General features: G+C 32.1%; 93 protein-coding genes and 13 tRNA genes (2 of these 106 running past the window's edge). 35 read left to right on the forward strand and 71 right to left on the reverse strand.

Annotated elements, in window-relative coordinates:
- From ATE84_RS16635 to ATE84_RS26250, 9 genes are all read right to left on the reverse strand, one after another.
- Positions 1 to 231: the start of a slipin family protein gene (locus ATE84_RS16635; protein WP_101449037.1), read on the reverse strand. Its footprint begins 870 nt before the window's first position; the window shows 231 of its 1101 coding nt (coding positions 1–231); its start codon is at positions 229 to 231; its stop codon lies off the left edge, out of view.
- Between the two features lie 515 nt (positions 232 to 746).
- Positions 747 to 805 (reverse strand) — tRNA-OTHER (locus ATE84_RS26240).
- Between the two features lie 605 nt (positions 806 to 1410).
- Positions 1411 to 1534 (reverse strand) — tRNA-Phe (locus ATE84_RS26245).
- A 4-nt stretch (positions 1535 to 1538) separates the two neighbouring features.
- Positions 1539 to 1612: transfer RNA gene (locus ATE84_RS16640), tRNA-His, on the reverse strand.
- A gap of 129 nt (positions 1613 to 1741) precedes the next feature.
- A tRNA-Arg gene (locus tag ATE84_RS16645) sits at positions 1742 to 1813 on the reverse strand.
- Positions 1814 to 1820: 7 nt separating this feature from the next.
- Positions 1821 to 1894 (reverse strand) — tRNA-Leu (locus ATE84_RS16650).
- Positions 1895 to 1898: 4 nt separating this feature from the next.
- A tRNA-Leu gene (locus tag ATE84_RS16655) sits at positions 1899 to 1972 on the reverse strand.
- Between the two features lie 86 nt (positions 1973 to 2058).
- A tRNA-Glu gene (locus ATE84_RS16660) sits at positions 2059 to 2130 on the reverse strand.
- 6 nt (positions 2131 to 2136) lie between these two features.
- Positions 2137 to 2260, reverse strand: a tRNA-Pro gene (locus ATE84_RS26250).
- 101 nt (positions 2261 to 2361) lie between these two features.
- On the opposite strand from ATE84_RS26250, the gene ATE84_RS16665 reads away from it, so the two are divergent.
- A complete protein-coding gene (locus ATE84_RS16665) occupies positions 2362 to 3543 on the forward strand; it encodes an integrase core domain-containing protein (RefSeq protein WP_101448206.1) in 1182 nt (393 codons plus the stop codon).
- 44 nt (positions 3544 to 3587) lie between these two features.
- On the opposite strand, the gene ATE84_RS16670 is transcribed toward ATE84_RS16665, so the two are convergent.
- From ATE84_RS16670 to ATE84_RS16700, 9 genes are all read right to left on the reverse strand, one after another.
- A tRNA-Asp gene (locus ATE84_RS16670) sits at positions 3588 to 3660 on the reverse strand.
- 5 nt (positions 3661 to 3665) lie between these two features.
- Positions 3666 to 3747 (reverse strand) — tRNA-Tyr (locus ATE84_RS26255).
- Positions 3748 to 3752: 5 nt separating this feature from the next.
- Positions 3753 to 3825, reverse strand: a tRNA-Cys gene (locus tag ATE84_RS16675).
- A 245-nt stretch (positions 3826 to 4070) separates the two neighbouring features.
- Positions 4071 to 4207: transfer RNA gene (locus ATE84_RS26260), tRNA-OTHER, on the reverse strand.
- Between the two features lie 6 nt (positions 4208 to 4213).
- Positions 4214 to 4287: transfer RNA gene (locus tag ATE84_RS16680), tRNA-Lys, on the reverse strand.
- Between the two features lie 783 nt (positions 4288 to 5070).
- The gene (locus tag ATE84_RS16685; RefSeq protein ID WP_101449038.1) at positions 5071 to 7473 is read right to left on the reverse strand and encodes a DUF3160 domain-containing protein; all 2403 of its coding nucleotides are present in this window, start codon (positions 7471 to 7473) and stop codon (positions 5071 to 5073) included.
- A complete protein-coding gene (locus ATE84_RS16690) occupies positions 7463 to 8827 on the reverse strand; it encodes a CapA family protein (RefSeq protein WP_158237274.1) in 1365 nt (454 codons plus the stop codon). The genes ATE84_RS16685 and ATE84_RS16690 overlap by 11 nt, the downstream gene beginning before the upstream one ends.
- Before the next feature lie 627 nt (positions 8828 to 9454).
- Positions 9455 to 10843, reverse strand: a complete 1389-nt coding sequence (locus ATE84_RS16695; protein ID WP_101449040.1) for an RtcB family protein — start codon at positions 10841 to 10843, stop codon at positions 9455 to 9457.
- A gap of 128 nt (positions 10844 to 10971) precedes the next feature.
- A complete protein-coding gene (locus ATE84_RS16700; RefSeq protein WP_101449041.1) occupies positions 10972 to 11682 on the reverse strand; it encodes a hypothetical protein in 711 nt (236 codons plus the stop codon).
- 315 nt (positions 11683 to 11997) lie between these two features.
- On the opposite strand from ATE84_RS16700, the gene ATE84_RS16705 reads away from it, so the two are divergent.
- The 6 genes from ATE84_RS16705 to ATE84_RS16730 all read left to right on the forward strand — a co-directional run bounded on the left by ATE84_RS16705 (position 11998) and on the right by ATE84_RS16730 (position 18983).
- Positions 11998 to 13020 (forward strand): YafY family protein, encoded by a 1023-nt coding sequence (locus ATE84_RS16705; RefSeq protein ID WP_101449042.1) that lies wholly within the window; start codon positions 11998 to 12000, stop codon positions 13018 to 13020.
- A gap of 890 nt (positions 13021 to 13910) precedes the next feature.
- Positions 13911 to 14489: a TetR/AcrR family transcriptional regulator gene (locus ATE84_RS16710; protein ID WP_101451075.1), complete on the forward strand. Its 579-nt coding sequence runs from the start codon at positions 13911 to 13913 to the stop codon at positions 14487 to 14489.
- Positions 14490 to 14559: 70 nt separating this feature from the next.
- A complete protein-coding gene (locus ATE84_RS16715) occupies positions 14560 to 15000 on the forward strand; it encodes a DoxX family membrane protein (RefSeq protein ID WP_101449043.1) in 441 nt (146 codons plus the stop codon).
- Positions 15001 to 15042: 42 nt separating this feature from the next.
- Positions 15043 to 15675: an NAD(P)H-dependent oxidoreductase gene (locus ATE84_RS16720; protein WP_101449044.1), complete on the forward strand. Its 633-nt coding sequence runs from the start codon at positions 15043 to 15045 to the stop codon at positions 15673 to 15675.
- Positions 15676 to 15706: 31 nt separating this feature from the next.
- Positions 15707 to 16867: an iron-containing alcohol dehydrogenase gene (locus tag ATE84_RS16725; protein WP_101449045.1), complete on the forward strand. Its 1161-nt coding sequence runs from the start codon at positions 15707 to 15709 to the stop codon at positions 16865 to 16867.
- 907 nt (positions 16868 to 17774) lie between these two features.
- A complete protein-coding gene (locus tag ATE84_RS16730; RefSeq protein ID WP_101449046.1) occupies positions 17775 to 18983 on the forward strand; it encodes a serine hydrolase in 1209 nt (402 codons plus the stop codon).
- Between the two features lie 210 nt (positions 18984 to 19193).
- Here the strand turns inward: ATE84_RS16730 and ATE84_RS16735 are convergent, their stop codons facing one another.
- The 12 genes from ATE84_RS16735 to ATE84_RS16790 form a co-directional block, all read right to left on the reverse strand.
- Entirely contained in the window at positions 19194 to 19631 is a 438-nt protein-coding gene (locus ATE84_RS16735) for a hypothetical protein (protein ID WP_101449047.1), read from the reverse strand.
- Positions 19621 to 20853, reverse strand: coding sequence for an ABC transporter permease (locus ATE84_RS16740; RefSeq protein WP_101449048.1), 1233 nt, complete (start codon positions 20851 to 20853; stop codon positions 19621 to 19623). The genes ATE84_RS16735 and ATE84_RS16740 overlap by 11 nt, the downstream gene beginning before the upstream one ends.
- Positions 20850 to 21494 carry an ABC transporter ATP-binding protein gene (locus ATE84_RS16745; protein ID WP_233195830.1) on the reverse strand — a complete coding sequence of 215 codons (645 nt, stop codon included), beginning with the start codon at positions 21492 to 21494 and terminating at the stop codon, positions 20850 to 20852. The genes ATE84_RS16740 and ATE84_RS16745 overlap by 4 nt, the downstream gene beginning before the upstream one ends.
- A 15-nt stretch (positions 21495 to 21509) precedes the next feature.
- The gene (locus ATE84_RS16750; RefSeq protein WP_101449050.1) at positions 21510 to 22709 is read right to left on the reverse strand and encodes a GTP-binding protein; all 1200 of its coding nucleotides are present in this window, start codon (positions 22707 to 22709) and stop codon (positions 21510 to 21512) included.
- Positions 22706 to 23623, reverse strand: a complete 918-nt coding sequence (locus tag ATE84_RS16755) for a GTP-binding protein (protein ID WP_101449051.1) — start codon at positions 23621 to 23623, stop codon at positions 22706 to 22708. The genes ATE84_RS16750 and ATE84_RS16755 overlap by 4 nt, the downstream gene beginning before the upstream one ends.
- A 34-nt stretch (positions 23624 to 23657) precedes the next feature.
- A complete protein-coding gene (mog, locus tag ATE84_RS16760) occupies positions 23658 to 24191 on the reverse strand; it encodes a molybdopterin adenylyltransferase (protein WP_101449052.1) in 534 nt (177 codons plus the stop codon).
- A gap of 228 nt (positions 24192 to 24419) precedes the next feature.
- The gene (locus ATE84_RS16765) at positions 24420 to 26108 is read right to left on the reverse strand and encodes a PhoX family phosphatase (RefSeq protein ID WP_101449053.1); all 1689 of its coding nucleotides are present in this window, start codon (positions 26106 to 26108) and stop codon (positions 24420 to 24422) included.
- A gap of 53 nt (positions 26109 to 26161) precedes the next feature.
- Positions 26162 to 26659, reverse strand: a complete 498-nt coding sequence (locus ATE84_RS16770; RefSeq protein ID WP_101449054.1) for a hypothetical protein — start codon at positions 26657 to 26659, stop codon at positions 26162 to 26164.
- A 9-nt stretch (positions 26660 to 26668) separates the two neighbouring features.
- On the reverse strand, positions 26669 to 27136 hold the full coding sequence (locus tag ATE84_RS16775; protein ID WP_101449055.1) for a hypothetical protein: 468 nt from the start codon (positions 27134 to 27136) through the stop codon (positions 26669 to 26671).
- Between the two features lie 20 nt (positions 27137 to 27156).
- A complete protein-coding gene (gene folE / locus ATE84_RS16780) occupies positions 27157 to 27813 on the reverse strand; it encodes a GTP cyclohydrolase I FolE (RefSeq protein WP_101449056.1) in 657 nt (218 codons plus the stop codon).
- Positions 27803 to 28207, reverse strand: a complete 405-nt coding sequence (locus ATE84_RS16785; protein ID WP_101449057.1) for a MerC domain-containing protein — start codon at positions 28205 to 28207, stop codon at positions 27803 to 27805. The genes folE and ATE84_RS16785 overlap by 11 nt, the downstream gene beginning before the upstream one ends.
- 482 nt (positions 28208 to 28689) lie before the next feature.
- Positions 28690 to 29544, reverse strand: a complete 855-nt coding sequence (locus ATE84_RS16790) for a LamG-like jellyroll fold domain-containing protein (protein WP_101449058.1) — start codon at positions 29542 to 29544, stop codon at positions 28690 to 28692.
- 256 nt (positions 29545 to 29800) lie between these two features.
- Here ATE84_RS16790 and ATE84_RS16795 point away from each other — a divergent pair, with 256 nt between their 5' ends.
- Positions 29801 to 30721 (forward strand): ABC transporter ATP-binding protein, encoded by a 921-nt coding sequence (locus tag ATE84_RS16795; protein WP_101449059.1) that lies wholly within the window; start codon positions 29801 to 29803, stop codon positions 30719 to 30721.
- Positions 30722 to 30752: 31 nt separating this feature from the next.
- A complete protein-coding gene (locus ATE84_RS16800; protein ID WP_101449060.1) occupies positions 30753 to 31868 on the forward strand; it encodes an ABC transporter permease in 1116 nt (371 codons plus the stop codon).
- Positions 31869 to 31880: 12 nt separating this feature from the next.
- On the opposite strand, the gene ATE84_RS16805 is transcribed toward ATE84_RS16800, so the two are convergent.
- The 3 genes from ATE84_RS16805 to ATE84_RS16815 form a co-directional block, all read right to left on the reverse strand.
- Complete coding sequence (locus tag ATE84_RS16805) at positions 31881 to 33866, reverse strand: serine hydrolase (protein ID WP_101449061.1); 1986 nt, start codon at positions 33864 to 33866, stop codon at positions 31881 to 31883.
- Between the two features lie 63 nt (positions 33867 to 33929).
- Positions 33930 to 35600, reverse strand: a complete 1671-nt coding sequence (locus ATE84_RS16810) for a serine hydrolase domain-containing protein (protein ID WP_158237275.1) — start codon at positions 35598 to 35600, stop codon at positions 33930 to 33932.
- A 311-nt stretch (positions 35601 to 35911) separates the two neighbouring features.
- On the reverse strand, positions 35912 to 37051 hold the full coding sequence (locus ATE84_RS16815; protein ID WP_101449063.1) for an alpha/beta hydrolase-fold protein: 1140 nt from the start codon (positions 37049 to 37051) through the stop codon (positions 35912 to 35914).
- A 185-nt stretch (positions 37052 to 37236) separates the two neighbouring features.
- Here ATE84_RS16815 and ATE84_RS16820 point away from each other — a divergent pair, with 185 nt between their 5' ends.
- The gene (locus ATE84_RS16820; protein ID WP_101449064.1) at positions 37237 to 38247 is read left to right on the forward strand and encodes a sensor histidine kinase; all 1011 of its coding nucleotides are present in this window, start codon (positions 37237 to 37239) and stop codon (positions 38245 to 38247) included.
- Positions 38240 to 38935 carry a LytTR family DNA-binding domain-containing protein gene (locus tag ATE84_RS16825; RefSeq protein ID WP_101449065.1) on the forward strand — a complete coding sequence of 232 codons (696 nt, stop codon included), beginning with the start codon at positions 38240 to 38242 and terminating at the stop codon, positions 38933 to 38935. The genes ATE84_RS16820 and ATE84_RS16825 overlap by 8 nt, the downstream gene beginning before the upstream one ends.
- Before the next feature lie 70 nt (positions 38936 to 39005).
- Here the strand turns inward: ATE84_RS16825 and ATE84_RS16830 are convergent, their stop codons facing one another.
- The 7 genes from ATE84_RS16830 to ATE84_RS16860 all read right to left on the reverse strand — a co-directional run bounded on the left by ATE84_RS16830 (position 39006) and on the right by ATE84_RS16860 (position 47605).
- Positions 39006 to 39569, reverse strand: a complete 564-nt coding sequence (locus ATE84_RS16830; protein ID WP_101449066.1) for a hypothetical protein — start codon at positions 39567 to 39569, stop codon at positions 39006 to 39008.
- A 177-nt stretch (positions 39570 to 39746) separates the two neighbouring features.
- Positions 39747 to 40745: an IS1595 family transposase gene (locus tag ATE84_RS16835; RefSeq protein ID WP_101444842.1), complete on the reverse strand. Its 999-nt coding sequence runs from the start codon at positions 40743 to 40745 to the stop codon at positions 39747 to 39749.
- A gap of 52 nt (positions 40746 to 40797) precedes the next feature.
- Positions 40798 to 41496: a hypothetical protein gene (locus ATE84_RS16840; RefSeq protein ID WP_143273658.1), complete on the reverse strand. Its 699-nt coding sequence runs from the start codon at positions 41494 to 41496 to the stop codon at positions 40798 to 40800.
- 55 nt (positions 41497 to 41551) lie between these two features.
- Positions 41552 to 41983 carry a hypothetical protein gene (locus ATE84_RS16845; protein WP_101449068.1) on the reverse strand — a complete coding sequence of 144 codons (432 nt, stop codon included), beginning with the start codon at positions 41981 to 41983 and terminating at the stop codon, positions 41552 to 41554.
- 61 nt (positions 41984 to 42044) lie between these two features.
- A complete protein-coding gene (locus ATE84_RS16850; protein WP_143273659.1) occupies positions 42045 to 42683 on the reverse strand; it encodes a hypothetical protein in 639 nt (212 codons plus the stop codon).
- Positions 42684 to 43156: 473 nt separating this feature from the next.
- Positions 43157 to 46714 (reverse strand): M1 family aminopeptidase, encoded by a 3558-nt coding sequence (locus tag ATE84_RS16855; RefSeq protein ID WP_101449070.1) that lies wholly within the window; start codon positions 46712 to 46714, stop codon positions 43157 to 43159.
- 3 nt (positions 46715 to 46717) lie between these two features.
- On the reverse strand, positions 46718 to 47605 hold the full coding sequence (locus ATE84_RS16860; RefSeq protein WP_101449071.1) for an ABC transporter ATP-binding protein: 888 nt from the start codon (positions 47603 to 47605) through the stop codon (positions 46718 to 46720).
- Between the two features lie 277 nt (positions 47606 to 47882).
- Here ATE84_RS16860 and ATE84_RS16865 point away from each other — a divergent pair, with 277 nt between their 5' ends.
- The 3 genes from ATE84_RS16865 to ATE84_RS16875 all read left to right on the forward strand — a co-directional run bounded on the left by ATE84_RS16865 (position 47883) and on the right by ATE84_RS16875 (position 50652).
- The gene (locus ATE84_RS16865) at positions 47883 to 48944 is read left to right on the forward strand and encodes a sensor histidine kinase (protein WP_233195831.1); all 1062 of its coding nucleotides are present in this window, start codon (positions 47883 to 47885) and stop codon (positions 48942 to 48944) included.
- A complete protein-coding gene (locus ATE84_RS16870; protein WP_101449073.1) occupies positions 48937 to 49638 on the forward strand; it encodes a LytTR family DNA-binding domain-containing protein in 702 nt (233 codons plus the stop codon). Before ATE84_RS16865 ends, ATE84_RS16870 begins: the two co-directional genes overlap by 8 nt.
- Before the next feature lie 114 nt (positions 49639 to 49752).
- Positions 49753 to 50652 carry a DMT family transporter gene (locus ATE84_RS16875; protein ID WP_101449074.1) on the forward strand — a complete coding sequence of 300 codons (900 nt, stop codon included), beginning with the start codon at positions 49753 to 49755 and terminating at the stop codon, positions 50650 to 50652.
- 63 nt (positions 50653 to 50715) lie between these two features.
- Here the strand turns inward: ATE84_RS16875 and ATE84_RS16880 are convergent, their stop codons facing one another.
- Entirely contained in the window at positions 50716 to 52749 is a 2034-nt protein-coding gene (locus ATE84_RS16880; RefSeq protein ID WP_101449075.1) for a sensor histidine kinase, read from the reverse strand.
- A gap of 135 nt (positions 52750 to 52884) precedes the next feature.
- Here ATE84_RS16880 and ATE84_RS16885 point away from each other — a divergent pair, with 135 nt between their 5' ends.
- Complete coding sequence (locus tag ATE84_RS16885) at positions 52885 to 53718, forward strand: hypothetical protein (RefSeq protein ID WP_101449076.1); 834 nt, start codon at positions 52885 to 52887, stop codon at positions 53716 to 53718.
- A 39-nt stretch (positions 53719 to 53757) separates the two neighbouring features.
- Positions 53758 to 55995, forward strand: a complete 2238-nt coding sequence (locus tag ATE84_RS16890; protein WP_101449077.1) for an FAD/NAD(P)-binding protein — start codon at positions 53758 to 53760, stop codon at positions 55993 to 55995.
- A 140-nt stretch (positions 55996 to 56135) separates the two neighbouring features.
- Here ATE84_RS16890 and ATE84_RS16895 read toward each other — a convergent pair whose 3' ends face one another.
- Together ATE84_RS16895 and ATE84_RS16900 are read right to left on the reverse strand one after the other, a co-directional pair.
- Positions 56136 to 59513: a leucine-rich repeat domain-containing protein gene (locus tag ATE84_RS16895; RefSeq protein ID WP_101449078.1), complete on the reverse strand. Its 3378-nt coding sequence runs from the start codon at positions 59511 to 59513 to the stop codon at positions 56136 to 56138.
- Positions 59514 to 60273: 760 nt separating this feature from the next.
- Positions 60274 to 61380, reverse strand: a complete 1107-nt coding sequence (locus tag ATE84_RS16900) for a DUF2911 domain-containing protein (protein ID WP_101449079.1) — start codon at positions 61378 to 61380, stop codon at positions 60274 to 60276.
- A 222-nt stretch (positions 61381 to 61602) separates the two neighbouring features.
- Between ATE84_RS16900 and ATE84_RS16905 the strand changes: the two genes are divergently transcribed.
- Positions 61603 to 62667 (forward strand): AraC family transcriptional regulator, encoded by a 1065-nt coding sequence (locus ATE84_RS16905; RefSeq protein ID WP_101449080.1) that lies wholly within the window; start codon positions 61603 to 61605, stop codon positions 62665 to 62667.
- Between the two features lie 244 nt (positions 62668 to 62911).
- Positions 62912 to 64300, forward strand: a complete 1389-nt coding sequence (locus ATE84_RS16910; RefSeq protein WP_101449081.1) for a right-handed parallel beta-helix repeat-containing protein — start codon at positions 62912 to 62914, stop codon at positions 64298 to 64300.
- 211 nt (positions 64301 to 64511) lie between these two features.
- Here ATE84_RS16910 and ATE84_RS16915 read toward each other — a convergent pair whose 3' ends face one another.
- The 5 genes from ATE84_RS16915 to ATE84_RS16935 all read right to left on the reverse strand — a co-directional run bounded on the left by ATE84_RS16915 (position 64512) and on the right by ATE84_RS16935 (position 70761).
- Positions 64512 to 65684: a C45 family peptidase gene (locus tag ATE84_RS16915; RefSeq protein WP_101449082.1), complete on the reverse strand. Its 1173-nt coding sequence runs from the start codon at positions 65682 to 65684 to the stop codon at positions 64512 to 64514.
- Between the two features lie 153 nt (positions 65685 to 65837).
- The gene (locus tag ATE84_RS16920) at positions 65838 to 66368 is read right to left on the reverse strand and encodes a hypothetical protein (RefSeq protein ID WP_101449083.1); all 531 of its coding nucleotides are present in this window, start codon (positions 66366 to 66368) and stop codon (positions 65838 to 65840) included.
- 541 nt (positions 66369 to 66909) lie between these two features.
- On the reverse strand, positions 66910 to 67605 hold the full coding sequence (locus ATE84_RS16925) for an aspartate/glutamate racemase family protein (protein ID WP_101449084.1): 696 nt from the start codon (positions 67603 to 67605) through the stop codon (positions 66910 to 66912).
- Between the two features lie 52 nt (positions 67606 to 67657).
- Entirely contained in the window at positions 67658 to 68101 is a 444-nt protein-coding gene (locus tag ATE84_RS16930; RefSeq protein ID WP_101449085.1) for a GNAT family N-acetyltransferase, read from the reverse strand.
- An 11-nt stretch (positions 68102 to 68112) separates the two neighbouring features.
- Positions 68113 to 70761 (reverse strand): DUF5916 domain-containing protein, encoded by a 2649-nt coding sequence (locus tag ATE84_RS16935; protein WP_101449086.1) that lies wholly within the window; start codon positions 70759 to 70761, stop codon positions 68113 to 68115.
- A 134-nt stretch (positions 70762 to 70895) separates the two neighbouring features.
- Between ATE84_RS16935 and ATE84_RS16940 the strand changes: the two genes are divergently transcribed.
- A complete protein-coding gene (locus ATE84_RS16940) occupies positions 70896 to 71786 on the forward strand; it encodes a LysR family transcriptional regulator (protein ID WP_101449087.1) in 891 nt (296 codons plus the stop codon).
- Between the two features lie 42 nt (positions 71787 to 71828).
- Positions 71829 to 72281, forward strand: coding sequence for an ester cyclase (locus tag ATE84_RS16945; RefSeq protein ID WP_101449088.1), 453 nt, complete (start codon positions 71829 to 71831; stop codon positions 72279 to 72281).
- Between the two features lie 125 nt (positions 72282 to 72406).
- On the opposite strand, the gene ATE84_RS16950 is transcribed toward ATE84_RS16945, so the two are convergent.
- The 8 genes from ATE84_RS16950 to ATE84_RS16980 all read right to left on the reverse strand — a co-directional run bounded on the left by ATE84_RS16950 (position 72407) and on the right by ATE84_RS16980 (position 81703).
- Positions 72407 to 73117, reverse strand: coding sequence for a LytTR family DNA-binding domain-containing protein (locus ATE84_RS16950; RefSeq protein WP_101449089.1), 711 nt, complete (start codon positions 73115 to 73117; stop codon positions 72407 to 72409).
- On the reverse strand, positions 73092 to 74138 hold the full coding sequence (locus ATE84_RS16955; protein ID WP_101449090.1) for a sensor histidine kinase: 1047 nt from the start codon (positions 74136 to 74138) through the stop codon (positions 73092 to 73094). Before ATE84_RS16955 ends, ATE84_RS16950 begins: the two co-directional genes overlap by 26 nt.
- 50 nt (positions 74139 to 74188) lie before the next feature.
- On the reverse strand, positions 74189 to 75460 hold the full coding sequence (locus ATE84_RS16960; RefSeq protein ID WP_101449091.1) for an amidohydrolase family protein: 1272 nt from the start codon (positions 75458 to 75460) through the stop codon (positions 74189 to 74191).
- Positions 75461 to 75607: 147 nt separating this feature from the next.
- Positions 75608 to 76519 (reverse strand): AraC family transcriptional regulator, encoded by a 912-nt coding sequence (locus ATE84_RS16965; protein ID WP_233195832.1) that lies wholly within the window; start codon positions 76517 to 76519, stop codon positions 75608 to 75610.
- Positions 76520 to 76766: 247 nt separating this feature from the next.
- The gene (locus tag ATE84_RS16970) at positions 76767 to 77870 is read right to left on the reverse strand and encodes a type 1 glutamine amidotransferase domain-containing protein (RefSeq protein ID WP_101449093.1); all 1104 of its coding nucleotides are present in this window, start codon (positions 77868 to 77870) and stop codon (positions 76767 to 76769) included.
- A 203-nt stretch (positions 77871 to 78073) separates the two neighbouring features.
- A complete protein-coding gene (locus tag ATE84_RS26265; RefSeq protein WP_158237277.1) occupies positions 78074 to 78250 on the reverse strand; it encodes a hypothetical protein in 177 nt (58 codons plus the stop codon).
- A 251-nt stretch (positions 78251 to 78501) separates the two neighbouring features.
- Complete coding sequence (locus ATE84_RS16975) at positions 78502 to 79299, reverse strand: DUF6503 family protein (RefSeq protein WP_143273660.1); 798 nt, start codon at positions 79297 to 79299, stop codon at positions 78502 to 78504.
- A gap of 13 nt (positions 79300 to 79312) precedes the next feature.
- On the reverse strand, positions 79313 to 81703 hold the full coding sequence (locus tag ATE84_RS16980) for a TonB-dependent receptor domain-containing protein (RefSeq protein WP_101449095.1): 2391 nt from the start codon (positions 81701 to 81703) through the stop codon (positions 79313 to 79315).
- Positions 81704 to 81939: 236 nt separating this feature from the next.
- Here ATE84_RS16980 and ATE84_RS16985 point away from each other — a divergent pair, with 236 nt between their 5' ends.
- Positions 81940 to 83001: a sensor histidine kinase gene (locus tag ATE84_RS16985; protein ID WP_101449096.1), complete on the forward strand. Its 1062-nt coding sequence runs from the start codon at positions 81940 to 81942 to the stop codon at positions 82999 to 83001.
- The gene (locus ATE84_RS16990; protein WP_101449097.1) at positions 82998 to 83708 is read left to right on the forward strand and encodes a LytTR family DNA-binding domain-containing protein; all 711 of its coding nucleotides are present in this window, start codon (positions 82998 to 83000) and stop codon (positions 83706 to 83708) included. Before ATE84_RS16985 ends, ATE84_RS16990 begins: the two co-directional genes overlap by 4 nt.
- A gap of 116 nt (positions 83709 to 83824) precedes the next feature.
- Here the strand turns inward: ATE84_RS16990 and ATE84_RS16995 are convergent, their stop codons facing one another.
- The 3 genes from ATE84_RS16995 to ATE84_RS17005 all read right to left on the reverse strand — a co-directional run bounded on the left by ATE84_RS16995 (position 83825) and on the right by ATE84_RS17005 (position 87843).
- Complete coding sequence (locus tag ATE84_RS16995; RefSeq protein ID WP_101449098.1) at positions 83825 to 85525, reverse strand: patatin-like phospholipase family protein; 1701 nt, start codon at positions 85523 to 85525, stop codon at positions 83825 to 83827.
- 207 nt (positions 85526 to 85732) lie between these two features.
- Entirely contained in the window at positions 85733 to 87034 is a 1302-nt protein-coding gene (locus tag ATE84_RS17000; protein ID WP_101449099.1) for an aspartate aminotransferase family protein, read from the reverse strand.
- A gap of 56 nt (positions 87035 to 87090) precedes the next feature.
- Entirely contained in the window at positions 87091 to 87843 is a 753-nt protein-coding gene (locus ATE84_RS17005; RefSeq protein ID WP_101449100.1) for an AraC family transcriptional regulator, read from the reverse strand.
- A 725-nt stretch (positions 87844 to 88568) separates the two neighbouring features.
- Here ATE84_RS17005 and ATE84_RS17010 point away from each other — a divergent pair.
- Positions 88569 to 89552: an IS110 family transposase gene (locus tag ATE84_RS17010; protein ID WP_101445330.1), complete on the forward strand. Its 984-nt coding sequence runs from the start codon at positions 88569 to 88571 to the stop codon at positions 89550 to 89552.
- A 344-nt stretch (positions 89553 to 89896) separates the two neighbouring features.
- Positions 89897 to 91645: a fibronectin type III domain-containing protein gene (locus tag ATE84_RS17015; RefSeq protein ID WP_158237278.1), complete on the forward strand. Its 1749-nt coding sequence runs from the start codon at positions 89897 to 89899 to the stop codon at positions 91643 to 91645.
- 154 nt (positions 91646 to 91799) lie between these two features.
- Here ATE84_RS17015 and ATE84_RS17020 read toward each other — a convergent pair whose 3' ends face one another.
- From ATE84_RS17020 to ATE84_RS17050, 7 genes are all read right to left on the reverse strand, one after another.
- Positions 91800 to 91991 (reverse strand): cold-shock protein, encoded by a 192-nt coding sequence (locus ATE84_RS17020; protein WP_101449102.1) that lies wholly within the window; start codon positions 91989 to 91991, stop codon positions 91800 to 91802.
- Between the two features lie 148 nt (positions 91992 to 92139).
- Positions 92140 to 92592 (reverse strand): DUF4440 domain-containing protein, encoded by a 453-nt coding sequence (locus ATE84_RS17025; RefSeq protein WP_101449103.1) that lies wholly within the window; start codon positions 92590 to 92592, stop codon positions 92140 to 92142.
- Between the two features lie 3 nt (positions 92593 to 92595).
- Positions 92596 to 93015, reverse strand: coding sequence for a nuclear transport factor 2 family protein (locus ATE84_RS17030; RefSeq protein ID WP_101449104.1), 420 nt, complete (start codon positions 93013 to 93015; stop codon positions 92596 to 92598).
- Positions 93016 to 93034: 19 nt separating this feature from the next.
- Entirely contained in the window at positions 93035 to 93787 is a 753-nt protein-coding gene (locus ATE84_RS17035) for a type 1 glutamine amidotransferase domain-containing protein (protein ID WP_101449105.1), read from the reverse strand.
- A 223-nt stretch (positions 93788 to 94010) separates the two neighbouring features.
- The gene (locus tag ATE84_RS17040) at positions 94011 to 95051 is read right to left on the reverse strand and encodes an AraC family transcriptional regulator (protein ID WP_101449106.1); all 1041 of its coding nucleotides are present in this window, start codon (positions 95049 to 95051) and stop codon (positions 94011 to 94013) included.
- 121 nt (positions 95052 to 95172) lie between these two features.
- On the reverse strand, positions 95173 to 95739 hold the full coding sequence (locus ATE84_RS17045; RefSeq protein WP_233195833.1) for a hypothetical protein: 567 nt from the start codon (positions 95737 to 95739) through the stop codon (positions 95173 to 95175).
- Between the two features lie 444 nt (positions 95740 to 96183).
- Positions 96184 to 97449, reverse strand: a complete 1266-nt coding sequence (locus ATE84_RS17050; protein ID WP_101449107.1) for a hypothetical protein — start codon at positions 97447 to 97449, stop codon at positions 96184 to 96186.
- A gap of 474 nt (positions 97450 to 97923) precedes the next feature.
- Between ATE84_RS17050 and ATE84_RS17055 the strand changes: the two genes are divergently transcribed.
- A complete protein-coding gene (locus tag ATE84_RS17055) occupies positions 97924 to 98493 on the forward strand; it encodes a hypothetical protein (protein ID WP_101449108.1) in 570 nt (189 codons plus the stop codon).
- Between the two features lie 36 nt (positions 98494 to 98529).
- Here ATE84_RS17055 and ATE84_RS17060 read toward each other — a convergent pair whose 3' ends face one another.
- Positions 98530 to 98889 carry a hypothetical protein gene (locus tag ATE84_RS17060; RefSeq protein ID WP_101449109.1) on the reverse strand — a complete coding sequence of 120 codons (360 nt, stop codon included), beginning with the start codon at positions 98887 to 98889 and terminating at the stop codon, positions 98530 to 98532.
- Between the two features lie 217 nt (positions 98890 to 99106).
- Between ATE84_RS17060 and ATE84_RS17065 the strand changes: the two genes are divergently transcribed.
- Entirely contained in the window at positions 99107 to 99952 is an 846-nt protein-coding gene (locus ATE84_RS17065; RefSeq protein ID WP_101449110.1) for a CPBP family intramembrane glutamic endopeptidase, read from the forward strand.
- A gap of 117 nt (positions 99953 to 100069) precedes the next feature.
- On the opposite strand, the gene ATE84_RS17070 is transcribed toward ATE84_RS17065, so the two are convergent.
- The gene (locus tag ATE84_RS17070) at positions 100070 to 100249 is read right to left on the reverse strand and encodes a hypothetical protein (protein ID WP_101449111.1); all 180 of its coding nucleotides are present in this window, start codon (positions 100247 to 100249) and stop codon (positions 100070 to 100072) included.
- Between the two features lie 287 nt (positions 100250 to 100536).
- On the opposite strand from ATE84_RS17070, the gene ATE84_RS17075 reads away from it, so the two are divergent.
- The gene (locus ATE84_RS17075; protein ID WP_101449112.1) at positions 100537 to 101211 is read left to right on the forward strand and encodes a sterol desaturase family protein; all 675 of its coding nucleotides are present in this window, start codon (positions 100537 to 100539) and stop codon (positions 101209 to 101211) included.
- A gap of 305 nt (positions 101212 to 101516) precedes the next feature.
- Here the strand turns inward: ATE84_RS17075 and ATE84_RS17080 are convergent, their stop codons facing one another.
- Together ATE84_RS17080 and ATE84_RS17085 are read right to left on the reverse strand one after the other, a co-directional pair.
- Complete coding sequence (locus ATE84_RS17080) at positions 101517 to 101966, reverse strand: hypothetical protein (RefSeq protein ID WP_101449113.1); 450 nt, start codon at positions 101964 to 101966, stop codon at positions 101517 to 101519.
- Between the two features lie 687 nt (positions 101967 to 102653).
- Entirely contained in the window at positions 102654 to 103325 is a 672-nt protein-coding gene (locus tag ATE84_RS17085; protein WP_101449114.1) for a DUF2293 domain-containing protein, read from the reverse strand.
- Positions 103326 to 103718: 393 nt separating this feature from the next.
- Between ATE84_RS17085 and ATE84_RS17090 the strand changes: the two genes are divergently transcribed.
- The 6 genes from ATE84_RS17090 (at position 103719) to ATE84_RS17115 (ending at position 111663) form a co-directional block, all read left to right on the forward strand.
- Positions 103719 to 105545 (forward strand): serine hydrolase, encoded by a 1827-nt coding sequence (locus ATE84_RS17090; RefSeq protein ID WP_101449115.1) that lies wholly within the window; start codon positions 103719 to 103721, stop codon positions 105543 to 105545.
- 163 nt (positions 105546 to 105708) lie between these two features.
- Positions 105709 to 107373: a 7TM-DISM domain-containing protein gene (locus tag ATE84_RS17095; protein ID WP_101449116.1), complete on the forward strand. Its 1665-nt coding sequence runs from the start codon at positions 105709 to 105711 to the stop codon at positions 107371 to 107373.
- A gap of 168 nt (positions 107374 to 107541) precedes the next feature.
- On the forward strand, positions 107542 to 109200 hold the full coding sequence (locus ATE84_RS17100) for a hypothetical protein (protein ID WP_101449117.1): 1659 nt from the start codon (positions 107542 to 107544) through the stop codon (positions 109198 to 109200).
- A gap of 302 nt (positions 109201 to 109502) precedes the next feature.
- Positions 109503 to 110063, forward strand: coding sequence for a Crp/Fnr family transcriptional regulator (locus tag ATE84_RS17105; RefSeq protein WP_101449118.1), 561 nt, complete (start codon positions 109503 to 109505; stop codon positions 110061 to 110063).
- A gap of 93 nt (positions 110064 to 110156) precedes the next feature.
- Positions 110157 to 111305 (forward strand): AraC family transcriptional regulator, encoded by a 1149-nt coding sequence (locus ATE84_RS17110; protein ID WP_101449119.1) that lies wholly within the window; start codon positions 110157 to 110159, stop codon positions 111303 to 111305.
- A 28-nt stretch (positions 111306 to 111333) separates the two neighbouring features.
- Complete coding sequence (locus tag ATE84_RS17115; protein WP_101449120.1) at positions 111334 to 111663, forward strand: hypothetical protein; 330 nt, start codon at positions 111334 to 111336, stop codon at positions 111661 to 111663.
- On the opposite strand, the gene ATE84_RS17120 is transcribed toward ATE84_RS17115, so the two are convergent.
- Entirely contained in the window at positions 111660 to 112658 is a 999-nt protein-coding gene (locus ATE84_RS17120; RefSeq protein WP_101444842.1) for an IS1595 family transposase, read from the reverse strand. The genes ATE84_RS17115 and ATE84_RS17120 overlap by 4 nt on opposite strands.
- A gap of 102 nt (positions 112659 to 112760) precedes the next feature.
- On the opposite strand from ATE84_RS17120, the gene ATE84_RS17125 reads away from it, so the two are divergent.
- Both ATE84_RS17125 and ATE84_RS17130 read left to right on the forward strand, forming a co-directional pair.
- The gene (locus ATE84_RS17125; protein WP_101449121.1) at positions 112761 to 113519 is read left to right on the forward strand and encodes an AraC family transcriptional regulator; all 759 of its coding nucleotides are present in this window, start codon (positions 112761 to 112763) and stop codon (positions 113517 to 113519) included.
- A gap of 148 nt (positions 113520 to 113667) precedes the next feature.
- Positions 113668 to 115343: the 5' portion of a TonB-dependent receptor domain-containing protein gene (locus ATE84_RS17130; RefSeq protein WP_101449122.1), read on the forward strand. Its footprint extends 709 nt past the window's final position; the window shows 1676 of its 2385 coding nt (coding positions 1–1676); the start codon lies at positions 113668 to 113670; the stop codon falls past the right edge of the window.

Here is a 115343-nt window from a genome sequence, read left to right on the forward strand (position 1 = left end):
CAGCACGATCTCATTATCTTTTACTTCAATTAGATGTAGCATGGCTTCCAACTCCTTGTCTTGTAGTAAGAGTTCCAGTGCTACTGGTGCTGCAAAAGGTTTTGTAAGATCATATTGTATTACCCTTTCATTAAACCCTAACCAATGGATTCCTTTGGTAATTGCACGATGGTAATCTCCTTTTTTGAAAACTAAACCTACTTTGCCCGCATTAATTCTTACTCGTTTCATTTTTTTACTTTTTAAATTAAACATTCATTAGATGACAATTCCTGTAACAGAGACCTTGTCTACTTTAATCCAGAACCACGGGTATAGTCCTTGCTCAAAGTATATTTTAATTGATTCCCAGAATCAAGTATTTGTTTTATAAAAAAACAATGAAAGCAAATCATCTTTCCTGTGCGGAAATATTAGTTTGATATATCTTCAATAACAGGTTTTAGGTAAAAAAAATAAAAGAGAGTATTACCATATAAAGGATAATAGTATCTAATATCTGAATAAAAAAAAGCAGCTATTTCAAATCATAACGACACCAATATTTCAAAGTACTTTCAAGATTGTTGATATTGTAAGAGTACTATATCAACCGATTTGCAATCACAATTTTTGTCATATTTAACAGCGTGACAGGCTGGCGACCAGTTTTAAAAGATAATCAGCTTTAGAAAATGGAGTATCAGTCCATATCCTACGTTATGAGCGTAGTGCTCTACCAACTGAGCTACGAAGCCTAAAATAGGTGGCCCCGACAGGAATCGAACCTGTGCATCCAAATGTCTGTTGTTCTAACCGCTGAACTATCTCAATTAAGAGAGTGGGAATCGAACCCACGACCTACAGATCCGGTGGCTATTTTTTGGTGAATAGCCAAAACCTTCAAGCCAAGTTGTATATGAAGTGATGATACAAACTTTGCAATACCTCATACAATGGTGCTATACAGAAACACTCAACAAGACTCGCTTGATATTTTAATGAACTTATATTTTGTAGCGCTTCTTCTTTTACCATCAGCGCTGAGTTTTAAGCTAAAGAGGTTCTTTATCATAGCCCTGCTACTTACCCTATATTGTAGCAGGGCACTACTTCAAACCCTTGGATATACCCCATAAACCAGAGGGCCTGTTTTAATTACACAACAAAGATGAAATCATACTACGCAGTATTTTTGCGTAGATAAAAAAATCACTTATGCAAGATGCGATGTCTATCATTTTTGCTGCTTACCTTCTTAGTTTCTGAAGGGTACAAAGCTTTACTCATCGCTTTGACATAATTTGACATCCACTTTGATAACACTCTAGTAATCAAAAGTTTAATAGAATTCATTTTTCCTTTGGTAATAGTAAAGTGAGTTTCCATAATAATTAGATGAATTGGTTAAACATTGTTTTAAAAAATCAGTGGAACAGATAGGATTAGCTCATTGGATTATTATTTTTTAAATAGGTATTCGTGAATGGCTGCATTTCGGACCTATATCTTCGGATCTTCAATCCGACGCATTGACCAACTTTGCTACTGTTCCTTTTGGGTGTACTCCGGGACTCGAACCCTGTTCCTCCCGTTCACAGCGGGGTGCTTTACCAGATAAGCTAGAGACACCATTTTGATGACCTGAAAGGATTGTTCATTGATCTCTATTGTTTTAAGAAATCACGAATGCGGGGCATTTCGAACCTTTACACCAAGAGTCAAAGTCTTGGATGCTGCCGTTACATCACAGGTCAATTTGTAAGCTCAATAGGACTCGAACCTATACTTCAAGGGTCGTAACCTTGGGTGCTTCCGTTTACACCATGAGCCCATACTCGTACTCCACCTTGGATTCGAACCAAGACTGCACGGGGCTTAAACCCGATGCCTCTTCCAGTTGGGCTAGTGGAGCATTGTACAGGGAGAGAGGCTCGAACTCTCAAGATCCTGATTCTAAGTCAGGCGCGTTTGCCAGTTTCGCCATCCCTGCATTTGTTATATTAGAGTGTTCGCCAACACGCCATCTGGCCCGTTCTCTATAAATGTCTACCAGACATTTTTTCACACTCCGTCCTGTACTCCATAAGGGAATCGAACCCTTGTCTTCCGATAGAAAGTCGGATGCACTAACCACTATGCTAATGGAGCAATTTGTCTAGAGAGCAGGATTAGTTCATAAGGTTAATATTTGATAATTAGGAACTCATGAATGCTACGCATTTCGAACCTACAACCTCCCGCGTCCAAGGCGGGTAAACTACCATTGTTATATCTCTAGATTGTTATTGCAGTGGTACGTTAAAGGCACATCGTTTACAAAGTTAAAGGGACATAGTTTACACTTTTTAAGGCATAATTTGAGAGGAAAATCAAATTATCATGCCTTGGAAAACCACAACAACTATGGAACAGAAAATTGAATTTATCTGTGAATGGCGAACAGGAAAATATACCATCACAGAATTATCTAAAAGCTTTGGAATCTCCAGACCAACGGCCTACAAATTGATTCAGCGATTCGAAAATCAAGGCTATGAAGGCTTAAAAGAACAATCCAGAGTACCAGGTAAACATCCTAATGCAACCTCTGAAAATATCGTTAAAAGTATTATCAAATTAAAAGAAAAGCACAAGCTTTGGGGAGCTAAAAAAATCAGAATATTATTGTTTAAAGAGTTTACTGAACAACAAATCCCTTCTGTGGTTACTGTGCATAATATTCTTCGAAAAAATGGTTTGGTATCTCCTCAAAAACGAATGCGAAGAGTAAAACCTGTATTCCCCATTTTTGATCCAAAATCCTGTAATGAAGTATGGAGTGCTGATTATAAAGGAAAGTTTTTAATGGGTAATAAAATCTATTGTCATCCACTAACCATTGCGGACTCTAAAAGTCGATTTCTATTCACTGCTAAAGGTCATTATAAAGAAACGCTAAAAGCAGCCAAAGCTGAGTTTACAAAGGTTTTTAGAACATATGGAATCCCTAAACAAATACACACAGACAATGGAAGCCCTTTTGGATCTGTAAGAGCTATTCAACGCTATACACAATTATCTTATTGGTTTATTGAACTAGGAATCACACCTGTATTTTCTGATCCTGCTCATCCAGAACAAAATGGAAGACATGAACGAATGCATCGTGATTTAAAAGCCGCTTGTGCTAAACCTTCAGCTTACGATTTAAAAGCACAACAACGGCGCTTAAATCACTTCGTAAAAGAGTATAATACTATCAGACCACATGAAGCTTTAGAAATGAAAACACCTGCTGATATACACGACTTTTCCTGTAGACCATTCCCCGAAAAAATATCTAATTTTGATTACGACACCAACCTTAAAGTACTTAAAGTAACCAAGAGTGGAGCTATTAGATGGAAGTCTTATTATTGGGTATATTTAACTGCCGCATTAAAAGGGAAATATGTAGGTATACAAGAGTTAGGCAATGGTATTTGGAAAGTTTATTATAGAAATGTATTTTTAGGTTTCTTTGATCAAAGAAACCTAAGAAAGAAACAACAAGCAACAAGATTAGAAACTAACTTAGTGTAAACACCTAATCTTTAACTTGTGTAAACTATGTATCTTAACGAACACAGTACCGACGGGATTCGAACCCGTGACCTTCCGAGAGACAGTCGGGTGCACTAGCCATTGTGCTACGGTACTAATTGTGGGAGTTATAGGATTCGAACCTATTCAGCTTTCACAACAGATTTACAGTCTGCCCCAACTCTCCAACTCTGGCGAACTCCCATAAGAGACAAGAACAGGATTTGAACCTGCAAAAAACGGTTTTGCAAACCGATGCCTTAACCATTCAGCCACCTTGTCATTGCGATACTACCGGTAGGACTTGAATACCGGAACCGGATCAAGTCCGGCACAGGCTCTACTACAGCTCATCGGCGCTACCATTAAGCTACAGTATCTTTATTGTGGAGTGCAAAGGATTTCATTGTTTGTTATTTTATTAAAAGGAATGAATGCAAAGCATTTCGAACCTTCATCACGTGCTAGACGTGAACTCGCTTAGCAGGCGAGCATAACAAAGTCAGTATTTTCTCTACGCCCCATAGCGGAAGAAGTGGGAATCGAACCCACACGAGTCATTAGCTCCTAACAGTTTTAACTCCTGGCTTCTATTGCCTTTTGGTTTCGTTGAATCGCAAGCTTATTTCAAGACTGCGGCCACCACCTATTGGCTTGTCCTTCCGTAAAGTTGACGTAGTAGGGCTTGAACCTACATAACCTCGGTTAAAAGCCGAGTGCTTTATCCAATTAAGCTACACGTCAATGTGTTTAATTTTTCAATATGTCAATGAACTATGGCAATAAAAAAAGACGCCTTGTCTGGGCGTCTTCTTATATATCTTGATGAATGTTTAAGTTATGTTCTTATCATCATCCTTTCTATAAAATAGACACCTTTCTTTATGTTCTTATCAGAACAATATTCTCTTTGCTCACTAAAGAGGCGATTTAAAATATGTAGTAAATTATTCGGTATCATTTTTATACGTTTTATAATTATTTATAGTAATGCAATCTTCATTATTAGTTTTGTTTTGATTGCGATGCAAAGATTCAACCATTATTTCAAATCGGCAAACTTTTTTTAATATATTTTATTGATAATCAATTAGTTATGATTAAAATTAGATATAGGAATCCCTGTCCGTTTTTCAACGGATTTTGGATAGTTGCAGTAATCGTCTGTCTCCCTGATGCTTACTTTCCAAATACTAATCTTTATGTGCTAATTAACTTTTATTCATTATTCTAAAAAAAAATCATAAAAAAAGCGTCCAATTTCTTGGACGCTTATAGTTATATCTAGTTTTTACTTTAAATCACTTCATAAAAATGCTCAAAAATAGCTACACAACGTCCTGTTTCGAATGGATAATTCATTAATCCATCGATAATCACACTGACAAAACAGCGATTTCGGTTCGGTATGTATTCTATTTTGTGTCATTTTGTTGCACAAATATGCGACAATTTTTTAATCATAAAAATTTCACTTCTACTTTTTCTCAAATTCTCTAGGCATCTAGAGCATAAAAGAACATAATTTTAATATCTAAACTGCATTTGTCCCTTTAAAGGGGTTGAGTAATTGATAATAGGTTCAATCCATTTAGGCCTATCGGGTATATTATTGTTTTTTATTTTAGCTTTCCATTGATCATCATCAAGTATTCCTCCAGTAAACTCGTAGTATGAAAACACACTCCCACGGGCAATATAATATTCTCCCTTTATTGGCACCACTGTATATATATCATCTGCATGTCCAACAGCTACGTTTAAGTTCGTGCCATTATACACATAAACGTCTGCTATAAGTGCCATGGAACGCTCTCGCTCTGGTAGATGATCCGTTTCTAATAATCCGAAAAGGATATACTCTACTGTACCCCCGACATAGTGTAACCAATCATATTCTTCTCTGGTAATTTCTTTTCCTTCGATCTGCTTGTATGCCGCTGATCTTAATTTGCTTCCTAGCTCCTTTATGCTGTTTAATTCATCTTTATAAGTAGATTCGAATTCTGAAAAACCTTCCAACCACTCGACCAATTCTAGTGCTGTATCCCAAAATTTCAGGTTTGGTTCTACATAACTATAATGCTGTGGCGGTTTAGGACCACCACCCTGACCTGACTCTGCAGCGAATGGCTTTTCTTGATAGAGTATTAAATCATGCTTAATGTGTGCCCAGGAAGCTAATGAAGTTGCTAATTCTTTTCTATTATATTCATCGGTTTTCATATAATCTGGATAACTATCTTCTTCATAGAACGAGGTCAAAGCGGTTTGAACTCCCTTGAAACCATAATTATGATCCCAATCATCAAAAGTTTTAAATTGTTCTTCAAGTTTATTCAGTCTTACTTGGTAGTCAGGCCAATCATTATTTTCAGTATATTCATTTATAAGAATGTTTTTGGCAGTTTTATTATTAAACACTGCAGGAATGTCAAGGCCATTTGGAAAAGGTCTTTTAGATTTACTTCCATCAATATGAATCAATTTTGAAAAAATATCGCCACTAATTGAATAGGTACTAGATAAGAAAAATACTCTTTTAGCTTCCTTCTCTGTAGTTTGAAAAGATGCTCCAAATACCTTTTTAATTTTTTCTTTATTCAACTTGTTCAATTCCTCTGTAATCAACGCTACATTTTCATCAGAAAGTACTTCAGTAAGATTTTGGCCTGTCAATAACTGTATTATATCCGAAAGAGAAAGATTATCTTCTCGCCCAGCTAATTTTTCAATAGTTGAAACATATTGCTTGTATGCTTTATGTAATTTTTTATCATTTTTAATTACATAGGCAAATGTTATCAATCCATTCAATTGTTCTCTGTTATTAAGATTTATTCCATTAAGACTAATCCATTTAAACCCTTTGAAATACTTCTTAAGTATTTCGCTTTTAGTGTAATGCCCTCGTGGTTTTAACTCCTGATAATCGACAAAATCATTCGGTATGAATGCTGGTCTCCCCTTTAGTTTATCAATATTATTTTTTTCACTATTGAAGATTGATTTATAAGATTGAGGAATATACACACCATTCTCCCCCATAGTATATTGTGCCAAGGCACTATACATTTGTGCCCATTCTATAGTAGGTTGGAATTTTACATACGATTCTGTTGTAGATAATTCATTTAGTTTTTGTGATGCTAGATTTAAGATGTTTTTTAGTTGACCGTACATATAATTTTCATCAAGTTTTTCTATACTTCTTGAAAAATACTTATGTAAAATAAATAGGTATAAGTCTGTAGTGATATAATGAGGGATGTATTGATATGCATTCTCATCATATGCATAAAATGGCATTGATCTATTTGCATCTACAATACTAAAATTCTGACTCTTAAAATCCTCTTGAACTTTTTGAGGGACTTTTTCGAATTGTTTTAGGTTTACAATCAAATCTGAATTATATAATTGTAAATCCCCTTTAGGTATCGTTTCTTGTTTTTTTCTCTTATTCTCTTCCTCTAGAATATTGTTTATTAAGTCATTTTCCTTATCACTTAACATCACCTTAAAATCATCTACATCAAATATTGGCATATACCATTTGAAACGATTAAAATAACCTCGTAAAAAACCATCATTAAAGAGGTGTCCATTTCGAGCATATACTTCATTTCTTAATAATCTTAACTCGTCATATGACAACTTGGATAAATCAGTAGAATACTTTATTTGATCACCAGAGTGATATTCCATTCCTTGCCAATCATAAAACTCCTTGATATGTGGTAGCTCATAATACGCTTTTAAATATTCTTTATTTTGACTCACCTCGGTATTGGAGTTTTCGTCTGATTTTGGGTGCTCTGCTTTAACCTTGTTTTGTTTTTCTTCTTGAGTCTGTACAGCCTTTTTCTTACATCCGAATACAAGGGAAAGAAATATCAGAGAGAAAATGATAATTTGATTAGTTTTCATTGGCTTTAATTTGATTTGTAGTTGTTAGAGCGAATCCAAAGTCATCCCATTCATACATTCTTTGATGCTTTTTTCCTTTTTCATCAATTTCTATAGTAGTAAGATAGTTAATACCTTCCATACTATAAATGTCAAAATCCTTTACATCGTCAATAAACTTAGTCCCCAACCAAAGTGGCTGTAAGATTTCATTCTTATACGAATAGATGTTAATCCTTTTTTTCTTCACTGGATCAAAATTAACCTTTTTACTAATACCTAAGAGAATATCAATAGTTCCATCATTGTTTATATCTGAAAATTGCATTTCTGATAAATCACCGTGTAATCTTATAGTACTTGGTTGGTCATTAGGATTATATACTGTCAGTAAATCATTGCCCGATTGCAATCTTTTTATTGCAGTTATCTTTTTATCGACTGAGGACACCCATAGAGTAGTTTCTTCTTTAAAGTCTACTTCTTTGAGGGGTTTCAGCATCCAGCCATCTTTCATTTGCATGGCACAAACTCCATTAGAAATGGATATATATTTTCTTATATCGGAAAACTGGTGTTCTTTATCAACAAAAGAAGGAAAATACCTTTCGATCTTTATAGGTTTAATATTTATATTTTGAATCTTGTCGGTAATTTTAAATTCCAAAGTGTATGAACAATTTGTATTTGGAAGGTATGCGTCGGCTAGATAATTTCCTAAACTATAAAAAACCGGAACATCATTAATAAACTCTATAGTTTGCACTACATGTGGATGATGTCCAACAATGCCATCCACCCCCAAATTCACCAATTCTTTTGCTAATTCTCTCTGCCACTTCTCGGGGGTTGGTTGTAATTCTAATCCCCAATGAATATAGATAATCAAAGGGATTGACGGATTATTAATGACAAAAGATGTAACACTATTTTTTAGCTTTTCAATTGATGAAATACATAATGCTTCATTATGTATAGTTAGCGAAGCAGACAGTACGGCACAGGAATACTTTCCTTTGGTTAGTATTTTTGGTTCACAGGTATCTCCAAGAATACCTAGATTACATCTCTTAAGTGTCTTCAAAGTATCTTTAAAACCATCTTCACTATAGTCATAACTATGGTTATTTGCTATAGAAACGTGAGTGACACCATTTTTATATAACAAAGTAGCTTTTTCATTATCGACCTTAAAATTAAATATATCATCCTGACTACTGTCTGAAGAAGTAAATGTACCTTCATAATTAATGATAAAAAAATCTTTTGATTTTACTTTTTGTAATGCATTTGTTAGCAATGAATCACCATGAAGCCTCATCTGATCTTGTACTCCTCTATCTAAAATGACATCTCCCGTAAATAGTATACTCATTTCTGACTTCTTGCTTTGACAAGAAGTCAGAAAAATGGTCAAAAGCAATAAGGTTTTAGTAAAATACATTTAATTGATATACTGAACTTTAAATTATAACTCTGGTTAATTTCTTATTTCATTGTATTTATTTTCTATAAAACCCAAAAGAAAATGCTATGGACTCTTCATAAATAAAACTTTCCAAATGTACATTATATTCAATAGGTGCATTGAGTTTTTTCATAACTTCTATTATTCGATACAATTTGGTTTTTAAATTCCTAATCGAAAAGCAAAACCTACTGGTGAACCCGCTATCTGTACCTCTCTATGATATCTAACATTAGGCTTCCCACCACAATGTTTTTTTATACAATGGAAATTCTATTTCTTCTCCCAATAATTTCTTCCGTAGTATATTTTTACACTTGCTGCGATGTTTTTGTCTTAAATATCTTCGATACTCCCAAGAATTACTTTTCCACCAAATTTTGGCACTTTTAGTTCTCTTTTTTCTTTTGTGGCTTTTACTATAATTGTAAAACTTCTTGTTCTCATAAGATTTCATTTTGTATTAAGTTTAAAAATTAAAAAACTTAATACAGAGTTCCTTTCTTGATTTGCATACTTATTGTTTTTAGAGTTTTATCTACTTCTTTTCTTTTTTCTCCAAGGTGCATTTTGCTTCCAATCACCTGCCATAATACATCCATAAGGTAATACTTCATCAATTACGTTACCTAAACCATACTCATCCATTTGGTTTCTTACTGTCTCAGCATTTTTATAAGCACTCGGTAATTCGGTAACATCAATTTCATTAGAAAAGAAACGAATATCCAAACCTTCTGTTTCTTCCTGAAACACTTCTTCATTGGTTTTCCCCTCTTTGCTTCTTCTATGCTGCGTTCTACTCATATTACGCCCTGCTCCATGAGGTGCAAAACCAAGGTTGCTTACTGTAGTTTCTCCGTTCACAATCAAAACTGGCTCAGACATATTTAATGGAATCAATCTAGGGCCAGTAATATCAGGCATGAACTTAGCATCTAGCGGAGTTGCTCCTTTTGCGTGATAGAATAAATCTTCATCCTTAAATACAAAGTTATGTTCATTCCAATATCGATCTTGAGCTTTAACCTGTAAAGCTTCAAGAGTGGCATTATGGATTACTTCATGATTCGTTTTTGTCCACTTTCTTATGATTTGTAATGCTTCCCAATACATTTGTCCTTCTTCAGTATCAAAAGGTATCCAGGCATTTTGTTTCAAAGTTTCTGGGGATAATTCTTTTCTGAAACGTTCGGCGATTTTCATTCCTTGGGTATACAAATTAGCCCCAGGACCTCTGGATCCGTGATGGGTAATCATCATTGTATTACCAGTTTTTCTAGATTTACCAATAAATAGGAAGTGATTTCCATCCCCTTGTGTTCCTAAATGAGATCTTGCTGCCTGAATCATTTTTTCATTATTCAGCATATAATTTCCTTGAAAATCTTTTAATAATTCATCCGGAAACCTATACTGCGTATTTCTATCTCTTCCACCTGGTCCAAAATGGGTATTTTGATGTGCTACATCCAAAACTTTTTTAGGATCCATTGTACCAAAATCAGTAAGCATAACAGAACAACAAATATCTGCACTATGCATTCCTGGATGGATCGCATTTTTTGCAACTGCCACACCTCCTACTGGTATTGTACCATTAGGTCCCGTAGGACAAGCATCTGGCATTACTGCGCCATTAACTAATGTTGGTGTTTTCATTAAGGTATTCATCGATTCAACAACCGAATTTACATTGGTTTCTTCTAACTCATTTTCTGCTTTTATGTTAATTGCGAATGGAACCGCTTCAGTATGCAAATCTACAATTGGCGGAGATTTAAACTGCTCCAAATAGGTATGCATTGCTTCTCCTTTTAATTGATTAGTATTGATATGATCGATGGCTTCTGGAAACCATTTCCCTGATCTAAAACCTAAATTGATTAATGTCTTTCCTGTTATGTTTGTTTTATTTTTCATATTCTTTTTTCTTAAACTCTGCCGACTCCCCGTTCGACAGAGCATTACTGTAAAGCCAATGTTTAATAGCTTGTTTATAATTCTGGTACAAATGTCATATAGAAGTACGCAGTCATTTTGCGTAGTACTTAGCAAAATGTAAGTGAATACTTATTTTCCAAAATTGTATGTGCAATGGCTATCCTATTTGCAACTACTGAATCTTTAGTTTTGAAAAACATATTTTCAATCTTAGATAACATAGTTTCGGATGATAACCATTCTGTTATTGTATCATATTCTCTATCACTTAGTTTAAAATTAAATCCATCTAGAACACCTTCAATAATAAAAAGGATGGCTTTCAATGTTTTAGACTTAGACCATTCAATCAATACCTTATCTAAATCACCATATTTCAATATGATATTTATTACACTTTCTATTTGATAATCTGATGCACTTTCATTATGAATAATAGTATACCAAAGAGTTAAGAAATAATCTTCAATAGCACTTTGTTCTTCTATAGACCACGTTTCCCATTCTGAGTAATTTAATTTCTCATAACAAGTAAAATCAAGCAAAAAATCACTTTTTGAATAATACATTAATTCTAAAATTCTTGGTAGGAAATGTTTATAATCTTCTACAGTACCGAAAGTAGTAATTGCTGATCTCGAAAAATATCTCAATTCATCTTCTGATAATTGCTTTAAAGGCTTCACTACAATTTCCCTAATTTCTTCATCGGTTACACAACAAGGACAACTATAGGCTCTAAGCTTGGTAGCATCAAGGTGATATTTCTCGAAAATTTTATATAATTTTTCAACTGCTGTATATAATTTAGTTTTCATATTACATTGTTTTTTGTCCCTCTTCTCAGATTCGAACTGAGACTTTCGCCTTGGCGAACAGATTGGCTCTAAATGCGCTTCCCTACTTTGATTCTTGTTCATTTCGGTGCTTCTGCAAAATCTATTCGTTAATAAGCGTATCATTAACGACATCATCCAATCACTCCACGGTTACGATCTAAAGTCTTTTACCGTAGCTCTTCCTTTTAAGCTAAAGAGGGGTTGCTTATAATTCAGGAGCAAATATTACGCTTAAGTACGCAATCAATTTGCGTAGATAAAAGATAATGTCTATTTTTCGACAAATATTTGATCATGGCCCTCAACAAAAATGCATTGATACGCTATAAAACTCTAGATAAATGCCTACAAAACAACAATCGGCAATGGACACTTGATGATCTGATAGAAGCATGTTCTGATGCTTTATACGAATATGAGGGTAGAGATATCAATGTAAGTAAACGAACTGTACAATTGGATATTCAGATGATGCGTAGTGATAAATTAGGATATAATGCACCTATTGAAGTTTATGATAAGAAGTATTATCGATATGAAGATGAAGATTATTCTATCACAGATATCCCCTTGACAGAAAATGATATGAATGTACTTTCTGAAACTGTTGAGATGCTAAAGCAATTTAAAGATTTTTCACTATTCTCAGAACTTGGTGGCATCATCCAAAGATTAGAGGACAAAGTATATACTGAAAAAACTCATCAATCATCAATTATTCATCTAGATAAGAACGAGAAGCTAAAAGGTTTGGAACATCTTGATACATTATATCAAGCAATCCTTAAGAAAATAGTATTGAAAATTACGTATCAATCCTTTAAAGCTAGAAATGCTTCAGAGTTTGTGTTTCATCCTTTTATCTTGAAAGAATTTAATAACAGATGGTTTTTAGTGGGAAAGCCTAATGCAAAGAAAAAGCAACCCATCGTTACTCTAGCGTTAGATAGAATCATTAGTATCGATTATGATACTCTTATACCCTATATAGAAGAAAATTTCAATGGTGATGAATATTATAAAAATACTATAGGAGTTAGTGTATTAAATGATGAACAATTACAAGAAATCATCCTGAAAATTGACAGAAATAACACCCCTTATGTGATTACGAAACCGTTTCATCATTCTCAGGAGATTGTAGAGAAATTAGAGGATGGTAGCACCATTTTTAAATTGCGTGTTCATTTGAATTTAGAATTTGAACGTATGATTTTAGGATTTGGAGAAACTATTGAAGTGATAGAACCAAAACAGCTTAGAAAGCGATTACGGAAGAAATTAGAAAAGACTTATCGATTATATAATGAAGTTTAATTTATTTCTTAATCAAAAAAAAACGAATTAATTTAATAAGCTCAATGCTAACCGAAGATGGCACCATAAATCTAAATACCTTTTAAAAAATCAGAGAGTTTTATATAAAAATAATCACAAAGCACAGATAAGGTACTCTGTGATGTTTACTTTACTCCTTTCTATTCTTGAAATGTGAATGCCAGTGTCATTATATACATCTTCTTGTGAACAGATATCATAACACCGTTAGTTGTTTTATATCGATAGTAATTATGTAAAAGTCAATTTGCGAATCTCTAGTTTCATTGTAACTATAATGCAGTATTATGTAAAATAGCCGCTACCTATGCGCTCGATTGCTGTTTATAAATCGCGTATTTGGTTAATCATACGTAAAAAAACTTTTTATGCAATTCTCGTAAGCTTGCCACAAGAGCATAAATTTTAAGAAATCGACTTTTTAGGAGATTCACGAACACATTTGAAGTTTCTGCAAATAATTAAATGTGTGAGTAAAAATAAAATTCTATGCACTTGTTATATGTAGAACTTCAATTAATCTTTTTTTTCTTATTTTAATTTCTTTTGTCTTGAAACAAAAGAAATCGACTTTAGGAGATTCACGAACTCCAATAAAATATTATCGCATGAGCTAGACAAAAAAATAAAAACTGCATATAATTTTGGAAACATTAGAACTCGTTAACATTGCTTTGAAAACCTATTTATAATTGAAACTCTTAAGAAACTGTACTACTAAATCCCTGAAATATGCACGCTCACTCTACCTTGTTGTTTCAGCAAAATTTTATGAGACCAATTTTAGCATCTAAGCTTTAGGTTAAATTTATACAAAAAAAAGAATGAACATTCATTTTTTTGTATATTTGCATATCAATTATAATAAAATGGCCAAACTTCAAAAAAGTATAGATAAACGAAATGCACTTGTTAAAGCAACGATAGAATTGGTTAACAATAGTGGTTTTCATGCAACACCAATGAGTAAGATTGCTAAAATGGCAAACGTGTCACCTGCAACTATCTATTTGTATTTTGAAAACAAACAAGATTTAGTAAATCAAACTTATATAGAAGTAAAAGCTAAATACACAGCATATGCTTTTAAAACTTATAATGAAGACATGCCTATTGAAGAAGGTTTTGAACTCATATGGAAACGTATTGCAGACTTTAAATTTAAACAGTACGAAAATGCAATGTTTTTAACTCAATGTGATAATACACCAATGATTGATGAAGAAAGTCGACAAGAAGGTATAAAACATTTACAACCACTACTCCACCTTTGGGCTCGTGGTAAAAAAGAAGGTATTATAAAGCCAATCTCAGATTACCTATTGTATGCCTATGCTATAAATCCATTATCGTTCTTAATGATATCACAAAAACGTGGAGCAATCAACCTAGATAAAACGCTATTGGAAGAAGCCTATCAATCTGCCTGGAACAGTATAAAACTTTAACAGAAAAAATTATAACATCAATTAACCACAAGATAGTGGCAAGATTGTGCACTACTTAAACGTATACTATATGAATACAGATTATAAAAAAACAAGTGTCATTCAAAATATCTTGAGAATTCTATTAGGCGCTTTTATGTTCTATGCTGGAATAGGACATTTAACTTTCCTTCGGACTGAATTTCAATCACAAGTCCCAACTTGGATAACAACAGATAAAGGGTTTATGGACTTTATTGTATTGGCGTCAGGAGTTGTAGAAATTATTTTTGGGGTTCTAATGATTTTTGGAGGTAGATTAAAAGTTATAACAGGTATTGTATTGGCAATCTTCTATATCCTTATTTTCCCAGGAAATATTAATCAATATGTAAATCAAATTGATTCTTTTGGTTTAGATAATGATAATCAAAGGTTAATTAGGTTGTTTTTTCAACCCGTTTTAATTATTTGGGCTTTATGGTCAACAGGAGCTCTAAAGTATTTAATGAGAAGAAAATCAAAGCAATAACTTACTCAATAAAATTAAAAAATTAGTAATAAATTAATTAACATGGAATTATTAGACAAATTGAACTGGAGATATGCTGCAAAAGCAATGAATGGAGAAAAAGTATCTCAAGAGAAGATTGACAATATTATTGAAGCTGCTCGTTTAGCTCCTACATCAAGTGGTTTGCAGCCTTTTGAAATAATTGTGGTTAAAAATCAAAAGATTAAAGAACAAATTAGACCAATAGCTTGGAACCAATCTGTAATTACCGACTGCTCTCACCTACTCGTTTTTGCTGCGTGGGATACCTATACAGAAGATAGAATTAACTATATGTTTGATTTAACGAATGAAATTCGCGGATTTAAAAATGAAGGTTGGGAAAACTACCGACAAATGTTATTGAAAATGTATCCACAACAAGATGCCGAAATAAACTTTAATCACGCTGCTAAACAAGCATACATCGCTTTTTCGCAGGCAATTATTGCTGCTGCTTACGAAGGTGTAGATGCAACTCCATTAGAAGGATTTGAAGCAGATAAATTAGATGAAATTTTAGACTTAAGAGCAAAAGGTTTACGTAGTGCAGTGATGTTACCAATTGGTTACAGAGATACAGATAGCGATTGGTTGGTTAATCTTGTAAAGGTCAGAAAAAGTACAGAAGATTTAGTAACAGTAATAGAATAATTACAAGAACAACAGATTAAAATTCAATAATATGAATAATTTTCAATATAAAAATCCGACAAAAGTTCTATTTGGTAAAGGTCAAATAGAAAACATTAGCAATGAAATTCCTAAGGACGCCAAAGTATTACTGCTTTATGGTGGAGGAAGTATTAAAAAGAATGGTATTTATGAACAAGTAAAAACAGCTTTATCTAAAGTGAATGTGATTGAGTTTGGAGGAATTCCTGCCAATCCAGAATACGAAGTATTACTAAAAGCTTTAGATATTATTAAAGAAGAAAAAGTAACATTCTTATTAGCTGTTGGTGGTGGTTCTGTAATTGATGGCACAAAATTCTTATCGGCTGCATCATTATTTGAAGGAGAAACTCCTTGGGATATCTTATCAAAAAATATTAGAACTGAAAAAGGGATGCCTTTTGGATCTGTTTTAACTTTACCTGCTACTGGTTCAGAAATGAATTCAGGTGCTGTGATTACAAGAGCAGAAACCAAAGAAAAATTTGCAATGGGAGGTCCAGGATTGTTTCCACAATTCTCAATTCTAGATCCTGAAGTCATAAAATCGATTCCTAAACGTCAAATAGCAAATGGTTTGGCAGATTCATTTACTCACGTTTTAGAACAATACATGACCTATTCGGTAGATGCTAAATTACAAGACCGTTTTGCTGAAAGTATTTTGCAAACTTTGATTGAAATTGCACCAACCATGTTGAAGGATGAGTTTGATTATAAAGCAGCTTCAAATTTTATGTGGAGCTGTACTATGGCTTTAAACGGATTGATTCAGCAAGGTGTACCAAGTGATTGGGCAATTCATATGATGGGACACGAATTAACTGCTTTATTTGGAATAGATCACGCAAGAACCTTGGCCATTATAACTGAAAGTCATTACAAAGTAAACCTTGAAGACAAACAAGAAAAATTGGCACAATATGCTGAACGTGTTTGGAATGTTACTGATGGAACTTTGGAAGAAAAAGCATTGGCTGGAATTGAAAAAACAACGGAGTTTTTCAAATCGTTAGGAATCGACACAAAATTGTCTGATTATACTAAAGATTATATAGGTACAGCTGAAATTATTTCAAAACGTTTTGAAGAAAGAGGTTGGAAAGGTATTGGAGAAAAAGGAAAAGTTACTCCTGCTCTAGTTGAAAAAATAGTTGAAATGAGTTATTAAAAAAAGATGAAAAAATAAAAATTTTAGCATTAATCCTAACCGTAATTATAGCATCAAGTTGTAAAGAGGCCAAAAAGGAAACGGTTTCTGAAAAATTATTGGAAAGTTTAAAATGATTTAATTACTTTAAAAATAGAAAAAGGTTGTTTATGAAATACAACCTTTTTCTATTTTTAAACATTAATCAGAATATATATAAACTATCATTTCTAATTTTAGGTTTTCTTTCTAAAAACAAAATAATTGATATAAAAAACAAGAAAAATACTTGAAATAGATAACCAGCTTCGATTAATGATGTATTGTGCATTAGAAATATCCTCTAATGAAAATAAAGGATATAGAAATACCAATAGCCATAAAAAACTATGTAATATTATTGCTAAATAATCTCTTTGCATTAACTCTTATTAAAAAACTAAAGTAAGATAAACAACACTAATATTCACAATCTTATAGACAGTCTTTAGTTTCTTATAGATAAATACTAAGATTTTATCGATCCCATTCCACACACATTATGCTTCCCTCCTTCCTCTTCGATAAGCTTAGGGAACACGTTGGCACGCATAATAAGTGTTTTATTACCTTTATTTAAAGGAACATTTCGTTAGAAAACTTTTAAAATAAATTGTAGAAACAAAGTGACCTTTCGGCAACACTTCGACAAGCTCAGCGTGACAACTAAGGATAAGCAGTATGCAAGTGTATTATGATTCAGGTTTATTTATAATAAGACGTTATCTAAAATTGCTTTTGAACTCTATCGATATGGTATTTATTATAAACTTTTTATTATAAATTACCCTGTTCTTTCATAATAATCAATATTAGGTTGCAAATAAATGTAACAAAACTTATAAAACCTTATCTTATAGATTATAAATCAATCAAAAAACCTTTAAACATGTTTAATCAACAAAAAACAAAATTCAGGCATCTCACGAGTACAACTTTATTAGCATTACTAATTTCTATATCTTCTAATGCGGCTTGGCCTATTATAGCTATAGATACCATCATAGAAGAAAGCGGCAAACCAACCGATTCATTAATGAATCAATCAAAATGCATTCAGGTTCAGAATAAAGATGTTATTCGCTCTTTTAACGATCATATTATTTCTAAATCTGAAATGGATGCCTTTATAAAACAGCAAATGGACTCACTTAATATGCCAGGACTATCAATAGCATTTATTAATAACGATAAAATAGTATATCACAATGCATTAGGAGTTAAAAACAATGAAACCCAAGAAAAAGTAGACAATGCTACAGTTTTTGATGCTGCTTCTATGTCTAAAACTGTATTTAGCTTTTTTACAATGAAAATGGTAGATGATGGTCTTCTGGCCTTGGATACACCATTATATACTTATATGGAATATCCAGATATAGCTTATGATGAGCGCTATAAATTAATTACAGCTAGAATGGTGTTATCACATACTAGTGGATTTCCTAATTGGAGATTTCTTGATCAAAAAGGAAATTATAACCCCGATGGTAAGCTTACCATACAGTTTGAACCTGGAACTAAATTTCAATATTCGGGAGAAGGTTATGAATATCTCGCTAAAGTAATTTCGCATCTAAAAGGCGTTGAAAAGAATGGACTACAAGGTTTAATTAACACAGCTATTTTTGAACCTCTAGCAATTAAAAACACGAGTTTTGTCTGGAACGATTATATAGAAAACCATCGTGCAGATGGTCATTTAAAGGGTAAACCAAACAAAGGATATAGCAGCAGTGCCAAAGACCCTAATTTTAAGGCATCGGCCAGCTTACAAACAGAAGCTAAAGCATTTGCAAATTTTCTAATGGCAATTATGAATAATAAAATATTATCAGAAAAGAGTCATCAAGAGCTATTAAAAATACAATCAAGCTCACTAGCAACTAAAAAATCTAAAGAGCGTAAATATGGATTAGGGATTGTTATTGAAGAATCTGATTACGGTACTAATTATTTTCATGGAGGCGATAATTTAAGCAATACAGCATTCTATATGTTCAATAAAGAAAAGAAAGTTGGCTATGTATTTTTTACTAATTCAGAACATAACGACAGTTTTAACAAAAACTTACTTAAATTAATGATGTATAAGTAAATATATGTAGTTTTTACATTTAAAAGGCTTCAGGATATATGTTTTGGAGCTTTTTAATTTATATGTCATTCCACACACCACATTCCCCTACTCTCCTTATCCTTTCGACAAGCTATTAGTTTAGCATTTTATATTTATAGGAAGTTTAATAATATTATATGAACAACTCTTGGTTGTCTTTTTAAAAATCTACTCCTTCTCTCCTTTTTATTATTTTATTAATTTCCCTTTACATTCTGTTAGAATATAATTAAAATGCTCTATATCATCTTTGTTTAGCTTTAGTATTCCTGTTATCGCAACTATATTATCGGTTTTAAACTTTTGTTTATTCATAAATTGAAGTTCAACTGCAGTTTCAGGACCGCCTTGACCACAAAAATAGCAAGATGACATTGGACCTTTGGATAAGATGTATAAATTTGATTCTGAGTCTATATTTAAAAAGTATCCTTTAATAGTTATAAGCTTTCCTTCTAAGGCTTTTACGGAAGGTAAAAATTCAGGATACAAAAAATAATCACCATAAGCAGGAAAATATTTATCTTCAAAATTGACTTTTGATAAATCTTGCCAAGTTATTTCCTTCTGACTAAAACACAGGGAACAAAATAACAGTATAATCAAATTTAAAATTTTATTTCTCATTACTTAAAATTGTTGAGATATTCATCTTAATTATTGGAAATATAGCCAGAGAAACTGATAAAATAACCATCATAAAAATTAGCATTCCTATTTGCAATATTTCCTGAAAAGGCAAGTCTTTAAGCATGTTTTGTTGGTAACTCGATTGCATAAAACGAAGCATCATACGCAATCCTGTTTTAATTAGTAAAAACCCTAATAAAAATGCAGAAAAGGCTATAATTAACCCTTCATAAATAACCATTTTTATTAATTGAAAATTACTCGCTCCATAAGTTCGTAAAATTGCCAAATCGAAAGCACGTTCCTTGACCATTTTATATAGACTAATAAAAATAGTAACACAAGAAATTACTAGAATTAGATAGGCTATCCAAGAGATCGTTTGAAACCCAACACTTGTATATTCATATAATTTATTTAGCTCGTATTTAGGCAATACAGCTTGTAGATTGGTACGCTTATTAATTTTTCTAGGAAAAGTCAAAAGCGCTCTAGGACTTTTAAAATTGATTAATAATGACGTTATTTCTTTTTCTTCCTCATGAGTATTATGATGGTTATGCTCTGTATGATTTTCATCTTCTTCATCAAGCTCACTTTCATGATTATGTACATCCCAGACGCTTTCTAAGTTAGTAATGATTAAACGGTCAATTACTTTTTCTGTTGGTTTTAAAATACCTACTACAGTTAATCTATCATCAGAATGTATATCTATACTGTTTTCTACCAACCCATGAGTGCTTAAAAACGTATCACCAATTCTAAGGTTTAATTGTTGGGCCACGGTATTTCCCAAAACTACTTCCATAGATTTTTCAACAGTACGACCACCCTCCAATTCGGCATTATAAAGAGAGGTATATTCATAGGTTGTTCCTACAATTCTAAACCCTTTATAGTTATCACCATAAGAAATAGGGACGGCCAATTTAACCATAGGGTTTTTACTTATTTTTTTTGCTTCATTATAAGAGATATTTCCTGTTGGATTGTCCAAATGTAATACAGAAGCCAAAACCAGCTGTAACGGACTTCCTTTAGCACCAATAACTAAATCTATTTTACCCAAATTATTTTCTATTTGGTTTTTGAAAGACCTTTTTAATTGTTGAATTCCTAAAAGAAGCGCAATACTTAGTGATAAGATAAAGACGCTTAAAAAAGTGTATAATGGTTTAGATTTTATGTTTTGTAAACTAATACTCCAAATATTCATAATGTAATTGAATTTTGGAAATATGATTTTATTCTATGGTCGTGAGTAATAACAATCAAATTGGCATTGGTTTGTTCTGCCTGATTTTTTAGTAACTCAATGACAATTTTACAGTTTTCATCATCTAAACTAGAAGTGGGTTCATCTGCTAAAATAACCTGCGGATTATGTATTACTGATAATGCAATACCTAATCGTTGTAATTGCCCTTCACTAAGCTCGCTAATTTTACTTTTTATAAACTCAGATAAACCTAATTGCTTTAACAGCATTTGAATCTCCTCATTGTTTATAGGTTTTTTGCTGAAAAAAAGGCGCGCTTGTAAATTTTCAAATACATATAAAGATTGAATAGCATGTTTTTTTTGAAAAACAAGCCCAATATTTTTACCTCTAAATGTATCTAATTTATTATTTTTTAGGCATCCTAAGTCGACTTTGTCTATAATTACTTTTCCACTAACGGGTTTCAATATCCCAGCTAAAAGATGCAAAAGAGTGGTCTTTCCAATCCCAGATTTACCTAAAATTAGTAAATTTTCTTGCTTTTCTAAAGCTATATTAGGAAACCTGAAAATGTATTCTCCTTTTTTATATTGAAATGTAAGATTATCTGTTTGTACCATTTTAAATTTTAACACCCTCCCTTCTTCTTATTATTCTGTTATTGGCCAACGATCTTGTTGAGGGAACAATTGTTTTTTCCATACTTGTATTTCAGGCTCTGTGAGGATACAATCCTCCAACTCAGTAATCATTTTTTCTTTGTTTAGATGTTGCCCTATAAAGACCAATTCTGTTTTCCTGTCACCAAATTGAGCATCCCAATCTGATTCAATTTGATCTTTATTTTCAGAAAAAGAAGGATAGCTAACTCGTTCTGCAAAAGGCATAGATGCCCACCAAACACCTGCATTGTCAGCTTTGCAAGAACCTCCTGCAGAGCTCCAAACTAAGGCTTGGTTAGATCTTGAAGCTAACCAAAATAGCCCTTTACTTCTAATAATATTTTGAGGGAAACATTGATTTAGATAGTTTAAAAAACGCTCTGGGTGAAATGGTTTTTTACTTCTAAAAACAAAGGAACTTATTCCGTATTCTTCGGTTTCTGGCACATGTTCATTTTCTAATTCTTTTATCCATCCTGCAGAAGCTTCGGCCTTTTCATAATCAAACAAACCTGTATTGAGAACATTTTCCAGTTCAACTTTAGATTCATTCGTATTAATAATAAGTGCTTCTGGATTTAGGCTATGAATAATAGCCCGAAGTTCTTCTACTTGCTCTTCAGTTACCAAATCAATTTTATTGATAATAATAACGTTGGCAAATTCAATTTGATCAGTCAATAAATTCACAATGGTTCTATCATCACCTTCTATATTAGTAAGCGACCTTGTTGCAAGATAATCTGCACTCGAAAAATCTTTTAAAAAATTAAACGCGTCGACTACTGTTAGCATAGTGTCTATATAACTGAATCGGCTTAAATCTATCTTACCATCTTCACTTTCAAAAGTAAAGGTTTGTGCCACAGGAATTGGCTCACTTATCCCAGTACTTTCGATTAATAAATAATCAAATTTGTTTTGAGATGCTAACTTTTCTACCTCTACCATAAGGTCTTCGCGTAGCGTACAACAAATGCACCCGTTAGACATTTCTACCAATTTTTCTTCGGTTCTAGAAAGCGTATTTTCATTTTCAATGAATTGAGCATCAATATTTACTTCACTCATATCATTAACAATAACTGCAACTTTTAAGCCTTTTTTGTTATGTAATACATGGTTTAGTAATGTGGTTTTTCCAGCTCCTAGAAAACCACTTAATACGGTTACGGGTAATTTTTTCATTTATTCAACAATTTTGATGTATTAAGACTTGATTTGATTGCTTTTTCTAGAATGTAAGGGTCGCTACCTTGCCCAATAGTTAAAAGTTTGGTACCTGTTATGGGAACTCCTTTAAACGGCCTAATAAACACTTCTCCATCTGGAGTCCTTTCAAAATAGGTATAATTGCTTTCTCCCTCAATTTTAGTACAACCTTTCACTCTTAGTATGCATTTAGGTAATGCTTTACAAATGGCATAAATACAATCTGAGTTAGGTAAATTTGGTAAGTCTGAAGAGCAAGAAGACCAATGTGTTTTTTGATGTTCAAATTTTTGAACACCATTAGTAGATGGTAAGAGCTCCAGAAGAAGAGAAACATCCAAATTATCCATTGTTATAATTTTAGCCATTGGGTTGAGTTCTTTTATTTCCTTAATGACTAAAGCTTGTCTATTTTTTCCTGTGTTTGCAAGATGTGTTAGTACAATAAGCGAAGAAATCTGAATTTGATTTGATTCCAGTTCATTGTGTTCTCCTCGCTTTTGCCAGTTTTTAACATCTACAACAGATATTTGAATTGGAGGTAAAAACCTATCATTTAATCCAACACCAAGAAATTCCATTAAGGAACAAGCATCAGAAGTTCCGTTAGCTTCAATTAGAGTAATTCCATTTTCTCTTTTAGGAATTCTATTCACTATATTTCTAAGTTCCATTATACCACTACAACATATACAACTACCGCTAAGAGCTTTAATGTTATTAAAATCAACTTGTTGTGTAAGTTGTTGAGCATCCATATTAGCATTTTCATAATCATTGAGAATGATAAAAGGATTCCAACCATTATCAATAAATTCAGCTATTAAATATCGTAGCAATGTTGTTTTTCCAGCTCCCAAAAATCCAACAACAGTAATGATAGACTCCATCTTTTTCTAAGTATCGTTTATTTGCTTACAGCTTTTATTTTTTCTTTGGCCTGAAAGGCTTTACAACATCTTCATTACATTCTAAGAAAGGGCCTTCCATAAGATCTATACAATATGGTACAGCAGGAAAAACAGCATCTAAACATTCTTTTATTGATTTTGGTTTTCCTGGTAGATTAATAATTAAGCTATTTTTCCTAAGACCAGCAGTTTGTCTTGAAAGAATAGCAGTAGGCACATATTTTAATGATTCAGCTCTCATGAGCTCTCCAAAACCTGGCATCAAGCGATCACATACAGCCTCGGTGGCCTCAGGTGTAACATCCCTTTTAGCAGGGCCTGTACCACCAGTTGTAATAACCAAACAGCAATTTTGATTATCCACCATGTTAATGATGGTTTTTTCAATAACCTCTTGTTCATCTGGAACTACTTCATATATCTTTTCCCAAGTTGAAATTAAATATTCATTTAAAGTATCTATGATTGCTTTTCCACTTATGTCTTCATAAACTCCAGCACTTGCTCTGTCACTTACAGTTATGATTCCTATTTTGACTGCTAGCATATTTATTTTCTTTGTATATGTTTAAAGTTATCCAGATTTGCTTAGAAGAAGTATATTTTTCTAATCTTCTACCCTATTTACAAAGTATCTGTTCTGTTAACTTTTAAACAGTCGAACTAAGCATTTTAGGTGTTATGTTTTCTGGAGAATAAACAATAATTTTTTTTAGAATTCAAATCCAAAATAGATTGACTTATACTCCATTTATATTTTGCAGACCTTCTTCTATTAGTTAATATTAGGTTCAATTTGATTTAGTGTATTCATTTTTTCAATTAAATCTCCTGTAATAGCAACAACTGCAGGTTTTGGAATATTATCTTCATCAAAAGGCCATTTACTGGTGGGGTTATTCAGATCTTTAGTTTGCTCTCCTGGGTGTTGAACACTTAAAAATAGTGTTTTCCCGTCTGGAGAAAACCAAGGACCGGTAAATTCTGCATCTTTTGGTGCAGAAGCAACCCGAATTACCTTACCTGAATCTTTGCCATACCGTGGAATTACAAATAGACTATTGTTTTTAAAAGGCATATAAGGTTTATCTTCTCTATTCATAGAACTTCCAGAAATATCTGAAGTCATCCAAAGATTCCCTGATAAATCGAATGCTAAATTATCTGGACAAGAAAAACCATTTGCTTCTCCTCCTGCTTTATAAGTAGAAGCCTTAAAGGTTAGTGCATCAAAAGCTAAATTATCTTCTTCAATTTTTAAAATAGAACCATGAAAATCATCTTTACTTATATTGTTCGTTAGCGTTACAAATATATTTCCAGTAATAGGATCTATTTCAATATCCTCTGGTCTATTTAGTTCTGTAGCACCTAGCAATTTTGCAGCTTCTCGTGCTCTAATCAACACTTCAGTTTGGTCTTTGAATCTATTCTTTAAAATGGGTTGATTCTCCCAATCCAAGGCTAGCCATTTTCCATTAATAGTATCTGCCACATAAAGTGTTCCTTCCTTTAAAGAACTTGGTTTAGAGGAAATAAATTTATATAAGTGTTCATTATTTTTATCGTCACCAGTATAAGCAACTACTCGCTTATCTTCAAGTTCATATAACGTACAACATTCGTGAGCAAACCTTCCAAGAGCAATATGTTTTTGTGCAGTTCCATCTTTTGGATTCACTTCAATCACCCAACCATAATGTTCTGGTGGATAATTATAAAATTTCTCCCAACCTTCGCTACTTGGTCTGTGACTGGGTACATTTGCTTCATCATATTCAGTTTCGCCATAAAAACTATCATAATTCTCTTCGCAGGTCAAAAAGGTTTTCCAAGGTGTAATACCACCTGAACAATTACTATGTGTTCCTATTAAAGTCGTTTTTCCTTTAATGGGAGTATCCCAATTTATTTGTATTGGGGTTTTTGCTGTAATACGTCTGTTATGAGAATCGTTTTTAACCATTTTCCAACGACCATTTTCTTCTTTAATTCTTACAATACTTCCACCAACATTATACATCTCTTTATCAACTTGTGCAATGGTTCTGTGTTCTGATGGATTGTCATAATCTCCACGATTAAAATCAGAAACAAAAAGCGGGTTTACATATTCGTGGTTTACCCATAACAAGCCGTCTTTTGGGTTGTTATCATCAAAAGGAATAAAACAGGTAAAATCGTTATTAAACCCAAAAGTGTCTGTATCACTAATTTCATCACCCCATTTTATGATGGTATGATAGTCTAATCCATTGACTAATAATAAATCATCTTCATCAGAAGGAACTAAGTCTTCTAAAACAAGCTTTTTTAGCTCATGAAGTCTTTCTTTAGAAATTGTACTAAAACCACTTGTTGGTGTAGTTGTATTGCCACAATTTATTAAAAATTGAGGCATGATAACACCCCCTAAACCGGCTTTCCCTATAAAGGAAATAAATTTTCTTCGATTATACTCCATAATGTTCTTATTTCAATAAACTTACTCCAGAACAAATTAGTGACTCCTACTTTTTAATTTAAATGATACTTGTCTAAACAAACTAAATCAGAATAAATAGTAGTGAATACACCCTGATCTCTATTATATATTTTACCACCTATTTTAATAGGTTGATTTGATAAATTAGCTAATTGTAATTCCAATTCTTTGATTTTTTCATTTAAATAATAGGAAAAAACTCGAAATTGACGATTGCCTCTTTGAAATGATATTTTTGAACGTTCCTTTTGAATTCTAATTTCATTATAGAAATTATGTAATGCTCCAATGTTAGAAAATTCATCATTTCCTAATGCATCTAAAACAATTTTGTTATCCATAGAAAGCACAAAATAAATTTCTTTAATATTATGTTTTTTAATAATTTGCTTTATGTACGCTATTGTTTTGCTGTCATAGATAAAAGAATTACCAAGTGAAGTATAAAAATAATTCTCATACTTAAATGTTTTGTTAATGGTATGTTCTAAACAATCTGTAGGACAAATAAGGAAAAAACATTTTTGCATTAGACTTATTTATGCATTTGGATTATAAGGGAATGAAGAATGATGTACATCAATTTTCAGCTCTCCATTAATTAATTTATAGCCAAATGTATATTCAACTTTTGCTTCATTACCACCTAAATCGGTAAAAAAGTAATTTCCCATCGCAATGGCACGATTTTCTTCTAAAATGAGATTTGAATTTTCAAACCTTACCTTTGTCCAAGGTTGAATAGCAAAGCCTTTATCTTCTTTACATGCACGATTATCTCCTGCTATGAAATAGGATAATGCCTCTGGTTTAGTTGGTCTAAACTGTTCTATTTCGCATTTGGTTGGTTTAAATGAAACCGACTCTGCTTCAAAAGCGTAAGCTGTATCAAGAAATTCGTCCGCAAATTTTTCACATTCAGCCCTATTGTCTTTAAGAGCACCTATTTTTACTACACCATTACCCCAATTATTTTGAGCCTCTAATACTTGTTTTTTAGTTATCATTTTTATGAGTTTTATGATTTTTATTGTGTTATTATTTTCAAAAATTCATTACGAATTGCAGTTTCTGAAAAACAGCCTCCATATTCTAAAGTCGTAGTGAAGCTACTTTGATCTTTAATGCCTCTTGAGGATACACAAAGGTGTTTTGCTGTTACCGAGACAATAACATCTTTTGTATCCAAAACATGTTGTAAATCATTCAAAATTTGAAGAACCAACCTTTCTTGAACCTGTGGACGACGTGCGTAATAATTGACTAAACGATTAATTTTTGACAAACCAATCACCTTATCTTTAGGTATATATGCTACATGAGCATGCCCAATTATTGGTAAAAAATGATGTTCGCAAGCAGAATCTATTGTGATATTCTGTTCAACCAACATTTTTTTATAACCATACTTATTTTCAAATGTCGAAAGCTTTGGTTTATTCAATGGATTCAATCCATAGAACAGTTCTTTTACATACATTTTTGCAACACGATAAGGAGTTCCAGATAAACTATCATCTGTTAAATCTAAACCCATTTCATGCATTATCATTTTAAAATGATGTTGAATATTTTTTATTTTTTCATCATCAGACTTTTCGAATGCATCTGCACGTAAAGGTGTTTTTATACTTGTTGAAATATGATTATCTCCTAATATTTGAATTTGCTCTTTATCCTTCATTTGTACAGCATTTAGTCGTATTGCATTGGCAATATTTTTTATTATATAGGTGTAATACTATTAATGTTAGTGCTGGAAAATATATTAGGTTTTCATTTAAAGGAAACCATGCAGTTTTTTCGTTTACTATTATTAGAAATAATAGAAACCAGCTTAACCATAAAGAAGGTTTCATCCAATTACTAGCTGTTGTTTGTGTAGAACGATAAATAGCTAAAAAAGAAATTACTAAGAAAACAGAATCCATAAATTTCCACCAATTTGGTGTTACATCACAACAGGTTATTGAACAACTTTGTGCTATAAAAATAAATGGCGTAGCAATACAATGCACAAGACAAAGTGTACTTGCGATAGCTCCTAAATTATCTGGTTTTTGATTTGTGAATATCATTAAAAGATTATTAATACGACAAAGTTGCAAATATAAAGAGAATATTCATTAATGCAACCTTGTTGCTTTATATTTGTTTTATGGAGGTGACAGAAAAACAAAATCAGTAATAGGTTTTATTAATGAGTCCAACAATAACAGTTCTTTAGAAATCATTTCTGTTATTACTTAGATAGAATTTTAGATTCTAAATTTAATAAAACAACTATGTATTGTGTTTTAGATAAATTAGAAGAAGAAGGTGTTTTACATTGATTTCGTTGGTGAAATATGTATAAAAAACCCCAGTTTTATTGCAGGCCCTTAGAGAAAAACCCATAACTATAAATTAGTTTCAGAATCCATACTTTGGTTTAATACACGAATAATCAAAATATCAATATCTATGGCCAAATAAAAAATAGTGCGAGATTTATAAGAATATTGTTTTAATGACAATATGAATTCAGATGCATCACGCCCGATATTAATGTTATTCTACATTATTTGAATAAAGTTTTTATACCATTTTTTAGTTCAAAAACAGATTTCACTTCTTTAAGATCTAGTGGCTTATCAAAAACGGCAAGCTCATCCATCAATCCAATATAGCCTAAACCCAGCATAATTTTCCCTTTTTCTGCTTCCCACGTAAAAGGATCACTAATATCTTTTATGCTCCCCTTGAGTTCACCATTTATGTATAATTTGAATGCGGGTTTTGTTGTATTTACTTTTGAAAAAGTAATAGCAATGTGTGTCCATTTCCCTTTCTCAAAAGGAGGTTGCTCTACTATAACTGTGCGTTTTTCCCACTTAGCCTCATCGTTTTTGTTTTCTGGATTCCAAACTTCTAAATCTCCCATAGCACCTAATCTAAATTTTCTTGGATCATGATCTGTGAAATCTACCCATAAGGCGGCATCATTGTATCTAACATCTGTAATACATATTGGGTCGCAATAGCCTGGTGCTAAGTCTTTGTTAGGATCTAATTGTAACCAAAATGATACGGTACCGCTCCATGATTTACTACCGTACCCAACATTTTTATAAGCCTTATAAAAAATAGCAGAAGTGTTTGCCTTTTTAAAGTGAAGCGCATCACCTGCAAGGCCTTTATTTTTAGCTAAAACAACATTAGCGCTGTGTAATCCAGGTTTGGCGTTTGCTGCTTTTTTATAATTCTCAGCTGTATACATCATTGCATCGCCAACAGATACATCTGCTGCTAGTTTTCCGTCAAAAGAACTATAAAAAAGTATATGTTCTTTTAATTGTTTGTTTTGCGAAAATGAAATACTAGTGATGAGAAAAAAGAATACTCTAGATATTGATAAAAGCATAGTTGTTTTCATAGTTATGGCATTTCTATCAAAATTAGTGACGCTATGAAAACTTTCTCCAAAAGCTAATTGAATCTTTTTGAAATTATAGTTGATATTTTTTCAACTACATAAATCACTCATCAATTTCAAAGATTCTCAATCTTCAATATTATGTCGTACTAAAGTAAAGTCCAATTCATCCTAAAAAAAATACAATTCGGTAACATCATTTTTATAGATAGTAATGTGTTCACGACATTTGAATAATCAATAAGCAAAACGATCTATGATTCAAGTACAAAACCTTTCCAAATCATTTCAAAATATACAAGCAGTAAACGATATTAGTTTTACCATTAAAAAAGGGGAAATCTTCGGGTTTTTAGGTCCCAATGGTGCTGGAAAATCTACCACATTGAATATGATGAGTACTATTTTAAAAAGTGATGCAGGAACTATTCATATTGATGGTAAAAACAGTAATGAAAATGCTAAAGAATGTAAACATTTGATTGGTGTTGTACCTCAGGAGATATCCTTATACGAAGACCTTTCTGCGCATAAGAACTTGCTGTTCTGGGGTAATTTATATGGAATTCCTTCCAAAACACTAAAAGAAAGAATCCATACCACCCTAGAATTGATCGGATTGTTAGATCGGAAGAATGATTTGATCAAAACCTATTCAGGAGGAATGAAACGTAGAATCAATATTGCTGCGGCATTGCTACATAACCCTAAAGTACTGTTTATGGACGAGCCAACTGTAGGAATCGATCCGCAAAGTAGAAATCACATTTTTGAAGTTATCGAAACCTTGAATAAACAGGGAATGACCATTGTCTATACTACACATTATATGGAAGAAGTAGAGCGTTTGTGTGATCGAATTGCGATTATAGATTCTGGAAAAATCATCGCACAAGGAACACAATCTCAGCTAAAAGAATTGGTACAGACAAAAGAAAGCATTCAGTTCGAATTTAATTTCCTTTCTGAAAGCAATGTAGATCAACTTAGAAAACTACTTTCCTATACAATGACACAAAACAAAAACAAATTGTTGGTAGAAATTACTGTGAAAGAGCTTTCTAAAGTGATTACAGCGTGTAATGAATTGCAATTAAGCATCAAAGACATACAACTGAACAAAGTAAACTTAGAAGCAATCTTTTTAAACCTCACAGGAAAACAGTTAAGAGATTAATAAACATCAATCCATTACAAAATCAACCATCATGATAGTTACTATTTTAAAAAAAGACCTAAGATTGTATTTCTCAGACAAAAAAGGAGTCCTGATAACCTTTTTATTGCCTATTATTATGATTACACTATTTGCATTTGCATTTGGTGGAGTAGCAAAAAAGAAAAGTGCTCCAAAACCTTTAGGTGTTTTGGTAGTAGATAAAGATGCTACAACGGCTTCTCAAGAATTGATTGCAAAATTGAATAGCATGCAGACCATTCGTTTGATTGCTTCTGAAGAAGACAACGCCTTAGACCTTATTAGAAAAGGGAAAAATGTAGCTGCTTTAATTTTTGAAAAAGGATTTTCAGATGCTGTCACTGCTGATACAGACTTGCCTATAGAATTAAAATATGACGCAGCGAGAGATTTACAGATGCGAATTGTACATACCGTTTTAAAAGAAGGGTTTAAATATCATTTAGGAAAAGTAGATGTGATTAACAATGTAAAACTAAAAACTACTTCGTTAATCAAAGAGAGTTCTACCAAGGCCCATCCTGGTTTGGTACAAGCTGTAGGAGGAACAGCAATTATGATGTTGTTGTTTAGTATCGCAGCTATTGGCGGTGGATTGTTAGATGAAAAAGACGCAGGTACTTTAAAACGTTTGTTAATTGCCCCTGTAAAACCATTGGACATTTTATTAGCAAAAATGGGAACAGCCATGGTAGTTTCTATTTTACAATTAACTACCATGTTTGTCTTTGCCTGGTTGGCATTCGGACTACCTATTTTTATGGATGCAATCTCATTAGTAGTATTAATTTTATGCATCTCGTTTGCAGTTTCTAGTTTTGGAGTTTTCTTAGTATCTACGGTAAAAACACGTCAACAATTACAAGGAATGAGTACCATTATTATCATTCTAATGTCAGCAATTGGAGGAAGTATGATTCCGATTAGCATGATGCCAGAATTTATGCAAAACATTGCAGTAATTAGTGTGAATTATTGGGGGATTGAAGGTTTCTTTGATATTTTCTGGAGACAATTACCTTTCATAACTATTCTTCCTAAAATGGGAATTCTATTAGCTATTGGTTTGGGAATGACTTTGGTTTCTACAGTATTGTTTAAAAAGAATATTATAGCGATAGAATGATGTATTTTCAGATTATTTTTTGGGTCTGAGCGTCTCAATAATCTGAGCATCTACCCAGAATATATCTACATTGTCGTAATTGCCTGGGGTCATATTCCTATTAAAGAAGAGGTATTTACCATCTGGTGTCACGCAGGCAACCGCTTCCCAACCCTTGGTATTTACTTTATCTCCCATGTTAATAGCTTTACCCCATGAGCCATCTTGCTGTTTAAAGCTAATATAGATATCAGAATTACCATATCCACTCTCTCTTCTGCCATCCCATATCAAATAGGATTCATCTGGTGCGACGAAAGGGTGAGCATTCATTCTTCCTGTGTTAATGGCTGCACCAAAAGACCTAGGTTTTTCATGTTTCCCATCTATTAATCGTGAATAACGAATAACGCCATCTCCGTCTGGCATGCCTATCTCATCAAAAACATAGGTTCCTTTTGATGACTCCGTAAGGCGCATGATCTCTATCTCCTCGAAAGAGGAACCAAGTTTTTTTAACTCTGACCAACCTCCTGCTTCGGTACGCTCCCTATATCTTCTTCCTAAATGCATGGTCTTGCCATCAGGTGAAATAAAGGGAGTTCCCACTCTGGGCGATACAACAGACTCCTGCCACTCGTTATTTTGATATTGAAAAACAACAAGTTCTTGTTCTTTAGTTTCTTCATTATTCCTAATAAAATAGAACTCCTTCATATCTGATGTGAAGACACCACTCACTTCCCACCCCTCTGTCGTAACTATACCGGGAGCAAAAGGTTCAGGAATTAAACCCGGTGGTTTTTGACCTAGATAGGGGCTTTCTAAAACTGAGGATTGACCTTTAACAAACGCAGGTAGGATGATTTTTGAAACCTGAGTCATTATAGTATCTTCCCTATCATGACCAGTAATCACAACAACTAAGTCAAGTTCATCAACAGTGATAATATATTGTCCGCCACCACCCCAAGCGAAATTGGTATCATAGCTTTTATCACCGACTTTTATATTCGTTTGATAGAAAAAATAGCCATAATTAAAGCTGTCGGATTGCCAATCTTCAGTAGGTTTAATAATGTTACTGGTTGCATTAGCTAAAAATTTTGCTGAAATCAGTTGTTCGCCATTCCATTTACCTTTATTAATAGTCAAAATTCCCCACTTGATCATATCTCGCGATGTCATGCTCACGCGCCAACCAGCTTCAGGAAGGCCACTAACGCCAATTCGCCAGCTATAATTCGTGATGCCCATTTTACCAAGAAGTTCATTTTTGATGAAATCCTGGGCGGTACCTGGCACGACGGCCTCAATGACTTGCATCACCAAGGTTGGATTGAAGTTGCCATATGAATAACTCTGAGACGCTAAGGTAATAGGTTCGCTATGTTCAAGAAGGACCTGAACTAGTCCTTGCCCTTTTAACTTACTTGGGTTTTTCTTGAATTCTCTTCTCTGTTCTTCACTGATGCGAAGCCCCCCACGCATGGTCAATGCCTTATGGAGCGTTATTTTTTCTGCGCCCTCAATAAATTTTGTTGGATCCAGGTCTTTGAGAAAACTAACCAGGGGTTTGTCCAGATCGGCCATTGTTAGATATCCCAACTGGATAGCACGGCCCAGTGCCAAACTGGTGTAGGCTTTAGCCGCTGACGCTTGGTCGCCGGCCAGATTGACGCGACCGCGCTTGTAGTACGATTCAAATAAGAGCTTACCTTTGTGGGTAATAAGCATGCTATCGTAGAGACCATGCATACTGTCGGCGATCTCTTGCGCTAGAGTAAGAATCATCGCTTTATTACCACCATCTATGCCTAATTTACCAACAAGGATACCGTCTTTTCTATCGGTTGGCGCTACATCGATAAAGGCCTTTTTAAGATCAGGAATATCTCTGAATGAGAGTCTGGCTTCGGCAGCTGTAGCCTCTGGTGCCTGACTATCAATTTGTTGGGCAAAGCTACTATGTGTTAGTACAAGAAGAATTAAAAGTAGTAGTCCTGTTTTGTTTTTCATGATTTTTATTATTTATAAATGCTTGATAGCGGTTAGCACTATTAAGTTTGATGAAAATTCATCTTATTCACTTTTTTGTAATTCCTTAATTTTCTGTCTGGTATTGTTATTTTGAGGATTTAATTCAAGTGATTTAGTATAATTTAAAATTGCCATATCAATTTCTCCAATTTTTGCACAGGCTTCTGCATAACTATCGTATACTTTATAACTATCGGGATAGAGCATCATATTCACTTTGAAAACATCTTGTGATAATTTCATTCTATCCTCATGGAAAAAATCATAGCCTAGATCGTTTAAGTAGTCTTCAGTAACAGTAAGATAAGTGGGATCATGTTCTTTTAAGGCCATATATGCATTAAGTGCTTTGTCAAAGTCACCTTCAAGAAGGAATTCTACAGGTTCTTTTTTATCAGTATCCATCTTAACAAAAGTTGAAGTTATGGTTCCATCGTTTCTATTCAGGTAAAGTAAATTGAGCGCTTCGTTTTCAGAATTTGGCTTGAATTGCATAAGTCGACTAGAATTTCTTCTAACAAAACTACTATCCGAGATTTTGATGAGTTCTTCTGCTTCTAGGTCAAGGATATTTTTATAAAACAGTTGATTATCCTTATGGAAAACTTCAACAATCCTACCATTGGACATGTATCTACCAGTAATTTTATCAACTAAAGACTGTTCAACTTCTATTTTTTTATGTACTGGAACATAATTATCCCATTCATAAGCAAGGGCAACAGAACGAATCAGTTCATCATTAAATGCTGGATAAGTGCTATTGGTTAACACAACCACACCAAAGTCTTTGTCTCTATGAGCCGCTATCTGACCAAAAAAAACCCTATTCCATCCCCAATGTCTAAAGTAGATTTCATCTTTTTTGTTCATAATACCAAATCCTAGCCCATACTTAAATTGTCGACTATAATAACTATTTACCCCATATGGTGTAAGCATTAATGCAGTCATATCTTTTGATAATCCTTTGTTACTATTATCTCTTAAGGTTTGCTGTATGTTGATTACAAATTTCGCAAGGCCCTCTGCATTTGACCATAATCCGTTTGAAGCCATTCCTGGATAAGTATGTCTTTTACCTTTTACCATAGAGCCATCTTTCAAATAACCTGTTGCTGCCATCGCTAAGTGTTTTGTAGTAAGAGGTTGATTAAAAGTACTATTGTTCATTTCTAAAGGTTGCATCACTAATTCATTCATAAGCTCTGGGAATTTTTTGCCCTCAACATCTATCATCATTTGTTGAATGATGGCATAGCCGCCAGCTGAAACATAAATTCTTTCATCAGGTTCTATATTTACTAAGATTGGACCGTTTTTGGCTGGAGGAGTTCCGTTTAAAATCTCTACAAGTGTTGGTACAGGTGAGTCTGTACTATACCCTGGTATACCATGAAGGTTTATTCCAGCAGAATGATTTAAAAGATTTTTTATTGTGGCTTTCTTTTCTTTGGTAAATTCATTATCAGGCAATTTCCAGGATTTTAAATAGCTGTTAATATTTTCATTTAAGGTAACTTTATTTTGTTCTACAAGACGTAATGCACCATACGCAGTTAGGGGCATGCCAAGTAGTGATGCTTGGAAAATTGTTTGCTCAGTCACAGGAGCTTTACTTTCCTTATCCATTATACCGTATCCTTTTGCCCAGGCAATTTTACCATTATGTATGACTGCAATACTAACACCTGGTATTCCATAGTGTTTCATACGTTCTTCTATAGACCATGTTGAATCCCCGGCTATGTGTACCCGAGTTGTGAGGCCGGTTTCTACTTCTTTAATTAAATCAATTGTAGTATCAGTATTTGATCCTTCTGCACATGATTGAAAAAAAATTATGAGGAGGAAGATTGTGACACTTTTTTTTATTACTAATACTTTTTTAAGAAATTCTTCTTTTGATTTCATTTATGTTCAGTCGTTAAGGAGTTTGATGCTTTTATAGATATTCTTCGGTTCTGAGGTGTTTAAAAACTTGAGTGCTCACCCAGTAAGTCTTTGATGAGTACATCCAGATTTTAATTTTTTAGTCTTTGCAGCCACCTTTTAGCAAGTGAAAAATCCGGATCAATTGTCAGTGCTTTTTCGAGCATGACCCTAGCATTTTCTAGCTGACCTTGAGCTTTGCGTACAAGACCCATTCCGAGATAAGATTCCTTCCCTTCAGGATACACTTCTAAGGAATATTGAAAGATTTCTTCTGCGGCAATTAAATCCTTACTTAGTATCGTGTGAAAACCAAGGTTAAATATGACCGATATAGGTGTCTTGATTTCATACCCGTATCGTTTTGATAACCTATCGAAATGTTGTGTTACTTTATCCAACGATTCCAGATTTTCACTGGGATTGAAGGGATTGAAGTCAGGGTATAGCGCGAGAAGAAACAGTGTAAAATCCATCGCTGGTACATGACCCTGGTTCACCAATTCATCCACTTTATAAGTAAAACTGTCTGGTTTATGATCCTCTACAACACGAGTGAATTCAGAAACGTGATTTGTTAATCCCTCATCATCGCTGTAAATGATGTGTAGCGATCTGTTTTTCGAAAGCGTTTTTAACGGACCAGTTTTTATTTTTTGTTGAAGCACTTTTGGTATGTGCATAATTGATGGGCTGCTTGCGAAGTAACTATTAAATAAAAGGGGCTTGTTGAGCAACATGTAAACAGTGAAAAAACCACTATTAGAAGCACCATAAAGTATGTTGAATGGAGCAGTCCGGTAGTTATTATCAACGTGCGGTATCAGCTCTGTCTCAAAAAAGTTAATATGATTATCCGGAATTGTTGTGTCTTGATTTTTCCTTGTTGGCAACAAAATACTATTTCCTTCGGGTAAATCTATTCCAATAAGTATCATCTCAGGAATTTGTCCTTCGCCCATGTAGTCTAGTGTAGAAGCTAACATGGCGAACCGAGCTCGGTAATCTGAGCCCAACATATACAGCACGGGATAGCTTTTCTTGGAGCTATCGTAGTTCTCAGGTAAATGGATTGATAGTGGAATGGTTTTGTTTAACTCTTTTGACTGAAGTAAAGATATTTCGCCTAAGGTAACTACTGGTTTATCAGGATCGTTTTCTGCCTTTTCTTGAGCAAAGACAGTATTTAACGCTATAGTACATACTAATATTAATAATTTAGTAATTTTCATATTTGCTTTATTTTTATTACTTGCGATACTAAATTATCGTATAACTTATGTTTAACAACATAAACATGATAAATGCAAAAGTTAAATGACAAAATCATTTCATCATTGATATATAGCTTTTGTAAGAAATTATAGCAACTGCTGGGTATAGATAGTATCTTTATACCCATTTAAGAAAAACATATATGTTTAATAGGTCCATAAAAAACACCATACTAATTAATACGGGAGCTTTCTTGCTAGTTTTTATGCTTGAAACATTGAGTAATTTGTTTTTTAAAGATAATTTTGAGACTAATTATTTATTTTACGCACATGGACTTAATTATACTTTTATGATTATGGGTTTCATTTGGGTAAATCATTTTATTCTTATTCCTTTTTTCCTAGATAAGAAACGATACTTTATATATGGGATACTACTCATAGGGAGTTTACTTATTTTTTCCTACTTAAGAACAAATAGTTGGTCTGGCACTTCTAAAATATTCTTCTTTCTTCTTTATACAACAGGAGCTGGTATGGCTGTTTTTTTCTTAAGAAGAAACACGATCATCCAAAAAGAAAATGAGGAGAAAGAAAAATTGCAAAAAGAAATGGAGCTTACCTATTTAAAAGAGCAGGTAAATCCTCATTTTTTGTTTAATTCATTAAATAGTATTTATTCACTAGCTAGACAGCAATCGCCAGAAACTCCTGATGTTGTAATGCAGCTTTCAGAATTAATGAGGTATCAATTAGAAAGTTCTAAAAAAAACACCGTTTTATTAAAAGAAGAGTTGGAGTTTATAGAAAATTATTTGTTACTTGAAGAAAAAAGACTAAGTAAACGTTGTACTATTGAATTCTTAATTAGCGGAAATTTATTAGAGTTAAGGATTGCTCCAATGCTACTCATCCCATTTGTTGAAAATGCTGTTAAACATGGTGCTCAAAGTACGAATGAACAGAGTACAATTGATATTTCTGCCTCTATAAAAAACACTACCCTTCATTTTTGTGTAGTTAATTCAAAGCCTCGTATGGTTACTGCATCGAAAAGAGAAGGAATGGGTCTTGAAAATGTGAGAAGACGTTTAAATCTATTATATCCTAATTCTCACGTATTAGAAATTAATGATATGGAAAAACTATATCGTGTAAATTTATCTATTGATTTAGCAGTTTCAATACTAAAAAGAACAATTAATGATTAAAATTGGTATCGTAGATGATGAAATACTAGCACGTAAAGTGTTAGAAGATTATTGTTCTAAAATTGACAACTTTGAATTAGTATTAAGTACAGGGAATCCACTTGAATTTGTCAATTTCACTCAGCAAAATGAAGTTGATCTCATCTTTCTAGATATAGAAATGCCAGAACTTAATGGAATGGAAATTTTGCGTTCTATGATAAACCCACCTAAAGTTATTTTAACTACTGCTTATTCTGAGTATGCATTAGAAAGTTATAATTATGGTGTTGTAGATTATTTATTGAAACCTGTAAAAATTGAACGTTTTTTGAAAGCAATAAACAAAGTTTCAGCTTCAAAAATAATAGAACCTAAAAAAAATAGTGGAAATGAAGAACTTCAAATAAAACATGATGGAATGCCTGTTAATATTTCATTTAAATCAATCCTGTACATTCAGAGTTTTGGAAATTATTTGAAAATCTTTACCGATTCAAGAATGTACCTGATCTCCGAAACACTTACTAATATGACTACATTATTATCTAAGAATTTCCAACGCACACATAAATCATATATTTCTAATTTGGATAGAGTTACAAAGGCAACCAAAACATATTTATTAATTGAAAATAATAAAGTCCCTGTGAGTGCTATGTATAAGGTTATTGTTTTTGAAAAATTGGAAGTTTTAGCAAAATTATAAAGTAGTTAATTTCTATTTCACATATTCCACTTCTCTCCTGCTCATTCAACTTATCATTAATAGTTATCTTCTATCCTGGGAGAAATATTCTCTTTAGATTCTTACCATGCAATGCAATTAATTTTTTTTCTAAATTAGTTAGTATTTCAGGACAGCCTTTTTCAAAATCCTTACAAGATATTTTCTTTTCTATAGTATTGATTTTGATTACCACTTCAAGCATACTACCACAGGAAGTCATATTATCGTAGTAAGTATCCAATTGCAATATATCATTTTCTACAATTTCCTTAATCAAAGACTTAACAATACTATCACTTAAAATCACTTTAGATTTTTTTTGATATTCTGGATACCCTTCAAAATCATTTTCTTTAGAAGGCAAATAGGTAAGTTTATTTCCAATTAACTGAAATGAATCCCAATGAAAGGCTCCTCTCGATAAGGTTAATTTGATATTTGAAATGTCATTGAAATCAAAATTTTCAGAATTAGCCTCTTCTTTTTTTTGAGTATCTGTTATACTATGATTAAGAATTGTATTTGTTTTATTACCATAATCTACGCAAGAAACTAAGATGATCTTTACCATTAGAAAATAGATAAATGGTATTATTCTTTTTTTTCTTATCATTATTTTAGTTTTATAACCTACGAAAAGGTCGTTTTACTGTACTTATAGCTATTTCTATAGCAAAATTCGGAAGACAAGTCGTCGTGTAAGATAGCAAGGATATTTGATCCTGGAATACGCATTAGCCCGGTTAAAAATTTATTAGAGCTATTTTCTTCCAACTACAATTAATTTTGGCTAAGTTCTAAAAAGCATATTATTTACTACTATGTTTTTAAATTCCATCCAGGCAGTATTGGAAGCAAAGGCTATAGCTGCTACGGTTGCCATTTTACTGGTTGAATTTTTTATTTTTTCTAAGACTAAAAACCAATTCAGATAATTCTGAAGGTATTTTGTTGCCACTCCATTGAAGGGCTCCATAAATTTCCTTAGACGCATATCCATATTATTCACATTTTGTACGTGATATATTTTGTCAACAGCTCTTTGACCCTTCGAAGCATTAAATTTTTTGTGTGCTACCTTCTTGTCTTTTGCAAATGCAGTATAGCTTCTGTGACTGTCGCTACAAAGGGTTTCTACTTTAGCCAACTTCCCTTGTAATATAGTCTCCAAGTCACTTTTACTAATGCGACCTCTGGTAGCTACTTTGAAATCTTTGTTCCCTGATCGGTCACAACTGGCTATCACAGCTACTTTTTCATTACTGAGACCAGCTTTACTTGCCTTTGCGCCACGTTTTCTAGCAGGACGATCCAAATTTCGATTCCCTTTTTCAGAGTAAGCAAAGAAAAGATCATCACTCTCTAGGATTCCTTGGAATTCATCCACACTTACGCTCCCAAAGGAGACAAGTAATTTGTGCCTCCAATCAAAAGAAGTCTGAATAGAAATCCCTGTTTCTTTGGCACTCTTGCGAATACTATATCCAGAGAGTAAACAGAATAAATAACGATTAACTTTGTCTTTCTTCTTGAGGTTGTACCAGAACTTACCGGTAGTTTCACTAAAGTTTTTATGACAAGTATTACAAACATAGCGCTGTACTCCTTTGAGCTTACCATTAGCCTTAATTTTATTGCACTTACAATGAGGACAGCTTATGGCTTTACTCTGATTGCTATCAATCAGGGCTGAACCCTCAGTAGAGATCTCCAATAATGTGGAAACAATTTCTGATTGAACCAAAGCCGATGAACTAATGAAAAAATCTCTAAAATCTTCTGGTATCATTTCTCCGTTTTTATAAAGTAAAGATAAAACATATTCTAATTAGAACTTAGCCTTAATTTTTAATCCAACTAATAATACTCCTATCTTTTTCCTTGTATATCACTAAAAGCCAATCTTTTTGTTTTTTAATTACCGTAACTGCTTTATTTTCTATTGTTCTTACTTGATTACCGTTTTTCAAATCTCCGGTACAAGGATCTTTTTTCTCTTGATTATTCAAAACGGGTTGTGTTCGTAATATCCCTGATATTTTTTTCTGTTCAAATATTGCATCCATACTTGTAATTGCCGTTTTATAATGATGAGATATTAGGCTTTCAGTAATAGTATTATCACTATGAATACTAAGTTCCATTAGTACAGAATTGGTATCACAACCGATAGCACTTTTTAGTACATAAATAGTAGTTTCTTCTCCCTGTTTTACTTCCATTAACTTCCCTGGACTACTCCATGTTTCAATAAAAGTATTGTCTTCATTTACGAATAACATTGTAGTTTGATAATGCTGTGTATCTTGATAAATAATGTCTTTGTTTCCATCATTATTAAAATCTATAAAATGGATGTTCTTAGTATTAATAATAAACATATTTGAATGCCCATTTGCTAAATCAAATTGCGGAGTTACAATTTTTGAAAACCCAGTACTATCTATTGGAAACTCAAACTCTGGAGGCTTTTGCAATAACTTCAAACTTTCTGTTAGAGCATCGTTATTCTGAGCACACCCTATTAAGATGTTACACATACACATTATTACAAGAAGAAAAAAAATATCATAGTTCTTGTTGAGTAATGTCTTTTCATTTGATGTCAATTTTCTTAAATTCAAATTTATCAGTTTTTTTATCCCCTCTTTTTGTATACCCAATAACTTTTTTGTTTTCTACTTTAATTACTAGGTTTTTTAAAAAATCATATGCGATTTCTTTTGGGTTATTATATATTTTAATTTCATGATTTTGAATTAATTCCCACTTATAATCTAACGTATAATTTATGTTTTCTACACCACAACTAGAAACTTCTTTTTCTAATATCGAAACATTATTTTTACTAAAATTTAGAATTAAAAAAATCTCTAAACCTGCACAAGGGTTATCATCAGGAGTTTCTTCACATACAGATCCAATCATAGAAATAAATGTTTGATTGATTAGTATATCATTATTACTTTGAGCATTTAATCCTAAAAATAAATTTATAAACAGCAGAAATAGTATTTGTTTTTTCATGTTAGATAAATTATAGTGCTAGTTAATTGCATTCAGGCAGTATTCTCTTTATTTTCATAACTTATTGCAAAGTCTTTTCTATATATTCTTCACCATTATATTTTAATACTGTTTTCATGGTTGTAACCTTTTCCATAGAGTCGCAATCGTTATTTTTATCTATATAATTTTTGGTTTTAGTAATTTTATTTTTTGCTAAAATATTGTAATAACTGTTTGTTTTACTAGCCGTTATAATGAGTGTTTTTTTGTGATCAATGAATTCGCCAATACAATCCGTATCCCATTCACCACCATAATCCATTACATCATAGTTTTTTAAAATCCTTTTCAGAGTATTCTTTGACTTTATGAATAAGGAAATTGTTGTATTACTATATGGGTTAGCTTTAGACATCCCGTAATAATGAACTCTTATTCCAAATGCTCGATTCTTTTCTGAAATTTTATACGGAGCAGTGTCTATTGTTATTTTCGTCAATACTACTGCATCAGAAACCCAATTATTTGTTGTAGAGCTCTCAAAGTATGTATTAATTATTTTTCCTGTTTCATTATTTACTATTAATATATAACTGTTGAGTTCAAAATAGTGTTCTTCTTCATCTACAATTTCTGGAATTACGATAATTATTTCTTTGGCATTATTTGGTAGTGCTTTAGAAATAATCAAATCATTTTTAATCTTTGACTTATCCAAATTAAGTTGATTTATAACACTATTAATTAGGGTTGAATCTTGAGAAAAGGAATTCAAACTAATTAAAAAAAACAATATTATTGTACAATGTTTCATTCTATATTTTTTCAATTTATTGTAGCTGATACCTATTTTAGGTATACATTATAGTTTTAATACGAATGTATAACCTTTGATATTTAATAGTGTCACCTCCTTCTTCGTTACCTTTTTTAGCTTCTCTATCTATTAGATTATTTCGCTTTGTCTAAAGCTACTTCTTTTTTTAGACTCTCTTACTACTTACATTGTTTAATGAAGTTATCTTATCAACTCGTCTTGCTCCAAACTTTTTTTAATAATGAGGCACTGTTTCATTATTGTATTATACAAAATGGCTTTTAAGCTTGGTAACAACCATATTATTTAAAAAAGCGAGAATAAATAGTTAATTATTCTCGCATTAGTTTTGTAAATAAAACAAAAAATATTCTTTAATACTCGAAAATATTATCTACAATATTCTCATCAGATCTTGTCCCATAGGGATCTATCGCAATATATACTGGTTTTTCTTTCACAATAATTTTAATTTCTGATATTTCATCATCAATTGTTGAAGACTGATAATGTAAAATTTGGTTATTTTCTCTAACAGAAGATGGATGTGTATTAAAGACTCCTATTTTGATCGGTTCATTTATAGAAATCTGTTTAATTTCTCCAGTATCTAAAGTTTCAAATCGTTTGGCATTTACTTTTACAGTAACTTCATAAGTACCATTTGCTAATTCTTGATACGAACTATCGTCAATAACCAAGTCGTAAGTGATTACTTTTTTAAACCAATCATTTATTAACTTATGCTGTTTTATTGGCGCTACTGCATAAATTTCTTTTAAAAAATCAATAGATGTTACTTTTAATTTATTGCTATTTCTATGTTTATCTGTTAGCGTTTTTAAAACAAGATTTACATTTTTCTCTCCAATTAAATCTCTTAATGCCAACATTACTGTTAATGCTTTTCCATAAGAAATATAACTTTGACCCAATACTTTATACACTGGAGGCTCAATATCTCTCGCATAAGATCTTCCTAAAAAATACCTACTTCTAGCATTTTCACTCAATTCATATATGGCTCTTTTTCCATACATTTTTTCCATAACAACGGCTTCGGTATATTTTGCAAATCCTTCTATAAATAAAGAACCTCCTGCAACTGGTTTTGCAGATAATGTGTGTCCCCACCACTGATGACCAACTTCATGAATAGTTCTTTTGGCAACCAAATTGAAGGTATTTGGGTTATTGACATTTGACAAATACAATCTGTCTTCAACCATACTTATAACACCTGGATGTGCAAATCCACCAAAAGACCAGTGCGATGGTAATTCTGCAATGCGTACATGATCAAATTGATATGCCCCAAAATTTTCTTGGCAATAATCTAAGGTCTGCTTTATGCTATGTTCGATTTCTTCAATATTAAATGAGTGATTTTCATCGAAATATTGTTCAATCGAAACTCCTTTATAATTTATTTTTTTTGAAACGTATTTAGCAGAAAAATAAGCGATCATAGGCATTACTCTTTCTTTAGATTTGTAATGATAGAAGTTTCTATCATTCTCTGACCATTTATTTATCAAATTCCCTGAACTTAATGCTGTCTGATCAGAATCAGTTGAAACTATAGTTTCAAAATGTATTCTTTCATTTTTAAAATCTTCTAATTCGATATGAGAATCCGATATGTTTTCTTCTATTCTTTTGGGCAAATTTCTTTTCTCTCGTTCTACTCTATCTATTATTTCCAATCCAGGACTATATCCGAGCATTGGTTCAAAATCATTATGTGTAATATAAGTTCCGTTCCTTACAATGGCCCTGTTTTCTTCATATCCTTTTATTTCATTTTTCAATTCGAAATTGTATACAACAGCATCATTAGGTTGTAGTGCTTCTTTAAATTTGAAACGATAAATACCAAAATCAGTATCCTGCTTAATTAAAGTTGCATTTTCTATAGTAATAGTTTTTAACGGAATTCTTTCTGTTATAAATATTTCAGATAATGGTTGTTCACTACCATTTTTCAATATATAATTTGCCTTTACTGTATAACGTCTTTCTTTAGGGAAAATAGCAACTTCTATTTTTCTTGATATTGGATAGGGTCGTTCTAAACTTTCGAATTGTTTGAATTGCCTTTCGTATTGCTCTCTAAAATCTAATCTATCACTAATGGTTTCATAATCAGACACTATATTCATATTATAAAATACCAGGCTTCCAAAACCTATAAATGATATGATTAGAAATGAAAGGCTCATTTTTTGAATTTTGGACCAATTCGTTATAAGTAATTTTAGTTTAACTGAAAAGTTTGCTACTTCACCTCTATTCCATATTTTAAATGATAATGCAATTAATAACAACCCAAAAGCCAGCCAATACAGTGCTAAATGATTAAATAGATTTGAACGTCCATAAAAACCATTCATATTTGAGTAGGAAACTCTAGGCAAAAATCCGAGACTAGTTAAAGGATGTTCTAATCCTAACACATTAGATTTTAAACTTAACAGTACAATTAAACCGAACATTCCCATTCCCATATATTTGTTTTTTGCCAAACTGCTAACAAACAAGGCTATCATAGAAAACACAGCTAGTTGTAGTCCATAATGATAATATAATGAGGCATACAGATAAAATTCAAAATTTGTATAGTTTAAACTTACTTGAAATATAATACACATTAAAATTCCTGTAGTTATTAAAATAACAGGTAACAATAGTATTGTAGAAAACTTAGATAAAAAGAATACACTGTTCTTTGTTGGTAACGCATCTACAACTAAATTAAAGTTTAAACTACGTTCTTTCCATACAATTTCTGAACTATAGAAAATGATTAGGATTAAACTAAAAAGAGTTAAAGGGTTAACTATTAAATCTATCAATTGGTTTGTAAAAGGGTACGTGTTCACTCCATATTCTCCTCCACTTACAACTGTTGAATATAATTCTGAAAACACAATAAACAACCACATTATTAAGACAGCAATAAACGGTAAGCTTTTAAAAACGTTTTTTAATTCTAATTTTAATAAGGATAAAAATGCTAATTGTTGTGCTTTAAAATTATAGATTGCCAGTAATGGTTTATAGTATACTAACCGCGTAGAGTCCTTTTTTACTTTTTTCTCTGTCTTAGCTTTTTTATTGATTTTTCTAAAAGAAAATACCCTGTATGTGCTTAATAAAATCCCTATAGAAATTAATATCCAAACAAGCCTATTTATTAAAAAAAGACCTGAAAATGATAACAATTGTGTATTCTTCTGAAAAGGCGTCCAATATTGTGTTTGCTCAAAAAATGCTGCAATACCAAATAGATCAGTAACCGCAGCAATAGCCATACTTTCTGGAGATGCCGGAACAGATTGCGCTAATAATGGGGAATTTAAAAAAATGGAACACACAAAATACAACATGTAAACAAATACTGCACTTACATAAGTTGCAGTACTGTTTTTTGTTAATGTACTTACAGAAAATACAATAGTAGAACAGACAAAAATATTTGGTAATACAATGTACAACCAAGGTTGTAAATACGTTAATAGTTGAAAATCACTTAATCGTTCTGGATCTAAGTTTGAAAAATAGTTTCCAAAAACATATCCTATCAAAAAAGGCGAAAATGCCAATACACTAAAAATAAATGTTCCTAAAAATCTACTCCAGAAATAATGCTTCTTTTTTACTGAAGAACTAAAAATTAAACTCTCCATATTGTATTGCTTATCTCTAAGTATAGCACTAATGGCGAAAAACATGATTATGAACACACTTCCTAAAGTAAAAAGACCTGTATGAAAATATACTTGATAAACAGAATTAAAATCAACTCCTTTTGGAGCAAATCCTTGTCTTCCCACAAATATTCCTAATGCTAAAAATAGAATGGCAAATATTGGGAATGCACGTTGCTTTAATTGATAAAAAACTTCGAAATTAAATAATTGTTTAAACATAGTTTAGGACTTTTTAGATTGATTATTAAAAAGTGTAGCGAAATAAAAATCTTCTAAATTGGGTTTAATTAAATTGAAATCTTCTTCTGGTTTTGAGTCCGATAATACCCTTATTTGTGTATTCCCAGAAACTAACTTTGTTGAAATAAGATTGAATGTTTTTTTATAAGCTTCAATGTCTTTTTTTGGAATAATCTTACTCCAAATCTTACCTTCTATACTTGCCACTAAAGCTGTTGGATTCCCCTCGGAAATAATTTCTCCGTTTGAAAGTATTGCCATTTTCGGACATAAATTTTTGACATCTTCTACAATGTGTGTAGATAAGATGACGATGACATTCTCTCCTATTTCACTTAATAAATTTAAAAATCGATTACTTTCTTCTGGATCCAAACCAGCTGTAGGCTCATCTACAATAATTATTTTCGGATTTGCTAACAATGCTTGTGCAATACCAAATCGCTGACGCATTCCACCAGAAAATGTATAAACAGCCTTTTTTCTGTGTTGATATAGATTTACTTGTTGTAATAAAGCAGTAACTTGTTCTTTACGCTGTTTTTTATTAATGATTCCTTTTAAAACGGCTAAGTGGTTTAGCAATTTTTCTGCAGAAATTTTTGGGTACACTCCAAATTCTTGTGGTAAATACCCTAAATGTTTTCTAATACCTTCTGGGTTTTGTATGATATTTGAATTATTGAATGAAATAGTTCCAGAAGTAGGTTTTTGCAAAGAAGCAATGGTTCTCATTAAAGAAGACTTTCCTGCCCCATTTGCGCCTAACAAACCAAACATGCCGTTTGTGATTTCCAAATTAATTCCGCTTAATGCTTTTACTCCGTTAGGATAAGTTTTGCTTAGGTTATTGATTTTTAATGTATTCATAAGTGATGCTTTAAAAATTACATCACAAATGTGTTGAGTTTCCTATTCTTCTAAAATTAAAAATGACGTATAACTCCCCTTTTATCATACATATTACCATACTTACATCAAAACTAAGTTCAACCAAAAAACAATTAGGTTCATCACACTTTTTATTGTGTATATCAATATAATTGTGAAAACTCAAGAACATTAGTAGCTTTGGTATATGATTGAGTTTTTAAAAAAATACAAAGCTTTTTTTATAGGGTTAATTATTATTCCAATATTTTACCTATTGGACTACACAGAGTATGTAAACATCCCAAATGATCAACCAATTGAAGTACTTATTATTACACTATTTTGGGGATTAATAATTGCCATACCAATTCATAATTACAACTACTTAAAAAGAAAAAAAAGAACGGTATTAAGAATAGTAATTTTAATTATTCTCTTCTTTATTGCATTGGCTATTGATTCTTATATGAGAATGCCAGATAACCCAATTACATTCATTCTTTTAATGGGTTTTTGGTTTGGATTTGCATACATATTGGTACCTACATTTATCAAAAAATATTGGAAATTGATAACATTTATTTATGTACCAATATTTTTATACTTCATCTATTTAAGACTCTTTTCTGGAAATTTGGAAGCTTATCTAAAGATTAAGGACGATTTTCCTATTTATATATTCTTTTTACCAATACCAATCTTGTTTCTTGTCTGGGCATTTGAGCAATGGAAATGGTTACAAAATTTAAAAGCTGAAAAAGCAAAAACCGAATTATCCTTATTGCGATCACAAATAAATCCTCACTTTTTCTTTAATACCTTGAATAATCTTTATGCCTTAACTATAAAAAACTCAAAACAAGCTCCTGATGTAATTCTGAAATTATCAGACATGATGCGTTACACTATTTACGAGGGAGAAAAAGAAACTGTAAAACTTTTAGATGAAATTGAATATTTAAACAACTATATAGAATTACATAAAATTCGATACAAAAAATCCGTAGAAATTACTTTTGATCATAATAATGTTGATACTCATTTAGATATTGCACCTTTATTATACATTATCCTTTTAGAAAATGCTTTTAAACATGGTGTTGAAACACTTTCCGAAAATGCCTTTATTCATATCAACTTATATGATGACAACGACTTTATTTATTTCAAAATAGAAAATAATTTTGATCAGAAGGAAAATAATAATGCAAACGGAATAGGCATACAAAACCTTAAAAGAAGGCTATCTTTATTGTACAATCAAAAACATGAGTTAATTGTAGATGAAACGAGTGACATCTATAAATCAACTTTAAAAATTTCAAAACATGCTTAAATATATAATTATTGATGACGAACCTTTAGCTCATGAAATTATAGAAGAATTTTGTAGTATGTTACCACATGTTCAATTAAAAAAGAATTGCTATAGTGCTATGGAAGCCATGCAGTTTTTAAATGAAAACACCGTAGATTTTATGTTTTTAGATATCAATATGCCTAAATTAAAAGGATTAGATTTTTTAAAAACTTTGACCAAACCTCCTAAAACTATTATAACAACAGCATATAAAGAACATGCTTTAGAAGGGTTTGAACTTAATGTTGTTGACTATATATTAAAGCCTTTTAGCTTTGACCGCTTGGTAAAAGCAGTAAATAAAGTTTCAGATAATCAAGTAACAAAAATACTTGTTAAAGATGACTCAAGTAAAACAACTTCTACTCGATTCTTCATTAAAGGAGATAAAAAGCATCATCAAATTGATTTGAATGATTTATTATTTATTGAAGCCTACGGAAACTACACCAAACTCTTTTTAAGAGATGAAATGATTATAAGTCACGAAAAAATATCTCATTATGAGTCAACTCTAAATAATAATGACTTTTTGAGAGTTCATAAATCGTTTATTGTCGCAATAGAAAAAATAAAATTTATAGAAGGTAATCGTATTTTAATCAATGAACATAAAGTTCCAATTGGTCAAACATATAAAAGCAACGTTAATAAACTGTATAACAACTGATAAACCCGATACACTACCCGTCTATCGACAAACTCAAGGTAAACACTACCTAAATGCATTATAATACTTCTAATATTCTAATTGCAAAATGACTTAAGAAACTATATTCGCGCCATGTGGATGTATTTAGGCTTATTGGCAGCACTTTTTTTAGGATTACACAATTTATGTAAAAAACATGCAGTACAAGGAAATGAAGTTTTTCCGGTACTTTTGGGCACTATTTCTAGCGGGTTTTTATTTATAGCTACCTTTTATCTATTATCTATTTTTTATCCTGACTATGCTTTAGATAATGGCTATAATTTTCAGGATATTTCTTGGCAAACGCATGGTTTTATTTTTATAAAATCTACTATTATGGCTGGTTCTTGGGTTTTAGCCTATCAAGCTTTAAAACATTTACCCATTACTATTGTCACTCCAATACGTTCAGCTGGACCATTTTTCACCTTTATTGGTGCTATTATAATTTATAAAGAAAGCCCTAATTTGTACCAATGGATAGGGTTTTTCATAATTATTTTTTCAGTGATTTTATATTCTAGAATTGGTAAAAAAGAAGGGTTAAATTTTAAACGTAATAAATGGATATTTGCTATTATTGGCGCTACATTTTTAGGTGCTAGTAGTGGTTTGTATGATAAGTTTTTAATTCAAAATTTAAGTTTAAATCCACAAACCTTACAATTTTGGTTTTGTATATATACCATACTAATTTTGCTGGTTATCTTAACCTTTACATGGTTTCCGTATACCGAAAAACGAAAAGAGTTTAAATTTCGATGGTCTATTGTTGCTGTTGGTGTCTTATTACAAGCTGCAGATTATTTCTATTTTAAAGCCTTGCAAGATCCTGATGCACTAATCATGTTATTATCTGCTATAAAAAGAAGTCAAATACTAATTGCTGTCGTAGTTGGTGGTCTTCTCTTTAAAGAGAAAAATAAACGAAAGAAATTAGTACCATTATTAGGTATTATGATAGGAGTTTTTTTGATTTTGTATTCATAATTAGTACTATAGATAATAATCCCTCTTCACTCCTAGTCCATCAATAAACTTAAAAGCTATATATTAGTTTTTAACTTTTTTTAATTGTTCTTTAGAAACAAAAGAGATAATAAATTTAGTTCCGATACCTAATTCGCTTTCACAGTGAATTTCGCCATTCATTGATTCGATATATTTTTTAACAATGGATAATCCTAGTCCAATAGATGCCTCACCTTCTGTAGGCTGTGCACTAAGTTTTTGAAATCTACCGAATAGTTTCTTTTGGTCCTGTTCGCTAATACCAGGCCCATGATCCTCGACCACAATATATGTTCTTGCATCATGAGATTTTACATGTAAAGCTACTTTACTTCCTCTTTTAGAAAACTTGATGGCATTAGAAACCAAATTTTCTAACACCTGGATCATATAATTTTTATCCACTTCTACATAGTGATTGCCTGATTGTGATGTAGTAATCATTTCTATCTCTTTATCCTCTGCAGTAAGACGAAAACATTTCACAACATAGTTAACCAATTGTACTAAATCAATAACTTGATTCTTTAACTTGACCTGATTTGTTTCTAAAGCGTGTATGTTTAAGATCCTACCAATCATCTGTGAGAGACGATCTGCTGAATTATCAATTTCGGTTAAATACGATTTCTGATCTTCTGTCAAGTGTAAAGATGTAATATCGATTAATTGTATTAATAATCTTATATGGCTCAAAGGGGTTCTAAGATCGTGGGCAGCTATATTTACCAACATATCCTTTTCCTTATTTAGGTTAACTAGTTCTTCATTTCTAATAGCTACCTCTGCTGTTCGTTCCTTAACCTTCTTTTCGAGTACTACATTCTGCTCCTGAATCAACCTTTCATTTTCTTTGGCTTTTAATAGCGCTTCTAACTGTGCATCTTCTTTTTGTTTTTTATACATATTAATTCGGTCACCTAGTGCAAATGAAAGCAATAAAACTTCTAGAGCTGAACCAATTTGCATCGCATTTAAATACGTCATAACAAAAGTCAGATTTAAAGACTCTAGGATAGCAAAACAAATACCAATTATGAGAGCTCCCCAAGCAAGCAAATAATATTTAGCAGGACGATACCCTTTTAACCTAAATCGAATACCTAAGAGAATAAAGTACGCTGCCATGATTAGTAATCCTCCTTGTGCCAATTTCAGGCCTTCTATTTTAAAGCCTAGTAACACAAGAGCACATACCAAAACACCTATAAAAAGAAACACCATCGATCCCTTATGCATTATAGAACCAGATTCTTTGGTATTTAAAAATTTTTGAGTAAATAAAGTCGCAGTAATCATGGTTAACCCTGCACTGACTACTACCAGTCCATTAAGAAAGGGAATATTGGGCCAAAAGTATTCAAAGAAGTATCCGAATACTGAAGCCATAAACCAAGTAATACTAAATACATAAGCAATGTAGTAGAGGTATATTCTCTCTCTAGTAGAAAAATATAAAAAGAGATTATATAGGAAGATCAACAGCATAAACCCAAAATAGATTCCTTGCAGAAAGTCTAAATCATGTTCGTAGTTTAAAAATTGGGATAATGTTCCGACTCGAAGAGGAAAAAATAAGGGTTGATCACTCTTCACCCTAAGGTAAAAAGTTCGCGTACTATTCACATCAAAATCAAGAGCAAATAGATAGTTACTTACTTCAATTTCCCTGGTATCAAAAGGTAAGTCATCACCTGTATGCCTGATAGAAATTAATTTGTTTTCTTTATCAAATTCATAGAGCGATATAGAATCAATATAAGCCGAACCGACATTCAGATAAAAATTAGCCGGTATTGCCTTAGTAATTTTAAATTTTAACCAATATGCAGAAGCAGTACTAGAAAAATTTAAGGTTTCCTGAGTATACTCTTTAAACTTGATTTCAAAGCTATTACCCATAACCTCTTCAATGGATAGTTTAATAGATGTATCTTCCAGATAATGGGTTTGTTTTCCGATATCCTGCAATTCTGTTAAATCATGTAGAAGAATAGTTGTTTGACCAAATGAATTAAAAGGCGACAATAATAATATCGATAAGAATCCTAAATAGTATTTGAAAGAAGCCTTCATTCTTAATGTTTAATATTTTGAGAAACCATTTTTACTCAACAAGGAAATTTTATAAATTATACCGTTTCAATTTCCTAAAATATCTATTGTATATAACAATTTAACTTGTAAGTTTATAAACCTTTTCACTAATATATGAACAAACTTGAAATACTTAAGGAAAAAGCCAAACGAATTGTACTTAGTGTTTCTGACAATCCACAAGGGCGCTATCAATTACGTTACGAATTTTACCAAAAATATGGAAATCCTATAACTAAAGGAAACGAAGGACTTGGGAATTCTGAATTAGCATTCATTGACTGGGAAATAAAGAGAGGTACACTCAATCCATTAAATCACCTTAATCCTGGAAGTGCATGGTGGAGAGAAGTCAATAGTCATTTTCTTTATGTAGCAACACTTGCTCAATTGATTAAAGAATCTGGAGAGACGTTTCAAGGTTTACCAGTTCCAGTAAATTTTTGGCTTGATTATATCAATACACCAAATGAATTTTCTTGGTATCGTGCCCATAATTCGAGTATAATTTCAGGATACCAAATAGCTGATAAACTAGCTTGTAAAGAGACTATTTATGAGCAATACTTTATGAATATCGTCCTTTATCGCTTACTTTATGCACAGTCCATGGTTGAAGGTGTCAGTTTTGGATTTTTGGGTAAAATATTTGCTAATCCTCGAGGGTGTGCGGTTGCTATAATAACAGGTGTAAAAGCCTTCTACCCTGATCATTACCCCATGTCAGAAGAGGATATTAAATACGTAACCCATCGTGCACGTAATTTCATGGGATTCATTGAAGATATTTTTGATAAAATTTTGATATTAAGACACTTGAACAAACTATACATCGAAGCTGCAAAATGGGATAATTCCCCAATAGTGATGAAGTTCGTTACAAATAACCAACCCATCTACCCAATTAGTCATAGTGAGTTCAGTTCAGCATATTTCAATAAAAAATAAACCATTAAGAAACCTTATACTCTTTAAAATTAATAACCAATGCAAAATACTGAAAAGAACAAAAAGAAAATAGCCATACTAGGTAGTGGTATGTCATCGCTTACATCAGCTTATGAGCTTAGCTCCTACGAAAACTGGCAAGATCATTATGATATCACAATTTATCAAATGGGTTGGAGACTAGGAGGCAAAACAGCTACTGGTAGAGGCCCAAACGAAAGGATTCAAGAGCATGGTATTCATATTGCTCAGGGATGGTATGAAAATGCATTCCGATTGATACAAGATTCTTATAAAGAATGTGAAAAACATGATCTAATGCCTAATAGTCCCTTTAAATCCTGGGAAGATGCTTTTGATCGGGAAGATACCACATTACTCACCCACTTTGATCCTAAGACAAATCAATGGATCAAAAAGAATATTATCTTTCCTTCTAATGAATATATACCTGGTCAAGGTGGTCCTTTACCTTTTTCAGCCATTATTCATAAAGCAGTAGGTCTAATCGCAGAAATTTTGTTTGGTAAAGATCCAAACAAAGATAATCTAGTGAATATGGCTTCTGAATCTGCTAAAGAAATCAAAACACCAGAACATCACCCACTTTGGGGAAATTTTAAACCTAAATTTGAAGCTTTTATAAAAGACAAAATCTTTAAGCACGAGGGTGAGAAGTTATTAAATTATGTAGCTGAATTAGTTCAGAATATGACTAGTGAAGGTCACGATCATACGCAACGAAAAGAGCATCACTCTATGATCAAAGAACTACTCGACCTACTTTCTAAATGGACGGCTAAGCTTATCGATTCTATAGCCGATCACAACGAATACTTCTATTGGTTAGCTGTATTTGTAGAATTTGGACTTGTAAATATGAAGGGAACATTTGAAGATGTATATAATTCAGAAACTCATGAGTTGGATTATGAGCGTATCAATGACTTGGATTACCGAGAATGGCTTAGAAATCATGGAGCTAGTGAACGGTTATTGAGTTCTGCTATGGTGAGATTTCTCTATACGGGAACGTTTCACAACCTTACAGGCCCTGATCAGCAAGGTAATTTGGCAGCTGGGGTCGGTCTTCATTTTCTTACAAATTCTGCCGGTTATAAAGGGTCTTTTGTCTGGAAATTTAAAGCTGGAACCGCAGATACTATGATTACTCCTATTTATTTGGTACTGAAAAACAGAGGTGTAAAATTTAAGTTCTTTCATAAAGTTGAACAGGTACATTACTCTGATTCTGAAGAAATAGAAAAGGTATCTATGGTCGAACAGGTCACTTTAAAAAATGGCACCTATGACCCTACTTATAAGTTCAAAGATCTAGATGTATGGCCCGGAGAACCTCTTTATGATCAAATAGATGATCAACAAGCTAAAGCACTTAAGGAAGGGCAATATGATCTTGAAGAAGCTTGGTGTGGCTGGGAAAATGTAGGTAAAGTGTCTTTAGAAAAAGGGAAAGATTTTGATTATGTGGTTTTAGGTATCCCTATTGATGTTTTGGGTGGTAATGAAGGTATCTGTAAAGAGATTATTGATAAGAATGAAGCTTGGCAAAACATGTACAATCATGTTAAAAGTATTCCCACTATGTCCATGCAATTATGGATTAAGCCTACATTAAAAGAGTTAGGTATGAACTTACCTGATTGGGGGTTTCCAGAAGGATCATTACCTAACTTGGTGACTTATGCAGATCCTCAATATTCTTTCATAGATATGTCGCAGGTAATGCCATATGAAGATTGGAAAGGTGATGAACCAGGAGTATTAATATATTATACAGGATCCTTTCTTGATCCTGAAGTAATACCTCCATTCTCTGATCATAAATACCCTCATGAGCAATTAGAACGTATCATGCGTGTTTCAGAACAATGGTTACGAGATAAAATGGGCTGGTTTTTTCCTAATGCTACTACACTAGAATATCCCGAAGGAATGAAGTTGAGTGTAATCCATGATTTTTTAAAAAATGCCACAACAGACTATAGCAGACTAAAAACTCAGTTTTTCCGAGCTAATGTAAATCCAACGGATAGATACACATTATCACTCCCAGGCTCTAACAAATACCGACTTAAAGCAAATGAGTCTGGCTTTGACAACCTTATCATCACAGGAGATTGGATCAATTTTGGTGTCAATGTAGGATATTATGAAGGAGCTATTGTTGCGGGTCTTCAGGCAGGTCAAGTGGTACGCGATAAACTTGAATTACCTAGTGAAACAGAGATTTTTTCTGGAGTGAAGTTGAAGTAACAAAATGTAATACTTTTACATAGCAAAAAGTGAATTAAAACTTTACTTTTTGCTATGTTTTATACATCATGTATTCGACAAAATATACATTAAAACTTAAGTAATTCCTGTTAAATTACTACAAGAGTATTTTATTACATCTAACTCTTAATGATCTTAGTAGTGTAATTTACACCTGGTAGCTCTACTTGTATATAATATAATCCTGAAGGAATTAAATCAGTATTCAATTTCAAAATGCCTTTATCATTAAAATCAATACTTGTATTCATTATTAAACCTCCTAAAGAGTTAAAAATTGTGATTATTCCCGTTTTAGAAACAATACCAGGTATATGAATTATAAGATCTTCTTTTTCTAATGGATTTGGGTATGCTTCGAATGTTTTAGTATTATCTAAAACATCGAATGGATCATTTGTAGTTAATGCTTGATTAACTACTAAAGTTATTGGGTTCAATTGTAATGTTAATTTTGTTGCAACCGTATTCTTTATCAAACAATCGTAAATACCATTGTCTTCTGTGTTCATTTTAGTTATAGTATAGGTTGCTGTAGTGGCTCCAATAATATCTGTACCATTTTTTCTCCATTGGTATATATTATTTTCACTTGTAGTTTCTGTAATTGTGAATGTAAAGTTTTGATTTTCGTTAACTTCGATAGTTGTTGATTTACCAATGTTTGATTGAGGACTATACACAAGATCTGGTTGATTAAAAAATGTATTTTCAATATTTTCAAAAACAAAATTATTTGTATCCACCTTAAAAGATTCAATCGAATCTTCAAATAAGGGTAATGCACCCTCTAGCTGATTATTATTTAAATACAATGAACTTAAGTTTTTCAACTTGGTTAATGTTTCTGGAACTTCACCTGATAGCAAATTATTGTCAAGAGTCAATGTTCTTAGCGTCTCTAGTGTTCCCAACTGTTCAGGAATAATTCCGGTTAATAAATTCTCACTGAAATTAATTCGATCTATAGAATCTAATCCATTTAAAGTTGATGGAATTGAGCCCTCTAATTGATTTTTATATAAAAATAGATCTTTTAATTTTTTTAAGGCTCCTAACTCATTAGGAATTGTTCCAGTAAGTTGATTTCCATATAGGTATAAATATTTCAGATTACTCAGTCGCCCTAATTCTTTTGGTATACTACCAGTTAATTTATTATAAGTGAGAACTAACAATTCTAACTTATCTAAACTCCCAAGTTCTGATGGAATGCTACCTTCTAATTTATTACTTGATAATTGTAAGGAACGTAGTTTTGGTGATGAACCCAATACTGATGGAATAGTTCCAGATAATTGATTCGAACTCAAATTCAAATATTCAAGATTAGGTAATTCACTTAATTCTGGTAAAATAGTACCTGTTAGTTGATTTCCTCTTAGATCAAGTGATCTAATTCTTTGTAGTTGACTTATTTCTAACGGGAGGTCTTTTGATAATTGATTTAGAGATAAAAATAAATATTCAAGATATTTTAAGTTTCCTAGTTCTGGAGGAATACTCCCAGTCAACTTATTATTATAAAGATCAATAGCTTTCAAACACCTGATTTGACTTAATTCTACAGGAATAGTTCCACTTAAATTATTCAATGTTAACCTAAGGAACTGTAAATTTTTTAAGTTACCTAATTCTGCAGGAATTCCATCTATAAGTCTATTATGCCCCAGTTCTATATTCCATAAATTAGACAATTGTCCCATTTCTTTAGGAATTGCTTTTTCTATTTTGTTAGAAAGCAAATCTATACTAGTAAGCATTGTTAAGTTACCTATTTCTGGTGGTAACGGTCCCTTAAGATCATTATTTCTCATATAAATAGATACTACTCTACCTTGTTCATTTAATTTTATACCTCTCCAATTATCTATACTTTTACTTAAATCCCATTTTCGAACCCAGCCTTGTCCATTTGTAGAATTATATAAGGCCATCAATGCCTCACGATCTAAATTTATCAAACTTTGATCTTGAGCACAGCCATTGATATCTACAGTTTGTTCAGAAACTGTATTAGGGCATTGATCTAAATCATTTGTTATTCCATCACCATCATCATCTAATTGAGCATGTGCACAACCATCGCAATTGACAGAGCTACCCACAGAAGTATTTGGGCATCGATCGAATTGACTCGAAATACCATCATTATCATAGTCCCCGTTTACTACTATTGTGAAATGATTTTTTATTAATGTCAAATCAGTTACTATGCTATTATTAATAATACAATCGTATACTCCTGCATCTGATGGATTTATGGCATCAAAAGTCAAAAACAAAGAATTTTCACCAATAATATTTCGCCCATCTTTTCTCCATTGATAGCTATTATTTTGGCTTGTAGTAGCATCCACTTTTAAGGTATAACTATCTCCTTCATCTATATTTTTCGTTTGTACTACATCTATATATGCTTGATAAGAATAACTTATTTTACTATTTGGATACAAGGTCAAATAATTCTCTAAATCTTCAAAAACAAAAGAATTTTTAGCGATCGCATACTCTGTTCCTTCATTTGGAACAAAACTTAATTCTCCAAATAATTTATTATTAAAAGCATAAAAACGCTTTAGATTAACTAAATTTTCGATTTCCTTAGGAATATTCCCTGACAAATTATTATGCTGTAAATAAATAAATATCAATGGGTTTATACTTCCGATAGATGCCGGAATTTCTTCTACAAAACTATTATAAGAAAAATCAATATGTCGTAATTTATTACAATTACCAATACTATTCGGAATTTTTCCTGTTAGTTTATTATGAGAAATATTTAGGTGGGTAAGGTTACTTAAATTCCCAAAATTTAAAGGCAAACTTCCTTCTATTTCATTAAATGAAGCATCAATAAACTCTAAGGCATTCAAACTCTCAATTCCGACAGGTAAAGATGCTAATTTATTGTTATTAATTTTTAGCCGAGTTAGCTTAATTAAATTTCTTAGTGATAAGGGTAAATTTCCAGAAAAGGAATTTCCACTAATATTTAGATTGGTAAGACTTTTAAAATTACCTATAAATTCAGGAATAATACCCGAAAAATTGTTGGATTCTAATCCCAGATATTCCAAATTAGTTAAATTACCAATTTCTATAGGTAACTCTCCTGTTAATTCGTTTTGATTTAAATAAAGGTATTTTAGTTTTACAAGATTTCCTACTTCTTTGGGTATTTCTCCAAATAATTGATTAGAATCTAAAAAAAGTTCAGTTAGCTGATCGAGGTTTCCAATTTGAGGTGGAATATTACCAACAAGGTTTTGCCCCAAAAGATTAAGACTCACTACTCTACCCTCTTGATTGGTTTGTACTCCATGCCATCCTGCCATATTCTGACTTAAATCCCAAGGAATTGACCAATTATCTCCATTAGTTTCATAATAAAATGTCATCAACGCATCTCTATCTGTAGAGACATTATTTTGAGAAAAACCATTTGTCAATACTAATAGGGATATAGAAAAATATTGTAAAATTTTGTTCATGATTTTCGTGTGAATAATTTGTTATAAATCATAGCATCAAATGTAAGTTAAATTGAGTTCAGATTAATAATCATTTATGCTACTTTTGTTATTGTTTCAAACACTTTATAAAGGCATCTGAATGTCAATTTACATTAGTAAATGTCTTGAATAAACAAAATGTTACCTTAAATTTTTAAATATATCTCAGTAGACAATATTTTTATACTTTTATTACTTTATTAAATTTGGAATATCTGAATAATTTACTATTCCTGAAGTATAGTTTAAAAGATGATATATAGTAATAATAGTAGTTTTGCAATACACTGGATCATCAAGAATGTATTATTGGGTCTTTAATTTTTTAGTTGGCTTTGTTCTACAAACATTAAAATAGCAACTAATAGTTAATTGTTTTCTAATAGGATTTTATATGCTAACAAACAACAGTACCATGGGCTGCTTTGTATTTTTTCACTAAAATCTTTTTGAAATTCCTTCTGGAACCCATACGATACGGTTACAAAAAAATTAAACAGTAATGTTAGATAAATAGTACTTACAATTAATCTCTTCATTTTAATTATTTTTATCAAAAAGGTTAGTCCCAAACATGTTTTCAAAAACCATCTTTTTGTTTCTTCCAGATAGTTAAATAGTAACCATTATATTTTTTAAACACACCAAATTTATCAGGAACTTTCTATAAATAGGTACCAATATCTGATAATCTAAATAGTACATAAATCAGGGTTATATTTTTTATTTTTAAATTTAATTAATCATTTGGTAGTTTGTATACTCCTAATTTAACTTCTTTAACAATTTTTTTTAACCTTGGTTTAAACCTATCAGGTACTATGGATTGCGAGCGTTCTAGTTGATCAATCGCTTTTTCTTTATCATTCATAAAATAGTAACTTATTCCTTTACTGATGTGTAAAAACCAAACTTCTGGATATTTTTCAAGCATCATGTTGCTAAACTCTACTGCTTGTTCTGCTTGTTCAAACCTTAACATTAAGAAAGTTAAATTGTATGCCTCATTTGGTGTAGATATAAGATCAATAATTTCTTTTAATGTATTTACAGCATCATTATTACGATCCAATCGTTTTAAAATATTTGCTTTTACGGTCAAATTGGTGGTATTTTTATTTGATGCAAAACCTCCAAAACCTCCTTCAATAGATCTATTAACCCATGCTAAAGCTTCTTCTAAATTGGTATTGTTTTTTAAACACCAATTAGCCGCATCGTTCCAAGCTTGCCAACGATAAGTGTTTATGCCTCTTAATTCGTGTCTAAAACTTTCAATAACTGTTTTATTCATATCTACTACAACTTTAAATGAGATTCGTTTCTCGCCCCATTCTAAGCCGATATCGACTGAATTCTCTTGCCAATTATAAAATTCATAATCCAACTTTTCAGAAAAATTACTTTTCATACCAGTAACTTCAATAGCAAGTGTTACATCTTTATCTATATCTAAATAATAGCTTCCCCATAGATTATGATTATGAGCAAATAAAAGTGTGTAGGAATTATTTTCTCTAGGAATAACATGAAACCCATAAACTCCTGATTTTAAAAATTCTCCTTCTATACTAACATCTGTAGAAAATTCGATAGTTGTGTTCATATTAGCACCAGCTCTCCAAGGAAAAGGGCGCCCATTGTTAGGTATAATATTAGGGTCATTCCAAACATCACGATTATTAATAGATGGGCTATGATAACTTATGGTAATATCTGTCACTCCTAATCTTTGAGATTCAACAACCTTATTGCTCAACTCGGGGATTTTTAAGGTATGAAATTGAGCTAATATCATAAATGGTGTGCATATAAACAGTACTAAAACTAATTGTCTAAATTTCATAATTGATTTTTTTTGTAAAACAGAGAGCGTTTCAAAATTTTAGAGTTTGATCATTTCCTGGACAGTGTTGAACTGATTGAGATAATAATAACTTTAATGTTTTTTTAACTTTTTTTTCGTAACTAAATATGTTCATTAGATTCATATAGATGAACAGGAGTGAAATTAATATCAATGTATATGTTTACTATTTTGATTTCGGAAAACTTAATATGATTTTATATGAACCAACTAGTTCTTTTAGCCTTTTTTTCTGGCAATATGATTTCCATTGGATTTTTTATATCCATTTATTTTCTTTTTGTTAGAAATGAAAATAAAGTTAGGTTAACCTTATTAGGATTAATCTTTTTGGCTATTTCATTACGTACCATAAAATCTATCATATATTTTTCTGGAGGTATTCCTGATATTGGAGTTGCTATAGGTTATCTGGGGTTGGCTAGTATTGGACCATTACTATGGCTATATTTTAAGTATTTCCATGTCAATACTATTAAAACACTTTATAATTTTAAAAATTATATACATTTTCTGCCTGCTCTAATTGGTTTTATAAGCATCTCTATTTATGGAGGTAAAGTCGCTAGTGAGTTTTATTTGTATACAACATTCGTATTGTTTTTATATGTGACATTTTCTTGGTTGAAATTTATATCTTTTAATAAGAAACAAGAAAAATTTAATACTTGGAACTTATTAATCTTAATAGCTGTTACATTAATTTCTCTGATTTTTATTATTCAACATTTTACAGATACCATGATTAATTATGCTATTGGTGCAGTAATCTCAGCAATAATTATATCTTCCCTCTTATTGTTTGCAATAAAGACTCCTACTTTTTTTCCAAAAACTACATCAAAAAAACATTTTGATCCAATTCTGGTAAAAAAAATAAGGAGTGTTATAGAAGAAGACAAAGTGTACAAACAAACTTCTATAACACTTGATCAATTAGCTAAAAAGCTAGACATCCCTTCATATTTAGTATCAAGAATTATAAAAAATGAATATCAAAAAACGTTTCCCGAAACTATCAACTATTATCGAGTTAAAGATGTTATATCAAAGCTAAATGATGAAAAAACACAGCAAACAAAAATTGAAGGATTAGCATATTCTGCAGGTTTTAATACTCCATCTTCTTTTTACAGTGCATTTAAGAAATTTACTGGAATGAATCCAACTAAATTTGTAACCATGTCTAGAAAACAACAACAAGAACAAGTTAAATCTTTCGAGAAAGATTTAATTCCTCTAAAAGAAACTACTTTTAAAATATAAAAAATACCAGAACTAATATAAACTTCTCCATAATTGTTTGTTACGGTATTATTCTATTGACATCGTCTGTCTAGAAATTTACACCTAAATGATCCTACCGCTTTGCATAATAAGTTTTGTGTTAAATACTCTGATAACAAAAGGTTTTGAATCTGAAAACTGCCATTATCCAAGTGATATCAATGAATAATAATATTTTTTTTTAAATTGCAATATTACAGCAAACTTAATTTTATAACACCACATGAAAAACTTAAAATGCTACCTGCTAATTTTTGCAATGATTTTTAGTATATCCTGTAGCAATGAAGAATCAGATTTTTTTGGAAGTGATTCTGAATATGAAGCAGATGCAGAGGATTTGGATGCTAATGGGTTACCAAAAATTCTTTTTGATGTTCAATTACCAACAATGCCTAATAGCCAAGAATATATTATCGATTTAAGTCGATGGGATATTCCAAATAATGGAACTGACGCAGGTAAGACCACGGATAATTTACAAGCAGCAATTGACTGGGCTCATCAAGAGAACTATAGCCGAGTTGTATTACCTACAGGTAAATACTTGGTTGGTAAAGATGTAAACAATATTTACCAAGGGGGTATTAAAATTCATAGTAATACTGAATTTATATTTAGTGAAGGCGCTGTTTTAGAAATTGATACTAATAATAAATGGAATTATTGTGTTATTAGTTTAGATGGAGATAATATAATTATTCGAGGAGGTACAATTAAAGGTGATCGCGATACTCATATTTTTACACCGCGTGATAGTGATGGGAAGACGGCTCATGATGAAGGACATGGTATTTGTGTTTCGAATAATAATAATGTACTAATTGAAAATGTGAAAATTCATGCTTTGACTGGGGATGGTTCTTTAGTACTCGATTCAAATGATGTTACTTTTGTAAAAAACAACATTTATAATAATAGGCGTCAAGGTATTTCAATAGTTGGTGGTGTGCGTATTGAAATAAAAGATAACGAGATACATCATATTAGCGGAACAACTCCACAATTTGGTATTGATATTGAAGGACCTGGACGTATAGATGAAGACATATTGATCCAAAACAACTATTTTCACCATAATACAGGTGGCGACATTGTTAATGCGACGGGTGAAAATGTTTATATTCTTGATAATGTTATGGAGCAAGGAGAAGGAAGTAAATATGTAGATGGCCCTATTGTTAGCTGGCATAAAACTCATAATATTATTGCTAGAAATACCATTACGATGGTTACCGGATCAGTAAACGGGAGATTGGGATATATCCAATACTCAGGCGGAGGAGATAAAGGTCATAATCGTGCTACTTATGTACACGAAAATGTTTGTAATAGTTGTGGTATGTATATGTATAAAAGCTCTGATGCAGATGTTCGTCGTAATAAGTTCCTAGGGTATTTTATGGCATTTACAGAAGTTGAAAATGTAATATTAATAGATAATCTTGTTACTTATTCTGATGACCACCCTAAGTTAAGGTTTTGCTGGTCATACCGTTTTAACGATGTTACAGGTTCTGCAAGTGGAAATTATTTAGGCGATACCCTTGAAGAGATACCATTATCAAAAACTACACCTCATACATTACAGTGTGTTCTAGACGGTTGGTAGAACAATAAAGCAAGAGACCGAGTAATAATGGTAAGCCATAGGTTATTCCTAATTAATGTTCGTTCTGTAGTCTCAAAATAATGATCAGGAAGTATCAAACTTATGTTGATATAGTATTATAATATTCTCATGATAAACGGTCTATTTTTGGAATATGTCTTTAGTAAATTGTATACAAATTGAAAATTATGTGAGTTTAATATTTGTGGTATCATTCCCTCGGACTAAAGTCAATCCTAATAAATTCAGATTCGTCAGGAGGTCCAGGCGTAATTCGCAAGTATGGTTTTCCCGATAAGGTCATTATAACAGAGGCAAAGGTAAAACCTTGTCCATTTTCATTATTGGTCTTGCAAACCGGATTTTTTTCATCATCCTTTGACCTTAACACATCAATAAGAGTGTACTTGTTTATTTCATTTCGGGTTGCCATTCTTTTTTCAATAGCTCTGAATCTATGGTGACTATCTGTATTTAATGAATGCTGTTCATTTAAAAATTTCGGATTATGAGCTACAAACCAAGGCTTAAGGTCGTCGTTAACCAAGGGATGATTGGTGTGGTATACGATACCATTTTTATTTGAAGGAACAAATCGCATCACCTTATTGGCAGATGCTTCAAAATCAAAAACTTCACCTTGTATTCCCACAATGTAATTTTGCCCGGAAGCATGATTGACCTTCCTAATAAAATTTAGTATTTCATTCTTCTCGCTGGTATTTATTATTCGTCTGATAATAAAAGTAACTGGTAATCCATGCGTATTTGCCTTTAACTGTATCAAGGTATTGACACACACTCCTACTCCATTTTCATTAAGACCATTAAGAGCAATAAGACCTGGATGCGTTAAAATAAGCTGTTCGGGTCTTTTCTTTGTTCGCTCTAACTTCATAAGGATTTGAAAGCCATCTGTATAATTTTCCAAGCCCATATTTTGTGAGAGGTATCCTGGACTTCCGTTCATGGCAGGAACCCCCAATCCACTACAATGATGGTTATGGATATTGTTTACGTATACCCAAAATTCATCCAAAAGGTTTAGTATAAAAATATCCCTGAAGGATTGCTCAGAACCGTCAGAAATTCCAATAATCTCTTCATAAAGCTCTGGTGTCCATTCTTTAATAGCCTTTGTGAAATTTGAATACTCGAAAAAATCCGCTATCACTTTATTCGCATTCTTTCCCAATTTTTCACTGGTATTCATTTTCCACGCTTTTACAATAGCTCCTATTTCCTCTTTTAATTGAGTACCATGCTGTAAACCCAACTTATAGCCAGTACCAGAGAAACTAACCTGTTTAAGTTCTCTAAAAGATTCTTGCGAAAAGCAGCCAGCAGAAAATAGCATTCCAATGACGAATCTGTTTTTTTCCATAAATGAAAGTCCTCTTTAATACAGTATCCTGATAATAATTAAGCTTTAGTTTTTTCTTTTTTAAAGAAAATAGGAATCATAACGAAACATGGACTCCATTAGAGATCCAAAGATTATTTCGTAGATGAAATAAAAAGTTGTGATGATGATTAATTACAATTTTGGCAAGTATGCTTCAGGTATTGGATTTTCTTCGGTCTCTTGAGTCCAGAATATATTTATGATCCGCCATCTGTTACCTTCATTTAGAAGCTGTATACCATTAATGCCTCTCATAAAGGGAGTAGTATCTGATTTGCTTTTGAAACATTGGTAAGTGCTAAACACCTGTGCGATATTTCCAAAAACCTCTACTTTTCTATGAATTTCTTCTTCGAAAAACCCATTTTCTACCAACCATTTCCCAGAATTTTCAACATAACTCTGAGGTGTTACATAGGTAGCACCAACTTTACCTTGTCTGTTTTTTCCAGTGGCCACCAACATGGCATTAGGATGATAGAGATATCGCATAAGTTCCCAATCCCTTGCCTCACCTTTTTCTCCCGATATTACCATATAAAGTGCATCAATAGTACTGTTTATAGTTCTCGAATAATCTGCATATTTATCATGGTTTTCCTGAGCATTTATTCTAAAGAAAAAAGTAAGAAGAATAATTACGGTGATTGCATTTTTTGTCATAAAGGTATTTTTGTTGTTTTAACACTTTTTATATAACGAGCTGTTAACCCACTATTAACTCTACAAAAATAGGTTTACAAGAAGCTTACTTTCTCCTGTTTTCTAAAATCTAGAGATGTTTTAATATGAATTCATTGGTAATGCTATCATTTCTTTTCTGGAGATTCTGTGCCTGGAGATATGCCATAAATTTTTTGTAATAATCCTGGTATGCATATAAAAGTTCTGATGCAGATAGTTGTCATAATAAGTTCCTTGATTACTTTATGAATTCACAGGATTCATAAATGTAATACTAATTGATAATATAGTTACTTATTTTGATGAATACCTTATCCTAATCTAAGGTTCTATAGGTCTGAATTATTTAGGTGACACCCCCTGTCTTATGCATTATAGTGATGTAGGACGGCTAATGGCAGCCATTATGTGCATTAAATTGTAATGGGGTTTATTTATGATCTCTCTAGTATTTAGGTGTTTTTTTAACCAAGATCTGTCAATTCTAATTTCTATGATGTTACCAAAGGTACAATGGATGCTAATTATTTATTGATATACTAACTGTTTTATCCACGTGAATTTTACCTGTGTCAAAAGTTGGAATGGTTACATCTGTTTCCTTAATAAGCATTGGTAATTCTGTACAACCAAGTATTACACCTTCTACTCCATTCAATTGCGTTTTTTTAATAATTTTTATAATCTGTTGCTTTGCAGTTTCTGTAAATACTCCTTTGAGCAACTCTGTATAAATAATATTATGAATACTATTTCTATCTTCTTCATTGGGAATTATAATCTCTAGTCCATAAGTATCTTCCAGAATTTTGGTATAAAAGTCTTTTTCCATGGTATATTTAGTCCCCAGCAAAAGTATTTTTTTGAGCTTCCTCTCTTGAATTACTTCTCCAGTTGCATTAGCGATATGTAGAAATGGAATCGAAATACTTTTAATAATAGTGTCACTCACAATGTGAATCAAATTGGTACATAACACTACCATATCTGCTCCTGCTTTTTCTAGTTGTTTTGCACTTTTAGCTACAATATCACCAATAGTTTCCCAATCATTAGCAAACGTTAGCTTTTCTATTTCTGCGAAATCTACAGAAACCATAATAACCTTAGCAGAGTGCGAACCTCCCATTACTTCATTTATTTTTTTATTGATTCGTTCATAATATAACTTAGAAGATTCCCACCCCATTCCGCCTATCAATCCTATTGTTTTCATAATCAGTGTATTTTAGTTATCTATTTTTACGATTTCTCTATTCATTTTTTCGTTAACACTTGAACATCTTTTGAAAATGAAACCCTAATATCCTAAACCCTTCGTTAAAATAGAATTTGTGAGATCTGCTATTTTCAACATAAGTGTTTAATCCAATAGCCTGATAACCATTTTTTAAGGCCCAATCTTCAATAAAATTGAAGAATAACTTTCCGTAACCTTTGGATTGCATTTTAGTATCAATGATTACATTATCTAGCTCTAATTGTCTACCTGAATACAACCGAATTGACTTCCAACAACCTATTAATCCAATTAAAACACCTTTTTTAAAGAGTCCGAAACAATGGTATGCATCACTTTCAAACATATGCTTTAATCGTTGTTCTAAAACTTTACTTTCTCGATTTGGATTTAATTGTTTGATTAAAACCATCATTTCACTGAAATAATTTTTATCTAATTTTCTAAATTCAATTTGTGTTTTTATATTCATGTTTTTTTAATTTAGAAAAAACGGTATGTTGCTTTTATCAAAAAGGTATTCTTGGGTTGCTTACTAAAAACCTGATTATCAAAATTTCTATACAAACTCCCTATTGATCTTCTGTAATCGGTAATACCTTGTGCCCACACCAAGAATATTTCTGACCCCGGTTTGTATTCATATCGTACCACAAGATTTGACCTAAATTGCGCAAATGAAAAATCAGGAGCATTAAAACTATAATCTACCATAGTATCCAAAGTTTCATCAACATCATAAGCATTATTCACTTCATCATAATAAATTTGACCTTCAGAAAATAGTGACAGTTGTTCACTTTGTGACCTAGCTATGGGGTTATTCATATATCCAAAATCAGTATATACTCCCTTAGAAATGTAAGGTTCTGCATAATATTGAATAGATAAATTGGGATTAATGGTATAATTAAGCCTAAACGCCAGACTAAAGGTATCTTGATCAAGTTTAGACATAATATAGCGTGGTGAGCCATTAAAATCATTAGTTTGATTAAACTGTAATCGATGTCTAATCATAGTATATTTAGGAGAAAATGAAATACTCAATTGGTTTAGAGGTTGATAGGTAATTTTGAACCCGTTTTCTAATAAGAAATAACTATCCTCATTTCCAGTTTTTGTCCATCCGTCAAGGCTAAATGATAATTTTTTTCTAGAATCTGTTCCTAACGCCCACCAAGCACCATATTGATCTGGTAAATATATTCTTGGTCCGCCTTGCAACAACGATTTTGAATAAATATGCGGTTGATGATAAAACCCTAAAGTAATATTCCAATTGTTTTGAAATGTTCCTTTGGCTTCCACGTCCCAATCAATGTAATTCAAATTACCCTCAAAATCCCATTTCAACCAATGTTGATAAGTTAATGTACCTTTTCTAAACTTTCCAAAAGGTTGTAAAGAACTATATATAACACCGGTATAGTTTTGAATATCGTCGGCTTCACGCATAAAACCAAGGTCATTCAATTCTAATTCTGGTGAACGCCAGGTAACTCCTGTTTCAAACTTAAAATGCCCTTGTCCTGCTTTTCCAAATTTGATATCACCTCCTGTTCCCGTAAGCGAGGTTTTTGTTGAATCTACAGCAACATGACTAGCATCTGTACGCTGAAATAAATGTGGAATAGAAAGTTGTGTTCTCAAAATGGCTGTTTCACTTCCCTCCACACGACTCATAACAACATTTGTCCCCAAATACCACGTTCTGTTTTTCCATTGATGCATAAAATCAATCCCTGCAGTTGTAGAAGATTTATGTAAGAAATCAGTATCCTCATCTAAGTTCCTTATGGTAGATGTCACAATACCGCCCAAAAAAGTATTACGATTGTTAAAATCTTTTTGTATCCGCCCTACAAAATAATTAGTAAACGGTTCTATGAGTTCTTCTCTTTCATCACCATTAGTATTAATTTTTGCATACTCGTTGGCAGTCATACTTTCCATAACACCTATTGACCAACCGTTCTTGGTTTTACCACTAAATTTTACAGCTCCTAGTATGGTGGTTCGCTCTGGAGCATCAATGAATCCACCTGCTACAGTTTCAGCAGAACCTTGAGGATTTCTACCAATACGTCTGGAATAAAACAGATTATCACTACTAAAAGATCCCCCAACTATTGGGTTAGAAAATTGATAGTTAAAGATATTCTTGTTTTCTACAAAAAATGGACGCTGTTCTTTAAAAAACAATTGAAACCCATCTAATGCAATTGCTGCAGGATCTGCTTCTACTTGTCCAAAATCTGGGTTAATGGTAAAATCCAAAGTTAGATCATTAGTAATGCCCACTTTCCCGTCTAGTCCTGCATTAATTGATGTTATATTTTTATCACGGTATGGGTTATTGGGTTCTTTTTCAAAAGTCTCCAAAGAAGTTACTACAAAAGGTTGAATTTCAAATTGCTTTTGAGATTTTATCTCTTTTAAACCATGTAATTCTCCAAATTCACTTATCCAACCAGAAGCATCGATAGGAACACGTTGCCAAACTGATATTTCATCATTTTTAAAATACTTTCTTACCACCTGAAGTCCCCAAACTTGGTTTTCAGTATTACCAAAACGCAACTGACTCAAAGGAATTTTCATTTCTGCTGTCCATCCTTCCTTTGTAATTGCACTTTTAGCATACCAAATAGGATTCCATGTCGCATCTTCGTTTTTACCATTTAGCGTTATTATCTTATCACCTTTAACGCCAGCTGATGTTACCGTAAAAGAAAATGCCGAACGTAAATCGTGGTAACTATCAAAGATGATTTCAACCCAATCACCTTCAAAACCATCACGTCTGGACATCCAATTTGTAATCTTATCAGGTTGTTTATCAAAATTTTTGATTCCTACATATACGTATTTTGAGTCGTAGTATATTTTAAAAGAAGTGTTTTCAGAAGGTGACGTATTTTCTGTAGGTTCTCTTTGAATAAAGTTTGACTCCCAGTTACTATGATTACTCCAAATAACATCTTCTAATTTTCCGTCTATAGTTGGAATTTCATTCTCAGAAATTCTTTGAGTGTTGTATGTTTTTTTAGAAACAACTTGTCTCTGTTGAGAAAAGGTAAAAAAGGAAATACTGAGAAATATTGATAGTATAATAGGAACTTTTAACATCGTATATGTATTTATTTGGATCCAAAATTATTGTAGTAAGTAATGCCATACCAGAAAGTTGATTGAATGCTTTAACATCTATAGTTGAAAATTTCTCAACTACAGCGATAACTAATGTGTTGTATCTTTGAATTATGGAGTTAAAATATTTTAGACTTATAAAAACAATCGCCGAAGAGGGTAACCTTGCAAATTCTTCTGAACGTTTATTCTTAACCCAATCAGCTTTAAGCCATCAGTTACGAGATCTTGAAGAACGCTTAGGGTTTAAAGTATTTCATAGAAGTAGAAATAAATGGGAACTTACTGATGAAGGTGCAGAACTTTACAAATTAGCCAATACACTTTTTAATTCTATAGACGAAAGCTTTAATAATATTAAAAATATTAAAGAAGGGTCAAAAGGATCTATTAAGTTAAGTGCAGAGTGTCAATCATTTTTTCATACAATTCCTGGGTTTATTCAAAAAATGGGAATTCTATATCCCGAAATTGATATTGACTTAACTTTAGGTGCAACCTATCAAACAATATCACAAGTGCTATCTAATGAAATAGATATTGCCATTGTGACTTCAAAACCTGCATCAGAAGAATTAGCTAGTATTAAAGTATATGAAGATGAAATTTTTGCTGTAATGCATCAGGAAAACCCTCTAAATTCTTATGACTATTTGGATGCAAGTCATTTTTCTGATGTTCATTTAATTATTAATTCTTTTCCTCTGGAAGGTGTCTCGGTATATGAGCATTTTTTGAAACCCAATAAAATCAACCCTAAAAAGATATCTGCTATTCCATTTACCGAAATTACCTTATCAATGATCGAGGCTAATATGGGCATCATGTGTGTACCAAAATGGCAGTTAAAATCATTTAAACTATCAAATGATATTATTTTTAAACGAATTAGTAAGAACGGACTAAAAAGAAATCATTATTTAGTCGTTAAGGCATTAAACAGAAATAAAAAATATATTCACGATTTTATTTCAAATTTTGAAGAGGATTTTTTAAAATCATAGTGAATATATGATCTATTGACATCTTATAAATACAAATGAATTATGAAAAATGAGCAAGATTTATCAAACCATTTTCCAAAAAAACTAGTGCTGGATTTTTTTGACAGGGTTTGGAGTGCACCTCATGAATTAGATGCAATTGATGAACTAATGACAGAAGACTATACCATTACCACAGCAGGAAAAAAAATAACAGGAAGAAAAGAATTTAAAAAATGGGTAGGTGAATTTCAGAAACAACTTCTTGACGCAAAAACAGAAAATATAGAACTATTCTACAACGAAAAAAAAGATAAAATTGTTTCAAGATGGAAATGCTCTGGAAAAAATAATGGCCTTTTTGGAGTAGAGCCAGATAACCGATTTGTATTTTTTACCGGAATAGCTATTTGGTTTATAAAAGAAGATAGGCTTTCTGAGTGTTGGGTAGAACGAAGTGCCTACGAATTGTATCAAGACCTTATTTCAGGAAAAAGAGAAAATGACTTTGTATAATTGAAAACAGAAAACTTTTTAAATTATTTCTTTTTAAGCTATTCTTATATTCAAAACTTTAGATGCCGATTACCATAAAATGTCTAATTTTTCTCTTTTTGTATATTATCTATATATCATCAAACTCATAAACGCCCTATAAACGTATTACCTATAATAGTTTTATAAACTTCATTGCGAAGTGTTCTACTAATTTTAATTTTATGATCTCCGACATAAATTAAATTCCCTTCAAGTTTTTTGATATGACTTAACCCTACTAAATAATACCGATGTACTCTTATAAATTTTTCTTTTGGTAGTTCTTCTTCTATATGCTTTAAAGAAACAAGTGTTAGGTATTTATCGTGAATAGTATGGATTTGAATGTAATCTTTGGCTGTTTCTATAAAAGTGATATCATCAACAAAAACTTTGGTAATCATTCCATTACATTTAATGAAAATGTGATTTTTAGCAACGTTATTTTTCTCTTTTTTATCATCAACAACTACTATTTTATTGACAGCTTTAAGAAATCTACTATAAGAAAAAGGTTTTAATAAAAAATCAATAACATCCAGTTCAAAACCATCCAATGCAAATTCACGATGAGCAGTTGTAAATATGACTTGGGGAGGGTTCTGAAATGATTTTATAAGCTCTACCCCTGTCATGTCTGGCATCTGTATATCTAAAAACAGAATATCTATAGGGTTTTCTTTCAAGAATTCTATTGTTTCTATAGCAGAAGCTAATGATTTTACGTGTTCTAAAAATGGAGTTTGATATACAAAATCCTCTAATCCTTTTCTCGCTAGAGGTTCATCATCAACTATTAAACATCTCATTTTCATTTAGCTGTATTTTTAAATGCACTATAAACATAGCGTTACTACATTCTATATTAAATAAGTGCTTATTTGGGTAAATTAGTTCTAACCTTCTTTTTACATTAGCTAATCCGATACCTTTACTTTCTTTATATGGTTTCTTAAGGTTTTCATTTGAAACAGTGTTTTCAACCTTAAAACTTAATGTATTATTATATTCTATTGTGGATTCGATATGTATCCAATACCCTTTACTGCTTTGTCCATGCTTAAAAGCATTTTCAACAAGAGGTAATAAAAGCATTGGGGATATTCTAAAATTCTTTTGATGATCAGGAAAAGAATACTTTACTGTAACAAGGTCTTCATGTCTTACTTTTTCTATATCTATATAATTGGTTAAATTTTCAAATTCATGTTCTAGTTCAATACTTTTTTTATTTGCTTCATATAATTGATGACTTAATATTTCTGAGAATTGAAGTAACATTTTCTTACCGCTCTTTAGATTTTTATCCAGCATGATATAAATACTATTTAAGGAATTAAAAAGAAAATGTGGATTGATTTGATTTTTTAACAAGTTCAATTCTGTTTCTAATTGCTTTTGTTCTATTTCTTTCACCGATTGATCCTTTCGATACCACTCATCTGTTAGAAATAAAGTCATTGATAAACCCAATGATAAAATAACTTCAGTTACAATAGCAATTTTTCCTGCAATGCTTGCAAAAAAATCTGATGTCGGTAAATAGATATCTATATATTTAAAATAGAATGATAAATAATAAGATGTTATAATAGTAATAATGGTAATCGCTAAGATCAGTATTAACACATAGCTAATGATCTTTTTTTTCAACAAAAATTTTGGCATTAAAACATAAAGATTGAGATAAACCAAAATAGTGTATGGGATAAAAGTAAATATATTGGTCTTTAGATTTGCCAATATATCTTTATGATAATTGAGGTCATGTACACTCCATAATAGGAGAAATAAACCCCAAAAAACAATATGCTTGATAACTTTATCGAAGTTCATAATCTATATAAATCAAGACAAATTCAAAGGTAAAAGATTTAAAATATACATTATTTTAAGAATGATCCTTGCTTAACTCTGGTTACAATACTTTTATTAATATTTGAAATATCTTTTAATGGGTTTTTATCTAACACTAAAAAACTAGCTTCATAACCTTCTTTTAACTCTCCTACTTTACGGTTAGGAAAAATAGTTTTCGTAGCATTTTCTGTCCACATTTTAAGTAATTCATGGTTGCTAAAAATATTCAGTTCATACAAAAACTGAAACTCACCAACAGAATTTCCATTGTATTGATCAGAACCTATTGCTAATGTTACGCCTTCTTGCTGTAATAACCTTAAGTTGGATGCTATATTTTTAACCAAATCTTTATAGTTTAATTTTTTTTGTCTTTTTAGAATTAGAGATACTGTGGTGACAATAGTTACTCCTCTTTCTTTAGCCAAAATAACATCTTCTTTATTAATAAGCTGCCCATTAGATATTTCAGGAAGGTGTGCTATTTCATCAACTCCTGCATTGATCGCAATATGAAAATCATATGCGGTTTCGACATGAGCACTTACTCTTAAATTGTTGGCATGAGCTTTTTTCACAATTTCCGGAACTAATTTGGGATTCAACCCTTTTCTACCAAAATATAAAGTATCATTTTTTCTTTTTTCATATTCTTCTGAATAAAGAAGGTTTAATTTGATGAAATCCGGGGAAAATGACAAGATCTTATTCCATTTATGATCTAAATCTTCCTGTTTGTTTATTTTAACATAACCATGAAACTCAATCTCTTCTATTGTATTAAACAATCCTCTAAAGTATCCATAACCAAGATGTTTTTTACGCAAACGTATTGGATGCCCCCCATTGGCAGTTAAAGGGGCATGTGCCATGCTTACATCAATACCATCTGGTTTGTTATAATGATGCATTAAAGGATCGATTCTTTTTTTTATGCTTGATAGGAGTTTAACATAAAATATTCCATTGTTCAAGTAAGATTTAATTCGTTTATCCAGTTCATGTTTGCTTTCAAGATTATGATTATGGGCTTCGGCAAATGGGGGAATCACATATTTATTTGATAAATCTACAATAGTATCAACTTCTTTTTTAGTATTCGAGAAATAGATTAAACCATCTCTAAGCCAAATCGTTTTCTTTTCAAATGTTTTTCCATTAAACCAATTACCTCCAGTAAGCTTAACAACTTGACTATCAAAATTCTTCCTTACATAGTAAGCAGTAGTATTGGCTTTTTGAGAATTACAAGAAAAACCTAAAAACACAATTAAAACAAGTGTGCATAATTTTTTCATCCTTTATGAGATCTAATTTTACTATAAAGTAATTGTATATAAATACGATATGAAAAATTAATCGCCAGGCGGAAAACAATAATAGACAGAATGTAATATATAATAGATTAGGTTTTTCAAAAAACCTTAGTCAAAAGTATCTTAAAATCAAACCCGACCTTTTCTAAACGACGATGGTGTAATACCTTCAAATTTCTTAAAGGCACCATTAAAAGAGGAAAGGCTACTAAAACCTGTATCAAAAGCAATTGATGAAATGGTATATTTATCACTTTCTGTATCTGAAAGCATTCTCTTTGCATCTTGAATTCGATAATAATTTATAAAATCATTAAAATTTCGTTTGGCATATTGATTAATAACCGAGGATGTTAGTTGTGTGGTTTTTCCTATCATGGCACTCAGTTTTGCTAGAGACACATCTGGTTCGAGATACAATTTAGCATCAATAATTAATTTTGAAATCTCATCAAATAAGAGGTTATTATTAGTTGTCTTAAACACATTACCGTCTAGATCTGTAGCTTTAAGCTGGAACGCTTTATAATTTAAAAAATAGATGATTATAGAGTATACTATAGGACCAACAATATAAGGTACTGCCTCATCTAATATGTTTAAAACATAAGATCCCCAGATGACCACAAAGCCAACAATTAAAAGATCTAACCAATTAAATATAGCACTTCGGGATTTTGTTTGTTGCTCTTGCTCGTAGTCTTTCTTTGCCCGTTTTAAAATTCTCCAGGACAAAGCGATATAAAAAGCAAAATGTAGGTATATAAAAATAAGGCCGCTCGAAAAAACAATAATAACCAGCTTACTATTTTCGTACCATTCTTTAGTCACAAATAGACTGGCAATAAAAATCAAAGCAAATGGAACAAATTCTAAAATATAATATTTGGGTAATTTAAAATTAGGGCGTGTCATCCCTAAAATATACCACCTTAAAAGTGGTCCGATTAGTAACAAAAATGCTAATCCTGCAAAAATAAATATTGGTTCTAGACCATCACCAAAATTTAACATGACTGATTTACCAATTCTAAATGCCATAAATACAAGAATTAGCCCGAGTAAAAGATTAGTCAACGTCTTTTTCTTTTTAAAAACACTTAAGTAGAAGGCAAATAATATCCCATGCAAAAGTCCTGCACTACTAACAATGACAAGTAATATATCTAAAAAACTCAATACACTATTTTTTTCAAATGTAGGGATATTTAAAATTCAAAAAAAGTACAAACCTAGTATTAGGTTTGTACTTTCAATATCACATAAATACTGCTTACCTTATAAACTTCTATATATTCTTAGATTGACTTTTTGCATATGATGTTAGATTAACAAGGCTAAAAAATCGTCCAATATTGCCTCTCATGACTGCAATAACACTATGCGACGCTATAAATTCTCTGGCCAAAGGTTTCTTCTCAACAGCCGATATTTGTTTAATTAGTGCTTTGGCTTTCTTAGTCCCACCAGTTTCATATGCAATTAATACCTTCATCGCATTTTCTTCTGCTGTGATTTTTCTATATTTAGGAGTATATCCTAGTGCTACAATCATGGTTTCAGCTAATTCCCATGTTGACCACGGGTTTTGCCCTGTCACTAAGTTTTTATCACGACTAATATTCTCTAAATACATAGCTCCTTCATTAAAACGTGCTCCTTGCTCCACTAATTTGTCTTGCAAAAAGAAAGGAAATATAGTCTCAGCATCAGGAATAAGTAATAATTCTTCATCATTAGTAAAGCTACTTACCTTTTTGTTTTCTAGCAAAGATCGGCCAGTGTCTAAAGTTACATTTACCAAAGCTGCAGGTCCGTGGCATACTGCGCCAACTACCTTATTTGATTGATATAAGTGACGTACAATATATTGAATGTCTTTATTCTCGGGGAAATCAAACATTGCTCCTTTTCCTCCTGCAAAAAAAACAGCCTCATATCTTTCTGGGTTGATATCTTTTACAGGAATACTATGTTTTACTTTATACTGGGCAATGCTATCATTTAAAAACGCATAATCGTATTTTCCCATGTCATCATCATCAATCACAACTGGGGGTTCTCCTCCTAATGGACTAGCAATATCAACTTCAAACCCATTCGCCACGAAAACGTAATAGGCACGTGACAATTCGGTTAATTCATAACCAGTACTTTTATCGGTGCTTCCCATAATAGCTGCGCTTGTCACTATAGCTAAGATTTTTCCTCGTGCGGGTTGGATATCTTCAGATAAATATGGCAAATCAGATGTTTGTGTGGCAGATACATCTATACTCATTTCCTCTATGGGTAGTAAACTTATAAACCACCAACCAAAAACAAAAAGTAAGATAATTATACTGCCAAAGACAATTAGAGTCCATTTCAAAATCGGATATTTTTTAAGCATAACATGGTTTTTTAGAATTACAGTACGAAGTAATACTAAAGTCACCTTAAAAACTGTCGAAATGATAATTCTGTCAGACTAAATTATGTTTTGAATACCTTAAACAGAATTCAGATAAGCAAAAAAAGAGATCATCTATATAGATGATCTCTTTAAGTATTCTAAAATAAATTAATTAGAATTTTAATCTCATAAAGAACGGCTTAGCATAGATATAAACCACTCGATGGTATGTAACAACATACCTTAACACCATCTACATATATAAAAGAGCCATCTCCACCACATGGACTACTTAGACCTGCGCCTCCGTCAATATTTTTTTGCTCATTTTTAGATAATTCTTTAGATCCGGTTACATTTAAAAGTGCTTTTTTCATAATTTAAAATTTTAGGTTTTAAGAATATTTTTTAAATAGAAATTCATTTAAAATTAAGGTTTTTTTATGCGGTAATCAATCACGTTAATTAAACTTTATGAATCATTTCACAAATCATCACAATTTAAAAAACCCATCACTTTGGTGATGGGTTTCTATAGGTAGAATTGGCTAATTCACTGAACATATACAGTCTATGTGACGCTACTGCTTCAATACAAATTGTATTTATCATTACCTACATTAAACTTTTACTTTGCGAGCAATTCCTTTTTAAATCCGTTATTGAATTTGACATTTTTGGTGATTTGTTCATAGAGTACTTTATCTTTAAGATTACCATCCCAATCTGCTGGAATCACTTTTCGTTTTGCCATAAAAGTATATCCATTAACGGTTTCATATTTTATTTCCATCATTAATATCCCTAATCCACTTCCTTTTACTGTAAACAAAAATCGATCTACAAGAAAAGTAGTTGGATTAATGTATAGGATAAAATCATCTTGAACTTCACCGACTCCTTTTTCAAAACCTATTTTTACTATGTTGTAATCAATCTTATTATACGTCCTATTCTGAAGTTTTTTATATATAACACCTGCATCTAATAGCTTAGGCATCATGGTAAACCAATAATAGTTGGCTTTACGCAAAAAAATAGAACTTGATACTATTCTTTGATCCGTTAATCTATTATTGTTCAATGACAACCATGAATCACCATCACTTTCATAATATTGAGTGACTATTCCTTCTTCCTTAGGTAATACAAGTAGCTTATGGGCTTTGTATTGCCCCCACGACACTTCTCCACTAAAAATATAACGCTCTATAGAGATATCACTTTTTTTAGTCTCTGGATTATAAAAATCATATGTAAACTCAACATCTTTCAGCTTTTTCAATAATTCGTAATTCCCTGTTTTAGAGACCATTTTTTCTATTAAGGCTTTAGCAGAATCACTATTTGATAGCTTAACATTTTGAGCAAAGGTCATGTTAACTAGTATGCAGGCTATGCATATCATGCGTATTTTCAATTTCATAATCTTGTAGTTTTTATAAGAATTTATCGGTTTTTTCATTTTTGTCACGGTTTTTTCGTTTTAGTCTTTTGTTTTTTCCTCCACCAAAACGGTATGAAAGTCCAAAATAAACAGATTGACTATCTCTTTTAAATTCACCTTCTTGAATAATCGTTCTATAGGCTTCAAAAGCAAATCGTTGTGTTCTAAAAATGTCATTAAAATTAACACTAAAGGTTCCTTTTCCTTTGGCAAAATTGTAACGTGCGCCAGCATTTACAAAGATGTTTTCTTTTAATTCATATTGTAATATTTTTTGTGGACCACTATAAAAAGTAAAGACCTGAAATGTTAAGTTTTTAGTAGCTTTAAAACTATTATTCAGCTTTGCGTTTAATAAAGTATTATTGACCTTTACGTTTTGACCGTCAATGACACCTTTTTGTGTTCTGGTATACACGTCAAAGCTCGAATTGAAATTCCACCATTTTGTTGGTCGGTAACTTGCCGAAAATTCGATTCCATAGGCATCATTACTATCAAAATTTGCATAATCAAGAATGAGTAGTGCTGGATTGTTTTGATCAAAATAGCCTATTCTATTAATTTCGTCTTTAATTTTTCTATAAAAGCCACCAAACGTTATATTTCCTTTGTTTATTTTTCTATTGTAATTAAGCTCAATAGAATTGGTAAACTGCGGAGTTAAGTTTGGGTTACCAACGATAACAATTTGAGGAGTACTAATCTGTCGAATAGGATTAATTTGGTTTAGTGATGGCCTATCTATTCGCCTGCTAAGACTTAATTGATATGAATTTTTTTGTTCTTCATCGGGTGTGTATTTTAAAAACCCAGAAGGGAATACATTAAAAAGATGGTCTTCAAAATTCTCCTGAACCTCCCCTATTTCATTAAACTGAGTAGTCACATTATAATCTTCTAATCGAACTCCGATATTATATTGCCATTTATTAAAATTCTGACCAAAAGTTGTATAAAATGAATAAATGTCTCTATCATAAGAAAAGTTCGAATTCATAAAATCAATACGACTTGTTTTATAAGAGTTATCTGTACGTCGTAAACGTGTTTCTACTCCAATTTCTAAGGTTGATTTATCGGTTAACGGATTAACATAATCCAGGTTTATTGTAGTATTTGTTCGTTTATCATCTACAACTTCATCATAATTGTTTACAGGTGTATTTCCTGTAAATTTAAAATCATTCGCAATATCACTTTCTAGCGTATTATAGTCTAATTCGAGTTCAATTGTATGTCCATCTTTTACAAACGAATGCAGAAAATCAACATTATAAGTAGCATTTATATTGTCTTTTGTTATGGCATCAAATTGTGTGAAGTTTGAAGGAGTATCATTAAAAAAAGTAAGTGTTTTTTTACCTTCAATATCTGCATTAAACAAATTTTGATTGGTATACACAGAAAATGTGTTTCTCTCATTGATGTAATAATCGACACCTACTTTAAATAGATGTGACGTACGACCATTATAATTTTTGGTTAATTGATTCGTTTGCTCTACGGTTCTAGTGACCGTACCATCTGTTACTTGCTCCCCAAAACGATTGCCATAACTACCATAGAAATTAGTTTTTCCTGTTCTATAATTCAGACTTAATGAATTGTTGAATCGTGCTTTTTCTCCAAAAGTTACTCCAGAACTTATGGATCCATTGAAACCCAATCGGGTACTCTTTTTTAGGATGATATTAATAATTCCACTCATGCCTTCAGGATTGTATTTTGATGAAGGATTGGTGATCAATTCTATGGTTTTAATTGATGTAGATGGTATTTGTTGTAATAGATCAGTAGCACTAATATTGGTTGGTTTTCCATCCACCAGGATACGAACATTTTCATTTCCGCGAAGCGAAATTTCACCATCCTGATTAACACTTACCGAAGGAATATTACTCATAATATCACTGGCCGAAGCACCTGCAGTAGTTAAATCTTTTCCTACATTAATTACCTTTCTATCTATTTTTTGTTCAATAGTCGAACGTTCGGTAGTAATTTCGACTCCTTCAAGAGCAACAGCTTCTTCTTCAATCAAAATAGTCCCTAGATTGATTTTGCTTTTTGATTGAGCAATAACAATACTCTTTGTAACTGTTTTATATCCAATAAACTGAACTTCAAAATTATAATTCCCATAAGGGATTTTGTCTACAACAAATACGCCTTTATCATTTGTAATCCCACCAGTAGTGATCTTTTCTCCAGATTTTACAATTACATTCACATAGGGTATTGACTCTTGTGTGTTTTGATCTAATATTTCTCCTGTAATTGTACCCGATTGTCCAAAAACACCAATCGAAATAAGGAAAAGGAATATAGATAAATGCATTCTTTTAATATCTTCCATAAGAATAGATAAGATTGTTTTCATAAAGTTCATTCTCAAAAAAATTATTGTTTGAGTGCCAAATTATAAGAAGAGTAAACCCGTATTAAAAAAAACAGACAGAAGAGGTATAAGTGATGTTATAGATTTGGTTACTGTCTATATATGGTTTTGTCTTCGGAAAATAGATTTTCGACATCACAAACTGGTAGTTTGGTACGCTATGTAAACTTGGGTTCTTTAAATTTGTACCTTTACAATGAATAGAAATAGAAAACAGCATGTTATATAAAATCCAAAGCTTTCTGGAAGCTTCAAGATTTAAGTATCTTATATTTGGACTTTTGATTTTTGTCTTTTCCGCTTCAGCCTCTAGTTGGTATTATTCTACAACCGAAGAATTACTAATCACTTATGGTATAAGGGCTATACTACAAATTGCTATGTCATATGTGATTATAGAATTTTTAATTCTACATCTTTTAAATAAGGGTAAAGTTTTGATTTTTTGGATATCGATCATAATAACGTTGCTTACTTTTTACCTTATTTGTACCTTAACATATATGCATTATTTTGAACCTACCTTTCCTACAACTTATGTAAATTATATAAAACGTTTTACTGACACTTCTCTATTGGGTAGATTCACAAACATAGGCGAGTTTATATCAAAATCACTGTATTTACTATATCCAACATTCTTAATCCTGGTATTAAAACTTTATACAGAAAAGCAACGCTTATTGAAATTAAATGAGCAGAAAAAAACAACAGAACTTGCTGCTCTAAAAAATCAATTAAACCCTCACTTTTTATTTAATACATTAAATAATTTACACGCATTAGCTTTAAAAAAGTCTGATGATACCACCAAAGTAATTCAAAAACTTTCTAATATCCTGGATTATATCTTATATCGCTGTAATGAAAATTATGTATCATTAGATAAAGAAATTGATTTAATCGAGAACTATTTATCTTTAGAAAAAATCCGTTATGCGGATAGAGTAAAAATCTCTTTTAGTAAGAATGTAACGGGACAGGAAAAAATTGCTCCTTTATTATTGCTCACATTTATCGAAAATGCATTTAAGCACGGTGTTAAAGAAGAAATAAATCAAGCTAGTATCGAAATTAATATCTCTAAAAAGGGAGAGCAGTTAGTTTTTAATGTAAAAAATAGCAAACCTACAGGAATTGGTATTTCTATAAATAAAGACTCTATAGGTCTTAAAAACATAAAAAAACAGCTAGAATTATTGTATCCAAAAGCATATGATTTGATTATTGAAAACAAATCAAATTCATTTTCTGCTAATCTAAAATTAGATATTATATGAGCTATACCTGTTTAGTTGTAGATGATGAACCTTTAGCTAGAGAATTAATTGAAACCTATCTACATAAACTTCCTGATTTTGAATTGATTGCTTCCTGCTCTAGTGCTATTGAAGCCAGTTCGATATTAAGTACTACAAAAATTGATTTACTTTTCTTAGATATTGAAATGCCAGTATTAAAAGGAACCGATTTTTTTAAAAACCTTGTGTATAAACCTCAAGTAATTTTTACTACTGCGTATCGTGATTATGCAGTAGACGGGTTTGAGTTAAATGCTGTAGATTATTTGTTGAAGCCCATATTTTTTGAACGTTTTTTCTTAGCTATCCAGAAGTTTTTAGAACAGGAAAAAAAGTCTATATCATATGACTCTCCAGAAAATACTACACATAAGAAAATAGATTTTGTTTTTGTAAATAAAGCAAAAAAACAAATAAAAGTACTTTTTGATGATGTTTTATATATTGAAAGCTTAAAGGATTATATTAAAATTCATATAGAAAATAAAACTCTGGTTATAAAAGAGAGTATCTCTAACTTTGAAAAACGCATCGATTCCCGATTTGTTCGTATTCATCGTTCATATATTGTGAATCAGGAAAAAATTACGGCTTACACCAAAAATGATGTAGAAATTGGTGAAATTGAAATTCCGATAGGGAACAGTTACAAGGATAATATGTCTAGTTTTTCAAATAATTCGTGATCAAAATAAACCATTCTCATGCATTACACTTCCTCTTGCTCATTTGATTACGTTCAATAAGGCTATTCATCCCTATAATAAACAGAAGAACAACCTCTAACCAGTATTCTGAAAACTTATTTTTTTAATTCCTCTAGTACGAAAAATGGGTTTTTATTGAAAGCTTTCCAATCATCCTTTAGTTCTTTATACAACAAATCAATTTCGGTGAAATCAATTTTTAAATCATCTTCTGATTTTTTGAGTTCCAGGATATACTCCATAAGTTCATAACAGAGCGTAAATTGGCCACAAGCGATTAGTGTATCCATTCTATTTTTGGCAATATCCTTTTTATCCCACCATAATGTTGTTGGTGTTTCGGATGCTGTTAATCCAACACTCATTAACAATTTGCTGGGTGCAGGTTTAATATCCTTATTATAATTTGGTTTATCACCAGAATAAGGTGTCTTTTTACCATTTAGCTTGTACACTGTAGTAGTTATACGTTTGTTTTGAAGTGAATATTTAGAATAAAATAAATCATAATTAAGTCTGCGCATTTGCTTTAAGAAGACGTCATTGATCATTTTTACTGCAGATGTTAGTCGATTCGTAAGCATCTGTTGTGCCAATCCAATATCTAATTTTTTAAAACTCAGGATGTCGTCTACAAGTGGTTCTGGCACATTTTTTTTAAAAAGAGATGCCATCTTAGTTTTAAAAAATTTCAGTACAACCGAGGCAAATCCACCCAATATAGTTAGCGTTAAACCAATACCAATTAATATGCTGCCAATGATATAAATTGCAGGCCAGCCACAATCATCACAATTGTTGAAAATTTTCATTGAATTTAAAACAACCATAATTACTCCTAATAAAAGAAGTATCCAATACAATGGTTTAATCCTGAAATATGCTAAGGCTTTCGCTACAAATTGTTTTATAGAAACTCCTTTTTTCTCAAAACTATTGTCCTGATGCCAAGGTACCATCTTAAAACTTCCAACATCATTTACGATGATAAGATTGAGTTCATCTTTCATTCTCTCATTAATTCGAATCATACTAGCAATACCTTGATTGTCTGCAATGCCTCCATCCATGATTCCTACTCCATCAATGAATCTGTCAAGGCTTTTCAATGCTTTGTAATCTGTAGAATTATGATCTTTAAAATAATCATCTGGAAATTGTAACGGTTCAAACCCTAAAGGGAAGCAAGAAGATGAAGCAATAATATCTCCCAATTGCACTTCAAATTTAAGTTTTTCTACAGATGAATTCGAAAGTGGTGAGTTACCAAAAACCCCTGTGTTTTGAAATCTATACGTGAGTCCAAATGAAAAATCTGTAGCATTATAACATACTTGTCTTAAATGTGCTGATATTGGGTTCTCAAACATAGAAAAATCCCCTTTAAAAACTTCCATTTCTGAATAAGTCAATGCAAATGCATTAATCAACGAACGTGTCTTATATGAATTGTTTTTCCAGACCGTATCATCTTCCAGTTTCTTAATTGCCGTATCTAATAATTTATCATTATCAGGTTCAAAGGCTTGGTAAAATTCTGTAAAAAATTCTGTAAAACTGTGTTTCGTATCTTGTGCTGATTTGGCATAAGCTACTGCTAAAAGGGTTCCGCCACTAACAGAGCTTAGAGCTTCTACACATTCTAACAGAGGCTTCCCTTTAAATTTGACCTCATTTAGATACGAGATTATTCCCAAAGAATAGAATGTTGCTCGATAACCACCACCGCTAAAACATAAACCTATATTTTCAAAAGGGAGAAAGCTACTTTCGGTACTAGTATTGTTGTCACTCATAATTCCAGAATTTTACAGTATAATTTTAATAAAAAAAATACATTAATAAGAAATCTAAACCAACTACTTATTATCAATAAAGTTGATTTGGGGAATTAAAAAATGACGATTATAATATTTAGAAGTGATTAAACTTAAGATAAATTTATATAGCTAACAATACGTAAAAATACCTATTTTTAAGTCAATATGCTATAAGTAGCTTTTTTATTGAATACAATCCTGTATTGCTTCATCTAAGATCGCAATTCCTAAATCTATTTCTTCGATACTTATGGTTAATGGCGGAGCAATTCTAAAAACGCTTCCGTAACCTTTCATTCTAACTATATTCATATTTAAACCTAACTCAAGGCATCTACTGCAAATTTTTTGACCCAAATCATCGTCTGGTATCTTCGTTTCCCTATCTTTCACAATTTCAACTCCTAATAAAAGTCCATTTCCTCTTACATCTCCTATACATTCATATTTCTCATGTAATTGTAGCAATTGTTCTTTTAAGTATTTTCCTTTTTCCAATGCGCTTTCGGCTAATTTTTGTTCATCAAGTATGTCAAAAGCAGCTAAGCCAAAAGATGCACAAAAAGGATCAGATACATGAGAGGTTACATAAATAAACCCTCTGTTATGGCATTCTTCCTCTATTTCTGCTGTGGTAACCATAGCTGCCAAAGGAAGCCCCCCTCCTAGTGTTTTTGATAAGGTTAAGAAATCAGGAACCACATCATATTGTTCAAAAGCAAAAGTTGTCCCCAGCCGCCCTAATGCAGTTTGAGCTTCATCAAATATTAGCAATAACCCACGTTCATCACATAATTCTTTTAACCTTTTAACATAACTGGGTTTCAATTCAATCATACCTGCGGCGCTCAACAACGGTTCGGCTATTAATGCTGCATATTCACCAACCGATTGCTGATCAGCCATTTTCATACCAACCTCCAGGCAAGTATGATCACAACTCCCTTTACAATGTGCAATTGGGCAACGATATTCATAAGGTGCTGGTATCATCAAACTACCCGACATAGCAGGTCCATATCCCTTTCTTGTTTTTGAATAGGTATAGGATTGCGCTCCCGCCGTCATACCATGCCAGGATCCGGAAAATCCAATGATTTCAAAACCACCGGTAACTAATTTTGCCATTCGTATAGCTACCTCGTTCGACTCGGATCCGGTGTTTAGAAATATACATTTAGATAGACTATCGGGTAATTTACTTGTTAATTTTTTGGCAAGATCAATAACCGGAGGAGACAAGATAGAGCTTAATAAATGAATAGCTTTGTCTCCTGATTTTTCTAATATTTCAACAAATTTAGGGTGATTATGTCCAAATACAGAGCACATTTGACCAGAGGTAAAATCCAGAATCGCATCTCCATCCTTAGTATAGATATAGCTTCCAAAAGCCTTTTCGACAATAAAAGGTGAAAACTCACCACAGTACCGTATTAGTGCTTCCTGGGCCTCTTCTACTTCTTTAGCATTTAAATCTTGCATAAGGTTTTACTTTTGATAGCAAGTTCGATCAATTGTAAATCCTAAAATTGTAAAATTCAATCATTTTTAACCAAATCGGCATATTTTTTTGGAATCATGCCTACATTCATTTTGAAGTATTTATTAAAATGACTTTGATCAAAAAAACCCGTATCATATGCAATATCGGTAAAACTGTCTTTAGTTTTTATGTACTCTTTAGCTTTTTCAATTCGTAGATTTTGAAGGTAGCGAATAGGCGAAATTCCTATATTAGTTTTAAAAAGACGTTGAAAATGGCTATCACTTAAACAGGTTATATCTAATAACTCTTCGACAAGTATGGATCGGTTATAATGATTTTTAAAATGCACCAATGCCTTTTTTATAATGAGTTTTGACTTCGTTGAATTCGTGCTATTACTAACCAAAAAGTGTTTAAATATATCCGGAACTTTAGTTTCTTCACTATCTCTGGCATCAAAATTCTTATTATTTGTCATAATCGATTCGAACCAAGTATCAAAATGGTTTTTATAAGAATAACAATTCTGTATTATTGTTAAGCCTAATCGATTGCTAGAACTATTGTTAAAAGAATACAATTTCGGAACCCTAATCACCTTGTAATGAAAGAAATTTTCTATTAATGTCTGATGTGCAATATAAGGAGGAATCACCACCAAATCCCCCGATTTTAGAGTAAACATAGCATCTTTACATATAAGATTTGCACTTCCATTTATGATATAGCAAAATGTATAGCGATCCGGATGCAAATGCATTGGAAAAAAGTGTCTTTTATCATAATGTATAGTGGCACATTCCATTGTATAGGTAACTTAAGGATACTAAGTTAATTAAAAAACAGGCTTGATTCCTACATAAAAGAATCACTATGATGGTAATAACCTAAGTTCGATTTGGTCTGATACTTCGACATAGCTCAGTACAGGCTGGAAGATTGTATCGAGAATAATGATTTTCTATCTAAAAAAGCTATTCTCGATACAGTTTTTCTCCACGTCACCTCGAGCGTAGTCGAGAGGTCATTCTGAAAAACCGAACTGACGGGCTAACACGCTACTACACAATACAAACGCTACGTCACATCGAGTACGTGAGGAACGAGCGTGTATCGAGATGCATTTGAAAACGAGTTCTCGAAAGGTTCTCGATACAGTTTTTCTCCATTACATTGCGAAAAACCACTCGAACAGACGGGTTAACACGCTACGTCACATCGAGTGCGTGAGGAACGAGCGTGTATCGAGATGCATTTGAAAACGATAATATGATGGGTTCTCGATACAATTTTCCTCCATTACATTACAAAAAACCACTCCTTTAGACTTGCATAATTATATTTATTGAAATAAAAAAGAGCAGAACTTAAGTACACTAATAACACTCAGAAGGGTAAACTTCATAGTTCGATTTAGACTTAAGTTCTTTCTTTCATCAACAATCTCTAATAGAAATTCGGGATTTTAAGCCCATTATCAAGGAGTCGAGTTATGATGAAAATGCTCTTTTCATTCAGAGAGGTAAAATTATGAAAAGTATTTATTTAGGAATTGACATTAGTAAAAAAACATTAGATATTTGTTTAGTTGATCAGAAATCAGAAGCATTCTTTAAGATTGAAAATAAAATCAAAGCGATTAAAAAACTCTTTAAGCAGATAACTACTTTAGATGCTGAGATCTTTATTGCAATGGAAAATACTGGTCTTTATAATTATAATTTATATGAAGTTTTGAAGGATTATTCATTTAATGTTTATGTGATCGATCCTAAGCACATTAAACGAAGCATCGGTTTAGTTCGTGGTAAGAATGATAAAGTTGATGCTAAGCGCATTGCTACTTTTATTGAAAGGAACTATCAAGATTTTGATTGCTGGAAGCCCACAAGTGAGGCTGTACAAAATATAAAAATACTGATGAGCCAACGTAGACATAAGGTAAAAACTAGACAGGCTATTAAACAACAAAATAAGGAGCTTAAAACAGTTAAAAGGACTAAAATAATAAGTTCCTCAATGAAAATCAATTTAAAAGAAATTGAGCAGATTAATAAACATATAGCGGCTATAGAAAAATTGATTAAAGAGGAGATAGCTAATGATTCTGTTTTGGAAAAGGACATAGAACGTATCAGAACTATACCAGGAATAGGATCAGTTACAGCTTGGACTTTAGCTGTGAAAACTGATGGTTTTGTGCGATTGACTAATCCGAGAAAACTAGCTTGTTTTGCTGGCGTTGTTCCATTCGAACAACAAAGTGGAACAAGTCTAAAGACAAAACCAAGAGTATCAAAAATGGCGGATATGCAACTTAAATCCGTGCTCCAAATGGCAGCTATGAGAGCAGTAAGAATGGATAACGATCTTAAACACTTTTACTTGAGAAAAGTAGAAGAAGGTAAGAACAAAATGAGTGTACTCAATGCTGTTAGAAACAAACTAATACATATCGCAATGGCATTAATAAAAAACAAATCTTTTTATGAAAACCGTTTGGTATTGTCATAGAAATCGAATTGATGTTTTTTATAACATTTTAGTTTAGGTCGAACTCAGGTTAATAGCAGTTTTTTTATCGTATTTAGTTGTTTAAAACTTGTGAACTTCTTCAACTCGGTTTTCAATACATTTATATCTCTTCTAACTCAGAGCCTGTACTAATTTACGTACTTGGTTATTTGCTATATCTTAAAAAACTTCGAGTTCATTTCTTTAGATTCAGATCATCGATCAGTACTATGGAAATGGTATATTATACAAGTATATATACTAAAGTTTACAAAAAAAGAGTTACAGACAGTAAACACATAACTTAATTAATTATGAAGTTAAAAACTCTATTAATATTGATCATGGGCATAATAATTCTCTCATGCAATACCGATGAGACTATATCCCCCGATACACAAGCACCAACAGTTCCTACAAACTTAACGGTTTCTAATATTATTAATGTATCATTAGATCTTAGATGGAATGCTTCTACAGATAATATAGAAGTTACCGAATATGAGGTATATCAAGATGAAGTAAATATTGGCACATCAAAAGATACTACCTATAGTGTAAGTGGTCTTACAGCCAATACTACGTATAGCTTTACTGTAAAAGCTAAAGATGCTGCAGGTAATATATCTGGTGCTAGCAACGTAGTTAATGCTACTACTACTAATACAAATGCCGTTCAATATACCTTAACAACCAATACAACAGGACAAGGAACAGTAAGTGAAGGAGGAATCTATAACTCAGGAACCCCAGTTACCGTTACCGCTACTCCTGCATCAGGATGGGATTTTAGTGGGTGGTCTGGTGCTTTATCAGGTAATACAAACCCAACATCCATCACGATGAATTCTGATAAGGCCGTAACAGCAACCTTTACCAAAGCTCCAGTTACCAGTACTTCAACAGAAAAGTATCGATTAACCTGGAGAGGTAATACATCTACCACTATGGTTGTAGGATGGAATCAGGTACGAGGAACGAATCCTGTGGTACATTATGGTACTACGGATTTTGGTAGTAATGCAGGATCATACCCGCTTAGTAAAACTGTAGATAGAACAGTTTCTAGTAAAGGAATGAATAATAATTATGCTAGATTAACAGGGCTTCAAGCAGATACTGCTTATTATTTTGTGATCAAGGATAGTGAAGGAGTTTCTAAAAGATTCTGGTTTAAGACTGCGCCTAGTGATCCTAATACCCGATTATCAATTGTAGCAGGAGGAGATTCTCGAAACAATCGTACTCCAAGACAAAATGCTAATAAACTTGTAGCTAAGATTAGACCACATGCCGTACTTTTTGGAGGAGATATGACAAGTTCTTCATCGAGTTCTCAATGGCAAAACTGGTTTGAGGACTGGCAATTAACTATTGGTTCTGATGGAAGGATGATTCCTGTTGTTGCCGCACGAGGTAATCATGAGAAATCGAATGATATCAGAGATCTTTTTGATATTCCTACCGCAGCTGGAGGAGAATACTATGCGTTGAGTTTTGGAGGTAGTTTGATGAGAACCTATACCTTAAACACAGAGGTAACCCCAGCAGGTACACAAGGAACTTGGTTAGCTAATGATTTAACGTCTAACTCTGCTAATCACACATGGGCAGTAGCACAGTATCATAGAGCAACCAGACCTCATGAGCCTGGTAAATCAGAACAAAATGATCAGTATGAAGCATGGTCTAAACCTTTTTACACTCATGCTGTACAATTGGTGATGGAAAGTGATTCTCACGTAGTGAAACGTACCTGGCCAATCAAACCTTCGACAGGTTCAGGAAGTGATGAAGGGTTTGTGAGAGTAGATTCAGATCCAAAAAGAGCTATCTATGTTGGAGAAGGATGTTGGGGAGCTCCCTTACGTAATGCTTCTGATACTAAGAACTGGACAAGAGCAGCGGGATCATTTAATCAGTTTAAGTGGTTATGGATCGATAAAAACAAGATAGAACTTAGAACTATTAAAGTAGATAATGCGAGTAGTGTTGGGCAATTAAGTGATAACAACTTGTTTGTTTTACCTACCAATATTGATATATGGAACCCTACAGGAGGTAGTGTTGTGACTGTCGATAATCCGCATTAATAGAAAATATCTGCAGAAAGAACTTGAGAATATAACGTTTTGCTTTTGATTCAGGTAAAATAGTACTAAGACAAATTCAATATCAGCAAAACGAAAGGATACTAAAAGAGCCTGTCACTAGTGACAGGCTCTTTTTTAAACTTGAAAGTATATATTAGATAACTTTTACGTTTACCGCGTTTAATCCTTTGTTACCTTCTTGTAGATCAAATTCTACTTCATCGCCTTCACGAATTTCGTCTACTAATCCAGAAATGTGTACAAAATGGTCTTTGCTAGCACCTTCTTCAGTGATAAATCCAAAACCTTTAGCGTCATTGAAGAATTTTACTGTTCCTTTATTCATTGTAATGTAATTAAATTTATTATATAATTTATTTTGCAAAGATGGCACCAATAATTTGATAAATGACAAATTAGTTCATTAATTTTCAATTATCAAATTGCTCATAAAACTTTACTAAATACAAACTGTTATTATCAAAACATTAAAGTCACTTAATAGAATTCCATATATCTAAATATATTTTCCAGTTTTTCCCTACTTTTTTCCAGACAATTACATATTTCCCTTTCCAGGTCATTTCTTCTCCGTTAGCTTTTTTTGTAGTGCCTTGATAGGTACCATAATCATATGCTTCATTGCCAATGATTTTAATTTCAATAGGGTCAATTTTATGATTAATAATTTGTATTCCCTCCGGAAGCCTCCAATAGCCTAATATACCTTCTGTTCCTTCAATAATTTTTAAATTATTAGGAAATATTTTAGCATCTTCAGTATACGATTCACCGATCATTTTATAATCTGAAGTATTCACATATTTAGAAAAATTTTTACCATTTTCTAATAGTTGTTTAATCTCTGTTTTATCTCCAATATAGGTTTGCCCTAGAACTTGATTACAAACAAATATGAGAAGTACAATAGATAATAACGATTTCATTTTTTAGTTTTTTTGTTTTCTATAGAATATTTTGCTGACTACTTTCCACTCTCCATCTACTTTTAATAAATTCATATAATCAATAAATGAAAATGTTTCATATTCAATTTCAAGTTTTGCTTGTGCTGCGTTTCCTGTTACATCTATAGATACAACATTTGTTTTTCGATTTTGTTTCGGCCCGGGTTTTATTACTTTTTTAAAGAATTCTAAAGCATTTACCTCTTTATACCCGTTTTTAGAAATAAATTTCATCGTAGCATTGCTATGGAATGCCTTTTTTAAGGTTTCAAAATCGTTGTTTGTGCCTCCATCCAGATAATACGTAACGGTTTTTTTGATAAGTACCTTATCTGATTCTTGAGCATAAGTAAATGTAGAGGTACTTAAGTATACGAGTAGGATAAAAATTGTTGTTCTCATCTGTTTATCTATTTTAAGTTTATTTATTGCTTGTTTTCTTAAGTATTGCTACAACTTGTTGTGCGACAGATACCGAAGCTGTAGGATCTTGTCCCGTAACTAATCTACCATCAACTATATAATGATTATCCCATCCCTTTTTAGAATAGGTAAAATCTCCACCATTTTTTGTAATGGCTTCTTCAATAGAAAAGGGAAAGGTTTTATAATACGCTTTATTTTTATTTTCAAAAGCATCGGCAAAACCATTTACCTCTTTTTCTGCATATAGATATTTTCCATTTGTTAGCTTTAAATTTACAATTCCTGCCGTTCCGTGGCAAATAGCTGATACAATTCCTGTATTTTCATAAATTTTCCTTGAGATACCCTGTATGGCTTTATTCTCAGGAACTCCAAACATGGCTGCCCCACCACCACTATAATAAACTGCTTTATAGTCTTTTGCATTAATGGCTTCAGGGGTATACGTATTTTTAAGTAAATTCATAAAATTGACATCGTCTAAATATTTTTTTTGAATCGGATTCGAGTTATTTATATACCCTATCGGAATTTCGCCACCTTCTGGACTTACAAAATCAACCTGATAACCCGATTTTATAAATACATCATATGCTAAAACGATTTCTGCAAAATGATTTGCGGTTTTCAGATTTGTGTTTCCGTAGGTATGCTGATTAGAAGTGACAAACAAAATCTTATCTTTTGATGATACTGAACATCCTAAAAAAAGAAAAATCACCAAAAATGGTACTATACTATTTCTCATGTTGAATTAATTTTCAACAAATTTGAAAAATCATTACCTATATAGGTTCATGTATTATAAATCAGTAGTGCTGATTTATAAATTAGCACTACTCTAACCTGTTGTGTATTTGAGATTTTTGAATTAAAAAAGCTATTCTCGATACAATTTTTCTTCATTTTATTTCGAAAAACCACTCGAATTGACGCTTTTTCATAGTATTAATTTCTAAATGCACAACGGGTTATGCTACTTCTTTTTTATAGGCAGCAGGAGTTTTACCTACTATTTTTTTAAAGGTAGTATAAAATGTTGATTTCGAATTAAATCCACATTCATAACCAACAGCTTCTGTAGTGTAATTATCTTCATTAATCAAAAGTTGCTTAGCTTCCTTAATTCTATATTCATTAATAAACAAAGGGAAGCTTTTGCCTAGGTTGTCATTTAGAAACTGAGATAAATAGTGTGGTAAAACATGTAGTTGTTTAGAAACATCTGCTAGTTTTAGATCTGGATTTTTAAACAGCTCCTTTTCTTTAATTATATCATCTAATTTGATTTGAAATTCACTTGCTTCATCAAGATCAATCTTTTTATCTGCATATTTAATGGTCTCTTCAAAAAACAAAGACGTTTTATTTCTTTTCAATACCCAAAATAAGATGAAAAGGAAAAATACAAACGAAAACGAAAGTGCACCTACGATATACGATGTATAAGATCCGATATTATACCCCATCCAGATAATAGATACTCCACCAAATACACTTAAAACCCAAATTTCTATTTGTTTTATTTTATGTTCTTTTGAAAACAAAGCATTAAAAACTGGTTTTAAATGAATCGCTGTAAATACTATATACAACAGCCATTGCAAATAAATGATTTTGACTAAGAATCCAGACCACAATTTTTTATGTTCCCAAAAAGGAAAAATAACACTTAATAGAACAACTACTACCAGAACAGGAATAACATGAAAAAGCCACCAACTATTGCTGTTAGGCTCAACTATTAAATTTTTGGTATATAGATATAAAAAGGGACCTATTAATGCACAGGCAGCAAGTCCTATTTGTATAAATACTTCAGATAATTCTGGGTTAAAATAAAGGAAAACAGATTTTAGTATTCGTACACTTAGTACAAATAAAAGTGCCGACAAGAAATAATTAGACAGTCCCTTTTTCTTAGAAAAGAAAGCAAAATAAAAACTTAGCAAAAAACCATTTAACGCTCCTAGTGCACTAAAGAGAAATAATAATTGACGTTCTAAATCCATGAAAATATAAAAAGTAAACCCGTTGTGTATTTTAAAATCAATACTATAAAAATGCACAACAGGTAAAGTAAATATATAGCAAATATTTAAAACTGTAGTTTGCTATAATAAGAATTATAAATTATACCAGCTCCCGTCTTAATTCATTTAGAGATATATTACTATTAATCAATCTTGTTATTACCTCTTCACGAAATTCATCCAGATCATCATAATCATAATATTTTGCCCACTTGTAGGTTTCGAGAAGGTTTTTGATTTGCTTGATGAGTTTTCGGGTTGCATCTGCAGAACGCAATATAGCAACCTGATCATAATTAGGGTTATCCTTATGCATATAGCTCACCTTTTTCGCTTCAAAGTCTACCGAAATGTAGTATGCATCCACATCTGGGTCCAGATTTTCTCTAAAATCTCCCCATTCTGCAAACCCTAATCGCAGGTCGTCAATTTCTGGAGGAAAATCAGATACTAGTCTCCATTGGCACTTTGCTGCTCTACCCCAATGGTTAGACATTCTATATACCCCGTGTTTTGTATAATAATAGGTACTCCCCGACTCACTTCTGTAATTTGGTTTTCTTCTGGAGATTTCGCGTAACGAAGCTCCTCTGAATACACAATATGTTTTATTAAAAAAGTTATAGCGAGTGTATACCTTAACGTTTTCCTTTTCCTGATGTTCCAAATGCTTATTTTTTTCCCGATGGCAAAGAAATCACAATTTTTTCAGAAAGTAAAAACAAGTTTTTAACATCTTTTCACGAGGACCTTTTTTTATTCTTAGCATTAGATAACAGTAAAATTGCTATTAAAAGGGGGATTTGACCTTGAGATAACAGGTATTACACTCTTTTATGAGCCATGTTAATATATTAATTTTGACCAATGAGTTTGTATTTTAAAATTGAGAAGTGAACATGGTAGTCAATTAATCTTAGATAGGTTCATCAAATTAGAGATAAGAGGAGTTCTGTTGCAGGAACTCATATTTTTGAATTAGCTTGATTCTAAAAAGAGGCGATCTAAAATATCCTTTTTAGGTCCCCTCTTTTTATTAAGAAAACCTTCTGGTAAAGCCTTTACTCTGTAGCTTTTAGATACTTGTCTTCAAATTAAATTTATGATCAATTTATTCGGTTATCATTTTGTGCTTATCACATATTCTAATAACACGTAGTTCTTCGGTACCAACGACAATATTATTTGCTATAAAAGTATTAGTTTCATCCAGTTTTACTATCGTATAGGTTTGTTGTGCAGTATTAGTTTCTTTAATCCTTAAAATTTTAGCCGTGCCGGAAATAGTTTGTACTATACCCCCTTCTTCAAGCTGTTTAACATCATCAAACCGATACGCCATCTGTGTTTTCTCTGGACTATAGGATAACCAGTTCCCAGAAAAAGATAAGAGTGGATGGTCGCGGGTACAAGTAATCGTCGACCCATTGGATAATGAAATGGTAATAAGGGTATCATGAATCGGGTTTGCCAACTCTTCAATAGTTGCAGAAACATAACTGTCTGTAGCTTGATGATAAGAAAGCACCTGTTCTCCTATACTTATATCTTCTATCGGTTTTTGAGTATGATCTGCCATAGTAATTAGCGTTCCTTTGGCAAAGCAGTGCACGTCGATCCCATCAAAATAGATTTCAGAAAGTACCGTATCTTCATATTTATCTCCTGGATATACCTCCAGAATCTCAAATTTCATAGTCCAGGGTGGTAAACTTTTTGAAGTGATATAATCTATATTCTTATCTAATTTACCTATTGGAGCTACTTTAAAATGTTGTGCAGCACGTTGATCAGTAAGACTTAAGATGGCATATGGTATATCCTTAATATACATTTTAAGCTTTTTCACCCTACTATTGTTTCGCCAGGCAGTTTCACTTTTTACATGTCCATTTACAACGATAATTTCTGTTATACGTGGCCTTCCCTGGTAAAAACTATATTCAAGATACTCTCCCACTCCATATCCTGGTACTCCTTCTGCCCATACGTTTTTATAATTAAGATCCATTGCATTTTCTGCACGATAATTTATATTACCCTGATCTGCCAGATACGATGATGCAGTTTCTTTATATGGCCCTCCGCCACAATACCAACTGCATCCCTGACCTTCGATATCCCAATAATTAGTCATTGTTTCATCAACCATCTTATCTAATTCTCCTTTCTCTTCTTTGGTAAGATCTTCTTTTTTAAGCCCTTTTGACATGCGTTCCCATATGGCTTCACAAGCTTTTCTATTTCTGTTAAATTCCTTTTCATCTGTGGTATTCAAATCCAGTATCTCTATACGTGTTGGCGTGAGCACCTTTATTTCCTGGGCATTAGAAAAAAAAGTGACGAGTAGTATGATACAGGTAAGTATGTTTTTCATAAAATGTATGGTATATCATTGGTATTCAATGCAAATATATTATTTATTACATCCACTACCTCCCCTGTTTACCGTGATAAAATAAAGGTAACAATCATATCTCAGGGTTCGGATTCCTTCGGCTATGCTCAGGGTTTGGATTCCTTCGAGAATTGAGCCCTTTGACTTGGTTCTGGGAACACACAGCCGAAGTCCGTTTACGGTAAAAAATGTTATCAACACCATTTCTAAATCGTATACACGTATATATATTATAAACCCTCTTAAATTCACACTTTTTAGCTATTGAAGTCGTACATCGTATTGTTGAGAAACAAGTAATTTCCACACTACCAAAAAGTAAAAATTATTATTTATTTACGGTTTTACACTCCTATTTTATGTTTATGTAAACAATTAAAAAGGAGTAGTTAACAACTACTATTTTTAGATAGTTTTGAGTCATCATTAACCAAATTCTTAAAATCTTACACAATGAAAAAATTCATTTTTAAATTAGGCCTATTTGCTTTTATTTCTGTTGCTTTTATAGCATGTCAAAACGATGATCTTGATGCTACCACTGAAGCACAAGAAGTGCAAAATGTAATTATTCCAGATGCTTCAAAACAGTTTGTAGGTGTAAAAGATGTATCAAACGACCCTACAATGCCACAATTGGTAGAAAAGCTAGTACGTCAAAACAATAAGGCTACTGCCAAAAGAGTTGGATGCACATTAGATAGTGATATTGGATGTGGTAGCGATGCAGCTGAAGAAATAGAAGAATATGTGAATCTTTCTAACTGTATTTCTTTTAGCAAAGGTACATTGATCATCCCAATAGAATCGAGAGAGTTTACCTATAACTATTCATACTATATTGATGGAGACGGGGATATAAATATGGATCAGTATCAATATCAATTTGACTCTCATGTAGCAGATATTGCACAACAAATAGCACCTAAAAAAATAGCTTTGGTAAGTGCTGATGCATCTAATGCTTGCGGAAGAAGATGGAAAGTATCTAGTATTAAATACACCGTTATTCTAGGTAATTAAGGATTGATCTTGCTATAAAACAACACAGAACAAGCCCTATATATCAGTTTTGATATGTAGGGTTTTTTGTGTTATCACCTCACGATACCCAAAATGTAATTGGTTATCTAGTTCTATTCCAATTCCAAAATAAACCACTATCATATCCTCTATCCATTTTAAGTGATAGCAGTTTTGATCATACCGTATCGTTAGTTGATACGTTCCCAATGGTTCTGCATTATTATCAAAATACGTGATCTCATAATCACCTTCAAACGGTTTGGTTGAATTGATATCCTTCTTTTTGCTTCCTTTACCGGTACCAGAAGTCACCACGTCATCGCTAGTATGACACCAAATAGCATCAATACCAAAAGGAGTTTTAGAGTATACTGCGGTTCCTATTAAACTCATATTTTATACATTTTTAATATGTAATACGTTGTATATCGAGCTCTTCGACAGACCATTCCAGAGTTTGCCAAGGGCTCAGTGTGACAGCTCAAATTTCGTTACGACAAAATACACTCCTAAAAGTTGAAATCATACAAAAAGATTCTCTATTTTAGTAACATACGTACTTCGATAAGTGGGTTTATCTAAAAGGCTCAATATAAAATTATGGTATAGCATGAAAAACAGTTCAGGTATTCGTACAAAATATACTTTACTTATATACTTCCTATTCACTTTTTTAATTTCATGGACTGGTCTTATTTTTATTATAGGTATTGATGGATTTACCGGAAAGAAAGAAGTACCAGATAGTCAAATTCCATTACTATTTTTGGCTATGTGTGCAGGGCCTTTTATAGCAGGGGTATTAGCCAACTATTTTGAAGATGGTAAAAGCAGTTTTCAACAACTAAAAATTCGAATATGCAAATGGAAAGTAAAAACTCGATGGTATGTGATAGCTCTTTTTTCTGCTCCGCTACTTTTTGGGCTTACCTATGTAATACTGTCTACTTTTTCTTCTAATTTTTCTCCTATCCTTCTCTCTACAGATGATCTTCTCTTTTTAATTCTTGGGGGAATTCTAGGCGGCATTGTAGCTGGTTTTTTTGAAGAGATTGGCTGGACAGGATTTGCGATACCTAAATTGAGGACGCGTTTCAATGTACTCTCTACAGGATTAATCGTTGGTGTTATATGGGGAATATGGCATTTGCCTCTTTTTATGGACAGCGATCCCGACGGTGATGTTCCATTAATAATCTTATTGATCATAAAGCTCGTTACACATTTACTAGCTTTTAGAATTTTGATGGTCTGGGTATATGATCACACTCAAAGTTTATGGATCATAATTCTTATGCACATGTCTCTAACGGCAAGCACAATGATATTTCAACCTACAACAACAAAAGGGATTGATATCGTTGTTTTTAACCTTATGTTTACCGGATTGATTTATGTGTTTATGATTATACTAAGGTATCTCACCCTTCGGCCCACTTCGACAGGCCTGTCCTGAGCCTAGTCGAAGGGCTCAGTGTGACACTCAGGGTTCGGAAGTCGTCGTTCTATTCGTATTGTGGGCTGAGGTTCTCGAAGCCCGGTATTCCATAGTAATCAGGGTTCGGTTGGTTTACTAATGTCTAAAAGAAGTAAGATGAAGTTTCACCTCTTTCAAGGTTTCTTGAGTCACCATATAATCCTGTCCCATCAAATTAATTTTACACTGATCTCCTATTTCGCAAATAGCCGAAATATGATTGGGATTGATATAATGAATAGTTCCCTTATTATCTCTGATCTCCATAAATTCCATAATCGATATTGTTTTTTATTTATATTCCTGGTTTTTGATAAAAATACAATACAACCGCTTGCCGAATAATGATCCATGTCATTTTTTGATAATAAAATTGTCTGGTTGTTTATACATTGAGCATATTGAAGTCCACTTCTCACTTCGGCTTCGCTCAGTGACCCGTTTAGGAGACTGAGGAAACACGATTCCGATGACTGAGCGAAGCCGAAGTCCGGTTGTTCAACAAATAATTATAAGTCAGTCAAAAATCCATTAGATTTGTACATCAGCTACAATCAATACTATTGCAAACGTTAGATCATCTTCATAAATTACATAACCCCTTCTATTTCTGGGGACTACTACTCGTGGCTAATGTAGTCATGTTTTTGTGCACTATTCTGATTAGTCATCTTTGGTCTTCTTTTTATCGACATAAAAAATTACCTATCAAAAAGAAAGATGTTACGCTATCTATTGTAATTATGATGATTAATGTACTAGTTGCTATTCCCGGATACCTACTTTTTATCAACTCCAACATAACATTTACAGATGTTAATCCTATACGGGATTTTATAGTACTCTTTGTGGTTGTTGATTTTGTGATGTACCTATTTCATTATGCCTCTCACTATATTTGGCCATTTACACTAGCACACGAAAAACACCATCAACATTACAGTTTTAATGAGATTAGCCTCTATGTGATGCATCCCCTGGAAGCCATTCTTTTTGGTTGTATACTAACCCTACTCCCATTTGTATTATCTCTTAATTTTTATAGTTTTATTTTCTTTCTATTCTTTAATTGGTTGATTGGAGTACTATCCCACCTAAATACATCTTCGACTAAAGAAGTCCTATTATTCGGTAATAATGTTTTTCACAGAGATCATCATGAGTATTCTAAATACAATTTTGGATTTTATACCGTGATCTGGGATAGGGTTTTTGGTACGTACTATAAGAAAGAATAACTAAATTATCAATTATTACATGCTCAATAAGAAAAGAAAGAAAAAACACACTTATAACCTGAGTTCGATCTAAGAGATTGATTAAAAAAAGCCGTCAAATTGAGTGGTTTTTTATAGTGACCTCTCGACTTTAGCTTGTCCTGAGCTTCGTCGAAGGGCCCGAGATGATAGGAGAAAAATTATATCGACCCTTCGACTAAGCTTAGGGTGACAAGGCTTTTGATTAAAAATCTACTTGTCTTCGATACAATTTTCTATCGAAAATCACTCTGACTGACGTAGATTTTCTTACATCGAACTCAGGTTTATGCGCTTTGTTCATTTTCAGCTTCTACTTCAACTTTTTTAGCAACACCTTTTGCCCATGTAATGGCATCTTCAAGATTATCGAAGCTCTGGAAACTATTTCTCATAAACAGTTTTTCTATCAAAGAATTAAAAATACCTCTCGAGGTATAACTTACAACAGCATATCCTCTTAGTTTATAACCATTTCTAAAAAACTTCACCCAATCACTTGGTTTAACAGCATATGAATGTACCCGGTTTGATATATATACAATATCTTCGCCATTATTATCATACAGATGAGTAAATTCTTCGGTAATAGGTTTGGCATGATCATCCCAGGTAAATAGTACCCCTTCATTAATCTCCGCAACTATAAAAGTGTCAAACAGGTAATAATTACCACTAGAATAATTAAATTCTTGTATTGCATCTTTGTAGAAAGGAGAATCCTTTAAATATCTCATAATACGTATACATATTTCTAAACCCCTTAAAACGTTACATTATATAAGCTTGTTGTGCAAGTTGTATATTTGTACTTCTTTTTAATCAAAACCCTTGTCAATCTATATGAATAGAAAGAACTTGATAACCTAACTACGTCTCACCGAAATGATACTTATCGTTAAATGAAGTACCAGAAATGGCACTTTTTTATGGTATCTCTAAAATATACAACAGTATAATATAATAATTAATCTGTAATCTGAAAAACGACTGGTACATTTACTCCTTATTTATACTCGTTTTAATTGTTTTTTTATCTTCTTATATAAAACCCAAAAGTAAATTCTACCGTTTCTGTATATACACCCGTTGTGCATTTTGATATTTTTTAATTCCAAATTCGTCAAAGGAGTGCTTCGACCATAGGAAGAAATGTATAGAGCCCTTCGATAAACTCAGGATGACGAGGATTTGGGGTCAAAAAAGCTATTCTCGATACAATTTTTCTTCGTTTCACTATGAAAAATCACTCGAATTGACGCTTTTTTTATAGTACTAGTTTAAAATGCACAACGGGTGTATAAACATAACACTTTATATGGTGCAACCGTAGATGATCGAGTGTTTAATCTAAAGAATTTCTTGAAGTTCTATGCGAAATCTGTTTTGTTATTTCTTCTATAGTCATATCTTACTTTAGGATATTACTTTTTCCAGCGTCTTAGTATCTGATTGATATCTGATCGCACATCTATTCGGATTTCTTTTTTACGTTTTCCTTTACCAAACTGATCATCATAATTAGTTTCGGTATGCCGTATATGAGCTTCTACTGCCAGATCAATCATTTTAACGTCAAACTCCTTTGCATTTGCTGTACGTCCTACTCTACCACTATATTTCTCGCATGCATGTTTTGCTATATCAAACTCCCGTTTTGTTGGACAATTGGGGTACCGACTTCTAATAGCTATGGCAAAATTAATAATATATTCTTTGTCTTGATGTTCTCGCACTATAGCTGCTTTTCTATTTTTTTCTGCACGGATCCCCTGATCTTTCTCACATTCTATTTTTGCTTTCTCTATTGCGATTTCTTCTACCAATTGCCCTTGTCGCTCATAGCGTTTACGACGTTGATTCCATGCCCATACTACCCCGCACAAGGTAGAATATTTCTTAGATCTACGGGTCATTGCAGCATCTCCTGGCGGTAATAATACATACCCACCAAACGGAGAACAACTAAAACAGGTTCCTTTGTGTTTTTCGCTTTCTGCTACAAATGACTTCCCAACAAGAATGCGTTTACCACATTGTGTACATCGAAGTTTTTCTTTCTTCGTTAGAAATATATTCTGAGAGGTTGTAGCCAAATATCATTTATTATATAAGGAGGCGAAAATACATTTTTTAGTATTGAATTCATCTTAAAACATCACGTATATTGATACATCCTCATTTTCATCTTCTTATATAAAACCCAAAAGTAAATCCAACCGTTTCTGTATATACATAACTTTGAATAGTTGTACCATACTCAATCGGAGCATCTAATTGTTTCATAAGGTTAATCATTCTATAGAGTTTGGTTCTTGAGATTCCTAATCGTTCTGCGAATTTTTCTGGAGATCCAGTAGCCTGTAGAATAAAAGATAAAGACCCTATTGTTCTTATTAATTTTGACCTAAAGAATGATGACTAATACTATCCTTTATTATATTTACTAACTTTAACCGAATTATACACAATCATCAATCAAACTTATCATGAAAAAACTCGTATTCCTCTTCCCTGTCCTTTCTTTTTTTATATCCTGCTCTACTACCCCAGAAGCGGTCGTTGCACCGGATCATATAAAGTTGGTAGAAACCAACCTTAGTCACCCCGTATATATTAAAGGAGATTCGACATGGACTATAGAAGAACGTATGAAACATTACGGAGTTCCGGGAGTAAGCATTGCTGTTATTAAAGATTATAAGATCGATTGGATAAAGAGCTATGGTATTATGGATAAGGAAAGTAAATCTCCTGTTACTGATCAGACGCTTTTTCAGGCAGGTTCTATTAGTAAGCCTGTAGCAGCATACGGGGCATTAACACTTGTAGAACAGGGCAAAATAGATCTCGATAAAGATGTAAATACCTATTTACAATCCTGGAAATTACCCGACAGTGAATTCACTAAAGAAAAGAAAGTTGCGCTCAAGCATCTTCTTAATCATTCTGGAGGACTAACCGTACATGGTTTTTTAGGGTACAGTCCTGATCTACCTGTGCCTACACTAGTACAAGTCTTAAACGGAGAATCCCCAGCTAATTCTGGAGCTATCTTTGTAGATAAAGTCCCGGAAAAAAGTTTTCGTTACTCTGGAGGAGGATATACAGTGATGCAACAAATGATGATCGATGTAGCCCAAGAGTCATTTCCACAACTTATGAGTGAGTTAGTATTACAGCCTTTACAAATGAGTAATAGTACATATGATCAACCCTTACAAAGTGAACAGTTAAAAATGGCTGCAACTGGTTATTTGCCAGATGGTTCTACGACCAAAGGAAAAAGACATACCTATCCAGAAATGGCCGCAGCAGGACTATGGACTACCGCAGAGGACCTGGCCAAATTTGCAGTTAATATACAACAGACACTAAAAGGAGAAAGTAAAGCAGCATTATCCCAGGATATGACCACCACAATGCTAACTCCGTTTGTAGAAGATTTTAGTGGATTAGGCATCTTTATAAACAAAATGGAAGACGAAATCTACTTTGGCCACGGAGGCTGGGACGAAGGGTTTTCTAGTGAAATGATAGCTCATAAAGATAAAGGATACGGAGTGGTTATATTAACCAACTCTAATCACCCTGATTTTATTTCAGAATTGATTCGATCGGTAGCACTTTCCTATTCATGGGATGATTTTGTACCAACATATGAGAAAAAGGAAATAAATGCTGATCAACTTAAAGAAATTAGCGGTCGATATCGTCTGCAAAACGATAACTTAATCGAGATATATCACACCAATAATCAGTTATTCAGAAAAGATCTAGGCGCAGAACCTGTAGCGCTATTTAAGGTATCTGATAGTATCTATATTAGTAGAGAAAACAATCAACCTGTTCAGTTTACAACCGAGGCAGAAAGTGGACAATTGAATATGCTACTTATACATCCTATGAAAAAAACAGTTGAATCTACTCTGGTATTGATGAAAGAAGGTGAAAAAATTCCTTTTGAGTTCCTTGAAGAAGGTAATTTTGAAGAAGGTCTGAAAGCGTATCAGGAAGTGATGAAAACTGACGCTAATGATCCTGCAGTCTCAGAAAACAATTTAAATCGATTAGGATATCGTTTTATGGGTATCGAAAACTTAAAATTAGCACAAGATATATTTAAAGTCAATATACTACTCTATCCAGAAAGTTTTAATGTATATGATAGTTATGCTGAAGCCTGTATGAAAATCGGAGATCTGGATTTGGCCATAGAGAACTACAAAAAATCGTATAGCCTTAATGAGAAAAATACGAATGCACTAAAAATGATCGAAGAAATAGAGCAGAAAAAGCAAAATCAAGTCGAGTAATGCCTTTTTTAATTCAAAATTCTCAAATGCATAATGGATTAATATTTAGAAAAACTTAGCGTAACATACTGTGGTTTTCGAGTAATGTTTGTATGTTTACCTACAGTTTACTGCATATATTTAATACCCCCATATATTATACAAACCGTATACTATAAAATAAATGATTGCAAAACAAGTATTTAAAAACATTCCTAAACCCTTTGGTTTATTCTTTTTTTTAATTTTTTGTTGTATAGTTTCTGGCTACGCCCAGAAATATCAGCTTACCAATGATGTTTTAGAAAAAGAATATCTAGATAACTCTGTACTCTTTATTTATGAAGACGTTACAACAAACTTATCTTTTGAACAGATTAGTGCAGAAAACTTTCAACATCACTTTGTTCCCAAACAAAATGGCTACGCATACGATAGTAGTGGAACTATCTGGCTGAAATTTACAATCGAAAACACCTCGGATGCACGAAGAGATTTTGTAGTCTTTTCAAATGATTGGGATGTGCAGTTTTTCACAAAAAACAAAGGAAACAATTTCTTTACAGCCCCCCAGGGAGTGCTCCCTAATAGCTTTAATAATAAGTTATATACCGGAGAAAATGCAGATGGAAAAATTCTGGACTATCTGCTCCCCAATACCTCTAGAACGTATTATATAAAAATGCCCGGAGCCTTATATAATGTTTCTTTTAAAAGTTTTGATTTTGTATACATTAGTGATCGTGCAGTTGTAAAAGAAAAAGCGTTATTTGATCTATGGACAAGCAGTATCTATGTTGGAGTACTATTTCTGGTATTACTGGCCAACTTTTATCTTATGATCACTGCATTTAAGAAAAGTTATATTTTTTATGCATTCTATAGCATTAGCCATGTACTCTTTTTTACCGGGTATTATCAAATCCCAACCCTATTGTCATTTACCTGGCCAATTACACACAGTATATTTCTTCCGATCACCTCATCATTATATCTTTTGTTCGTTCATGAGTATTTAAGTATCGAAAAACATAGTAGAGTTGTAAGTATCATTTTTAAAAGCTATATCATCTGTACTATATTGTCTGTGATCGTCTTATTCTACCTTTGCCTGACTGATATGGTTACATACTATCATGTGTTACCAAAAGTAAATATTACTAACCTTACATTTTTATTGGTAAGTAGCTTTCTCATAATGGTAATCCCAGGGAAATTTAAATATTTTATCCTTCTCGGAACTCTATTTATTGCTATTGGAGCTACTTTTACCTGGATTACACAATACAATGATGCAATGGTACAGACATTTTCTTATTCTATTGCCGGAAATGCGATTGAAAAAATTGTATTCTTATTTGGGATATTTTACCTCCATAATCAGGAACAAAATGCTGCCAGAGTCAAATTACTTTCTGCACAAAAGCAGCTAGAATTAAGTAAACAGCAACTCAAAAATTTCTCTAATTCAATCCGAGAAAAGAATAAACTTATTGAAACATTTGAACAACAAATTGAAGCATCAACAAATACACTACCACAAAAAGAAGAAAACCTGCAGCAACTAACCAAATCTATTATACTTACAGAAGAGGATTGGGTAGGTTTTAAAAAGCTGTATGAAGAAGTACATCCAAATTTCTTTTATATATTAAAATCTAAATATCCAACATTAACCAATGCCGAGATTCGTATGATTGCGTTACTAAAACTGCACTTATCGAATAAAGAAATTGCCGGTATGTTAGGGATCAATTCTAATAGTGTAGTCAAAACAAAATATCGCCTCAGAAAAAAGATATCTGATGAAGAAGATATCGATATCGATACTGTAATAGAAAGTATATAATACTATTTTCTCTATATCTTATTTATCTAAACCTTCTCTCGTAAACCTTGTTTTTACTAGGTTTTTTTAATTGTCCATGATTTTGTCCACCTCAATTTCCGGGATTGGGCTGCTTTGTTTTATAGTTTAGCCAAAACAAAAACAAGTATACAAATCAACACACAAATCATGAAAATCAAGTATTTTAAATATGCCTTTTATATATTCTTATCAGGTATCATAACGTTGACTTCTTGTAGTAAAGATGATGAACCTGCTACACCAGAATCAGAGCAACCTGCATCTGATATTAATGAAGGAAATGGTATCAGTAAAGATGATCTTAAAATAAGTAAAGGTGATATTGGGGTAATCATAGACGCTCGTAATGTGGCAAAAAAAGGAATCTTACCTGCTATTGCTGAAGTAAAAATTGACGCAAAAGAAGGTAATTATTCTAAAACACTAGATCTAAATGAGTTTACCAACATGGCAAGTATCTCATTTCCGATCGAAGAATTATCAAAAGCTGCAATAGCAGAGCTTAGAGAAGGAGTATCTGCTACTGTTGATATTAAAGATAAAGATGGTAAGTCTATTGTAAGCGAGACATTCACTAAATTCTCTTTAAAAGAGAATGGAGTTCGACTTACTATTAAGGCAGATCAAGTAGTTTCGGTTGTACCAAGGCCTTCCTTTAATCCAAACATACCATATTATTTACAAGTTGTTCTAAATGGTCAACCAACAAATAGGGTATTAGAAGCAGAGACTAGTCCAAATAAGGCAAATAGATTTGTTATTCGAAAAAATAATTTCGATCCTAAAAAGGAAAGCACTAAATTTTATATTGTTCCTGTACCTGGTTATGGTACCTATTACATTAAAACTAAGGATAATTATTTTCTAGGAGTATTTCCTTCTGAGAATTCTAGCATTACCACACATACAATTAGAGCTGTAAAAATAGATAACCCCGATACTTACCTTGCATTAAAGTATAGATTTAGTATTAGAACTGCAGAAAATGGAGAAGTATATTTAGAGTCGCATTTAAATAAAACTATCGATTATCTTTTTTATGATCAGGATGAAAATATAGAAACCTGGCAACTATATTCAGGAACATCTAATGGTTCATTATTATATCCTTTGCATTTTAGAATCATGCCTGCAACGATACAATGGAAAATTGAAACGATTAGCACCGAGTATATGAAACCTATTTTTCCCGCGGCAGATAGCTCTTTTGGATTTAATAGCACCTTATCCAATTGTAGTCCCGGTACACTAGAGCAAGAAGTGGGTACAGAAATAAGCAGCGAAAAAACGGCTACTATCGGTTGGGAAGAATCTTTAGAACTCACCTCAGAAAGCACGTATGAAGTATCTGCTTCCGTAGAAGTTTCGGCATCTGCTAAATTCTTTGGAGTCGGAGTCGATGTAACAGCATCTGCTTCGACATCGTATAGCGTAACCAAAGGAATGACGACCACAAACACTGGTTTTGGAGAACAAAGTACTGTAGAGTCACAAAGTTTTTTTAGTAGTCGTACCATAGAAGTATTACCACAAACAGCAGTATTAGTATATGATGCTTATCAAACTTATTCTAATATTACTATTCCTTTTGTACAACGCTATCGTGTTAGAGGTACCGATACAACAAATAACAAGGTCTTAACAGGAAATCAAATTGTATCACAATTTGGATTTAATGACTTTGATGGTGTAATCACCTTAGTCGGTAGCGATTTTGTAGAACTCACAGTAAGAGGAACTACCAAAATAGACAACCTTATCGAAACACAAAGTGAGGTTAAAGAAGTAACCACAACTTGTGATTAACCCCATCCCTGATTTTTAGGCAGGATTGTAGTAAATACAGTCCTGCTTCTTTATTTTTAAGAATACCTCTCTCCTATTTATTTTTCTTAATACTAGTATTCGGTAACTGTTTATTTATAGATACCTCACCTAAATCTTATTTCATTGTTTTTTGAAGTAAATACTTACCAAGTAATATTACTTCTTTAGTATATTGCAAATGCATCATCTTTTTAACTTATAACCTCAGTTCGACATAAGTTATAGTGTTTATTAAAACGTGAATTCGGGTTTAAAAGATTGTTTGTTTAAGCATCTTCTATATGATACGGATCAATCAAGAATTATTAAATTTCTTTTCAAGACTTTCTGAATCTTCGGCAAGTGGTTTGGTAAAAGAGATAAGATATTTTTCTAAAGACAAAATAGTTACTCAAGGAAAATATGTATCCTCTATATATATCATAAAAAGTGGCGTGGTAAAATGTTATGTCAACGAAGATAATGGTAGAGATTTTATACAGGAGTTTTTTAGCACTGGTGAAATCCTTGGAGAATTAGAAGTCTTTAATGATATTATTAGTTTTTGCAATGCAGAAGCGATAACAGAAGTTACTGGATACCAGATTGATGTCAAAGATTTCTATACCTTATTAGAAAATCATCCTGAACTTAATATATTGTTATTAAAAGCATTAGCCAATAAAGTAAGAGATACTGCGATTAGAGCATCCCAACAACAATCATATCCTATAGCATATAATCTCAAAAAACTAATGAAATTTTCTTCTGATGAAGCCATGGCTTTTTCTAAACAAGATATAGCCGATTATTTAGGAATAACGCTACGCAGTCTTAATAGAGCATTACATGAGATATCTTAATATAGTTAGTATATTTGATGAAATTATGAGAATCCCGTATGGTTCTCAAAACCTATATATCATCAAAGGTGAACGCAAGAATTAAATTATTAAATGGATAACTACGCTATTCTTAGCATTATAAGCTTGATGATTGTTTTTATATCATCACTTTTTGCCATCTTCTTACTAACTGTAAAAACCAAAAACAAAACCAGTAATCGACTTATTGCTGCTTTTCTTATTCTTGTAGCCATCGATATCAGCTCTTTTTTCTACCATAGATTTATAGATATGCCTCTAACGCTAGAAATGATACGTATGGATCTTCCATCTTTTTCAAGTCCGGTGCTTTATCTTTTTTTCTTATCGGTTATCTATATAGATTTTAAGCTGAAACCAAAACATCTGTTACATGGCCTCCCTTTCGTAATAAGTACCTTGATATTTACACCCAGATTTTATTTGGCAAGCCAAGAAGCCAAACTTTCTTTTATGAATAATTATATGCTAACTCCAGAATCCATTTCCACTATGATTATTGGTCATATTCAGGTTATAGCATATATCATTGCCATTTTTGTCATCTTAAAGAAATCTAAGAAGATAATGCTGGAAAACTACTCTAATGCAACCACGGCAAAACATAAATGGTTGTTTCAGTTAAACGTTATTTCTAGTTTTATCTTTGTTGTTAGTACTTCAAAAACGATATTTAAGTTTTATAATGATGATTTCCAAACCGTAAATATTGCCAGAATTATTGTTGTGTTTCTGGTCCTATGCTTTATATGCTGGTTAATTTTAAAAGCATTGTATAATCCAGGGTTTTTTAGAGGAATTGATTCTAAATTACTTCCGGTAGAAAATATGATTACAAAGAATGAAACAGTAATCAATCTCCCAGACGATAAAGTGATTCAGGATCAAATACAACAATTAAAAACGTATATGATCGACCAAAAACCGTATCTAAATCCTACACTTACTATACAGAATTTGGCAGATGATCTGCAACTACCCGTTAGAGAAGTATCGATTCTGATCAATCATCATCTTAATCAACATTTTTTTGATTTTGTAAATGAATATCGTATTCAACATGCCAAAGATATTTTACAAAACCCAGCAAAAAAACAATTTACTATTCTGGAAATTTTATATGAAGTAGGTTTTAACTCTAAATCTTCTTTTAATACCGCATTTAAAAAATATGCAAATGTGACACCCACAGAATATCGTAAAAAAGCAAATCATGCATAAAACCAAATAATCTAAGGTTTCAAAGTCTATGAACTATTTATCATCCATAACTTTAATCATTGTTTTTATATCTTTTTTCTTTGCTTTCTTTTTATTTACCGTTAAGACTAAGAACAAGTTAAGTAATGTTTTTATTGGATGTTATCTGATAGCTATTGCTACAGAAATAAGTGTGTTTTTCTATGGATTTTATATTGATACTCATCCTGTTATTGATGTTTTAAGAGACAATATTAGTTTTTTACAAAGCCCATTACTTTTTTTATATGTTCTTTCTATGTTGTATACCAATTTTAAACTACAATACAAGCATCTATTACATAGTATACCATTTGTTTTGATAACAATTCTTGGCTAAGTTCTAAAAAGCATATTATTTACTACTATGTTTTTAAATTCCATCCAGGCAGTATTGGAAGCAAAGGCTATAGCTGCTACGGTTGCCATTTTACTGGTTGAATTTTTTATTTTTTCTAAGACTAAAAACCAATTCAGATAATTCTGAAGGTATTTTGTTGCCACTCCATTGAAGGGCTCCATAAATTTCCTTAGACGCATATCCATATTATTCACATTTTGTACGTGATATATTTTGTCAACAGCTCTTTGACCCTTCGAAGCATTAAATTTTTTGTGTGCTACCTTCTTGTCTTTTGCAAATGCAGTATAGCTTCTGTGACTGTCGCTACAAAGGGTTTCTACTTTAGCCAACTTCCCTTGTAATATAGTCTCCAAGTCACTTTTACTAATGCGACCTCTGGTAGCTACTTTGAAATCTTTGTTCCCTGATCGGTCACAACTGGCTATCACAGCTACTTTTTCATTACTGAGACCAGCTTTACTTGCCTTTGCGCCACGTTTTCTAGCAGGACGATCCAAATTTCGATTCCCTTTTTCAGAGTAAGCAAAGAAAAGATCATCACTCTCTAGGATTCCTTGGAATTCATCCACACTTACGCTCCCAAAGGAGACAAGTAATTTGTGCCTCCAATCAAAAGAAGTCTGAATAGAAATCCCTGTTTCTTTGGCACTCTTGCGAATACTATATCCAGAGAGTAAACAGAATAAATAACGATTAACTTTGTCTTTCTTCTTGAGGTTGTACCAGAACTTACCGGTAGTTTCACTAAAGTTTTTATGACAAGTATTACAAACATAGCGCTGTACTCCTTTGAGCTTACCATTAGCCTTAATTTTATTGCACTTACAATGAGGACAGCTTATGGCTTTACTCTGATTGCTATCAATCAGGGCTGAACCCTCAGTAGAGATCTCCAATAATGTGGAAACAATTTCTGATTGAACCAAAGCCGATGAACTAATGAAAAAATCTCTAAAATCTTCTGGTATCATTTCTCCGTTTTTATAAAGTAAAGATAAAACATATTCTAATTAGAACTTAGCCCAATTCTTTTTTTTCCAAACCCTCAGAATCATCAAACTATAGTATCATATATGGGGGGTGCAACATATGAAAAAGGAATTTTTATTAACGCCATTCATATTCATTTTTTAATATATATCATAGCAATATTTATCATATTATATAAAGCCAAAAAAATATTTTTAGAGAATTACTCTCAAGCAAACATAGATATCTACAAATGGTTATTTCAGCTTAATGTATTGATCAGCATTATTTTTGGTTTTGGTATTTTTAAAAATATATTTAGAACATTTAGTACAGATATACAATCACTTCATTTTACAAGAATTATTATAACATTACTCTTATTAGGTTTTATATGTTGGATTATATTAAAAGGCCTTTATAATCCAAAAATTTTTAGAGGAATTGATTCTACACTAAAACCTGTAAATAATCTCATTACCACTAATCAGTCATCTTCAACAACCAAAATAATTGATAACACTATACAACAACAGGTTGATCTTCTAAAAGCCTATATGGAAGAAAAACATCCTTATCTAAATCCTACTTTGACCATTCAAAATTTAGCAGAACAAATACATATCCCATCCAGAGAATTATCTGTATTAATTAATCATCATCTAAATCAGCATTTTTTTGATTTTGTAAATGAATATCGTATTCAACATGCGATGGATATTTTAAAAGATCCTACTAAAAAACAAGTAACTGTTCTCGAAATCTTGTATGAAGTAGGTTTTAATTCTAAATCTTCTTTCAACACTTCTTTTAAAAAATACGCTGGCGTCACCCCTACTCAATACAGGAAAAACCACTTATAATCAGAGTCTTGCAAAAAGTCGAACGTTTGCTTGTAAAAAGTCGAACTCATTTTTGGTGATCAAAAGCGTTCGATTATTTTAATCGGTCGCACAGCTTGTCTTCAAAAATGATATTTGCTTCATAATTAATCTTAAATATAAAATTGTGATGCGATCTATCTTTATTTCTTTATTGTTTTTATGTCCTTTCTTATGCTTTTCTCAACTAGAAATCAAAGGAAAAGTAATTAGTAAAACAGAAACCATAGCTTTTGCTAATGTTATTTTATCAACGCCTGGTTCTGATGGGACGGTAATCACGGGCGCAATTACCGACGAAAACGGAAACTTCACCCTAATGGCAAAAGAAGGAACTTATACACTAGCAATACGTTTTATGGGATATACCGAATGGAAAAAAGGTATCGTACTAGATAGCGTTGTAGATTTAGGTAATATTACTCTCGATAGCAGCACTACCAGCCTTGATGAAGTGGTGATTACCAAAACTAAAAAAGTAATTGAACGTAAACCAGACCGCTTGATTTTTAATGTTGAAAATAGCATTGCTGCAAGTGGTGGTGATGCCATGGATGCCCTAAAAGTAGCTCCGGGTATCGCAATACAAAACAATTCGATTACAATGATAGGAAGAGGTCAATCCCGAGTTATGATAGATGGCAGACTTTTACAACTATCAGGAGAAGAATTAGTTGATTTCTTAGCTTCAATAGCTGCCGATGATATCAAAAAAATAGAAATCATCACAAATCCACCTGCTCAATATGAAGCTGCTGGAAATGGTGGGTTAATTAATATTCTATATAAAAGAGGAGCTCGTAATTCATGGAAAAACAATACCTCTTTAGCATATAACCAAAATAAATATCAATTTACGACTCTACGTAACAACTTTTTCTACAATAAAAACCGATTACGATTCTCATTAAGTACTAACGGAACTCTGGGGAATAAAAGAGAAGATGAAGAAATAGACGTGCTATATCTAGATAGGCAATGGTTATCAGATGCAGACGGAAAAGCGCGTAGAGATAATATTTCTGGTCGTTTATCTATTGATTATGACATCACAGATAAAACGACTATTGGTGCGCAATATCTTGGAAACTATAGTACTCCTGATTATGATATATTAGCAACTACTCAGATTTTTAATGCAACCAGTCAAATAGATTCTATACTCATTAATAATAGTTTTTCTGGTAGAAACGTAAATAGCCACCTCTATAATGCACATATAACTACAATACTGGACACTTTGGACAGAAAAGTATCTCTTGATCTTGATTACTTTGATTATGACAATGAATTAAAACAAAATGATTTGGTGAATAGTTTTTCTCCAAATAATGATTTTCTCGGAATTAATCTACAATCAGAAAATTTAGGAAATCAACGTATTGATAATGTTAGTTTAAAAGTAGATGTAGAACATCCTTTTTCAAACATCAATATCAATTATGGTGGTAAAATCAGTTTTATAAAAACAATAAATAATCTACAAAACTTTACAATACAAACTGCAGCTCCTTTATTTAACCCTAATTCATCGAATGAGTTTGAATACACAGAAAATATACAGGCAGCATATGTAAACGGATCAAAAAAAATAGGAGATCATTGGGAGTTTCAGGCTGGTTTACGATTAGAAAACACAAATACAGAAGGGTTTTCTAAAACTTTAAATCAAAAAAACACCAATCAATATTTAAAATTATTCCCTACTGCTTATATATCATATCAAAAAAACGATAATCATACATTTTCTTTTAATTATGGAAAACGAATTAACCGACCAAGTTTCCGAAATTTGAATCCATTTAG

This window comes from Aquimarina sp. MAR_2010_214, assembly GCF_002846555.1.
Classification (GTDB): domain Bacteria; phylum Bacteroidota; class Bacteroidia; order Flavobacteriales; family Flavobacteriaceae; genus Aquimarina.

Coding starts and splice junctions, on each gene's coding strand:
- ATE84_RS16665 (WP_101448206.1), top strand. CDS start 2,362: ATGCCTTGGAAAACCACAACAACTATGGAACAGAAAATTGAATTTATC.
- ATE84_RS16685 (WP_101449038.1), bottom strand. CDS start 7,473: ATGAAAACTAATCAAATTATCATTTTCTCTCTGATATTTCTTTCCCTT.
- ATE84_RS16690 (WP_158237274.1), bottom strand. CDS start 8,827: ATGAGTATACTATTTACGGGAGATGTCATTTTAGATAGAGGAGTACAA.
- ATE84_RS16695 (WP_101449040.1), bottom strand. CDS start 10,843: ATGAAAAATAAAACAAACATAACAGGAAAGACATTAATCAATTTAGGT.
- ATE84_RS16700 (WP_101449041.1), bottom strand. CDS start 11,682: ATGAAAACTAAATTATATACAGCAGTTGAAAAATTATATAAAATTTTC.
- ATE84_RS16705 (WP_101449042.1), top strand. CDS start 11,998: ATGGCCCTCAACAAAAATGCATTGATACGCTATAAAACTCTAGATAAA.
- ATE84_RS16710 (WP_101451075.1), top strand. CDS start 13,911: ATGGCCAAACTTCAAAAAAGTATAGATAAACGAAATGCACTTGTTAAA.
- ATE84_RS16715 (WP_101449043.1), top strand. CDS start 14,560: ATGAATACAGATTATAAAAAAACAAGTGTCATTCAAAATATCTTGAGA.
- ATE84_RS16720 (WP_101449044.1), top strand. CDS start 15,043: ATGGAATTATTAGACAAATTGAACTGGAGATATGCTGCAAAAGCAATG.
- ATE84_RS16725 (WP_101449045.1), top strand. CDS start 15,707: ATGAATAATTTTCAATATAAAAATCCGACAAAAGTTCTATTTGGTAAA.
- ATE84_RS16730 (WP_101449046.1), top strand. CDS start 17,775: ATGTTTAATCAACAAAAAACAAAATTCAGGCATCTCACGAGTACAACT.
- ATE84_RS16735 (WP_101449047.1), bottom strand. CDS start 19,631: ATGAGAAATAAAATTTTAAATTTGATTATACTGTTATTTTGTTCCCTG.
- ATE84_RS16740 (WP_101449048.1), bottom strand. CDS start 20,853: ATGAATATTTGGAGTATTAGTTTACAAAACATAAAATCTAAACCATTA.
- ATE84_RS16750 (WP_101449050.1), bottom strand. CDS start 22,709: ATGAAAAAATTACCCGTAACCGTATTAAGTGGTTTTCTAGGAGCTGGA.
- ATE84_RS16755 (WP_101449051.1), bottom strand. CDS start 23,623: ATGGAGTCTATCATTACTGTTGTTGGATTTTTGGGAGCTGGAAAAACA.
- mog (WP_101449052.1), bottom strand. CDS start 24,191: ATGCTAGCAGTCAAAATAGGAATCATAACTGTAAGTGACAGAGCAAGT.
- ATE84_RS16765 (WP_101449053.1), bottom strand. CDS start 26,108: ATGGAGTATAATCGAAGAAAATTTATTTCCTTTATAGGGAAAGCCGGT.
- ATE84_RS16770 (WP_101449054.1), bottom strand. CDS start 26,659: ATGCAAAAATGTTTTTTCCTTATTTGTCCTACAGATTGTTTAGAACAT.
- ATE84_RS16775 (WP_101449055.1), bottom strand. CDS start 27,136: ATGATAACTAAAAAACAAGTATTAGAGGCTCAAAATAATTGGGGTAAT.
- folE (WP_101449056.1), bottom strand. CDS start 27,813: ATGAAGGATAAAGAGCAAATTCAAATATTAGGAGATAATCATATTTCA.
- ATE84_RS16785 (WP_101449057.1), bottom strand. CDS start 28,207: ATGATATTCACAAATCAAAAACCAGATAATTTAGGAGCTATCGCAAGT.
- ATE84_RS16790 (WP_101449058.1), bottom strand. CDS start 29,544: ATGAAAACAACTATGCTTTTATCAATATCTAGAGTATTCTTTTTTCTC.
- ATE84_RS16795 (WP_101449059.1), top strand. CDS start 29,801: ATGATTCAAGTACAAAACCTTTCCAAATCATTTCAAAATATACAAGCA.
- ATE84_RS16800 (WP_101449060.1), top strand. CDS start 30,753: ATGATAGTTACTATTTTAAAAAAAGACCTAAGATTGTATTTCTCAGAC.
- ATE84_RS16805 (WP_101449061.1), bottom strand. CDS start 33,866: ATGAAAAACAAAACAGGACTACTACTTTTAATTCTTCTTGTACTAACA.
- ATE84_RS16810 (WP_158237275.1), bottom strand. CDS start 35,600: ATGAAACACTATGGAATACCAGGTGTTAGTATTGCAGTCATACATAAT.
- ATE84_RS16815 (WP_101449063.1), bottom strand. CDS start 37,051: ATGAAAATTACTAAATTATTAATATTAGTATGTACTATAGCGTTAAAT.
- ATE84_RS16820 (WP_101449064.1), top strand. CDS start 37,237: ATGTTTAATAGGTCCATAAAAAACACCATACTAATTAATACGGGAGCT.
- ATE84_RS16825 (WP_101449065.1), top strand. CDS start 38,240: ATGATTAAAATTGGTATCGTAGATGATGAAATACTAGCACGTAAAGTG.
- ATE84_RS16830 (WP_101449066.1), bottom strand. CDS start 39,569: ATGATAAGAAAAAAAAGAATAATACCATTTATCTATTTTCTAATGGTA.
- ATE84_RS16835 (WP_101444842.1), bottom strand. CDS start 40,745: ATGATACCAGAAGATTTTAGAGATTTTTTCATTAGTTCATCGGCTTTG.
- ATE84_RS16840 (WP_143273658.1), bottom strand. CDS start 41,496: ATGTGTAACATCTTAATAGGGTGTGCTCAGAATAACGATGCTCTAACA.
- ATE84_RS16845 (WP_101449068.1), bottom strand. CDS start 41,983: ATGAAAAAACAAATACTATTTCTGCTGTTTATAAATTTATTTTTAGGA.
- ATE84_RS16855 (WP_101449070.1), bottom strand. CDS start 46,714: ATGTTTAAACAATTATTTAATTTCGAAGTTTTTTATCAATTAAAGCAA.
- ATE84_RS16860 (WP_101449071.1), bottom strand. CDS start 47,605: ATGAATACATTAAAAATCAATAACCTAAGCAAAACTTATCCTAACGGA.
- ATE84_RS16870 (WP_101449073.1), top strand. CDS start 48,937: ATGCTTAAATATATAATTATTGATGACGAACCTTTAGCTCATGAAATT.
- ATE84_RS16875 (WP_101449074.1), top strand. CDS start 49,753: ATGTGGATGTATTTAGGCTTATTGGCAGCACTTTTTTTAGGATTACAC.
- ATE84_RS16880 (WP_101449075.1), bottom strand. CDS start 52,749: ATGAAGGCTTCTTTCAAATACTATTTAGGATTCTTATCGATATTATTA.
- ATE84_RS16885 (WP_101449076.1), top strand. CDS start 52,885: ATGAACAAACTTGAAATACTTAAGGAAAAAGCCAAACGAATTGTACTT.
- ATE84_RS16890 (WP_101449077.1), top strand. CDS start 53,758: ATGCAAAATACTGAAAAGAACAAAAAGAAAATAGCCATACTAGGTAGT.
- ATE84_RS16895 (WP_101449078.1), bottom strand. CDS start 59,513: ATGAACAAAATTTTACAATATTTTTCTATATCCCTATTAGTATTGACA.
- ATE84_RS16900 (WP_101449079.1), bottom strand. CDS start 61,380: ATGAAATTTAGACAATTAGTTTTAGTACTGTTTATATGCACACCATTT.
- ATE84_RS16905 (WP_101449080.1), top strand. CDS start 61,603: ATGAACCAACTAGTTCTTTTAGCCTTTTTTTCTGGCAATATGATTTCC.
- ATE84_RS16910 (WP_101449081.1), top strand. CDS start 62,912: ATGAAAAACTTAAAATGCTACCTGCTAATTTTTGCAATGATTTTTAGT.
- ATE84_RS16915 (WP_101449082.1), bottom strand. CDS start 65,684: ATGGAAAAAAACAGATTCGTCATTGGAATGCTATTTTCTGCTGGCTGC.
- ATE84_RS16920 (WP_101449083.1), bottom strand. CDS start 66,368: ATGACAAAAAATGCAATCACCGTAATTATTCTTCTTACTTTTTTCTTT.
- ATE84_RS16925 (WP_101449084.1), bottom strand. CDS start 67,605: ATGAAAACAATAGGATTGATAGGCGGAATGGGGTGGGAATCTTCTAAG.
- ATE84_RS16930 (WP_101449085.1), bottom strand. CDS start 68,101: ATGAATATAAAAACACAAATTGAATTTAGAAAATTAGATAAAAATTAT.
- ATE84_RS16935 (WP_101449086.1), bottom strand. CDS start 70,761: ATGTTAAAAGTTCCTATTATACTATCAATATTTCTCAGTATTTCCTTT.
- ATE84_RS16940 (WP_101449087.1), top strand. CDS start 70,896: ATGGAGTTAAAATATTTTAGACTTATAAAAACAATCGCCGAAGAGGGT.
- ATE84_RS16945 (WP_101449088.1), top strand. CDS start 71,829: ATGAAAAATGAGCAAGATTTATCAAACCATTTTCCAAAAAAACTAGTG.
- ATE84_RS16950 (WP_101449089.1), bottom strand. CDS start 73,117: ATGAAAATGAGATGTTTAATAGTTGATGATGAACCTCTAGCGAGAAAA.
- ATE84_RS16955 (WP_101449090.1), bottom strand. CDS start 74,138: ATGAACTTCGATAAAGTTATCAAGCATATTGTTTTTTGGGGTTTATTT.
- ATE84_RS16960 (WP_101449091.1), bottom strand. CDS start 75,460: ATGAAAAAATTATGCACACTTGTTTTAATTGTGTTTTTAGGTTTTTCT.
- ATE84_RS16965 (WP_233195832.1), bottom strand. CDS start 76,519: ATGGCATTTAGAATTGGTAAATCAGTCATGTTAAATTTTGGTGATGGT.
- ATE84_RS16970 (WP_101449093.1), bottom strand. CDS start 77,870: ATGCTTAAAAAATATCCGATTTTGAAATGGACTCTAATTGTCTTTGGC.
- ATE84_RS26265 (WP_158237277.1), bottom strand. CDS start 78,250: ATGAAAAAAGCACTTTTAAATGTAACCGGATCTAAAGAATTATCTAAA.
- ATE84_RS16975 (WP_143273660.1), bottom strand. CDS start 79,299: ATGAAATTGAAAATACGCATGATATGCATAGCCTGCATACTAGTTAAC.
- ATE84_RS16980 (WP_101449095.1), bottom strand. CDS start 81,703: ATGAAAACAATCTTATCTATTCTTATGGAAGATATTAAAAGAATGCAT.
- ATE84_RS16985 (WP_101449096.1), top strand. CDS start 81,940: ATGTTATATAAAATCCAAAGCTTTCTGGAAGCTTCAAGATTTAAGTAT.
- ATE84_RS16990 (WP_101449097.1), top strand. CDS start 82,998: ATGAGCTATACCTGTTTAGTTGTAGATGATGAACCTTTAGCTAGAGAA.
- ATE84_RS16995 (WP_101449098.1), bottom strand. CDS start 85,525: ATGAGTGACAACAATACTAGTACCGAAAGTAGCTTTCTCCCTTTTGAA.
- ATE84_RS17000 (WP_101449099.1), bottom strand. CDS start 87,034: ATGCAAGATTTAAATGCTAAAGAAGTAGAAGAGGCCCAGGAAGCACTA.
- ATE84_RS17005 (WP_101449100.1), bottom strand. CDS start 87,843: ATGGAATGTGCCACTATACATTATGATAAAAGACACTTTTTTCCAATG.
- ATE84_RS17010 (WP_101445330.1), top strand. CDS start 88,569: ATGAAAAGTATTTATTTAGGAATTGACATTAGTAAAAAAACATTAGAT.
- ATE84_RS17015 (WP_158237278.1), top strand. CDS start 89,897: ATGGGCATAATAATTCTCTCATGCAATACCGATGAGACTATATCCCCC.
- ATE84_RS17020 (WP_101449102.1), bottom strand. CDS start 91,991: ATGAATAAAGGAACAGTAAAATTCTTCAATGACGCTAAAGGTTTTGGA.
- ATE84_RS17025 (WP_101449103.1), bottom strand. CDS start 92,592: ATGAAATCGTTATTATCTATTGTACTTCTCATATTTGTTTGTAATCAA.
- ATE84_RS17030 (WP_101449104.1), bottom strand. CDS start 93,015: ATGAGAACAACAATTTTTATCCTACTCGTATACTTAAGTACCTCTACA.
- ATE84_RS17035 (WP_101449105.1), bottom strand. CDS start 93,787: ATGAGAAATAGTATAGTACCATTTTTGGTGATTTTTCTTTTTTTAGGA.
- ATE84_RS17040 (WP_101449106.1), bottom strand. CDS start 95,051: ATGGATTTAGAACGTCAATTATTATTTCTCTTTAGTGCACTAGGAGCG.
- ATE84_RS17050 (WP_101449107.1), bottom strand. CDS start 97,449: ATGAAAAACATACTTACCTGTATCATACTACTCGTCACTTTTTTTTCT.
- ATE84_RS17055 (WP_101449108.1), top strand. CDS start 97,924: ATGAAAAAATTCATTTTTAAATTAGGCCTATTTGCTTTTATTTCTGTT.
- ATE84_RS17060 (WP_101449109.1), bottom strand. CDS start 98,889: ATGAGTTTAATAGGAACCGCAGTATACTCTAAAACTCCTTTTGGTATT.
- ATE84_RS17065 (WP_101449110.1), top strand. CDS start 99,107: ATGAAAAACAGTTCAGGTATTCGTACAAAATATACTTTACTTATATAC.
- ATE84_RS17070 (WP_101449111.1), bottom strand. CDS start 100,249: ATGGAATTTATGGAGATCAGAGATAATAAGGGAACTATTCATTATATC.
- ATE84_RS17080 (WP_101449113.1), bottom strand. CDS start 101,966: ATGAGATATTTAAAGGATTCTCCTTTCTACAAAGATGCAATACAAGAA.
- ATE84_RS17090 (WP_101449115.1), top strand. CDS start 103,719: ATGAAAAAACTCGTATTCCTCTTCCCTGTCCTTTCTTTTTTTATATCC.
- ATE84_RS17095 (WP_101449116.1), top strand. CDS start 105,709: ATGATTGCAAAACAAGTATTTAAAAACATTCCTAAACCCTTTGGTTTA.
- ATE84_RS17100 (WP_101449117.1), top strand. CDS start 107,542: ATGAAAATCAAGTATTTTAAATATGCCTTTTATATATTCTTATCAGGT.
- ATE84_RS17105 (WP_101449118.1), top strand. CDS start 109,503: ATGATACGGATCAATCAAGAATTATTAAATTTCTTTTCAAGACTTTCT.
- ATE84_RS17110 (WP_101449119.1), top strand. CDS start 110,157: ATGGATAACTACGCTATTCTTAGCATTATAAGCTTGATGATTGTTTTT.
- ATE84_RS17115 (WP_101449120.1), top strand. CDS start 111,334: ATGAACTATTTATCATCCATAACTTTAATCATTGTTTTTATATCTTTT.
- ATE84_RS17120 (WP_101444842.1), bottom strand. CDS start 112,658: ATGATACCAGAAGATTTTAGAGATTTTTTCATTAGTTCATCGGCTTTG.
- ATE84_RS17125 (WP_101449121.1), top strand. CDS start 112,761: ATGGGGGGTGCAACATATGAAAAAGGAATTTTTATTAACGCCATTCAT.